Source organism: Pararobbsia alpina, from assembly GCF_902859895.1.
Lineage (GTDB): Bacteria > Pseudomonadota > Gammaproteobacteria > Burkholderiales > Burkholderiaceae > Pararobbsia > Pararobbsia alpina.
In genome coordinates this window covers 115,344-230,686 of sequence record NZ_CADIKM010000007.1, presented here as the reverse complement: position 1 = coordinate 230,686, position 115,343 = coordinate 115,344, and the positions used below count along the sequence as shown (strand labels likewise).

Below are 115,343 nucleotides of genomic sequence, written 5' to 3'. Positions count from 1 at the left end.
AGCCTTCCTTGTCCGCATCGAGAATCGCAACGAGCGAGACTTCGGGGATGTCGAGCCCTTCGCGCAGCAGATTGATCCCGACGAGCACGTCAAAGGTGCCAAGCCGCAGGTCACGCAGGATTTCAACGCGTTCGACGGTGTCGATGTCGCTGTGCAGATAGCGGACCCGGACGCCGTGGTCCGCCAGGAACTCGGTAAGCTGCTCGGCCATCCGCTTGGTCAGCACCGTGACCAGCACGCGGTCTCCGGCGGCCACGCGCTCATTGATCTCGGCGAGCACGTCGTCGACCTGCGTGTGCGCGGGCCTCACCTCGATGAGGGGGTCGACCAGGCCGGTCGGCCGCACGAGCTGCTCGGCAACCTGGCCTGAGGTCCGCTTCTCGTATTCCGCCGGCGTCGCCGAGACGAAGACGGCCTGGCGCATCTTCCGCTCGAACTCGTCGAACTTAAGCGGGCGGTTGTCGAGTGCGGACGGCAGCCGAAAGCCATAGTCGACCAGGTTTTCCTTGCGCGCACGGTCACCGTTGTACATCCCGTTGAGCTGGCCGATCAGCACATGGGACTCGTCGAGCAGCATCAGTGCATCCGGCGGCAGGTAGTCGACAAGGGTCGGCGGCGGCTCCCCGGGCGCGGCGCCCGAGAAATGCCGCGAATAGTTCTCAATGCCCTTGCAGAAGCCCAGCTCCTGAAGCATCTCGAGATCGAAGCGCGTGCGCTGCTCGAGCCGCTGGGCTTCGACGAGCTTGCCGTCGCGATGATAGAACTCGAGCCGCTCCCGCAACTCGGTCTTGATCGTCTCGATCGCGCGCATCACGGTCTCGCGCGGGGTCACATAGTGGGACGAAGGGTAGACGGTGAAGCGCGGAATCTTGTTGCGGATGCGGCCGGTCAGCGGGTCGAACAGCTGGAGCGAGTCGACCTCATCGTCGAACAAGTCCACGCGCACAGCCATTTCGGCATGCTCGGCGGGGAAAATGTCGATCGTGTCGCCGCGCACGCGAAACGCGCCGCGCTGGAAGTCCGTGTCGTTGCGGCTGTACTGCATCGCGATCAGACGCGTGATGATCTCGCGCTGCCCCAGTTTGTCGCCCTGGCGCAACGTCAGGATCATCTGGTGGTACTCGCTCGGATTGCCGATACCGTAGATGGCCGACACGGTCGCCACGATCACGGTATCGCGCCGCTCGAGCAGGCTCTTGGTCGCCGAGAGCCGCATCTGCTCGATGTGCTCGTTGATCGACGAGTCCTTCTCGATAAACAGATCGCGCTGCGGGACGTAGGCTTCCGGCTGGTAGTAGTCGTAGTAGGAAACGAAATACTCGACCGCGTTGCGCGGGAAAAACTCCCGGAACTCCGCGTACAGCTGGGCCGCGAGCGTCTTGTTCGGGGCGAACACGATTGCCGGCCGTCCGAGCCGCGCGATCACATTGGCCATCGTGAAAGTCTTGCCCGAACCCGTGACGCCTAGCAGGGTCTGGAAAGACAGGCCATCCTCGATGCCTTCCACGAGCGTGTCGATCGCGGTGGGCTGATCGCCCGCGGGCGGGAACGGCTGGTACAGCTGATAAGGGGACGCGTCAAACTTGACGAACCGGGACTCGTCGAGCGCGGCATCACTCTCCCACATGTCGGTCATCTTCGCTAGAATGAATGCGGTTGCACTCAGAAAGGGCCGAATTCTCTATTCTAGCCGGTTCGCTCAATATAGTCGGGAACCGGGTTCAGAACCTGTTGAGCCGCACATCTGACGCGCTTCGCCACCTCTTACCCAAACCTCATCCGAGCAGGCAAATGACCTTGTTTTCCGCCGTCGAACTCGCCCCGCGCGACCCGATCCTGGGCCTCAATGAAGCCTTCAATGCCGATCCCCGCCCAACGAAAGTGAATTTGGGCGTTGGTGTCTACACGAACGACGAAGGCAAGATTCCGCTGCTGCGGGCGGTCCGCGACACTGAGAAGGCACGCGTCGACGCCGCCTTGCCGCGCGGCTACCTGCCCATCGACGGCATTGCCGCCTATGACTCGGCGGTCCAGAAGCTTCTGCTCGGCAACGACTCGCCGCTGATCGCCGCGGGCCGCGTGCTGACCGCGCAAGCGCTCGGCGGCACCGGTGCACTGAAGATCGGCGCGGACTTCCTCAAGCGCCTGAATCCGAACGCCAAGGTGGCCATCAGCGATCCGAGCTGGGAAAACCATCGCGCGCTGTTCGAAGGCGCCGGCTTCGAGGTCGTGAACTATCCGTATTACGATCCGGCCACGCATGGCGTCAATTTCGCCGGCATGATCGGCGCGCTCGAGTCTTACGCCGCGGGCACGATCGTCGTGCTGCACGGCTGCTGCCACAACCCGACCGGCGCGGATCTGAAGCCCGAGCAATGGAAGAAGATCATCGAAGTCGCCAAGGCGCGGCAGCTCGTGCCTTTCCTCGACATCGCCTATCAGGGCTTCGCCGACGGCATCGATGCCGATGCGACGGCGGTTCGCTGGTTCGCGGATGCGGATCTCGACTTCTTCGTCTCGAGCTCGTTCTCGAAGTCGTTCTCGCTCTACGGTGAACGCGTCGGCGCGCTGTCGATCGTGACCTCGAGCAAGGATGAATCGGCGCGCGTGCTGTCGCAACTCAAGCGTGTGATCCGCACGAACTACTCGAACCCGCCGACCCACGGCGGCGCGATCGTGGCGGCCGTGCTCGGCAACCTCGAACTGCGTGCAAGCTGGGAACAGGAACTCGGCGAGATGCGCGAGCGCATCCGGACGATGCGCAACTCGCTCGTCGAGAAGCTCAAGCAGGTCGGCGCCACGCGCGACTTCGGCTTCGTCGCGCAGCAACGCGGAATGTTCTCGTACACGGGACTGAGCGCCGAGCAGGTCGAACGCCTGCGCACGGAGTTCGGCATCTACGCGGTCAGCACCGGCCGTATCTGTGTCGCCGCGCTGAATACGAAGAACATCGACGCCGTTGCCAGCGCGATCGCGCAAGTCTTGAAGTAAGCGCCCGGCAGACGACGACGTTCGATCGGATCAGCCCCGCGGCCTCGGCTGAACTGCACCCCAAAAGTTGGACACCGATCCAACCTTTGGGGTGTTTTTCATGGCCGTTGATCCCGATGAATGTCGTGGGTCACGAACCCCGCATCGTTCTCGGGCAGATCGAGCCACTCGGGGTGATCGAGCGTGCGGCGGATATCGGTCAGGCCGCTCTCCCAATGTTCGCGCATGGTCGACAGGCCGAACTGGAAATCCTTGAAGTGGCCCTCGTACTCCTTGGCCTGATAGATCAAATGGACCACGTTATAGCGCTTGCTGGAGGCCATCTCGCTCGCGACCCGGCACCAGTGGTCGGTCTCGCGGATCTCGGCCGGAACGCGTTCGAGCACCTCGCTCAGCACATGGCGAAAGCGTTGCGAACGCTGCAGCATGTCGGTCACCATGCGCGTGCGGCTCGAATACTGAATGTCCTTGTGCCGGCCTTCGACGTCCGTCAGATTGTCGGGAACGGGCCCCGACGCGCTCCATAGATCGACCTGGAAGGCCAGTGTGTCCTGCCTCGGCGTCGTCTGCAGTACACGTGCGAGCGGCGTATTCGACATCAGTCCGCCATCCCAGTAGTACTCGCCGTCAATCTCGACTGCGGCAAACCCCGGCGGCAATGCACCCGAAGCCATGAAATGCTCGGCACGCAAAGTCTGCTTCACATTGTCGAAGTAGGTGAAGTTGCCGGACTTCACGTTCACCGCGCCGACCGACACCCGCATGCCGCCCTGGTTGATCCGATCGAAATCGCACAGCCTTTCGAGCGTGGCCTTCAAGGGCCGCGTGTCGTACCAGCTTGCGGTGGCCGGATCGCCGCTCGACAGCGGCGAAGGCGGCGGCATGCGAGGGACGAAGAAACCCTTTTGCCCTTCAAGGACCGTCTGCATCGCCTGCCACGCCGTGAAGCCCTTGCGGATGACCTCGTTCGAGTGAAACAGTGCCTGCTCGATGAAAGGTAGCAGGGGCGGCCCATAAGCCGGTGTGCACACCGTTTCCCAAAACTCACACAGGCGCTCGATGCGTCGCTCGGGCGGATTGCCGGCGATCAGCGCAGTATCCAGCGCACCGATCGAAATGCCGGCGATCCAGGTCGGCTGAATGCCCGATTCCTCGAGGCCCTGGTAGACGCCTGCCTGATACGCCCCAAGCGCACCACCACCCTGGAGTACGAGCGCAACCGTTTCGTAAGCCGGCAACCTGATCCGGCCATCACCGTGCGCGTCACCGTTACCGCCATTGTTACCGTTAGCCGAGCCCGCCATTCCATGCCCTCCGAGTGTTGCTTCCGAGTCCGCAAGAGAGTGTTCCGTCCGAGCCCGCAAGGTCGTCTGCCGGCGGTCTGATGTACCCACGCAGGGCGCGGATCCCCCCCGTGTGGAAGACGGAGGCAGCGCCAAGCCGAGACCTGTCACTCCCCTGCTCCAGGACGTGACCGACGCCCTGCTGCCGACCTACTGCATGAACCAGCCGTGACTCACCATGAACGACTGCCCCGTCAGCGCGGCGCTCGGGAAGGTCGAGAGAAACAGCGCGGTCTGGGCGACATCGTCGACCGTCGTGAACACGCCATCGACCGTGTTGCCGAGCATCACCTTCTTGATGACCTCGTCTTCGGTGATGCCGAGCTCTTTCGCCTGTTCAGGAATCTGCTTGTTGACGAGCGGCGTACGCACGAAACCCGGACAGATCACATGCGAGCGCACATTGTGTTTCGCCCCCTCCTTGGCCAGCGTGCGTGCGAGGCCGAGCAAGCCATGCTTGGCGGTCACATAGGCCGACTTGAGCGCCGACGCCTCATGCGAATGCGCCGAACCCATATAGATCACGATGCCGCCGCGATCGTCCTTGTACATATGCTTGAGTGCAGCCTTGGTCGTCAGGAACGCGCCGTCGAGGTGGACCGCGAGGATCTTCTTCCAGTCCGAGTATGCGTAGTTCTCGATCGGGTTGACGATCTGGATCCCCGCATTCGCAATGAGAATATCGACCGAACCGAACTCGGCGGCCGCCTTCTCGATGCCGGCATTGACCTCGTCCTCATCGGTCACATCCATAGTGACGCCGATCGCCTTTCCACCGGAGACCTTGATCTGCTCGGCGACGGCGTTTGCCCCGTCGAGATTCAGGTCGGCAATGACGACTGCGGCGCCGGCCTTGGCAAGCACGAGGGCGATTTCCTTGCCGATGCCGCTTGCGGCTCCGGTCACGACAGCTGTCTTTCCGTCCAGTTGCGACATGAATGATCCTCCGTTAATAAACTGATGAACTGATGGCTCGCCACTGCAAACCGACTAGCGATGGATGACTGGCATTGAACCACGATTGTTGCGGTGCCCACCAGTCAGCAGGATGGCCAGGAAAGAACACGACAGCCACGCATATGCCCCCACTGCCCGCAGGGTTGAACCGGCTCAGGGGCGAACAGGTTTAAGCTTCCACGCTGCCGTGTGCGTGCATGGAGTCTGCCCGCCGCGGCGTGCCACTTGATTGAACTTCCCCCCACCCATCAGAAGGATGACATCAATGGAATACCGACGTCTTGGCCGATCCGGCCTGCAGGTCAGCGAGCTCTCGATCGGTTCGTGGGTGACCTACGGCTCGCAAGTCGACCAGCATGCGGCGCGCGAATCGCTTGCGGCCGCGTTCGACGCAGGCATCAACTTCTTCGACAACGCCGAAGCCTATGCGGCGGGCGAGTCGGAGACGATCATGGGCCGTGCGCTCAAGGAACTGGCGTGGCCCCGTGCGAACTATGTCGTCTCGACCAAGTTTTTCTGGGGCCTCGAAAATCGCCCGAACCGTTATCACACGCTGAACCGCAAATACCTGCTCGATGCAATCGACGGTTCGCTCAAGCGCTTCCAGCTCGACTACCTCGACCTCGTGTTCTGCCATCGTCCCGATCCGAACACGCCGATCGAGGAAACGGTGTGGGCGATGCACGACATGGTCGCGCGCGGCAAAGCGCTGTACTGGGGCACCTCCGAATGGAGCGCCGATGAACTGCGCGCGGCCTACGAAATCGCCGAGCGGCATCATCTGCACAAGCCGGTCATGGAGCAGCCGCAGTACAACCTGTTCCATCGCCGCCGGGTCGAGAACGAATACGCGCGCCTTTACGAAGACTACGGCCTCGGTCTGACGACGTGGAGCCCGCTCGCCTCGGGTCTGCTGACCGGCAAGTACCGCAACGGCATTCCCGCGGGCAGCCGTGCGCAGCTCGAAGGGTATGACTGGCTGCAAAAGGAAGTGCTCGACGCGAAGAAGAATGAAATCGTCGGCAAGCTCGAGGGCGTCGCGAAGGAACTCGGCGCAACGGTCGGACAGCTCGCGCTGGCCTGGGTGCTGACCAATCCGAATGTCAGCACGGTGATCACGGGTTCGTCGCGTATCGAACAGCTGCACGAGAACCTCAAGGCCGCCGATCTCGCCAAGCGCATCACGCCCGAGATCAAGAAGCAGATCGAGGACCTCGTCGGCGACAACTACGCGTAAGTGCGAACAAGCACAAGCGAGCACGAGCAAGCGTAAAGCAGGCGCGATACAAGTGCGACGCGAGTGCATCGAATCGTAGTCAGGCATGAGCACTGGGGCAGATCCGCAAGGACTGCCCCAGTGTGTTTTGGGGGCCTCGCCGAACGGCGCCCGCCCGCCTTTCACCACCCCGACTACAATAGCGACCTTTCCCCCGCCGCTATCTGTCGCCATGCTGAGCTACCGCCACGCCTTCCACGCCGGCAACCACGCCGATATCCTCAAGCATCTGACAGTGGTTCAGGCGCTCCGGTACATGGCGCAGAAAGACAAGCCGTTCTGGTACATCGACACGCACGCGGGCGCGGGCGCCTATGCGCTCGATTCGGCCCAGGCGACCAAGAACGCGGAATTCGCTTCGGGTATCGGCGCGCTCTGGGGCCGCAAGGACGCGCCGCCGGCCGTCGTGGACCTGCTCGACGAAGTCCGCCATATGAACCCCGACGGCAAGTTGCGCTATTACCCGGGCTCGCCCTATCTCGCGTGGCGGCAGTTACGTGAACAGGATCGCTTGCGCCTGTTCGAACTGCACCCGACCGAGATCGACATCCTGCGCGACAATTTCCGCGATGCGGGACGCCGCGCGATGCTCTATGCGGGCGACGGCTTCGAAGGGATCAAGGCCCTGCTCCCGCCTCCGCCCCGCCGCGCATTCGTGCTGATCGACCCGTCGTACGAAGACAAGCGCGACTATGCGCGCACGATCGACATGCTCGAGGCATCGCTCAAGCGCTTCGCGACCGGCACGTATGCGGTCTGGTATCCGCAGGTCCAGCGCCCGGAGGCAAGGCGGTTTCCGGAGCAGTTGAAGAAGGTGCAACCGAACGACTGGCTCCACGTGACGCTGAGCGTCAACGCACCGTCAGCCGACGGCTATGGCTTGCATGGCAGCGGCATGTTCATCGTGAACCCGCCGTTCAGGCTGGTGGCCATGCTCAAGGAAACCATGCCCTATCTGGTCGACGTGCTCGGCATGGATGACAGCGCGAACTTCGAAATCGAGTCCAGGCTGTCCTGATCCGGCCCAAGCCAAAGTCGGCTCAAGTCGAGGGCCCTGCCGACGGTGAGCCCCAAAACGCGGGCTGTGAACCAGACAGGCCCGATGAAGCCGGGACGCGCGAGGCGGGAGATTGTTGCAAAATAGGGCCGCCCTGCTCTTGTCCGGGGCGCTGTCGCTGATTCGCGGGCTGGCCAGTGCGCCGCGCATTGCCGGAACTACCTGAACTATTCGAACCGCCCGAACCAACCGAATTGCCGGAATTGCCGGAATTGCCGGAATTGCCGGAATTGCTCGAGTGGCCCTGACCGCCCGAGTTGCCAAAGTTCCCTTGATTGCCCGGTCTGCCCACATTGCCCGCGTTGCCCGAGCCGTGGAAACCGCCGGGGCCATTGGCATGACCCCAGTTGCCCGAATGGCCGGCGCTCCCGCCATGCCCTGAATACCCTGATCGTCCCGGCGTCACATTCACATAGGGCACGAAGGGAAGTTGTTGATCGTAGCCAGAATACGCGCCGGCCGGCTCCCCGGGCGTAGCGGGAGTCGCAGGAACGGCCGGTTGCGCCGGTTGGCCCGGCGCCCGGTGCTTCGGCGGCTTGAGCCCGATGACGGTATCGCGCCTGCCTTTCGGCCCCGAGACCTGATCATCCTTGAACGGTGCGGTTTCGTAGATCGTCGCCGGCGCTCCACCGCTCACCCCGTTCTCACTGTCGTAGACAACCGCCGACGGCGTGCCCGACACATTCCCGGTACTGTCGAGCACGACGGGGGCGCGATCGTCATCGGCCGCCCACACGAGCTGCGAAGTGGCCGCAGTGAACAACACGGTCAAGCCGGCATTCAGGGCGACCGTCGAGCCAGCAGACAGCCCCGCGCCGCCCCCGGCCCCTCCTCCCAGCCCCACCGCCACGCAACCCCATCCCGCCGCTACCCGCACACCCCGTCGGATCGGACGCATATCCATGTCTACTGCCCCGCAACCAGTCTTTATTGGCTAAGCGGCCGTCGCCACGTTCGCTCGCGGGCGTTCGACTGCGACCGGCTCCTTCGACTGATTAAGCAGCCGGCTTGCCTCGAAGTATGCCGGATTCGGCGGCCGCTTGAGGTAACGTCCCGCTCCGCGTTCGGCGCGCAGATCGCCGCCGGTCCAGACAAGCCTGCCCTGCGAGATCGTGTGCGCGGCGAGCCCCTGCACTTTCATCCCTTCGAAGATATTGGCATCGACGTTCTGATGATGGGTCTTCACCGAGATCGTCCGCGTGCCCTTCGGATCCCAGACGACGAGGTCTGCATCCGAGCCGACCGCGACAGCGCCCTTGCGCGGATACAGATTGAAGATCTGCGCGGCATTGGTCGAGGTGATCTTGACGAACTCGTTCGGCGTAAGACGGCCGGTATTCACACCGTGATGCCAGATCACCCCCATGCGGTCTTCGACACCGCCGGTCCCGTTCGGGATCTTCGTAAAATCGTCGCGGCCCATCGCCTTTTGCGAGGCGCAGAAGCAGCAATGGTCGGTGGCGGTGGTCTGCAGATGGCCTGCGGCGAGACCGCGCCACAGGGCTTCCTGATGTTCCTTGGACCGGAACGGCGGGCTCATCACATGAGCGGCCGCGCGCTCCCAGTCCTTGTCGCGATAGACCGAATCGTCAAGCACGAGATGCCCGGCAAGCACTTCGCCGAACACCCGCTGCCCTTCATTGCGCGCACGCGCGATTTCGTCGAGCGCATCCTTGGCCGACACGTGAACCACATAGACCGGCACGCCGAGCACCTGGGCGATCCGGATCGCCCGGTTCGCGGCCTCGCCTTCGACCTCGGGCGGCCGTGACAGCGGATGGAACTCCGGCCCCGTCATGCCCTTGGCGATCAGCTTGCGCTGAAGCTGAAACACGAGCTCCCCATTCTCGGCATGCACGGTCGGCAGCGCGCCGAGTTCAAGCGCACGCGAGAAGCTGTTCACTAGAACTTCGTCGTCCGCCATGATGGCGTTCTTGTACGCCATGAAATGCTTGAAGCTCGACACGCCGTGCTCATGGACCAGCGTGCCCATGTCGCGGTAGACAGAGTCGTCCCACCAGGTCACTGCAACGTGGAACCCGTAGTCGGCCGCGGCTTTTTTCGCCCAGCCGCGCCAGTTGTGGAACGCCTCCATCAGCGGCTGCTTCGGATTCGGGATCACGAAGTCGATGATGCTGGTGGTGCCGCCCGCCAGACCTGCGGCAGTGCCCGTGAAGAAGTCCTCGCTCGCGGTCGTGCCCATGAAGGGCAATTCCATATGCGTGTGCGGATCGATCCCGCCGGGCATCACATACTGTCCGCCGGCGTCGACGACCTCGGCACCCGCGGGTGCCTCCAGGCCTTCTCCGATGGCGACGATCAGGCCGTCGTCGCATAACACGTCGGCGCGATATGTCTGGTTCGCGTCGACGACCGTGCCCCCTCGAATCAGCAATGCCATGCTCTGTCTCCTAGTGCCTATCCGGCCGGCGACGCGCCCGCGTGCGCCGGCCTTCCTTCAATCAAGCGCTCGCCACACTCGGGCTTGGGCTCTTGCGCATCCTCATCAGCACACCGTAGACGACGGCGGCGATGAGCAGGCCAACGAACCACGCATAGGTATAGATGCTCTTGAACGTATCGCCGACACCCGGGAACGAATCCGGGAAGGCGGTGTTCAGGAAGCCCGGCACGTTCGGCAGCACGCCGAGCACGAGCGCGATCACGGCCGCGAGGTTCCAGCCCTTCTCATAGGAATAGATGCCGTTGTCGTCGAACAGCTCGCGATGGCTGAGCTCGGTCTTGCGGATCAGGAAGTAGTCGACGACCATGATCCCGGCGATCGGTCCCAGCAGGGCCGAATATCCGACGAGCCAGGTGAAGATGTAGCCCTGGGTCGACGCAAGGATCTTCCACGGCATCATGACGATCGCGATGAACGCGGTGATCAGGCCACCCGTCTTGTACGAGATGCCCTTGGGCCAGAGGCTCGAGAAGTCGTAGGCCGGGCCCACGAGGTTCGCGGCGAGGTTGCAGCACATCGTATCGAGCGTCAGGATCACGAGCGCGATGCCGACACCCACGCCGGTCATGCGGCTCGTCAGGTCGACCGGATCCCAGATCGCCTTGCCGTAGATCACGACGGTGGCCGAGGTCACGATCACGGAAACGATCGACAGCAGGGCCATCGGGATCGGCAGGCCGATCGACTGGCCAACGACCTGGTCGCGCTGCGACTTCGCAAAGCGCGTGAAGTCCGGAATGTTCAGGGCAAGTGTCGCCCAGAAACCCACCATCGCCGTCAGGCTCGGCCAGAACGTCAGCCAGAACTGGCCGGCCTTCTTGCCGCCTTCGGCAAACTGCGAGGGCATCGACAGCATGGTGCCGAGGCCGCCGGCCTGCGCGCACGCCCACCAGACCAGTGCGATACACATGATGACTTTCACCGGCGCTGACCAGCTTTCGAGCCGGCGGATCGAGTCGGTGCCGTGCACGATGAAATAGAGCTGGATCGCCCAGAAGAGCAGGAAGCACACGAGCTGGCCGATCGAGATGCCGATCACCGGCAGCGGCGAGCCTTGCAGCGCATTGCCGAACAGGATGTTGGCGAGCACGTAGATCGCACTGCCGCCGAGCCAGGTCTGGATGCCGTACCAGCCGCACGCGACGATCGCGCGCATCAATGCGGGCAGCTTGGCGCCTTGCGTGCCGAACGAGCTGCGCACGAGCACCGCGTAGGGGATGCCGTGCTTCGCGCCCGCATGCCCGATCAGCAGCATGGGCACCAGTACGATCGCATTGCCGAGCAGCACGGTGCCGACGGCCTGCCACGGCGACATGCCCTGCTCGGTCAGCCCCGCGGCGAGCATGTAGGAGGGAATGCACATCACCATCCCGACCCAGAGGGCCGCGAAGTGATACCAGCGCCAGGTGCGCTGCGCGGTCCCGGTCGGCGCCAGGTCCTCGTTGTACAGATCACTGGTCGTCGCCAGACCGGCCGACTGCCCATCGTATTGAGTCATGAGTGTGCTCCGTCAAGTGTTGGGTGAGGACAAGTGTTATTGCTTTGGATACGGCGTTGCCCTTCTGAGTATTACCCTTCGTATGTCACGACCCTGCCGGCGTACCGCGGTTCAGCCGGTAGTTCTCTTAACGAGTGCTTCCCTTCGGCGAAACGTCCCTGTGTGCCGGTACCTATGCTGGCAAGCCCTGCCGGTCAATCCCGCCGCTAAGCCATCTTCACGTCGTCCGAGGCCGGCACCCGCGCCGGATTGTTTGGATGAACGGTCCAGTTGGTATAGCCACCGTCGTCGACCCGTTCCATCGTGATGCACTGGTCGACCGGGCAGACAAGCATGCATAGATTGCACCCGACACAATCCGCGTCAACCACTTCAAAATAGCGCCGACCGTCTTTCGACTTCGTGATCGCCTGATGCGAGGTGTCTTCGCACGCGATATGGCAGAGACCGCACTGGATGCAGCGGTCCTGATCGATGCGTGCCTTGATATCGTACTTAAGATTCAGATATTGCCAATCGGTGGTGTTCGCTACGGCGCGGCCGCGAAATGCATCGAGATCCGCATAGCCTTTCGAGTCCATCCAGTTCGACAGGCCGTCGGCCATGTCCTCGACGATCCGGAAGCCGTAATGCATGGCCGCGGTGCAGACCTGCACGCTGCCCGAGCCGAGTGCGATGAATTCCGCGGCATCGCGCCATGAACCGATGCCGCCGATACCCGAAATCGGCAGCCCCGGGGTCTGCGCATCGCGCGCGATCTCGGCGACCATATGCAGTGCAATGGGCTTGACCGCCGGGCCGCAGTAGCCACCGTGCGCGCCCTTGCCGTCGACCACCGGGGTCGGCGCCATGAGGTCGAGATCGACCGTCACGATGGAGTTGATCGTGTTGATCAGCGAGACGCCATCGGCCCCGCCACGAAAGGCCGCGCGCGAGCCGAGGCGGATGTCGGTGATGTTCGGCGTGAGCTTCACGAGGCACGGCAGCCGGCTGCCTTCCTTGACCCAGCGCGTGACCATCTCGATGTACTCGGGCACCTGGCCGACCGCCGACCCCATGCCGCGTTCCGACATGCCGTGCGGGCAGCCGAAATTGAGTTCGACCGCGTCCGCGCCGGTGTCCTCGACCATCGGCAGGATCTGCTTCCAGTCGCTTTCATTGCACGGCACCATCAGCGAAACGATCATCGCGCGGTCGGGCCAGTCGCGCTTGATCTGGCGGATCTCCTCGAGATTGATCGCGAGCGGCCGATCGGTGATCAGTTCGATATTGTTGAAGCCCGCCATACGCTGGCCGTTCCATTGGGTCGCGCCATAGCGCGAACTCACGTTGACCACGTGCGGGTCGAGCCCGAGCGTTTTCCAGACCACCCCGCCCCAGCCCGCCTCGAACGCGCGGTTCACGTTATAGGCCTTGTCGGTCGGCGGCGCGGACGCCAGCCAGAACGGATTGGGAGAAGTGATGCCGGCTATCTTGCAAGTCAGGTCTGCCATCGTCATTCCTTTGCGGCTGTTCGCGCGCGACGAGCGTGAATCGCATGAATCGTTGTGTGGCCGAGACGGTGCGGCGCCCCGGCGCTCTGCATGAACCCGGCTGTCCGGGGATCAGGCCGCTTGTGTGATCGAACCCGCAATCGAAGCGGTGAGCGCTCGATCGATCGACTGCGCCGCGCGCTTGCCATCCTCGACCGCCTGCACGGTCAGGTCGATACCAGTCTGCGCGCAGTCGCCGCCCGCCCAGACACCGGCAACGGAGGTCGCACCCTGCGCATCGACCTCGATCTTGCCGCCGACCGTGGCAAGCAATTCGAATCCCGTACCGAAGGACACGAGCGTCTGGCCGATCGCCTTGAAGATGGTATCGGCTGCCACCTCGAAGGTGTCGCCCGTGCCCTTGAGACGCCCCTCCTCGGTGACGGTCTGCTCGAACAGCACGCCGGTGACGATGCCGTCGACCGCCAGGATCCGCACGGGCCGTGCATGCTCGATCAGGGTGACGCCGCTCTTCTGCGCGAATTCGCGCTCAGCCCACGTCGCGCTCATCGATTCGACGCCGCGGCGGTAGACCATCGTCACGCTTTGCGCACCGAGCTTGCGTGACTGGACCGCCGCATCGACCGCCGTATTGCCGCCACCGATCACGACGACACGGCGTCCGACCGGCAGTGCCGTGAGATCGCTGGCCTGGCGCAGTGTCTCGATGAAATCGACGGCCGACTGCACCCCGGGGAGTTCGTCGCCTTCGACACCGAGCGCGTTGACGCCCGACAGTCCGATCGACAGGAACACCGCGTCGTAGTCCTTGCGAAGCTGCGCGAGCGACACATCGGTGCCGAGCGACACACCGCACTTCAGATCGATGCCACCGACCGACAACAGCCAATCGATCTCACGTTGCGCGAAATCGTCGACGGTCTTATAGGCGGCAATCCCGTATTCGTTGAGGCCTCCGCCCTTGGCGCGCGCATCGTAGATCGTCACGCGATGGCCCAGGAGCGCAAGCTTGTGCGCACAGGCGAGCCCCGCCGGGCCAGCCCCCACCACCGCGATGCGTCGTCCCGTTTCGGGCGCACGTTTGAACAGCGCTACGTCGCTCTCGTAGATCCAGTCCGTTGCATGACGCTGAAGCGCGCCGATCTGCACGGGCTTGCTCTCCTGCGCGTTGCGTACGCACGAGCCTTCGCAAAGGATCTCGGTCGGGCAGACGCGCGCGCACATTCCGCCGAGCGGATTGGCGGAAAGAATCTCCTTCGCTGCGCCCTTGAGATTGTCGGTCTGAATCTTGCGGATAAAGGCGGGGATGTCGATGCCGGTCGGACATGCCGTGATGCATGGCGCGTCGTAGCAGAAGTAGCAGCGGTTGGCCTCGACCAGCGCCTCGTCACGCGAAAGCGGCGGCGCGACATCGGCGAACTGGAGGCCCAGTTGCTCGGCCGATAGACGGCCGGCGGCGATATCGCCGGTTTCCTTGAATCGCATAGTCTTCCTCTGTGGGGTGAAGAACACGACTTCGCGCGGTTCGAATCCGCGCCGTTGTTATGCCTGCCCTGCGTGCGCTCGAGGCCACGCAGTCTCGCGGTCCGGCAGACTCGCCGTCTCGCCGTCTGTTACCCGGCCGCTTACGCACTCAAGTCCCCGTGCGCAAGCAACCGTTTCTCAGCCCATTCCCGGCCCGATGAGCCTGCCTACGCCTCGGACGCCCGTTCGACGATCGCGTGGAGCAGCACGTTGGCGCCCGCCTCGATCCATTCGGGTGTCGCATCCTCGACTTCGTTGTGACTGATCCCGTCGACGCAGGGCACGAACACCATCGACGTCGGTGCGACCTGCGAGAGGTAGCAGGCGTCGTGGCCCGCGCCCGACACGATGTCGCGATGCGAATAACCGAAGCGCTCGGCCGCGGCCCGCACCGAATTCACACAGGCCTTGTCGAAGGCGACGGGCGCGTAATAGAAGATCTGCTCGATCGCCATGTCGAGCTTCGCGGCGGCGACGATCCTTGCCGCACCTTCGCGCAGTTCGGCATCCATCTGCTTGAGGACGGCGTCGTCCGGATGACGAAAGTCGACAGTGAAGAAAACGCGGCCCGGAATCACATTGCGCGAGTTCGGATAGACCTGCACCATGCCGACCGTCGCGCACGCATAGGGCGCATGCGCGAGGCCGATGCTGTTGACGAGATCGACGATCCGCGCGGCACCGAGCAAGGCATCGCGGCGCCGCGTCATCGGCGTGGGTCCCGCATGGGACTCCTGGCCCGTGAGCACGATCTCGTACCAACGTTGGCCCTGGGCATCGGTGACGACGCCGATGGTCTTCTCCTCGGCTTCGAGGATCGGCCCCTGTTCGATATGGAGCTCGAACGCGGCATGAATCGGCCGCCCGCCGACTTGCAGGTCTCCCGCGTAACCGATGCGTTCGAGCTCCTCGCCCATGGTCTTGCCGTCGACATCCTTGCGCGACAAACCGTACTCGAGCGTGAACACCCCTGCAAACACACCCGAGGCGACCATGGCCGGGGCAAAGCGCGAGCCTTCTTCATTGGTCCAGATCACGGTCTCGATCGGATGTTCGGTCTCGATGCCGAGGTCGTTGAGTGTGCGGATCACCTCGAGGCCGCCGAGCACACCGTAGATGCCGTCGAAACGTCCGCCGGTGGGCTGCGAATCCGCATGCGAGCCTGTCACCACGGGCGGCAGCACATCGTTGCGACCCTTGCGGCGCATGAACACATTGCCCATCTTGTCGATGCTGATCGTGCAACCGGCCTGCCGCGCCCAGCTCACGATCAGATCGCGGCCCTCTTTGTCGAGGTCGGTCAGAGCGAGGCGGCAAACCCCGCCCTTGGGCGTCGCACCGATCTTGGCCATGTCCATCAGGCTCTTCCACAGACGGTCGCCATTGACCCGGATCGAGCTCGTCAACTCTGTGTCGCTTACGGTGTTCATCCGCATCTCCTTGTGGGTAGGGTGCCGTATCGGCATCGAGCGCCGACTTGCGGGTTCCAGGGGCTACGCTCCGCCGGATTGCATCTGCTCGATCCTGTGCCTTGTGCGACCGCACTGAAATGGCGTGTTTCGCGAGTCTGCCGCCCTCGCAACATGCGCATGCGCACGTGGCCGGTGCATGTCTTCGTCAATCGGCAAACGACCTTTCCAACGCAACTTCCCGACTTGTCTTAAATCCTGTCCGCCTGGACAGGTTGTAGCTGATTTTTAGAGTCATTTCAAAGGGATATCGAACTGATTTTTGATCCCGATCAATGCGAGAACCATGCCAACGCGAGGTTTTTTCTCGTATACCCCGAGCCAGGAAAGTGCGGCGCTGGAACGCCGCGCGGTGGGCAGAATGGATCGGAACAACCGTCTACAATGCCTCTGTAGCGGTCGCTGCAATGCAATGCCATGCGCCGCGCGCCGATGCGACGTGCGTGCCGACCGAGAGACCCGTAACGTCGAGCCTCACACTCCATGCGCGATGAAGATACCCAGACGGTCGCCCCCCCGGCCGTCGAACTCAACGACACAACCGATGCGCGACCGACGCGCCGCCGCAAGGCGCAGATTCGCGAAAGCAACGAAGCTCACCTGCTCGCGAGCGCGGAGTCCGTATTTGCCGAAAAGGGATTCGACGGCGCAAGCACTGCGCTGATCGCCGAACGTGCGGGCCTGCCGAAGGCCAACCTCCATTACTACTTTCCGACCAAGCTCACGCTATACCGCCGCGTGCTCGAGGATCTGTTCGAAGACTGGCACAAGGCCGCCAATACCTTCGACGCGAGCGACGACCCGGTCGCCGCGATCGGCGGCTATGTGCGAACCAAGATGGCACTGTCGCGCCGGCGCCCGCTCGGGTCGAAGGTCTGGGCGAACGAGATCACCCATGGTGCGACGCATATGCGCGACATCCTGGTCGAACGGGTCAAGCCGTGGATGGATACGCGCGTCGTCGTCATCAACGGGTGGATCGCGCAGGGGCTGCTCGCGCCCGTCGATCCACAGGCACTCCTGTTCATGATCTGGGCGACCACCCAGCATTACGCCGATTTCGAGGCGCAGATCAGGGCCCTGTCGGGTTCGCGCAAGCTGAGCCAGCAGGCATTCGCCGAGACGACCGACCAGGTGGTGGAAATGATCATTCGCGCATGTGGGGCACGCACACCGCCTCGGGCGTGACCGGGGCGTGATCGAGACTGCTGCTGTGGTCTGGGCCCGGCGAGGCTGCGCGGGGCTGGATTTGAACGCGCGGACTGGCGGGCGTTGAGAATGGCTGAGGAGCGCGCTCGCTCAGGCGCCACTCAAAATGGAAATGCCCGCGCGCCAAGGCGAGGGCATTTTTAGGATAAAGCACCGGTCAACGGGATATCGAAGGAGATCTCAGTGGCGAACGCCTCCACACGCAAACTTCACGTCGACGCACGGTAGAAACAGGAACACCCGCTTTCCGGCCACGCCAGCCCGGGACGGGCGCGGCGCTCAGGGCCTCAGCGGGTCTCGTCGCTTAGCGCGAGTTCCAGCCGTTCTTGTCGTACGTGCGGATACGTTCTTCAAGTTCGTAGATATCTTCCGACGATGCGAGCAGCGCTTCACGGCGCTTGCGCTCGGCTTTTTCGAACCAGGCATTCAGCAAGACGAGGAACGGTGCAAACATGGTCTTTCTCCGGTTAGCGGTCAGTAACGTATTTGAGAGGTTTCCCTTAAGGGATTTCCCTAGGACCGTTAAGCCGAAGTATAGACAAATTGGTGAAGCACGTGATGAATTCGCAGAATGCGTTCCATAGCTGACTGGAATGATGGCTTCGGGCAAACGCGCGGACAGACTCCGGCTCAGGGTTCATTCGCCGCGAGGCCGTCGAGAATCGGGCAATCCGGCCGATGATCGCCGTGGCAATGTGAGGCGAGGTGCGCCAGCGCATCGCGCATCGATTGCATCTCCGCGATGCGGCGATTCAGATCTTCGACGTGATCGAGCGCGATCGACTTGACCTCCGCGCTCGCACGACCGTGATCCTGCCAGAGCGTGAGCAGCCGACGCACGTCCTCGACCGAAAAGCCGAGCCTCCGCGCCTGTCGGATAAAGCGCAGGTGATGAAGATCCATATCCCGATAGATCCGATAGCCGCTGTCGCTGCGTGCACTCGGCATCACCAGGCCGATGCTCTCGTAGTACCGGATCATCTTGGCGCTGATGCCGACTTCCTTTGCTGCTTCACCAATATTCATTGCGCTCACCCTGCATCAGCTCATCAGGTCATTATCCGGCGCCGGCCGCCAGCGCCGAAGCCACAAGGCATTCGCCACGACGCAAACACTGCTCGCGGCCATCGCCGCGCCGGCCAGCACGGGTGTCAGCAGACCAAAGATCGCCAGCGGAATGCCGACGATGTTGTAGACGAAAGCCCAGAACAGGTTCTGCTGGATCTTCCGGTAGGTCCGCCGCGAAATATCGAAGGCATCGGCGACGCGCGAGAGGTCGCCGCGCATCAGCGTGATCCCTGCCGCATGCATCGCGACATCCGTTCCGCTCGCCAAGGCGATGCCGACGTCGGCCGCAGCCAGGGCCGGCGCGTCGTTGATGCCATCGCCGACCATGGCGGTGACGGCGCCGCCCGCGCGTGCCTCGACGACACGGGCCGCCTTGTGTCCAGGCAGGAGTTCGGCTTCGACGTGATCGATGCCGAGCGCGTCGGCGATCTTTGCCGCGGCACTCGCGTTGTCGCCGGTCAGCATTGCACACCGGATCGCGAGCCGATGCAGCCGCTCGATGGCCGGCGCGGCGCTCGGCCGGATCGTATCGGCAAATGCGAACCAGCCCAGCACGCGTGGCGTGGGACCGGATTCGCCAAGCCACGATATCGTGCGGCCCGCCTTCTGGTGCGCGCCGGCCTGTTCGAGACTGGCGGCATCGACCGGAATCCGCGCATCCTGCAAAGCATGACGATTGCCGAACACGAGGGAGCGGCCGTCGACGACCGCGGCGACGCCCCTCCCCGGCAAGGCATGAACACCGGTTGCGGCAAGCTCGCGCGGCGCATCGGCGGCCAGTGCCTGCGAGACGTTTTCCACGGCCGGACTCGTGCGGGTAGCCAAAACGTCCGAATCATCTGGCCAGGACATCTTGACGTTCTCTGTCAGGAACACCTCATCGACCACGTCGGGGCCAACGGATCGCGGCATCTCCTCTGCCGCATCGAGTACGGCGCGCGCGAGCGGATGATTGCTGCCGCGCTGAACCGCCACAGCAAGATCGAGCAGCGCGGTCTTCGATATGCCGCCGAGCGCGGCCAGCGCGACCACGCGCGGACGCCCTGCCGTCAGCGTGCCCGTCTTGTCAAAGCCGACCCAGTTCACGCGGTGCGCGAGTTCGAGCGCCTCGGCATCCTTGATCAAGATGCCGAAACGCGCCGCCGCACCCGTGCCGGCCATGATCGCGACCGGCGTTGCGAGCCCGAGCGCGCACGGACAGGCGATCACGAGCACGGTCACCGCGCGGATGATCGCAGCCGGCCAGCCAATGCCCGCGAGAACCCCGCCGGCCAGCGTCAGCAAGGCGATCACGATCACGACCGGCACAAAGACCGCGGCGACACGATCGACGAGCCGCTGGATCGGCGCCTTGGCGGTCTGGGCGTCTTCCACAAGGCGGATGATGCGTTCGAGCGCCGTCTGCGCACCGATGGCCTCGACGCGTATGCGCAGCAGACCTTCACCATTGATCGAGCCACCCGTCACACGATCGCCGAGCACCTTGTCGACCGGTACGCTCTCGCCGGTCAGCATCGATTCGTCGACCTGGCCACCGCCGGCCTCGACGCTGCCGTCGACCGGGATGCGTTGGCCGGGCAGCACGATCGCGAGATCGCCCACCCGCACCTCGGCAAGCGACACATCGACGGTCTCGCCGTCGCGCACGAGCTTCGCATGCGAGGGCCGCAGCTCCTGCAAGGCACGAATCGCCGAGGTGGTCTGCCGCTTCGCCCGGCGTTCGAGCCATTTGCCGAACAGCACCAGGGTGATCACGATCGCCGAAGCCTCGAAGTACAGGTCCGGCATCGCGTCTGCCCCGGCGCGCCACCATTCGACCACGCTCAGGCCATACGCCGCCGAGGTGCCGAGCGCGACGAGCAGGTCCATATTGCCCGAGCCCGCGCGCAGCGCACCCCAGCCCGCGCGATAGAAGCGCGCGCCGAGCCAGAATTGCACGGGTGTCGCAAGCAGCCACTGGAACCATGCTGGCCACATGGCATGGATATCGAACAATGCGCCGAGCATCGGCATTGCGAGCGGCGCCGACAGGATCGCGGCAAGCAGGACCTTCGCGCCATCGCGGCGCTCGTCGTCGGCGGCCTCGCCGGCATTCGATGCGGCCTGGGCCGGGGTATCGACACGCGCCTCATAGCCCGCCCGGCCGATCGCGGCCAGCAGCGTGTCGACCGGCACACCCGGTCGGGTTTCAACCCGCGCGCGTTCGGTCGCGAGATTGACGCTCGCGGCGCTGACCCCCGGCGTTTTCTTCAGCACGCGTTCGACGCGCGCCACGCAGGACGCGCACGTCATGCCGCCGACCACGAGGTCAACGGTTTCGTGCCCGACGGGTACATGGGTCGGGAGGGGTGCCAGGGTTTCGCTGCTCATGCCGGTTACGCTCAATTCTCAGTATCTGGAAAGGATCGTACACGTTCCCATTATGGGAAGGTCAAGGCGAGGCGATAGAAAGCTGGCGCAAGGACAAAAGGATAAGAATCTGGGCATGCGGAACGCGCAACCGCCCCTAACTGTATGTAAGCCGATCAAATTGTGCTTGAGGTTGCCATTGTGGGAAGGTCTACGATACCTTTCGGTGGTTTCCTATGGTTTGTCATGAAGGAGCAGCAATGGTCGAATTGAAAGTTGAAGGCATGAGCTGCCAGCATTGCGTGGCGGCAGTCACCCAGGCCGTCCAGGACGTGGACCAGAAAGCATCGGTCAAGGTCGAACTCGCTGGCGGACGGGTCTGCGTCGAATCGAATATCCCGCGCGAGGCCCTGGCGGCCGCGATCGAGGATGCGGGCTATACCGTCGTGGCCTGATGTGGAGAACGCGAACGTGGGCGATGCAGGCAGAAACCACCCTGGCAGTGGCAACGCAGGCATGAATGACGGCGAACGCGCGCCATGGCGCGTCGCCGTGCTCGGCGCGTCCGGCCTGCTGGGACGCGCCATCGCGGCGGAACTTGCCGCAAGCGCCGGTTTCGAGGTGGTTAGCACGGCGATGAGCCGTGCGGGCGAAGGGCTGCACCGGCTCGACCTTACCGATACACCGGCGCTCGAACGCTTTTTCGACACGCACCGGCCGCGGACTGTCGTGCTCGCCGCCGCGGAGAGACGGCCCGATATCTGCGAACATGAGCCGGCCCGTGCGCGGGCCCTGAACGTGACAGCCGTCGAGGCAGTCGCGCGCGCGGCACGACGTCATGAATGCCGGGTGCTTGCGATCTCGACGGACTATGTGTTCGACGGCCGGGATGCCCCTTATCTGCCCGATGCCGCGCCGCATCCCCTGAATGCATATGGTCAGAGCAAGCTCGACGGCGAAGAGGCGCTCTGGTCGGTGACCCGCGACGGCTGCGTGCTGCGCCTGCCCCTGCTGTATGGGCCGCTCGAGGCCCTGGGCGAATCGGCTGTGACGAGTTTCATCCCGGCCCTGCAGCGCGCGAGTGCGCAACATCCTGCTGTCATCGACAACTGGGCAATCCGCTATCCGACCTTCACGCTCGACATCGCCGTGGTGATCCGGCAGATCCTCGAACGTGACGCGGCCGGCCGGCCGGTCGACGGCACCCATCACTGGTCCGGCGATGAGCCGATGACCAAATATGCGATCGCGCTGAATCTGGCTGAACGACTCGATCTCGATCCCTCATTGATCGTCGCGCAATCGACACCCACCGACGCGACACCGCGGCCCTTCGACTGCCATCTGGACAGCAGCTCGCTCGAAGCACTCGGCATCGGAAAGCGCACGCCGTTCAAGCAAGGGCTGGATCTCGTGCTCGGCAATTGGGCTGTGGTGCAAACCGGGTGATCTGGCCGCTTGCGCTCGGTTTTGATGAGCATGAGCTTCCAATGAGTAAGGTGACCAAGTCGGGGAAACTGCTTGTCGGGTAAGCATTGATTGATATACGATATGTATATCATGAAAGGGAGGCAGCAATGAGTCGGATTCTGGTTGACTTACCGGACGCACAAGTCGAAGCGTTGGCGGTATTGGTGGAGGCGGAGCAACGTCCCCGCGCCGCTGTCATTCGCGACGCGATCGAGGCGTATATCGCCCAACACAAGCGAGCGCTTGGGGCCGACGTTTTCGGGCTGTGGAAGGCGAAGAAAGTAGATGGCCTCGAATACCAGCAGGAACTGCGCTCGGAATGGTAAAGGCGCTCTTCGACACGAACATTCTGATCGACTATCTCAGCGGTGCCGGTGCTGCAAAGAAGGAACTGGCGCGCTATGGGTATCGGGCGATCAGCACGATCACCTGGATGGAAGTCCTGGTTGGCGCAACGGCAGAAGACGAGGCCTCGATTCGCGCATGGCTTGGCTCATTTGACATCATTGCACTGGACAGTGCCATTGCGAATCGCGCTGTCGAAATTCGCAAGCAGAAGCGGATTCGCCTGCCTGACGCCATTGTTTGGGCATCGGCGCAGGTGAATTCCCTGCTGTTGGTTTCACGCAATACAAAGGATTTTCCCGCGGACGACCCGGGTGTCCGTGTGCCGTACAAAATCTAGCGGGCTCTTTGCACGGTCAGGGATTGCCTCTCCCGGCTTCGGTCTCGGACCATCCCGGCAAACGTGCTCCGTTGGCTCATTCCATGAGTTCCTGGCCGCGAAAGATTGCGTTGTGCGTTGCCTGCTGCGCGGATCGAAGATCGACAGCGATGCACATGTCGGCTGGATTCTGTTGGTGATTGATTTGAAATGGCCCGCAAGTGCCCCTCGTATCAGACGTACCATCGTCGCCTCAAGGTTATGACTGGCCTTTAACCAGAATTTCAACCAGATCCGGAACTGTCGCTTTAGGATCAGCCGCCTTGCTTGCCAGCTCGTAAGTGTGGCGAACGCTTTCGGCATTGTCATGCATGGCGCCCGACTCGCGTGCCATGGTTGTGTAGTAGGTCATGTCCTTAAGCGCGTTGCTGATGTAGAAGCGGAAGCCTGTACGGTCACGTGTCTCGAGGAAAGGACGGAACCGGTCCAGTACTACGCTGTTACCACCGCCTTTCCCAACAACCTCGAGGAAAACGTCCGATGAGATATCGGCGCGCTCCGCACAAGCAGCCGCTTCTGCGAGGACGGCTGAAAAGCCAAGCGACACAAAATTGTGAATCAGCTTTAGCTGATGGCCCGATCCGACAGGACCAGCAAAGACGATGTTTTCCGCGTAGCACTGAAGAAGTGGCTTCACCGTCTCAAAGACTTCGCGATCTCCGCCCACGGTCAGGTTAAGTCGACCTTCTGCCGCTTCCTTCGGTGTGCGTGTCATCGGGGCATCGATAAACCTCACTCCGATCTTCTCAACCTCGACGGCAATGCGTTGCGTCGATGAAGGGATCGCGGTCGAACAATCGATGATGATCGTTCCCGGCTTAACACCTTCCAGCAACCCTTCCTTCCGAAACAGGACGTCTTCTACCTCAGGTGTGCCAGTTACACACAAGATGATGATGTCTGCCGCGGCGGCGAGTTCCTTCAGACTGGGCGTGGTCGTCGCACCCGCTTCGCGCAGACCATCGAGTGGCTGGTTTCCAGGGTGCTCGAAAAGTATCATCGAATGTCCGTGCTTCACGATATTGCTCGCGATGCCGTGACCCATCAGACCGATTCCAACCATGCCAACTTTCTTCATCTCCGCCTCGCTAAACGTTATGTCTTTGCCCTACGCTACAAACACCCCCCTGCTCTTGCCCGCGTATTACCCCCGAGTCACAAAAATTCAAGCCAACTCTTAAGACAGCGAAGGTCACCGTGGACCCTGAGTCAAGAAAACCGCCCGCTTGGACGTTTTAGCTTCGATCAAACCAAACGGTCTGGGCGTTCATGAATTCAACTACTCCGAAATAGGAGAGCTCGCGGCCATAGCCGCTCTTTTTCACGCCTCCGATCGGCACACGCGGATCTGATGCTGAGAAGCCGTTGATAAACATGCCACCGGTTTCAATCCGGCGCGCAAGTTCCTTCGCCCTGCTCTTGTCTTCCGTCCAGAGCGCTCCGCTCAATCCGAACTCGCTGTCGTTCGCCATGGCGATGGCGTGATCTGCATCCCGGCTCACAATCAGTGATGCCACTGGGCCAAAAGTCTCCTGGTCAAAAACCGTCATGCCTGGCTTAACATCCGCGAGAATCGTCGGTGCGTAGAAGTTGCCACGTCCCTCGACTTTGCTACCGCCGACGAGTACGCGCGCGCCCTGCTCCACACTGTCCCGAACCTGCCTGTCGAGTTCGTCGCGCAGATCAAAGCGAGCCATCGGCCCGAGATAGGTGCTTTCGTCCAGCGGACTGCCCATTTTGAGTTGAGCAACGGCGCTCACAAACCGTTCCGTAAAGGCCTCAGCGATGGGCGCTTCAAGGATGATCCGTTTAGCAGCGATGCAGATTTGCCCGGTGTTCTGGAAGCGCCCGACGGTGGCCGCCTGGACAGCACGGTCAAGGTCAGCATCGGCCAGCACGATAAACGGATCTGAACCACCCAGTTCCAGAACGGATTTCTTAAGAGCCGCGCCAGCCTGTGAAGCAATGGCAGAGCCGGCGCGTACGCTCCCGGTCACCGTGACCGCCGCAATTCGGGGGTCCGAGATGGCTGTCGAAACCAGATCGTTGGTGATGTTCACGACCGAAAATGCGCCTTCAGGCAGGCCAACTTCCGCAAACAGACGTTGCAGCAGATACGCGCAGCCCATCACGTTCGGTGCGTGCTTGAGCACGTAGGCATTGCCGCCCACCAGAATCGGAATCGCGCCCCGGACGACCTGCCAGAAGGGGAAATTCCACGGCATGACAGCAAGGATAGGACCGATCGGCAGGAATGACACGTACGCCTGCTCGCCAATCTTCGTCGCCTCGTCGCGAAGAATTTCCGCGCCATTCTCGGCATACCAGTCGCACAAGACCGCACACTTCTCCACTTCGGCGCGGGCCTGCGTGATCGGCTTGCCCATTTCGTTCGCAGCCATCCGACCCAACTCATCGATGTCCCGACGAAGCAATCGCGCGAAATTCGAGAATAGATTCATGCGGGTCAGCACAGGCGTAGCGGCCCATTGTCGGAAGCCATTTACCGCCGCGTCGAGCGCCCTGTGCAGTTCTGCAGGGCTTTGGTACGGATAGCGCTCAATGGTCTCCCCGCTGGCCGGGTTGACTGAGATTGCCGCGTCGTGCGACAGCGAATTCGAGAGTTCGGCAGAAACCATTTTGCAAAAAGTCCTTCAAGTTACTTGTTCACAAGTCGAGCAGGCAGACCTGCCACGACGAGAACCGCAGCGATCATCAAACACCCGGCGAGGACGTACATGCCCACATCGGTGCTGTGTGTCCAATCCTTGATCAATCCGACCATATAGGGACTCGCGAAGCCTGCCAGATTGCCAACCGAGTTGATCAGCGCGATCCCTCCCGCCGCTGCGGCCCCGCCGAGGAAGGCCGTTGGGCAACTCCAGAACAGCGGGATTGCCGACAAAATGCCAACCGTTCCCAAAGACAGCGCTGCGACGGCCAGCACAGGCGACGTACCGAACGTGACGCTTGCGATCAAACCGGCCGCTCCGAGAACGCACGGCACGGCGATATGCCATCTCCTCTCTTTGTATGCATCGGCGCTGCGCCCGACCAAAATCATCGCAATGGTGGCCAGCACGTAAGGTATCGCGTAGAGGAAACCCACACTCGTCGTGTCTTTGACGCCCAAGCCCTTGATGATCGTCGGCAACCAGAAGCTCACACCATAGAGCCCCATGATCAGGCAAAAGTAGATCAATGCAAGCAGCCAGACCTTGGCACTTCCAAAGGCCTGCAGCGCAGATGCGTGCCCTTTCTCCGCTTCGTCGTTGTCGATACGCTCCTGCAGCATGGCCTTCTCCTCCGGCGCCAACCATCTGGCGTCAGCAATCCGGTCGTCAAGCAATGCCAGGACAAGCAGACCAACGATGATCGACGGGATCCCCTCGAGAACGAAGAGCCATTGCCAGCCCGCCAAGCCAAGTGCCCCCGATACTGATTGAAGAATCCAGCCCGAGACCGGGCCGCCGATCACACCCGAAAGCGGGATCCCGGTCATAAAAAGCGCAGTCATACCGCCACGGCGTTCGGCTGGGAACCAGTAAGTCAGATAGAGAATCATGCCGGGGAAAAATCCCGCCTCGGCGACGCCCAGAAGCAAGCGCATGACATAAAACATTGTCGGGGTCGTGACGAACATCATGGCCGCCGAAACGACACCCCAGGTAATCATGATTCGCGCGATCCACTTACGCGCGCCAACCCGATACATGATCAGATTGCTTGGAATTTCAAAGAAGAAATAGCCCAGGAAGAAAATGCCTGCACCGAGACCGTAGACGCTCTCGCTGAAGCGCAGATCGTTGAGCATCTGTAGCTTGGCGAAACCGACATTGACCCGGTCAAGGTATGAGACCACGTAGCACAAGAACAATAGCGGAACGATCCGCCACGCCACCCTGGAGTATGTTCGCGCCTCCGAATCCTTACGTGAGTCGGCCAGGCGTTGTCCGGATACGGTGCTCATCTATGTCTCACTCCGTCGAGTATGGCTGTGTTTCAGCCTGTGCATGTTCGTCGCATGCGCATATTTTTCATTCAGGCAATAGTCACTACAGGCGAAGAAGGAGCGAGCTGCTCAAATCCGTTAGCGCGGGCCGTCGTTTGACAAGCAACGCAGTTCCCATCGGTTGCATCGTGGCCGGACAAGCATCGGCCGATGAAAAGCAGCCGCTCCGTCGACGAGAGGGTTAGTCTCCGTTCGGCCAGATGAAGCGCTCTTCAACGACCATCACACCGGTGAGTTTGTCAACGAAGTTAGGGATGTCCGCCAGAAGCTCCACACCTTCGGGACCGGAGAAGGCGGCATCGTGCGCCTCTTTGCTGTCGAACCACAGTTCGGAGAAGCCATCGTACGGTACCGTCGGATTGGCCTCACGATCGATGATGTTGATCGCGTAACGCCTCAAACCCGGAATGCGTTGGCACAACACAGCGTGCACGCCGCGCCAGTGGGCGGCGAACTGTTCAGGTGACAGGTCCTTCCGCTTCTGGAGGAACCCGATGCGCTTCGCGAACGTCTTGGACATGTAATCTCCGTCAATCTCATCACTATCGGCTTGCGAATCAAACCGTGAATCGATTCTACGGCTGATCGATCGGTGCGAAGTTGCAAAGAATTCAAGGCGCCTTCGCAATATTAGAAACCATCGCTTGGCACCTCGCCGGAGGGTGAGCCATCTGAAGGAGCAGTGAGTACGGGTGGTGCGGCTTGCTCACCGCTATTGATCTTCGTGCGACTCGTCGAGAAGATGGTCGAGAAGGCGTTGCACGGAGGCCGGAAGCTCCTCGTCCCGGACGCATACGAACATCTGGCGGACTGCCCACGGGTCGGCAAGAGGAACGAGCCGGAGGCGCAGTTCGTGACTAAACGCCTGTGCCGCGACTTTCGGAAGTATTCCGACGCCAAGTCCCGCGTCAATCATCATGCATATCGCCTCAAAGCTCTTCACCTGAACCCTGATCCGAAGCGGCTTACCCTCGGCCGTCGCGGCTTGTTCAAGCAGCTTCAGCATCGCGGTATTGCTCTCGAGTACCACCAGATCCTGATCCAGGAGGTCCGCTAGTCGAACGGTCTTGCCGCTTATGCGCAGGGCGCGTGGCAATACGGCCACGAGCTGGTCGACCTTGTAGGGGTAGCATCGGACACCCTCAGGCGTGCTGGCGCCCGGGAATGCGACGCCGACATCTGCCATGCGGTCTCTGAGGCCTCCGATAATCTCGCTACTCAGTCGCTCCTGGACTTCGATCTTGATGTCCGGACTATGCAACGAGAACGAGGCGAGAGCCTTTGGAATGTATTGCGTAAGAGCAGAGGTACTCGCAAACAGACGGACGACACCTCGGAGACCCTTGGCATAGTCGGACATGTCCGTTTTCAGGCGGTCAGCTCCGCGGAGCATCTGCCTCGCATGAAAGGCCAATGCCTCCCCAGCCGGCGTGGGTGCGACGCCTCGCGATGTTCGTGTCAAAAGCTTGACGTTGAACTCGCCCTCCAGAAGCGCAATCCGGCGGCTCGCCGCCGACAACGCGATATGGGAGAGTTCCGCCGCCTTCGAGAGGCTGCCGCATTCGACGGTCCGGAGAAACAGAGCGAGAGAATTGATATCTGGGAGCAATGTCGAATCCTGTGGCGGGTTGATCCGAAAAGAGTCCTGCCGCGCTAGGGATTCGCAAGCCTTCGTCGGAGCAACGGAGCGCGGTATCGTAGCACCCTCACGCGGTAAGCACGACAAAGGCTTCTGTTTGCCAATACTGCACCGCGTGCTCTCGCCTCGCGTCGCCGATTGCTCGAGTCAATCTTAACGGGCTGGACCGGCATTGCTCCAACCCAAAGTCAAAAGGCTCCCCCAGCGACACCCAAACACCACACCCACGATATCAATGCGCCAGTCTTCGAACTTCTCGAAGGCGGGTTGCCGAAGTTCTGATACCGCTGTCTGGACGTCGTCCTTAGAATGACTCCAAGAAACGAAGGGCAATGCAGTTGCCCGTCTTCCAGGGCATCCCGCGAACCGTCTCCGACGCTTCACAGAGTGCTGACGCAGACCGTCGACACGGAACCGCGATACCGACCGATACCGACCGCCAGCATCGAGACCTTCAGGCGGTGCAAGCGATTTTGTCAGCTTGCGCCGGGTGGTTGGCGTGGACAGGCAAGCCGAATCAGCCTGCCCTCAAGTTAATGCTTACCTCGAAACCATTAGAAGGCTGGAAATGACAGGTCCGCTCACCGGCATCACCATTGTCTCCTTGGAACAAGCTATCGCCGCTCCTTTCGCCACGCGTCAACTCGCAGATCTCGGAGCGCGCGTGATCAAGATCGAGCGGCCGGAAGTTGGCGATTTTGCCCGTGCTTACGATGATCGGGTGAAAGGCATGTCTTCGCATTTTGCGTGGACAAATCGCTCCAAGGAAAGCCTCACGCTCAATACCAAACACGAATTCGCTCAAGAGGTGCTGCACGCACTGTTGGAGAAAGCGGATGTCCTGGTCCAGAATCTCGCCCCCGGCGCAACCGCAAGGATCAATCTGGACTATGAGTCGCTCAAGGAGCGCTATCCACGACTGATCGTTTGCGATATCTCGGGGTACGGCTCAAACGGACCGTACACGGAAAAGAAGGCTTATGACCTTCTCGTTCAGGCGGAGGCCGGCTTCCTTTCGGTCACGGGGCTGAAAGATGACATGGTCAAGGCGGGGTGTTCAATCGCTGATATCGCCGCCGGGATGTATGCCTATTCGGGCATTCTCGCCGCGATTATCGAGCGAGGAAGGACGGGACGGGGAACGCGGCTCGACGTCTCCATGCTCGAAGCGATGACGGAATGGATGAGTTTTCCCATGTACTACGCTTTCAATGGCGCGTCGCCACCGCCGCGGGCTGGGGCATCGCATGCCACTATTTACCCATACGGCCCGTTCAAGGCGAACGACGGAAAGACTGTGATCCTGGGGCTGCAAAACGAGCGGGAATGGGTGAAGTTCTGCCAGATTGTTCTCGATGCTCCAGCACTAGCGACCGACGAACGCTTTGCTTCGAATGCCTCAAGAAGCAGGAATCGAGAGGAACTGCGGAGCATCATCGAAACAGTCTTCGGAAGCATGAATAGTGATGAACTGGTTACCAGGCTTGACGTGGCCGATATAGCCAACGGGCGGGTGAACGACATGCATAGTGTATGGGAACACCCTCAGCTCAAAGCCCGCAAGCGCTGGCGAACCGTTGGCTCGCCGGTCGGCAAGATCCCCGCATTGCTTCCGCCCGGCGGCGATCCGTTTGAGATTCGCATGGATCCAATCCCGGCAGTCGGCCAGCACACAGACAGCATTCTCGTGGAACTGGGATTCGATACCTCACGGGTAGAAAGTCTCCGCGCAACCGGCGGCATTTAACCAGACTTCAAAACATGAATCTTGTGGACAGTGCCGTTACCTATCTGTTTGTTCCGGGTGATCGCCCTGAGCGGTTCGTGAAGGCTGTAGAGGCTGGAGTCGACGTCGTCATCGTTGACATTGAGGATGCGGTCGCGCCGGCGAGGAAGGCAATCGCCCGTTCCGCTATCGCAGAGGCCTGGCCTCCACTCTCGGAACTTGCGGCGCGGCGCGGCGCCGCGCTGTGTATCCGGATCAACTGTGTGCGCGCTGAAGCGTTTGAGGAAGATCTTGGTTTGTGCCTGCGCTTGAGGCCGGCGCTGGTCATGGTTCCAAAAGTCGAATCGCCTGAGGAACTGATTGCAGTCAGCGCGGGCTTGCCGACCACCCGAACCCTCGCGCTCATCGAAACCGCGACTGGCGTGCTGGAGGCTCCAGCCATCGCCTCCGCGCCGGGGCTGGCGCGGCTGGTACTCGGATCGGTAGACTTGATGCTGGATCTGGGCGTTACCGATGACCGCGGCCCCTTGGACGCGGCGCGTTCGATGCTTGTACTCGCGTCGGCGCGAGCGGGAATTGCTGGGCCGGTAGACGGAGTCTGTACAACGATAGAGGATTTCGAACGCATACAGAGTGATGCCGCGAGGGCACGGAGTTTCGGATTTACCGGAAAGCTATGCATTCATCCGAGACAGGTGGCGGCGGTAAGCCGTGCATTCGAGCTAGCCGATCACGAAGTGTCCTGGGCGGAACGGGTAGTCTTGGCCGCAGCTTCAAGTGCTGGAGCGGCGACTACGGTAGACGGTGCGATGGTCGATGCACCCGTGATACTGCGAGCAGAGCGCATACTAGCTCGTGCCAAAGCACTACGCACAAGACAACCGCCGCACTGAGCGCTAATAAGGAAGGCTCTGCCCTTCGCTCTATCCTTCCTCTCCCTGAAGGAAAGGATTGCCGCGCACTTGTTCAACGAAATAGATCCTGCTGACGTGCCCACCCCTCAATGAAAATCGCGGCTCCGGGTCGCGAGGCGGCCGAGCAAGGGCGTGTGATCGACGAGACGCTGCGCGACCAGGTTCATCACCTCCCCTTCGCGCTGCCAGGTGCCGAATACGCCGAGCAGTTGTGCATTGAGCAGCTCCTTGCGCTGGCGTTCGATCAGGCTCGGCCAGACGATCACATTGATCGAGCCGGTCTCGTCTTCAAGCGAGACAAAAATCGTTCCGCTCGCAGTCTCCGGCCGTTGCCTGACCGTCACGATCCCGCACGCGCGCGCAAGCCGGCCATGCGGATAGGTCAATAGTTCCCGCGCGGTCTTGAAGCGCAGATTCGTGAGACGCTCGCGCAGCAGCGAGACGGGATGGCGGTTCAGCGTCAATCCGATGCTCGCGTAGTCGTCGACGATCTCGCGGCCCTCATGCGCATGAGGCAGGAACAAAGGTGCCTCTTCGATCGGCGCATCGCGCAGCAAGCGTGTCGTGCCCTGCTGCGCAGTAACGGCCCACCACGCCTGCCGGCGATGACCGGCGAGCGATTTCAGCGCGTCGGCCGCGGCGAGCGCCTCGAGCTCGAGCCGCGACAAGGCCGCGCGCCGCGCGAGATCGTCGACGTTCTCGAACGGCGCGCGTTGCCGGGCCGCCATGATCCGTTCGGCCGCGCCCTGCGAGAACCCCTTGACCAGATTGAAGCCGAGACGCACGGCCGGTCCATCGGCGCCGAAGCTCCGGGCCAGTTGCCAGTAGCGGCGCGCACTGCGTTTGGGGAGCACGTCCTCGAACGGCAGCTCGAACGGCGTAGGCCGGGGCCTGACGTAATACGGATCGGGATGCGGCCCATGAATCCATGCCTGCTCGGATACAGCCTGCCTGCGCGCCGTCTCCTCCGCGGACACGATATGCTCGAACCCCGCCTCCCAATCGCTGACCACGACATCGGGCGGCAATACCGTCACGCCATGCCGGCGGGCATCCTGCACGAGTTGTGAAGGAGAATAAAAACCGAGCGGCTGGCTATTGAGAAGCGCGGCGAGAAATGCCGCGGGCTCATGACGCTTGAGCCATGCACTGTGATAGCAGAGCAATGCAAAGCTCGCCGCATGGCTCTCGGGAAAACCGTAGTCTCCGAAGCCCTCGATCTGCTTGCAGATCCGGTCGGCGAAGGCTTCTTCATAGCCTTTTGCAAGCATGCCGTTCTTCAGATCGTCCTGATATTTATCGAGATGCCCCTTGCGCTTCCATGCCGCCATGGCACGGCGCAGCGCATCGGCCTTGTCGGCGGAGAAGCCGGCCGCGTACATCGCCAGCTGCATCACCTGCTCCTGGAAGACCGGCACGCCCAATGTGCGTTCGAGCGCCGGTTTCACTTCTTCCTTCGGATATTCAATGGCTTCGAGCCCCTGCCTCCGGCGCAGGTACGGATGCACCATGCCGCCCTGGATCGGCCCGGGCCGCACGATCGCGACTTCGACGACGAGATCGTAATACCGCTGCGGTCGCAGGCGCGGCAGCATGCTCTGCTGCGCACGCGATTCGATCTGGAATACCCCGATCGTATCGGCATGCGAACACATCTCGTAGACCTCGATATCCTCCGGCTGGATATCCTGCTGGCGGAATTCGGGCAGGCCGCGCCGCTGTGCGACGAACTCGAGCGAACGGCGGATCGCCGAGAGCATGCCGAGTGCGAGCACATCCATTTTCAAGAGGCCGAGTGCATCGATATCGTCCTTGTCCCACTGGATCACGCTGCGTTCGTCCATTGCGGCATTCTCGATCGGCACGAGCCGCGAGAGCTTGTCGCGCGCGATCACAAAACCACCGACATGCTGCGAAAGATGGCGTGGAAAACCGCGCAAGGTACCCGCCAGTTCGGCGAGATGACGCGTGATCGGCGAGCCCGGATCGAAGCCCGCCTCGGCGAGCCGGTCGGGCATCGCGGCCTTACCGTCCCACCACTGATGGGTCTGCGCGATGCGTTCGATGAGCTGGGCATCGAGGCCGAGCGCCTTGCCCACATCGCGCAGCGCGCTGCGCGTCCGGTAGCTGGCGAGCGAGGCTGCGATCGCGGCGCGATGGCGGCCATATTTTCCGTAGATATACTGAATCACCTCCTCACGCCGCTGATGTTCGAAATCGACATCGATATCGGGAGGTTCCTTGCGCGCGCGCGAGATAAACCGCTCAACCAGCATCGACATGCTGACCGGATCGATCTCCGTGATCCCGAGGCAGTAACAGATCACCGAATTGGCCGCCGAGCCGCGTCCCTGGCAGAGGATCTTTTGGCTGCGCGCATACGCAACGATGTCATGGACCGTCAGGAAATAAGGCTCGTACTTGAGGTCGGCGACCAATTCGAGTTCGCGCTCGATCTGTCTCGTACGATCGGGGGTGAGGCCATCGGGCCAGCGGACTTTACTGCCCTCCATCACGAGTTCACGCAGATGCTGCGCCGGGGTCTTGCCCGGCGGCACCAACTCTTCGGGATATTCATATTTCAGCTCGTCGAGCGAGAAATGGCAGCGCGAAGCAATCGCCTGCGTGGCCGCGAGCAGGTCGGGCGGATACAGTTCGACGAGCCGTTCCAGCGGTCGCAGATGGCGTTCGCCATTCGCCTCGAGCGCGAAACCGCATTCGGATAGCGGTGTGTTCAGGCGGATCGCCGTCAGCGTGTCCTGCAGCCGCTTGCGCGAACGCACATGCATGAGCGCACCGCCCACGGCGACGAGCGGCAGGCCGGTCAGGGTCGAGAGGGTCCGCAGGGTCTGCAGGCGCATTGCATCGTCGCCGCCTCGCGATGCCTCGAAAGCAATCCAGGCACGGCCCGCGGCCCAGTTCGCAAGCCAGCGGGCACGCTCGAGCACGTCGGCCGCGCTGTCGTCGGGAGACGGCACGAGTATCAACAGGCAGTCCGGCAGGCCGGCGAGATGCGCCCATTCGCCGGCCGGCGCCTCGAAGTCGCCGCGCTCGAGCCAGTAGCGCCCCTTCTCGGTCCGACACCGGGCGCAGGTGATCAATTCGGACAGGTTGCCATATCCTTCCCGGTTGACCGCGAGGGCGACCAGTGTGCACCAGTGCTCGCCCACGGCATTGACGATGCGCAGCTCGCTGCCGATCAGCAGCTTGATCGGATGTTCAAGCGCGGCGACATGCGCACGCACGACACCCGCCAATGAGCATTCGTCGGTCAGCGCAAGCGCGGTGTAACCGAGCTGCGCCGCACGCTCGACCAGTTCGGCCGGATGCGAAGCGCCGCGCAGGAACGAGAAGTTCGACAGACAGTGGAGTTCGGCATATTGCATGGCAGGTCTCGATCGGATGGCTTGCCGGAGCTTCAGCCGAACAGGCCATGCAGGAACCATGCACCCGCGGGCTGCTCGTCGGCGGACGATCGTTCGCGATAGACCCAGTAGAGCGCCGCATCGTCACCGCTCGCGATGAAGTAGTCGCGCGTCGCGCCCTGTCCATCCCACCAGCCCGCTTCGATGCACTCGGGGCCGGAGACGATCTGCAGCGTGCTCCGGTAATACGGCAGGCCATGGCGTGCGGTCAGCCTGAGCGGCACGGGCATCAGCCAGACCGGTCGCGGAGCGACCGGCGCAAGCGACGGCACCAGGTTGCCGGGTCCATCGAGGCGACCGTTCAGACGCTTCCTGACGGACGACGATGAAGACGAAGCGGTCGCTTGTCTCGCGGCCAGCGCCTGCTTCGACTCCGTTCCCAGTCTCATTGCCGAAGCCTGCCGGGTCGCCGCCTTTTGCCTGGATGCCAGAGCCTGAGGGGACTCTGTGTCCTGTCTCGATGCCGGGGCTTGAGCGATCAATGCTCTTTGCTTCGATGTCGATGTCGATGTCGATGCCGATGCCGATGCCGATGCCGATGCCGATGCCGATGCCGATGCCGATGTTGATGCCGATGCCGATGCCCGATTTGCCGATGCCTCCTGTCTGGCTTTGGAGGCTCGCTGCGCTGCCAGGCCGGCGGCACGTTTGCCGAACTGATACGGCGCAGTCGAGACCACGGCCTCGGGCCGGTGATCGGCGCGCGCGGCGACTTCACGGACCTTGTCCACGCCGAGCCGGGCGACCAGCCGCTCGACCAGCCGGACCATCGCCTCACGTTCGCCATCGGGACCGGCCGCGAGCGGAAACAGTGTCTCGGTCGGCGCCGCATACTCGCTCACCTGATCGGCGCTCAGATGCACTTCGATCACGGGCGCGATCAGTTCGGTCCGGAGCAGTTTCTCGCGGCTCATCAGCAGCAGGTGATCGAGCGCACGGGCCGGTGTCGACCACGATACGGTCAATGCCGATGAGCGCGGATCACCATGGCGTGCGGTTTCATGCACGAGCGTCAGCGTGAACTGGCTCACCCCCGCATGCCGGGCCGTGAGCCAGCCCACCAGTTGCAACAGGAGACGGCGGACCGCGAACAGCAAGGCCTCGGCCTGCTCGACGCGCGCCATCAGTTCGAGCTTCGCCTCGAACACCGGCGGCGGCATGAAATAGTCGCGCGGGTCCGGTGCCTCGCCATAAGTCTGTGCGAGCGTGCTCAGCAAGCCCACCCCGAAACGACGGGCCAGGCCCGCGCGCGGCAGGCGGCGTACCGAGCCCAGGGTCTCGCAACCGATCTGCGCGAGGCCCTCGCCATGGAGCGCCGCGGCAGGCAGCAAGGTCGCCGGCAAGGCATCGAGGGCCGCGGCAAGCCGCGTGGCCCGAACCACGCGCCGGCGGCGCCCATCCCAGACCGCCGCGGCGCGCGCGAACAGCCAGGCCGCCCACGGCGTGGGGGCACAGCCCAGCACCGCATGGTGGCCCGTGCCGTCGAGCGTCACGCCGATCTGACGCAGCAGCGCACGCAAACCGCCGAACAAGCGCAGGCTCCCGGTGACGTCGAGCAGCAGCGTATGCGAATCGGCCAATACGATCTGCGGTGTGAACGCACACAGGGCCAGCGCGACCGCCTCGAAAGCCCGGCTCTCGCGTTCAGGCTCCGGCAGCAGGCACTCGAGCTGCGGAGCGAGTGCCAGGGCATGCGAGCGTGCAAAGCCGACCCGCACGCCGAGCGCCTGCGCGCGCGGGTCGACCAGCACGATCCGCGCGTGGGCCACCAGCGCATAGGGTGGCGCCAAAGCCGTCAAAGCCGTCAAAGCCGTCGAAGTCGCCAAAGCCGTCGAAGCCGTCGAAGCCGTCGAAGTCGCCGCAGCCGTCGAAGTCATCGAGGCCGTCGAAGTCATCGAGGCCGCCGAAACCCCCATCTGCGCAGGCTCCCTCTCAGGCGACGGTGGCCGTACGGCTTCGAGTGGCAGCATCGGCAGCGTCACCGCGATCCACACCATGATCGTTCTCCACGACATCAGGAACAAACGGTGCAACCCGCACCGGCAATCGCACCCATAAAGGCGCAGCCAGCGCCGGCCCGCGCCGCTTGACGATCTCCACGCGCAAGCCTGCGCGTTCGAGCCCGTCCGCGGCGGCGGTACGCACGCCCACATCTCTTTCGGCCGGCGGATTCGACACTTCACGCAAGGTCCGCAGCCATGCGCCCGGCACATCGGCGGGCTCGCAGCGCAAGCGCAAGGGCGCGGGAGAAGATTGCGCGGCCACGCTGGCCGGGCGCATCAGAAACGCCAGTGCGCTGCCGTCCTGGGCCAGCACTTGCAGGCGCCGCAACGCGGCGGCCTGGACGCGCGGCAGCCAGATCAGCACCGCGCCGACCCCGTCGTGCTGCAAGGCCTGCTCGGCGGCCCATAAGGCGTCGTTGCCCTGGGCATCGATCCACACCAGTTTGTCGAGCGCGATGCCGGCCGCGGCCAGGGCCGGCGCATAGGGCAGAAACGGCGGCGCGATCAGCAGTGCATGGCGCGGCGCGAGCGGATGCGCGGTCAACCTCGCCAGCGCAGGGGCAAGCAGGCGCATTTCGCCCGCACCGGGACGTGCACTGAGCAGTTCCGTGAGCGCCGCGCGCGGCCAGCCGCCATCGGGCAGATGCGCATCGAGCACCGCATGGCCGCTCGGTACGCTACCCCGGGCCGCATGGCCCAGTTCATTGCCGCGCCAGACCTGGCGGGCAAGATGAGCAGGCAAGGCGAGCGCCGGCGAACCGGCAGACGATGATTTCGCGGACAGACTACCCGGCAAGCCGGCCGACTCGCCAGACAGCAAGTCACCCGACATTCCGGCAGACAGGTGAGCGGGCGAACCGGCCCCCTGCCATTCGGAAGAAGACAATCCGGGCCCCGCATGAACCGCCGCAGATTGAACAGACATGGACCTTTCCCGTTTTCAAAGACGGCAAAGGGTCCGGCCTGCCCGGAGGCAGACAACGGACCGCTTTGCTTGATACTGTGTATTTATACAGTATTTTTCAAGAAAACGAGAGAATGAAATAAGAATCGCGGCTCGGTAAAAAGTATCCTGCCGGGGTGCAGCGGCGACGCTGTTTGAGCCACACGCGTCACGAATTTGAGCCGCGTCTGCGTTAGGGATTTGATCTGCGTCAGTGCGAAGAAGACCGCTGCCCGTTCATGGGTGTGCAGTGCCCTCTTTAGAGCCCTATACAGACCCGCTCACGAACGGCACCGCTTCGCTGCGCCGTCGCCACAAGCGCATCAGCAGGAATGCGACCATCGACAGGTTCGCAAGGAATACGATCGCGCCGGGCCAGGTCAGCCGGTGCGACAAATGGTAGATCTCCAATGGCAGATAGAGGCCGCCCGATGCCGCACCGAGCCATTCGCCCCACGCCCGCTCGCGCCACAGACCATAAGCTTCGGCAAGCCGCAGGACCGCATAGGCAAGCGCGAGCAGCACGAGCGAACGAATATTCGTGTTGTTGAGCAGATCGATGTAGTGGAGCAGAAGCGCCGGATAGTGGCGCACGGGATCGAGGCCGAAATGTCCGATCAGTTCCGAAGTGATACGCCGCAAGTCGTGATGCAGCAACTCCATGAGACCGATGCTCGCGGCGAGCGCAGCCACACCCTTGATCCCTTCGTAGATCGCGATCGCATGGAGGGCGTGGCGGTGGCTGGGGTGACGCTTGCCGGCCCTGTTCAACTCCTCGCGCCGGTAATGTAGTGCTCGAGTTGCTGGATCGTGAACTCCTGCTCGGAGATGATGTCCTTGACCAGATCGCCGATCGAGATCATACCGATCAGCCGGCCCTTCTCGATCACGGGCAAGTGCCGCAGACGATGTTCGGTCATGATTGCCATGCAGTCCTGCGAAGTCTGCTCGCGCTGCACGTAGCGTACGCCTCGGCTCATGATCTCGCTGACCTGCGTGGTCTTCGACGACCGGTCCTTCAGCACGATCTTGCGCGCATAGTCACGCTCGGTGACGATGCCGACAACCTCGTCGTGACGCATGACGATCAGCGCCCCGATCCCTTTTTCCGCCATCAGCTTGATCGCGTCGTAGACCGACGCGGACTCGGCAATCGTAAAGACATAGTGGTCAGGTTTCGCGTTGAGTACCTGCGCAACTTGTGTCATGGAGGCCCTCCTTGGCGTCGTACTGCGCCGCTCGAAAGCGCGGCACAGCGGCGATGTGTGCTCCCCTGAGCCTCAGTATAGGAGTCGCGATGCAGGCGCGCGAACGCAATTTTCTTGCAACGGCCGGCGGGTACCGGCCGCTTTTGCGGCACCGCAGCACGAACCGCCATGCCGGTGGTGCGTCCAGGCCGAGTCCTCGTTTTCGTTCTCGAAGCCCGGCACTCGTACGAGCACTATGCGTCGTGACCACAAGCCGCGTGGTGGACATGCCCAGGCGCCGCGCCGTCGTCCCACGCCGAACCCAGGATCATCGTGCAGAAGTTCAGGCGCTTGTAGGAGGGATCCCGGAGGGCAAGTACGTCGGCCTTCACATTGCCGAAGGTCGACTCGGGTTTCTTGATCGTGCCGTGCGCGAAGGCGTTGATGATGCCGTTCTTGAAGTCGCGTTCGCGCGGATGGGCCGCGACCACCTGGATGCGTTTTTCTTCAGGGAATTCGTCGTAGGCGATGCCCAGGACGTCCATCTCGACGCCCGCGGTCACCAGCGCGACGACCGGCTTCATATGTTCGGGCACGCCGGGGGTCGTGTGCAGGGCGATCGAGGTCCAGACCTGCTCGATATCGTATTCGTTGACGCCGTGTTGCTGGAGAAAATCGCGGGCCGCGTTCGCACCGTCGACTTCGAAGCGATGGGTCTTGCTGCTATAAGCATCGACGAGCCCCATATCGTGGAACATCGCACCCATGTAAAGCAGTTCGGGATCGAATTTGAGCTGCTTGCGCTCGCCGGCCAGCGCGCCGAACAGGAACACGCGCCGCGAATGGTTGTATAAAAGATCGGATTCGTTGTCGCGCACCAGTTCAGTTGCGGCGCGGGCGAGCTGGCTGTCGGGAATGCGGATGCCGGCGATGGTCGTGCTCATGAGGTTCTCCAGATAGAAGATGGAATGGGTCAACGGCTTCGCACAGGTCGCGGCCGTGTATGCTGTTTCGTCATCGTTGAAGCGTGCAGTGAGTGTCGTGCCGAACGCCCGTCGGGACAATGCCGCGGCACAGGCTAACCCTGCCAATCGCACGGCGTGGGCTGCCATGGGACGTTTCAGTAAACGTTTCGGGAAACGAACAGGAAAGTGTGCAGAAAAGCACGCGGGCAAAATGAACCAGAAAACAAGGACAGAACTGAATGCGCTCAGTTGCGATTGCGATCTTCCCGGGTGTTCAGGCACTCGATGTGGCCGGTCCGGTCGATGTGTTCGCCGAGGCCAATGCGTTCGTCAGTGCGGATGCCGGCTATGAGATCACGCTGCTGGGAGCCAGCCGCGATGCGCTGCGCGCATCGAACGGCATGCAGATGCTGGCCGACCGGACATTCGACGAACCCGCGGAAGCGTTTCACACCGCATTGGTCGCGGGCGGTCCTGTCCTGCCGGCCGGCGAGGCCGAACCGCGGCTGAACCGCTGGCTCATCGAGGTGGCATCACGCTGCGAGCGTTATGGTTCGATCTGCACGGGCGCGTTCGCACTCGGTCATGCGGGCCTGCTCGACGGACGTAAAGTGACCACCCATTGGCAGGATGCGCCGCGCCTCGCGAGCCGCTTTCCGCAGGCACAGGTCGAGCTCGACAGGATCTATATCCGCGATGGCGCGCTCGTGACGTCGGCCGGTGTGACGGCGGGCATCGATCTCTCGCTCGCGCTCGTCGCCGAGGACCATGGGCCCGCGATCGCGCTCGCGGTGGCCAAGCGTCTCGTGGTGTTCGCGCAGCGGCGCGGTGGGCAGTCGCAGTTCAGCCCCTACCTGAGCGTGCCGGCCGACGAGACGTCGCCGGTCGCGAAGGTGCAGGCCCATGTCATGGAACATATCCGCGAAAGGTTCTCGGTCGCGCAGCTTGCCGCGGTCGCGGGCATGAGCGCGCGCAACTTCGCACGTGTCTTCGTACAATTGGCCCATGTCACGCCGCATGAATTCGTCGAGCGTGCGCGGGTCGATACGGCGCGCAACCTACTCGAAAGCACGGACAAGGTGCTCAAGGCGGTCGCCTATGAAAGCGGTTTCGCCACCGCGGATCGCATGCGCATCGTGTTCAGCCGCCGCCTGAGCGTTACGCCAACCGAATACCGGGCGAGTTTTTTGAACATTCCGAATAAGCCGGACACCCTGAACCTTCCATGACCTCATCCACATCGCCAGCCCACTCCCCCGTCAGCGCGCCTTTCGGAAGCTGGAAGTCACCTGTCACCACGCAGTTGATCGTCGGTGAGACGATCCGGCTCGGACAGCCCGCGATCGGCGCGGGCGGTATCTTCTGGACCGAAAGCCGGCCGCAGGAAAAGGGCCGCACTGTGCTGGTCAGGCATGACGCCGATGGCCGGACCGAAGACATCACGCCCGCGCCCTACAACGTGCGCACACTCGCCCATGAATATGGCGGCGGCGCGTTTGCGTGCGGCGTGTCCGCGCACGGCGTTCACGAGAGCTTCTTCAGCCATTTCGACGATCAACGGATTTACCGGATCAGGGAATCCGAAGCGCCCGAGGCGCTGACGGGCATCGCGGAGGTTCGATATGCGGACGCCCTCGTCGATACCACGCATCGCCGGCTGATTGCCGTCATGGAGGATCACAGCGTGCCCGGCCATGAACCGGTCAACAGCCTCGTGAGCATCGACCTCACGACCGGCGCCCCGCACACGCTCGCAAGCGGCCACGATTTCTTCTCGTCTCCTGCATTGAGCTCGGATGCACGCCAGCTTGCATGGCTCACCTGGGATCATCCGGACATGCCATGGGACGGCACCGAACTCTGGCTCGCCGACATCGCGCCCGATGGTTCGACCGGCACCCCGCGCAAGATCGCGGGCGGCCGCGGCGAGTCGCTGTTCCAGCCCGCATGGTCGCCGTCCGGCGAGTTGCATTTCATATCGGACCGCAGCGGCTGGTGGAACCCCTACCGCCTGCGCAACGGCAAGATCGATGCGCTCAGGCCGATGGACGCCGAATTCGCCAGACCCCAGTGGGTGTTCGGCATGCGCACCTACGGCTTCGACTCGGCGGGACGCATCGTCTGCCTATATGAACTCGAAGGTGACACACATCTCGCCGTACTCGATGCCGACACAGGCAGCTTCGACGAAATCGCGACGCCTTTCCGGGCGATCCGCGACCTGCATGTGCACGGCGACCAGGCGGTCTTCATCGGCAGTTCACCGACGGCCGACGAAGCGGTCGTTGCCTTCGACCTGAAGTCGCGTACACATCGAGTGCTGCGCCGTGCAAGCCGGGCCCAGGCCGACCCGGCCTATGTCTCGATCGCCGAGGCCATCCGCTATCCGACGGAAGGCGGCGCCTTCGCACACGCCCTGTTCTACGCGCCCGTCAATGCCGATTTCAAGGGGCCCGCGGGCGCTTTGCCGCCCCTGCTCGTGATCAGTCATGGCGGCCCGACCAGTTCGACCAATGCGGCCTTCAAATGGTCGATCCAGTACTGGACCAGCCGCGGCTTTGCGGTCGTCGATGTGAACTACGGCGGCAGCAGCGGCTACGGCCGGCCTTATCGCGAGCGCCTGAACGGCCAGTGGGGCGTAGTCGACGTCGACGACTCGATCCATGCGGCGCGCCACCTCATCGAGCGCGGGCTCGTGAATCCCGACCAGGTCGCGATCCGCGGCGGCAGCGCGGGCGGCTACACGACGCTCTGCGCGCTGACCTTTCGCGACTTCTTCAAGGCGGGCGCCAGTCACTATGGCATCGGCGATCTCGAAGCGCTCGCACGCGACACGCACAAGTTCGAATCACGCTATCTGTTCCGGCTGATCGGCGACTATCCGGCCGAGCAGGCGCTTTATCACGCCCGCTCGCCGGTCAACTTCACGGACCGGCTGTCGAGCGCGATGATCCTGTTCCAGGGCGCCGAAGACAAGGCAGTGCCGCCGAACCAGGCTGAGGCCATGTATCAGGCCGTGCGCGCGAAAGGCTTGCCCGTCGCGTATCTGCTGTTTCCGAACGAACAGCACGGCTTCCGGCGCGCGGAGAATATCAGCCGCGCGTTCGAGGCCGAGCTGTATTTCTACGGGAAGATCTTTGGCTACGAAACGGCCGACGTCATCGAGCCGGTCGTCATTGACAATCTCTGAGACGGACTCATCAGTTCTTCAGCCAAAGCGGCCTCGCGGAAAAACTCGATCGCACGCGGTTCATCCGCGTGGGCGATATTGATCCGCAGCCAGGGCGTATCGCGCTGGTCCGCGTGGAAGGCCTGACCCGGCGCGATGCCGATACCGAACCGTTCGGCGAACTTCGACAGCTTCTGTGAATCGTCGATACGGGGCACCCTCGCCCAGAGGAACTGCCCCCCGACCGGCGGACCGAATACTTCCCAGCCCGACGACTCGAGCCGCTGGAGCGTGCCCGACAGACTCTCGGCCAGATGCCGGCGCAGCCGTTCGAGATACTTGCGATAGGCGCCGCGCTCGAGCATCGACGACACCAGCGATTCGGCAAACCGCGAGGCGGTAATGCTCGTGAGCGTCTTGATATCGGCCATATGGCGGATCGCGGTCGGCCCGGCCACCAGATAGCCGACCCGCAGCGAACCCGACAAGGTCTTCGAAAAGCCGCCGATATAGATCACGCTTTCGAGCTGGTCGAGCGTCGCCAGGCGATCGGTCGGTTCCGTCTGGAAATCGGCGAAGACATCGTCTTCGATGAGCGTGACCCCATGCTGCCGGGCCAGCTGCAACACGCGAAATGCATTGGGCGGCGACATCGTCGTGCCGGTCGGGTTATGAAACACGGTATTGACGAAGAACACCTTGGGCCGGTATTCGCGCAGCTTCGCCTCGAGCACGTCGATATCGAGCCCGTGCCGCGTGCGCGGAATGCCGACGACCTGCACACCCGAGATCCGCAGCAGGCCGAGCAGGTTGTAGTAGGCCGGATCCTCGATGAAAACCGTATCGCCAGGCTTGAGCATGTAGCGGATCACGAGGTCGAGCGCCTGGCTCGCGCCATTGGTCAGCATGATGTTGCCTGGATCGACATGGATGCCGAGCGGCATGAGCCGCATCGCAACCTGCTCGCGAAGCGGCGCATAGCCGAGCGGCGTGCTGTAGTCGATCAGGCTGCTCGGGTCCGTCCGCGCCAGCTGGCGAATCGCAAACGAAAGACCTTCCGTATCGCGCCAGTCTTCGGGCGTCAAGCCATCACCGAGCCTGAGCATGTCGGGGCCAAAGTGATTCGTCTTCCAGACGGGTCCCACGACGTCCTCGACCAGATGCGAATCGACCACGGTCAGCTCGGGTGGCGCGAAGCGCCGCTCGGCGACGTAGAAGCCCGAACCGCGCCGCGAATCGATCAGGCCGAGCGAGACGAGCCGGTCGTACGCCTCGATCACGGGGAAACGGCTGATGCCATGGTCGGCCGCCAACTGGCGGATCGACGGCAGCTTGGTACCGATCCTCGCCTCGCGCGTCGTGAGCCATTGCCTGACCGCGCCGACGATCTGGTCAGTCAGCGGTATGCCCAGGCTTGCATCGAGTTCGAGTTTCATGAGCGACCTTTACCGGAACTGTTCGTGAAATTGGCTGAACAGTCTAGTCAAACTGTTCGGAACTGTTCATGGGATTTTAGGCTTTTAGAGCCAATAATCCAGTCATGCCTTAGGTCAAATGAAAAAAAATCTGACCCAGGGCAAAAGTTAGGACTGCGCATACAGGCACGCCGGATCGAACGATACGAACTGCCTGAGCATGCGCAGTGAAACACGGGCGGTGAGCACGAACCACCCGCCCAATTCAGTAGCACGCCGACCCACCAAGGTGATCAGAATGGATGAATTACGGACCTTCGAGCTAGGAGCACCCCATGCCGCGCAAGCCTTGATACTTGCGCAAGACGCGACCCTCTGCGCTGTCAGCGGGGCGATCTGGCTGACCGTCGAAGGCGAAGCCGACGACGTTTGGCTCGAGCCGGGCGAGCACATCGACCTCAGAGCGGGCAAGCGTGTGTGGCTGTCCGCCGAGCGCGATCGCACGCGTTTCACGGTGCTCACGCAAGGCCATGTGACTGCTCCCGTCTGGCTGGTGGCGCTGGCGGCCGCGATCGGCAAGGCGATGTCGCGCACTACATCGCCGCTGCGTTCGTTCTGATTTCGGGCATTTTTGACCGATTCGCAATAAAACTTGTCCGATCAGGGTGGACAAGACACTTTATGCTGGGTGCGTATCAGAAAAGGCTTTCCGACCAACATTCCAATAAACCGGACGCATCCCGCAGCGAACCATGAACTCGACCGTCTCCAAACCGCTCGATCAGTCCTTCGAGGCCGCCTCCCCGCTCCCCGCCAAGAAGGAAGACATTGTTTTCGCGATCATCGGCGCGATCAGTTTCTCGCATCTGCTCAATGACATGATCCAGTCGCTGATCCTGGCGATCTACCCGCTGCTCAAGGACAACTTCGCCCTGAGTTTCGGCCAGATCGGACTGATCACGCTCACCTATCAGTTCACCGCTTCATTGCTCCAGCCGATAGTCGGCTACTACACCGACAAGTACCCGCAGACCTATGCACTGCCCGTCGGCATGGGGTTCACGCTGGGCGGCCTCGTGATGTTGGCATTCTCGCCGTCCTTCGGCTGGCTGCTCGTCGCCTCGGCGCTGGTCGGCTGCGGTTCTTCCGTGTTTCATCCGGAGTCGTCGCGGGTCGCACGCATGGCCTCGGGCGGCCGCCATGGCCTCGCCCAGTCGCTGTTCCAGGTCGGCGGCAACGCGGGCAGCTCGCTCGGGCCGCTGCTCGCCGCGCTGATCATCATGCGCCATGGCCAGCGCAGCATTGCATGGTTCGCGATCGCCGCACTGGTCGCGATCGTCGTGCTGATCGGCGTAAGCAACTGGTTCAAGGTCGCCCGCACGAAGGTCCAGCCACGGGTGCAGAGCGCGGGACACGCAGCGCTTTCGAACCGCCGGATCGCCCTCGCGATGGGTGTGCTGCTCGTGCTGATCTTCTCGAAGTATTTCTATCTCGCGAGCCTCAACTCGTACTACACGTTCTATCTGATCGACCGCTTTCACCTGCCTGTCGAGACGACCCAGTTCTATCTGTTCGCCTTCCTGTTCGCCATCGCGGTCGGGACGATCGTCGGCGGCCCGATCGGCGACCGCTTCGGACGCAAGTATGTGATCTGGGCTTCGATTCTCGGGGTCGCGCCGTTCACGCTGTTGCTGCCGTACGTGAACCTGTTCTGGACCGGCGTGCTGACCGTCGTGATCGGCCTGATCCTCGCCTCCGCGTTCTCGGCCATCATCGTCTATGCGCAGGAACTGATTCCGGGCAAGGTCGGAATGGTCGCGGGGATGTTCTTCGGCTTCGCCTTCGGTGTCGCCGGGATCGGCGCGGCCGTGCTGGGCCATGTCGCCGATTCCACGAGCATCGAGACGGTCTACAAGCTCTGTGGTTTCCTGCCGCTGCTCGGCATCTTCACAGTGTTCTTGCCGAACCTCGAAGGCGACCGGCCCCGCAAACTCGAGGCCGCCTGAGTTTCATCTCCGGTCACGGGCTTGCCGGCGCGAACTGCGAGCGCTGGAAGCCCGCCGCAATCGCGGGTGAGGACGGGGCGAGCACGAAGTCGGAGAAGGTCGTGCGCGCCGCATCCGACATCGATGTTGCGAATACCACGTCCTGCGACGCGAACATCTGATCGACCGTCAGGTACTGCTGAGCGCCCGCATCGGCGGAAAGCGGTGTACCGCCGATCACGATGTTGCGGCTGAGCAGGTTGTTCAGCGGCGCGCCCGGCATATTGGAAAGAATCACGGCGAGCAGCGGGTAGCGGGTCGAGTAAGGCGGCTGGTCGTAGTGGACCGCCGCGAGCTGCGTGCGAAAGATCCCGTTCGGATCATCTGACCACGCCTTCTGCCACGAAAGTCCGCGTGAGTCGACCAGGATCGCCGGCGACGAATTCGAGAACAGATTGTCCGACACGAGATTGTCGCGGCCCCCGCCGATGAATACAGCCTGGTTCACATGCGAGAACACATTGCGCTCGACGGTTGTCCCGCATATCTGGTCATCGAGGTAGACGCCCACCGTTGCGGTGGGCTGGGCCGCCGTGCCGATATCGTGGATGAAGTTGTCGGCAATCACCGTACCGCGCGCGCTCCAGTCGCGGCCCGTGTAGATCGCACCTGAGTCGGCCGTTTCCGTCACGACATCGTAGATCTCGTTGTTCGAGATGAGGTGATCGTTGCCCGAGTAGATGATCGCCGCATGCGGGCCGTTGTAGAGCGTGTTGCCCGAGATCGTGTCGCCGACGCCCGACAGACTGATCGCGGGACGGTAGGCACGCGTTCGCCGCGCATAGTTGCGAATCGTGCTGTTCGTCACGAAGCTGTTGCCCGCGACGAGCGTAGTGCGATTGCCGCCATAGATCGTCAGGCCGCCCTCCCCCGTGTTCTCGACTGTGACGTTGCTGAAGCCGCTGCTGCCTGCGTTCGACATCGCGCCTCGATCACCCATATTGCGAAACGCCACATGATCGACCGTAATCTTGCCTCCGCCGAGCAACTGCAGCCCGTCGCCACGCGCGGTATCGAAGGTCAGGTTCTGGATCGTCATGTTCAGCGCGTTGTTCACGACCAGCAGCGAGTCGACCACCGACGCGGTGACGTCACCGTCAGTCATGGCCGCGGGCGGCCAGATATAGACGCGCGCATTGGTGCGATCGACGTAGTACTCGCCGGGTTGATCGAGTTCCGACAAGGCGTTCTGGATAAAAAAGCGCTGGTTGACCGCCAGGCCGTATTCCGGCGCGGGCGCGGCGAGCGTGATGGTTCCCGACGCGTCGACTGATTGCACGGCCAGTGTCGTGTCGGCCCAGTCGCGGGCCCAGTACCCCATGGCCTCGAGATCGGGCTCGGTTTGCCATGCGGCCGTATGGCCGCCCACGACCGTGAAGCTCAGGCCGTTCGGACCGCCGGGCAAGCTCGCGATCGTCGCAAAGCCCGTATTCGGCCAGCGCGCGAGTGTCATCGGCTGGCCGCGAAAGAAGAGTTCGAGCGGTGCGGGGGTGATGGGGATATCCATGCCGTGGCGCTGGACCGTGCCGAGATTGGTGATGCCGTTCTGCTTGAGATCCGCGACCATCACACTACCGCGCGCACCGCTCGGCAGCCGCGCGACCGTCGCCGCATCCTTGACGGGCGAGAAGAAGTTGACGACATGACCTCCCGTGATGATCGCGCCGCCGCCGGCCGGACCCGAAATCGAGAGCGGCGTGGTGCTCCAGCTCGCATCGGGTGTCAGGGTCAGGGTCGAAGCGAGCTGGTAGACACCGGCTGCAAGCACGATGTCCAGGCTGTCGATATTCGTGCCCGCGCGTGCCTTGTTTGCATTGAGGACCGAGATCACATCGCGCAGGGCCAGATTGCCCGCGGCAAGATTGACCGAACCGGCAGGCTTCGATATTGCCGAACTTTCAGCGGCATTGGTCGCTGTGGCCGTCACATAGACGGTCAGCGCCTGGGACGGTGCACTCAGAAATGCGCCGCTCAGCGAGAACATGAAAACGGCGGTCGCACCGATCCTGCGCAACACCCGTGCACATAGGCGTCTGGCCCCGGGGCGCAGCACAGGAGTTCGTGAAACAGGGGGGCAAAGGACTCGCGCTCGAAGGACAGATTGATATGAACACGCTTTCGTTACATTTCTGAGAAGTACAGAGAACATGGTTCGATTCCGGAGCAATGTGATGACAGTCTTGAGACTGTCGGGACTGCTGCAACCGGGCCAGCTTACATGCCGGCCCCCATCTCGGGATATCAGACAACGACCTCCATGCAGGGTGATGAACGGATCGCCGGCGCGACGCTTCCCGGAACGTCGCGGCGGACAACACATCCGCATGATGGGTATGCGGTGTGACACACGACGGTCGATGCCGGCGTGCATGCGAACTGGCGATGTCCATCGGGTCACCCATTCGATGGCGGCGAGAGGTCGCTCGCACCGCGCGGGTAATCCCGCTCTATTCGCGCCCTGGCGGCGCAGCTTTAATAGAACTTGGCACCCTGCGCGACCGGTCCGGCGGTTCTGTCGCATTCGGGCGCCTTTCGATCAGCCGCGGCGGTATCGTCCGCCCGGTCCCCCGGGTAAACCCGGTCCGGAGAAGCCGCTGATGACGACCTACTGCAACTTCCATGCACGCTCAATCGCCGATCCCACCGAATTCTGGGGCACGGAAGCCGAACGGATTCACTGGCACACGCCGTTCACCCAGGTTCTCGATGATTCACGGCCGCCGTTTGCACGCTGGTTCATTGGCGGTACGACCAATCTTTGCTACAACGCAATCGACCGTCACCTGCCGGAGCGCGGCGCGCAGGAAGCCCTGATCTATATATCGACCGAAACCGGGGCTGAGCGCAGGTTTACCTATGCACAAATATTCGCGGAAGTGAATCGGATGGCCGCGACGATGCTTGCCATGGGCGTGCAGCGCGGCGACAGAGTATTGATCTATATGCCGATGATTCCCGAGGCCATGTTGGCGATGCTCGCGAGCGCACGCATCGGGGCGATTCATTCAGTCGTGTTCGGCGGCTTTGCGGCAGGCAACCTTGCCAGCCGGATCGATGACGCGCAGCCCGCCCTGATCGTGAGCGCGGATGCGGGGTCACGCGCCGGACGCGTGATCCCCTACAAACCTTTGCTCGACGAGGCGCTGCTCGAGACGCGCGCGCCGCAGCCGAAGGTGCTGCTCGTCGATCGCGGCCTGGCGCCCCTGCCGCTTTTCGAAGGCCGTGATGCACTCTATGCCGACGCCTCGGCACCCCACGGTGACACGATCGTGGCCTGCGCATGGCTTGAATCGAATGAAGCGTCCTACATCCTTTACACCTCGGGGACAACGGGTCGCCCAAAAGGCGTGCAACGCGATGTCGGCGGCTATGCAGTCGCGCTCGCGACTTCGATCGACTATCTGTTTGGCGGCAAGGCCGGCGACGTGATGTTCACGGCATCCGATATCGGCTGGGTCGTCGGTCACAGTTACATCGTCTATGCCCCACTGCTCGCGGGGATGACGACCGTGATGTACGAGGGCTTGCCCGTACGGCCTGACGGTGGAGTCTGGTGGCGAATGGTCGAGCGTCTGAAGATCAATCTGATGTTCACGGCCCCCACAGCGATTCGCGTGCTCAAGAAGCAGGACCCCGCGCTGATGCGCATGTCGGACCTCTCGAGCCTGCGTGCCCTGTTTCTCGCAGGCGAACCGCTCGACGAGCCGACCGCGCACTGGATCGAACGTGCGCTGGACAAACCCGTGGTCGACAACTATTGGCAAACGGAAACGGGCTGGCCGATGCTGACGTTGCCACGCGGGCTCGACGGTATCGATATCCCGCCGGCCAAGCTTGGCGCACCTGGCGTGCCGGTCTATGGATATCAGCTCAGCGTGTGTAACGAGCGCACCGGTGAACGGTGCGCGGCGGGACAAAAAGGGGTGATCGCACTCGACTACCCGCTACCGCCCGGATGCATGTCCACTATCTGGGGTGACGATGAACGTTATGTGAAGACCTATTGGTCGAACTTCCTGGGCCGGGTGGCCTATTCGACATTCGACTGGGGCGTGCAGGATGGTGACGGTTTCGTGACGATACTGGGGCGTACCGACGATGTGATCAATGTGGCCGGGCATCGGCTCGGCACGCGCGAGATCGAGGAAAGCCTCTCGCGCCATCCGGCAGTCGCGGAAGTGGCCGTGGTGGGCGTGAGGGACAGCCTCAAAGGCCAGGTCGCATTCGGCTTCGTCGTGCTGCGCGACCCGGCGAGAGCAGAGGAAGCGATGGATCGCCTCGCTCTCGAGGGGGAACTCATGCAGACCGTCGACCGGCAACTCGGCTCGGTCGCGCGACCCGCACGCGTGCTCTTCGTCGGCCTGCTGCCCAAGACACGGTCAGGCAAACTGCTCCGGCGCGCCATCGCCGCGCTCGCGGAAGGCCGCGAACCAGGCGATCTGACGACCATCGAAGACCCCGGGGCGCTTCACCAGATACGGGTTGCGCTGGGTTTGGCGAGTCCGACCTGAATCAGGCGTTGTAACCCATCCACGACGGACGGTCGCGCGAGGCGCGGCGGTCGAGGTCGCGTATGCGTGCTTCGAGGTCGTAGATGTCGACCGCTTCAGCCAGATAGGCTTCTTCGTATTCGCGCCGGCGTTGTTCGGCGCTCATGGTCAGTTGATTGATGATCTTCCACAATGCGTACATGGTCTTGCTCCTTGCTGGTGGTGCCAATTCGGGCACCGACGATGAACTTGCGGCTCCGGCGTCCCAGCCATCCGGGGCACCCTAGGCAGAACACCTAAGTGTTTTCCCTTATGTGTGCATTCTACGGGAAAACCCTTAATCAAGTCAGCAGGAAAATATTCGGAAAAGGCGTATTTCTCGCAGCGCAGCTTTAACCTATTGGGGACACGCCAGCGGATTCGCGCAGTCTCAAACCGCGAGAACCTGCTGCGCAAGTGGGTACCCTTCTGTCGTGATACGACGATGCAGGCGGAAAAAGTCGAAAATGAGGCGGCTCGATTCCGGCCCGTTCGAGACGTGGAACGGTATCGCGCCATCGCCGCCGCTCCAGGCGTGGCGAAGATGCTCGATCCGGCAGAGCCGTACGAGCGGCACATCGTCGAGCATCCAGTCGCGCCGGACCAATCCGGGCAGCGCGCTTTCACGCTCGGTGCCGTGCAGCAGCAGGCCCGACGCGTCGACGAACCGATTCAGCCGGACAAACTGCAAGGCGAGCTGCCCGGCATTGTCAGGCGATACGACATCGTCGGATTGGCCATGCACGATGATGGCCGGCATGCCCGGATGCGCGGCGAACTCCGGCACATCGGCTATCACGGCAAGCGGATCGTCGCGCGTGCCGCGGCGCATGGTCGCAAGCGCCGAGATCGCCGAATGGGCATCACCGAATACAGGGCCGGAATGAACCGCGACCGCAGCGAACACCTCGGGATAGCGCACGGCGAGCATCGTCGCCATGCCGCCACCGGCTGACATGCCAGCCACATAGACGCGCGAAGGATCGATGTTCTCGCGTGCGATCACGGCCTGGACAAGGGAGACGATGGCGCGCGCTTCCTGGTCGCCGGCACGTTCCGACCGGTCGTACCAGTGCCAGCAACGATGCGCGTGGGCGTGCCGCGACTGTTCGGGATAGAGCACCGCAAAACCATATTCGTCGGCAAGTGCATTCATCCGCGTGCCTTGCGCAAACTCTTCGCTCGTCTGCTTGCAGCCGTGCAGCATCACCACCAGCGGGCGCTTGCCGCCACCCCGCACGGGCGGCAGATACATTCCATACGCAAGATGGCTGACGAGGTCGCCGGGGGCGGGCGGAGCGGAATGGAATGAACGCGTCCAGTCGCCTTTGAGCCATGCATCACGCGCCGGACGAACCCTGGACTCGACTGCTCCACGGCCCGCGCCCGACTTGCGCATCCCCGTTGCCGCCGCGCGCGGCGACTGGGTCGCCGGGCCGGAGTCGGAAGCGGCCTTGGGGCGCACCGCCTTCCTGCGTGGCGGCTTGACTGGCGAGAGGCCCTCGGAGCGCAAGCCGAGCGGGTCGATTTTGGCGGCCTGGGCCTTGGCCTTGCCGACCTTGCTTGCCTTTGCGCTGGCCGATGCCGCCTTCGCCGCGTTCTGCTTTAGCGCGTTGCGTACCAACTTTGTCTGAATCTGAGCCAGCTTGGTCAGTCCGCGCAGCCAGGTCGAGGTGAAACGCTTGTTCATAAAGGTTCTCCGGGTGATTGCCGAGCGAGCACCAAGCGTCTTCCGCTTTGCTCGATTCATCGTCGGAACCGGCGGTTGTGCAATGCACCATAACACCTTTTCGGGTTTACCGCTTCTCACTAATGCGCATGTATTCAGTGCGACGAAATGAAGCACACGATGGAGCATTGCTAGTGCCAGCATCGCAAAAAATGGCGGTTTATACTGATCGCCTCGCGTGGCTTTTCCCGCGCCCCTTCTGACGGCACCCTGCCCGATTGATGATTTCGACGTCTTTTCTTTCCTCGTCCCTCTGGATCACGATTACCGGGTTCGGCGGTGTGGCGGTGACCGTTCCGGTCGCGCTGGCGATCGCGGCCTGGCTCGTGGCCGGCATGCGCATGCGCGCGGCCTTCGAGTGGCTGGTGCTGCTCGGCGCGGCGGGCGGGCTGATGCTGCTGACCAAGCTTGCCTTTCTGGGTTGGGGGTTGGGAATCCGCCCGCTGGATTTCACGGGCATCAGCGGACATGCCTTGATGTCGACGATGGTCTTTCCCGTCATGCTCAGCGTCATCCTGCTCGGGGCGCCGACCCTGGTAAGGCGCGCCGGCTTTGTCGCGGGACTCGCGCTCGGCATCATGATCGGTGCATCGCGCATGGCGGTGAAAGCCCACTCGATGTCTGAAATCGTCGCCGGCTGTGCGATCGGTGCTGTTGTCGCCTGCATTTTTGTGAGTCGGGTCGAAAACCACGGAGCGCCGGCCGACACGACCACGCCCCATCCACTACTGGTATCGCTGAGCCTGGTCGCATTGATCGGCGCACTGCACGGCTTGCATTTGCCCACGCAACGCTGGGTCACTTCGCTCGCACTCGATCTTTCGGGGCACGAGCGCCCCTTTATTCGCGCACGCTGGCATCGCGACGGACGCATCGCACCGAAACTCGTCGACAATCTCGGGTCCGTCCGGCCGGCCGCTCCGGATTCGTGATGTCGATCGCCTCAAGCCGGCTATTTTTTCTTCTTCCTGATCTTCTCTAGCTGTTCGGTACTGCCCGACACCGCGAACGCTTCTCGGGCGCTGAGATAACCGTTGGCGAAGGCCCGCACCAAGGGCGGCAGATTGAGCATCGACAAAAATTGCCGCGCGACGACGGCGTCGTTGGCCGCGCCCAGCGAATCCTGCAAAGCGCTCATGCGATCGGCCATACGTCGACGTGCTTTCCGATCGACAGCGGGCGCGAGGAATTCGACTGCGTATCTGAGGCGTTTGGCATGAATCCGCAGTTGATGCCGCTCTTCAGCGGATAGCTTGTCGAGATCCTTCACGCCCGCAAGGCGGCGGTAACGCTTGCGCAGCAGTTTGCGGCCGAACGGATTGAGCGGGCCCGCGTTCCGCACGCCCGCCGCAGCGGCAAGCACTGCGACTTGCCTCGCGGTCTGTGTCACGAGTTGCGCGTAGCGTGGGGTATGGAGAGCAGCGCGCAGCGCGTCGGCGACTTCTTCACGGCGGTTGATCACTTCGGCACGCGCGCATTCCCACGCGGCCGTCGAGGTAGTCTCTTCTGTCTCCCCTGTCTCCCCTATCGCGACGGTCTCCCCTGTCGCGGCTATGTCGCCCTGATCGCTGGCAGCGGCAGCCTGGGCAAGTGCCGGAAACGTACCTTCCGCGAGTACATCCCAGTCGCGCAGATTGCCGAGCAGGTGGCCGATCCATTTGATTTCGTGTTCGTCGGGCTGGATTTCCGCTTCACGTAGGGCGCTCTCGAGCACGCGATAGGCGGTGCGTATCCTTCTGAGTGCGATGCGCATCTGGTGCACGTATTCACTACCGCCTGTGTTGGCGACGCCCGGCGCATTCGCCAGCCACTGCTGGAATACGTTCTGCATCACGGCGCTCGCGACGACGGCGAGGGTGCGTCTGCTGCCGAAAGCAATCGTCCCCGCCTTGCTTGCAGGAGCGGCGGGCCTCAGCGCCTCGGTCAATATGTCGTGTTCGACCAGATGGAAGGCACCCTCATCGTTCAAGGACACAGCCAGGTCGAGCAGACGCACCGCCTGCCGCGCGAGCACCACGCGCTGCTCGGCGTCGGCGCCTGCGTCGACTCGGGGTCCTGCATCATCCGGGTTGTCGACGTCCGCCAGCTCCAGAGAGAGTCGCAGTTCGGCGAATGCGTGCTGATCGCCTCCACTACCCCTGTCACCCGCATAAGCGGCGTCACCCACATCGGCCCCGTCACCTACGTCACCTGCATCAACCACCTCAACCACATCACCTGCATAACCCGCATCACCCACATCACCCGCATCACCCACATCACCCACATCACCCACATCACCCACATCACCCACATCACCCACATCACCCACATCACCAACATCACCCACATCACCCACATCACCCACATCACCAACATCACCCACATCGCCCACATCACCAACATCACCAACATCGCCCACATCACCAACATCACCAACATCGCCCACATCACCAACATCGCCCACATCACCAACATCGCCCACATCACCCGCATCATTTGCATCATTTGCATCGTCCGCGTCACCCGCTACGCCCTTATCGGGGGCCAAGCCGGGGCCGCTGAAGTTGCCAACATCAAAACTCACCATCGCGGGTTCGCCGCCGAGATCCACACGCCACCAGTGACGCTCGAACGAGGCACGCAAGCACACATCGCCGCTTTGGCCCGCGAAATCCGGAGGCTGGCCGCCTTCCAAGGCCACGGGCTCCCATGACCGGACGCGCACGCCGGGCAATACCGCCAGATCGTGCACGGCAACGGCGAAACGCCGGGCTCCGGCTTCGAGCACCATGCACCGCCAGGCTGGATCGCAACTCGGGGGATCCGCGCAATGGCGAAGTTCGAGTTCCACGCGCGCGGTTTCACCATGTGCGCCTGCCAACTGCAGATTCTCGGCAAGGCGGCGTTTCAAATCGGCCACCAAGGCGCCGCCCGCACTTGGCGGGTTGGGCAAGAACACCAGTTCCAGAACACGCTGCATCGATCGGACTCCGGTTTTGCAAAGGAAGAATGCGACGCGAGCGGCCCAGATCTGGCCTCTTATGCCGTCTTCCGCATCGTGAAGTTCGAGCCTTGAACTTCGCGCCCTGAACCCTGCCTCGTCCCGTCCTGCCCTGGACCTCGAGCCTCCGAAGCGTGGCCAGCCCCCCCCCGGCCAATGCCCGTCCCAGGCCGATGCCCCAACATACAGGCTATACCGTCCGAGGCTGCCTGCCCACTCTACCCGGACGCCTATAAGGAAAACCCGCGCGGCGTGACGGCGTCACGAATGGGTCATATGGCGCTGGTATTCCTTTCGATTCGCACACGCGGCGTCATCTCCTTGGCGTCGAATCCCGTCTTTTTCGCCATTCATAGCGGCCTACCCCCGAAGGAGCCCCGTATGTCTGAGCTTTCCGTTTCTCAGTCGACTTCCCGCGCCGCGTTCAACCGAAAACTCAGCCTGGGCGCCTTCCTGTTGGCGCTCTTCGCCGGCGTAGCCTACGTCGGCAGCCATCTGGCCGACGATCTGCGCCCGGTCCAGCTCGGTTCGTCACTTCCCTATGTTTTGCTGGGCATTGCCCTGCTGATCGCGCTCGGCTTCGAATTCGTCAACGGCTTCCACGATACTGCCAACGCGGTGGCGACGGTGATCTACACGAATTCCCTCACGCCGAATCTTGCCGTGGTCTGGTCTGGCGCCTGGAACTTCATCGGCGTGCTTGTCTCGAGCGGCGCGGTCGCATTCGGGATCCTGCAATTGCTCCCCGTCGAGCTGATCCTGCGGGTCGGCAGCGAGCAGGGTTTCGCGATGGTCTTCGCTCTTCTGATCGCGGCGATCATCTGGAATCTGGGCACCTGGTACTTCGGCCTGCCCTCGTCGAGCTCGCATACCCTGATCGGGTCGGTCCTCGGCGTGGGCATCATGAACCAGATGACGGCGGTCAAGACGGGCACGAGCGGTGTCGACTGGAACCAGGCGCTTGGCGTCGGCAAGGCACTGCTGTTCTCGCCGATCATCGGCTTCGTGCTGTCCGCAGTGCTGCTGCTCGCGATGAAGGCGCTCGTGCGCAGCCCGGCGCTCTACACGGAGCCGAAAAAAGACGCGCCGCCTCCATTCTGGATTCGCTGCCTGCTGATCCTGACCTGCACCGGCGTCTCGTTTGCGCACGGCTCGAATGACGGACAGAAGGGCATGGGCCTCATCATGCTGATCCTGATCGGTACCGTGCCGACCGCTTTCGCACTGAACAAGGCCGTCGACGCAAGCCAGACGCAGACCTTCCTTGCCGTCACCCATACGGCCTCGGACACGCTTGCCAAGTACGCGCCCGGCGCCGTGCCGTCAAGCGATCCGCGCGGGGATGTCGAGAAGTACGTGCAGACGCATGAGCTCACGCCCGTCACGGTGCAGGCACTGCGCCAGCTGACCGATTCAATCGGCGCGAATGTCACGCAATCCGGTGCCGTCTCGACGATTCCACAAGGCAATGTCGGCAACGTCCGCAACGATATGTACGTCGCCTCGGAAGCGCTTCGGCTGATGGACAAGGCCAAGAACCCCGCCTTCTCGGCGCCTGACCGGGCCTCGCTCGCAAACTACCGCAAGCAGCTCGATCACTCGACCAAGTTCATCCCGACCTGGGTCAAGGTCGCGGTGGCCATCGCGCTGGGGCTCGGCACGATGGTCGGCTGGAAACGCATCGTCGTGACGGTCGGCGAGAAGATCGGCAAGACTCACCTGAACTATGGTCAGGGCGCGTCGGCCGAACTTGTCGCGATGTTGACGATCGGCGCGGCCGATGTGTACGGTCTGCCGGTCAGCACGACCCATGTGCTGTCCTCGGGCGTGGCGGGCACCATGGCCGCCAACGGCTCGGGGCTTCAATGGTCGACCGTACGCAGCCTCGGGCTCGCGTGGATCCTGACCCTGCCCGTGTCGATCATTCTCTCCGGGGGGCTGTTCTGGTTGTTCCGCCACTTGTTCTGACGATTGTTCCGACGGTTCGACACTCCTGAACGACGAGAGCGGTACCGGGTACAGGACTTGCTGAATGCTGCGTGGCGCGCGTCATCAAGCGCGTCGCATCGTTCGGAATGGCTTCCCGATATACCGCTCCATCGCCGGCCACCCGAAATGCGGGCGATGTAACCAGGAGACGCACATGACCGTTGGAACCATCCTGCTCATCATCCTCATCCTGCTGCTGATCGGCGCGCTGCCGACCTGGCCGCACAGCCGAACATGGGGATACCGGCCGATCGGCCTGCTTGGTATCGTCCTTATCGTCGTGATCATCCTTTTGCTGACCGGACGGATCTGACGACCGGTAGTTCGGCCGCCCCCGGTGCTCGGGGGCGGACTTCAAATGGGCAGCCCGCCCCCGCTGCCCGCGTTTTTCTCTCTCGAGTCTCCTTCTCTCCATCGGTTCCGTTCCTCCAACTGTCTGCCTGCTGCTGCCTTCTGCCTTACGCCCTCGCCCTCGCCCTTAGCCTTTCCATTGCTCACCCGCTTCGTCTTGCCGGCTACGCCAATAGCCGTGCGCTTTCCTTGCTGCCACGCTGCATGCCTCGTCCTGTCCCTCCCATCGCGGTGAGGCTTCCTGCCATGTGCACTGCGCATCGTTGGCCATTCGGACGAATACCGCGGGAGCAATGAAAAAGGTTCAATAAGCCCACGCCCCACCGAAGGAGCATTGAGGGATGAGTACATCAATGGACTTAACTTCCATTTCATCTAATTCTGTACTAGACTTTCTCCGTGGAAAACCATGGGAGAAGGTCATGGCACGAGTTCAACGTCCGGTCGAACAGATCAAACCCGTCCGCGCGGATGGCATCACCCAGGAGGCCGTGGCCGTCGCGGGTCTGCGGGCTTTCTTCAGGATCGCGCACGACTGGAAGCTGAGTGTGGACGAACAATTGGTCCTGCTCGGATCCCCAGGCCGCTCGACGATGTTCAAGTGGCGCGCCACCCCGGATTCGGCGCGCGTGCCGCGCGATACGCTCGAACGGTTGTCGTACATCGTCGGTATCTATAAATCCTTGCAGATCCTGTTGCCGCAGCACGAGGCCGCCGATAGCTGGGTCCGCAAGCCGAACGCCGCCCCCCTTGCGAACGGCGGCAGCGCGCTCGAGCGGATGCTCGGCGGCAACGTCAGCGATCTCGTGGCGGTACGTCAGTACCTGGACGCGGTACGGGGAGGATGGGCATGACCCAGGATATGAAGCGCGAGGCCAAAGGCATGCGCTGGACGCTCTGCGAGCTCGACTGGCAGCCTGCCTGGCGCGTGGTGCCCACGCGATTCCCGGCGATCAACCTGTTCGATCGCGTCGCGAATGCGGAGGACTTCGACGCACTCTACGCACTCGAGGCACTGACCAACGACCGAATGCGCAACGAACTCGGCGAGATCGATCTCGTGCCCGCCGGCGAACGGCTCTACGGTCCCGGCAGCGGCCCGATCATGGCCGCGCTGACCCATCCGAACCCGCTCGGCAGCCGATTCTCGAATGGTGCTTTCGGGGTGTTCTACTGCGCACGCGAGCAGCGCACGGCTATCGCGGAAACGCGCTTCCACGCGGCGCGCTTTCTCGCGGCAACACACGAAGCGCCGATGCGCCAGCAGATGCGCCTGTACCGTGTCGACGCGCAAGGACCGGCAGTCGACCTGCGCAACGCGGGCGCTCGCTACGCAACTGTGCTATCACCGGATACGTATGCCGCGAGCCAGGAACTCGCGAATGCGATACGCAAGGCGGGGCATGCGGCGATCGCGTATCCCTCGGTCCGCGACGAGGGGTTGGACTGCCTCGCCGCGTTCCGAACGACGCTGTTGCGCCGCTGTCTGCACGAGAGCTACCTCGAATACGGCTGGAACGGGAAAACAATCGACACCGTGTTCGAATTGAGACGGCTCGCCTGAGCGTCACACGACAGTCATAAGCAAAGTGTATGAACATCGCTAAAAACAATGAGAACGCGACGTGACCACCCATCTCACACCATCGAGCCTTACCCTACAGATTATTCTCGGGGATCAACTGCTTGCGCCGGTGTACCAGCCTATCGTCAATCTGGCGGAACACACAATCTATGGACATGAAAGCCTGATCCGCGGGCCGAAAGGCACGCCATACCATATGCCGGACATGCTGTTCGCGATGGCGCTCGCCGAAGACCGGCTCAACGAGCTCGAATTCGCCGCCGCCAACGCGGGCATCGCCGAATACCGGCGTGCGGGCGGCCGTGCCAAGCTGTTCGTCAACCTGAGCGCAACCTTTCTCGTGGAGCATTACTCGCGACATGGCGAGGGCCAGCTTCAGGCCCTGTTCGATCGGGCCGACATGCCGCTCGGCGACCTCGTGATCGAATTGACCGAGCACGATCGGGTGCATCACGTCGACGCCTTGCCGCGGATGGTCGAAGTCCTGCGCGCGCAGGGTGCGCAGATCGCGCTCGACGATTTCGGCGACGGCCGCTCGAGCTTGCGCCTCTGGTCGGAGTTGCGCCCCGACATCGTCAAGATCGACCGGTATTTCTCCCATGGCATCGACAAGCACGCGGCCAAGGTGCAGACCTTCAAGGCCATGCTGCATCTCGCCGAGACGTTCGGCACACGCCTGGTAGCAGAAGGAATCGAAACGCGCGAGGAACTCGAGATCATCCGCGACCTCGGTATCGGTTATGCGCAGGGTTACCTGCTCGGCCGTCCGCAGAGCGAGGCGACCAGCGTGATCGGCGGCGATGCGCAGGAAGTGCTGGCCAGCACCGACATCGTCGTCTACCCCGCGCTGCGCAAGGTCGCGCAGACACATTTCTCGGCTGAGAAGCTCGTCATCAGTGCGCCGGGCATCAATCCCAAGATGCGCAACGATGAACTGATCCGGATTTTTCACGACCGTCCGGAGTTGCATGCGCTCGCCGTGATCTTGCCGGAAGGCAAGCCACTCGGCCTGATCAACCGGCGCGACTTCATCGACCGCTACACCCACCCCTATCACAAGGAACTGTTCGGCAAGCGGCCTTGCACGGCCTTCATGGACCCGAACCCGATCGTCGTCGACAGGCATCAGACGCTCGAGCAACTGACCGAGATTCTTGTCTCGGGGGACCAGCGCTATCTGAATTCGGGTTTCGTCATCCCAGAGGGCGGGCGGTATCTCGGCCTCGGCACGGGTGAGCAGCTCGTCAAGGCCGTCACCGAAGTGCGCATCGAAGCGGCGCGGCACGCCAATTCGCTGACCTTTCTGCCCGGCAACATCCCGACCAGCGAGCACATTGCGCGGCTGCTGGCCGCCCGCATCGAATTCACCGCCTGTCATTGCGACCTCAATCATTTCAAGTCTTACAACGACCAGTACGGCTATTGGCGTGGCGATGAAATGATCCGGCTGACCGCGGGTGTGATCTCGGCGAATTGCGATGTGCGGCGCGATTTTGTCGGCCATGTGGGTGGCGACGACTTCGTCGTACTGTTCCAGAGCAGCGACTGGGATCGGCGCTGCGAGCAGATCGTCTCGACGTTCAACGAGCGCGCGCTCGGCATGTTCGACGAAACCGCGTTGAAAGCGGGCGGCATTGTCGCCGAGGATCGCAATGGACACTCTTCTTTCTTTCCGCTGACCACGCTGACGATCGGCGCGGTTCGGATCGTGCCGGACGCTTTCAGCCGGGCCGAAGATGTCGCATCGGCCGCGGCGCTTGCGAAGCGCCATGCGAAACAAGGTGGCGGTGGTCTCTGGCTGCTCGACGACGGCCGCACGACGCCGCTGCCAGTCTCGGCACCGTCCCAGGTGATGGCTGCGGTCGGTCCTTAGTCCTGTAGAGCCGTAGCTCTTTACACCCCGCCTTCAGGCCGGGGAGCTTGAGCTTGAGCTTGGGCCCGGGCGTAGGCTTGGGCGAGGTTTTGAGTCCTTGGTCCCTCCACCCCTCTTAGCGCGTGACGCCAAGCGGTCCGGACTCGTGCTCGGTTTCGCCGGGCCAGGGCCAGTTTGCCGCCCCTGCCATGGCCGCGTCGGCGGCCGACACGGAATGACTCGCGCCCGTCGCGGGCTCGACCATCGTCAGCCGCCCGGTCCGCGTGAAGACGCCGGTGTCGACAAACACCTGTGCCCCGATCCTCTGCACGCGCTCCACAGGCGTGTGGCCGCAATACGTCGGAGACAGTCCACGGTGTAGCGTGTCCGGCGAAGCCCGCGCGGTCCCGCCGATTAGTTGCCGCCCCCAAAGCATGCGCTCGCGCACATGCTCGCTGAAATACCCGGTACCGAGCGCGGCATCGTCGCCAAAGAACTCGGCATGCACGAGATTGAAGCCTTCACCCGGCGCTCCGACCATCAATGCAAGCGGCAATTCGCGCAGCCGCCCAGCATACGATGCGAGCAGCTCGAGCGGCAGCTTGCGTGCCCATTCGCCGCCGACCTTCGCCCACTGCTCGAAATCGAGCAGCCCGTCGGCGACCGCGATCAGCATGTCTTCGTGGTTGCCCCGCACCGCGTGAAACCACGGCCGATCGAGCAGGCCGAGGGCTTGCTCCGAATAGTCGCCGCGATCGACGAGATCACCGACCGAGAGCAGCCGGTCGTCACGCACATCGAACGCCACCTGCCACAACAGGTAGCGCAGCGCAGTCGTATGCCCATGCAGGTCGCCGAGCACAAAATCGCGCCCGCTGCGATTGGCCGGCAACCGCCTGACAGTCCGATACTGCACCGCTCTTTTCACTCTGGTTTCCTCGATGCCGCGACCTGTGTCGCGATGATTTTCGCGTGCGGATCGCGCCGTTTCCACACATAGGGCGGGCGCGCGTATCCATCCTTCATCCGACAGATGGTGGCCGAACCCAGGCATCAACACAAGCCGCACGAACGGGTTCGTCCATGCCATGTCACGTAGCGTGAGGTATCCATCTTCGGGTGACCAATCGGACCCGCTTCAGTGTGTGAACGCGCGATATCGAAATGGTGCTGCCGATTTCGCAAGAACCGCTTGATGGATGCCATCACATGCGAATATGTGCATGGATATCGCGGCCTCCTGGCCCGGCCGATTCCGCGCAGAACTCGGCACCAACAAAATGGCGCCGGCCGCATACGAAGCCAGGGGCTCGCCGGCCGGCATGCTTGACCCGCAAGCGAACCGTGCAACACGCCACAACCGGAAGATGAATGATATGACGTACATTAGAAACCTGATTCTCGCCCGACCACGCCTGTTTATCGGCATCGCGATCGGCCTCGTGATCGCCGTCGTGCTGCCTGGCGCGGTCAGCCTGATCCAGCGTGCGCTGATCGGCTGGAACATCGCCGTCTATATCTACCTGATCCTCGTCATGGCCGAGATGGCACCAGGCATGTCGCCGGCCGAAGTCCAGCGCATCGCGGAGCGCGAAGACGAAAGCGCCGCGGCATCGCTTGCCGTGTTCAGCCTCGCGGCGATCGCCAGCGTCGTGGCGATCATCTTCGAACTCGCGACCGCGAAGGCAACGGGCAAGCCAGGCGTGGGTCACAGTTTCGGCCATATCGCGCTGGCGGCCCTGACGGTCGCGGGTGCCTGGGCACTGATTCCCACCTTGTTCTCGGTGCATTACGCGCGACAGTACTACGGATCACCCGAGGATCAGCGTGCCCTTGTGTTTCCGGAAAGGGATCCGCGGCCGGACTTCTGGGATTTCCTCTATTTCTCGTTCACGATCGCGGTCGCCTCGCAGACCTCGGACATCGCGCTGCGCGGCTCGCCGATCCGGAAAACCGCGCTCGCGCAGTCGGTGCTCTCGTTCATCTTCAACGCAAGCATCCTGGCGTTGACGATCAATATCGCGGCGGGACTGGTCAATCCTTGAAGTCAAGCCTGGAACCCGAACGGCGATCGGGCTTTCTAACGGGGCAAGGGTGCATCGCCCTGCGCACGCTGCAACGAACCTGCGCGGCTCAAGGGTCGTCCCGCGCCCCTATGTAAAAAGTTGTTACCGAAGCCCCTTTTTACACAGAAGAGTCATCGCAGCCCTCCATGCTGGTTTGATGTAAGGAATTTGTTATTGACCTGCACTAAGCGCTCCCTTCCACGCGTCGCCCTTCGCGCGTTCGAGCGCTGATGTCAGGCAAATGGCACGCAGCTTGCTAAAAAATCTGCTTGCATTCCTTCCCATGTCGATGACCCGACCACCCGCGTGCCGTCCTGCGCGGCTCGCGCGACGTCGAGAACCTGCCTGGAGCCTATCTTGTCAATTCGCGTCCTGTTGGTTACCTCCGAAGCGATGCCCCTTGCGAAGACCGGAGGCCTTGCGGACATGGTGAGCGCCTATGCAGCCGCGGCGCGCGAAACCGGTGTCGAAACCACCATCCTGATGCCCGGCTATCCGTGCGCTTTCGCCCGTGCCAAGGGCGTCACGAAGGTTTGTAGGGTGGCCGGGCTGCCGGGCGGCGACGCCGCGATCCACCGCGCACGCATGCCCGATTCGGACGTGCCAGTGCTCTTGCTCCAGCAAGATGCGCTCTATGCGCGTTCCGGTTTCTACCAGGACGAGAACGGCAATGATTATGCGGACAATGCGCTGCGCTTCGCGGCGCTTTCCCACGCCGCGGTGCGCATCGCCCGTGGCCTGCGCGGAATCGCGCGGCCGGATGTGGTGCATGCCCATGACTGGCATGCGGGGTTGGTGCCGATGTTGCTCGTTCAGGCACGCCATGCAGGCGCGACGCAGGCGAAGAGTGTCTTCACGATCCACAACCTCGCCTTCCAGGGCAACTACCCGATAGCCCTGTCGGCCCAGCTTGGCATTCCCGACGAAGTGCTCGGCATCGACGGCATCGAGTTTTACGGCGAGCTGAGTTTCATGAAGGCCGGCATCCAGTTCGCCGACAAGGTCACCACCGTCAGCGACACTTACGCGCGCGAAATCCTCACCGAGCACTTCGGCCACCGAATGGAGGGCGTGCTCGCGGCCAACCGTCACAAGCTCTCGGGCATCACCAACGGCATCGACATGGTGATGTGGGACCCGGCCCGCGATCCGATGATCGGCGCGAACTATTCGCTCGATAACCTGCATGGCAAACACAACTGCAAGTGTGACCTCCAACAGCTATTCGGGCTGCCCACCGATCCATTCGCTCCGGTGCTCGCGATGGGCAGCCGCCTCACCACTCAAAAAATGGCCGATGTCGCGATCGAGGCGATCCCGATGCTGCTCGCGCGCCACCGGCGCCTGCAGGTCGCGATCCTCGGCCAGGGCGATCACGGCATCGAGGCCTCACTGCGCCGCGTGGCCCAGACCTGGCCCGATCGGGTGGGCCTGTTCATCGGCTTCGACGAGCGCCGCGCACACATGCTCCATGCCGGCGCCGACATGCTGCTGCACGGCAGCCGCTTCGAGCCCTGCGGTCTCACGCAGATCTATGCGATGCGCTATGGCACGATCCCGGTCGCCTCGCGTGTCGGCGGCCTCGCCGACACGATCGTCGACTGCCGCGACCCAGGTGACGCGATCAATCCCACGCTGATCCATTCCTCCCCGGTGCGCACGCTCGGCCTGACACTGTCACGCCTGACGCCGGCGCCGACCGGCTTCCTGTTCGACGGCGAGAGCTGCTACGCGATGGCCGCCGCCGTCACGCGCGGCCTCGAGGCATTCCTGCGTCCCGCCTTGTGGCGCGAACTGCAGAAGAATGCAATGCGAGGCGATCACGGCTGGGAGAGCGCAGTAGCGAAATATGCCTCGGTCTATGCCGAATTGACCGGTGCGAAGCCCTCGCGTACGGTCCGCGCGCGCGTCTCCCACGCTACCGCTCCCCATCTTTCGCCGCTTCCCGCGGCGCACCGCGCAGCCACGGCGGAAAACGCTGAGGTGGTATTCGCGCAAAGCGCCTAAGCTGTGGTTGAGACCGCCGCGGGCGGATTTTTGCGAGGCACGGTCCGTGTCTTGCTTCCTGACTTGTCATTTGTGTCGTCCGCGACCCCGAACCAATCGGCGGGCGGGCCGCCGTGCCGCGCTTTCGCGCGGGCACAGGCCGCTCCCTGCAATCTGGAATCGATGACTGATGGAAATCAACCCGGCCTTTGCTCCGCGTATTGCTTATCTGAACCCCTTGTTGATTGGCCCCGTGTCCGCCTGGCCCGCCTGGCTGGACCGGGCTGCGGCGCTTGGATTCGATCATGTTTTGAGCGCCCCCCCGTTCCGCCCCGGTCGCGCAGGCAATATCCTGGTAAGCGCCGATCATAAGCAGGTGCACCCAGTCTTCGAAACCGAACGGGCTTCGCTCGATGTGCTCGCCGAGCTCGCCGGGCTCGCCCATGAACGCGGCCTGACGCTCCTGCTCGACCTCATGCTCGAGGCGATCGCCGCGGACGGCGAGCTGTACCACAAGCACAGCCACTGGTTTCATCCCTTCGATACGGCACAGGCAAGGCTCGACCCGAGGCGCGCACCGAGCGAATCGGAAATCGCGTTCGCGAACTTCGCCAACCCGGATGCGGCGGGGCATTTGACAGAATGGTGGTCGGCCCTGTTGATGACGCTTGCCGATGCCGGCATCGGCGGCTTCCGCTGCCTTGCCCCCCACGGTGTGCCGACCCACGTCTGGCGCCGCCTCGCGGGCACGATACGCGAGCGCCATCCGGACGTGCGCACCCTCGCCTGGACCCCCGGCCTGTCGCGCGACGAAGTTGCATCGCTTGCCGACGGCGGCTTCAGCGCCGTGTTCTCGTCGCTGCGCTGGTGGGACTACCGCTCGGCCTGGCTCATCGAGGAATATGCGACGCTCGCGCGAATCGCGCCGCCGATCGCCTTTCCCGAAGAGCCGCTCGGCCCGCGCCTTTGCCATGATTTTCCGGGCGGGGACCCGATACTGGTCGAACGCGCATATCGCCGTGCCTACGACAGTTGCATCGCGCTCGGCACCGGCATCCTGATGCCGCTCGGCTTCGAAGCCGGTGCTGCGCTGCCCATGCCGACCTCGGGTTCCGCCGCGACGCGCCAGGAGCACCTCGGCCAGCAGCCGCGCTTCGATCTGTCGGAGCACATCGTGCAGGCCAACACGCGGCAGCAGAACACTCCTGCGCTGCATACCTGTGGCGAACTGGCCGCGCTGAGCGGCCCCGGCACCGATGTCGCCGCCCTGCTGCGCTCGACCGAGCCCGATACGCGGACCGCGGCGCAGGCTGTGCTGGTCACGATCAACGCCGACCTCGCCCAGTCCGCGACGGCGACGCCCGACCGTTTCCTCGTCGACGTGCCGAGCGGCTTCACCCGTTATGTGCCGATCGACGAACCCGCTGCCGAAGCGCCGCCGCACCTGCCGTGGTTCATGCTCGCGCCCGCCGAGGTCCGCGCCTTCCTCGGCAAGCGCGACGCCCCCATCATCAGCGCCCCCGCCGTCAAGCGCGGCGCGAAGACGGCCGAACGCAAGCGCGTGCTCGAAGCCACCGCTGCGCCGCGTGTGATCATCGAACACGTGCAGCCCGCGGTCGACGATGGCCGCTTCGCCGTCAAGCGGGTGGTCGGCGACCGGCTGCGCGTCTCGGCCGATATTTTCATGGACGGCCATGACACGCTCGCCGGCGTCGTCCTCTGGCGTGCAGCCGACCAGACCGAATGGCAGGAGACGCCACTCGAATTCACGGGCAACGATCACTGGGTCGCACGGGTCCCGCTGGTGCGGCTGGGGCGCTTCGAGTTCACCATCGAAGCCTGGCGTGACGCTTACGCGACGCTGATCGAACATGCGGAGAAAAAGCTGCATGCCGAGCAGCCGATCGACGTCGAACTCGAGGAAGCGCGCGTGCTGATCCACGAGGCGGTCGAATACGCGGCGAACTCGGACCGGGCCGACAAACTGCTGGTCCAGGAACTCAGGACGCTCGCGTCGAACTTCGACAAGGCCAACCCCGCACGCCGCAAGGAACTGACCTTCGCCGCCTCGACGGCTCATGCGCTCGCGGCTTCACGACTGCGGCCCTTCGTCGTACGGCATCCGAAGATCCTGCGCGTCGAAACCGAACGTTCGGCCGCCCGTTTCGCAAGCTGGTATGAGTTGTTTCCCCGCTCGATGTCGAACGACCCGAACCGGCACGGCACCTTTATCGACGTGATCGACCGCCTGCCCGCGATCCGCGACATGGGCTTCGACGTACTCTATTTTCCGCCGATCCACCCGATCGGGCGCGTCAACCGCAAGGGCAAGAACAACACGCTCAAGGCCCTGCCGGGCGACGTCGGCAGCCCCTACGCGATCGGCGCGGAGGAAGGGGGCCATAGTGCCCTGCACCCCGAACTCGGCAGCTTCGACGATTTCAAGTCCCTGCTCGAGGCCGCGCGTGCCCATGGCCTCGAACTCGCGCTCGACTTCGCGATCCAGTGCGCGCCCGATCATCCCTGGCTCAAGGAACACCCGAGCTGGTTCGCCTGGCGCCCCGACGGCACGTTACGTTACGCGGAGAATCCTCCGAAGAAATATCAGGACATCGTCAACCCCGACTTCTACGCGGTCGATGCGGTGCCGGCACTCTGGCTGGCGCTGCGCGACGTCCTGTCGTTCTGGATCGACGCCGGCGTCCGGATCTTCCGCGTCGACAACCCGCACACGAAACCGCTGCCCTTCTGGGAATGGGTCATCGACGACATCCGCAGCCGCGAGCCGGACGTGATCTTCCTGTCCGAAGCATTCACGCGGCCGCGCCTGATGTACCGGCTCGCAAAGGTCGGGTTTTCGCAGTCCTACAGCTACTTCACGTGGCGCGAAACCAAGAAGGATTTCGTCGACTACATGACCGAGCTCACGACCACCGAGGTCAAGGACTTTTTCCGTCCGAACTTCTTCGTGAACACCCCGGATATCAATCCGCGCTTCCTGCAGCGCTCGGGACGGCCGGGCTTCGTGATCCGGGCAGCGCTCGCGGCGACGTTCTCCGGACTATGGGGCGTCTATAGCGGCTTCGAGCTTTGCGAAGCGGCCGCGCTGCCCCATAGTGAGGAATATCTCGATTCCGAGAAATACCAGTTGCGCCAGTGGGACTGGCATCGGCCGGGCAACATCATCCACGAGATCACCTCGCTGAACCGGATCCGGCGTGTCAACCCGGCCCTGCACACCTATCATGGTCTTCAGTTCCTGCCGGCCGACAATGAGCAGATCCTGTTTTTTGAGAAGGCGACCCATAGCCGCGACAATGTGCTCGTGATCGCCATCACGCTCGATCCGCACGCCGTCCAGGAAGCCCATGTCGAGCTACCGCTCTGGCGCTTCGGCCTGCCGGACGATGCAACGCTCAATGTCGAGGACCAGATGTCCGGCACGCATTTCAACTGGACAGGCAAGTATCAGCAGATCCGTCTCGATCCGCATGCGATGCCGTTCGCCATCTGGAGAATCCGGCCGCCCGGCTGGGCCGGCCGTGCGGAGGACTCAAGGTCATGAAGCGCAATTACGTCTCGCTGCTCAAGGACGATCCCGTCTGGTACAAGGATGCGATCATCTACCAGGTGCACATCAAGTCGTTCTTCGATTCGAACAACGACGGGATCGGCGATTTCCCGGGCCTGATCGCGAAGCTCGACTATATCGCCGAGCTCGGCGTCGACGTGATCTGGCTGCTGCCGTTCTATCCCTCGCCGCGGCGCGACGACGGCTACGACATCGCGGACTACCGCAGCGTCCACGCGGACTACGGCACGATCGCGGACTTCCGCAAGTTCGTGCAGGAAGCGCACTTGCGCGGCATTCGCGTGATCACCGAGCTCGTGATCAACCATACCTCCGACCAGCACCCGTGGTTCCAGCGTGCGCGGCATGCGAAGAAAGGCTCGCACCATCGCAACTACTACGTCTGGTCGGATGACGATCAGAAATACGCGAACACGCGGATCATCTTCATCGACTCCGAGCCGTCGAACTGGACACATGATCCGGTTGCCGGCCAGTACTACTGGCACCGTTTCTTCAATCACCAGCCGGACCTGAACTTCGACAACCCGCAGGTGTTGAAGGAAGTGCTGTCGGTCATGCGCTTCTGGCTCGACCTCGGCGTCGACGGGCTGCGGCTCGACGCGGTGCCCTATCTCGTCGAGCGTGAGGGCACGTCCAACGAGAACCTGCCTGAAACGCATGAAGTCCTCAAGAAGATCCGCGCGACGCTCGAGGGCGAATACCCGAACCGTCTGCTGCTCGCCGAGGCGAACCAGTGGCCCGAAGACGTGCAGGATTACTTCGGCAAGGGCGACGAATGCCATATGGCATTCCACTTCCCGCTGATGCCGCGCATCTATATGGCGATCGCGACGGAGGACCGCTTTCCGATCATCGACATCATGCGGCAGACCCCGGAAATTCCGGACAACTGCCAGTGGGCGATCTTCCTGCGCAACCACGATGAGCTCACGCTCGAGATGGTGACCGACAGCGAGCGCGACTATCTGTGGAACACCTATGCGAGCGACCGCCGCGCGCGGCTGAACCTCGGCATCCGGCGGCGGCTCGCGCCGCTGCTCGAACGTGACCGACGACGCATTGAACTGATCAATTCGCTGCTGCTGTCGATGCCCGGCACGCCCGTCATCTACTACGGCGACGAGATCGGCATGGGCGACAACATCCATCTCGGCGACCGCGACGGCGTGCGCACGCCGATGCAATGGTCGTCGGACCGCAATGGCGGTTTCTCGCGCGCCGACCCCGAACAGCTGGTGCTGCCGCCGGTCATGGGGTCGCTGTACGGTTTCGACTCGGTCAACGTCGAGGCCCAGGCGCGCGACCCCCATTCGCTGCTCAACTGGATGCGGCGCATGCTCGCAACGCGCCGCTCCCATCCGGCCTTCGGACGCGGCCGCACGCGTTTCCTGCGGCCGGCCAATCGTAAGATCCTCGCCTACCTGCGCGAGGTCGACGATTCCGCGCCGATCCTGTGTGTCGCCAATCTGTCGCGTTCGCCTCAGGCGGTCGAACTCGATCTCGCCGAGTTCCAGGGTTCGGTACCCGTCGAGATGACCGCCGACTCGACCTTCCCGCCCATCGGGCAGCTTACCTACCTGCTGACGCTGCCGCCCTACGGCTTCTACTGGTTCCTGATGTGCCCGAGCCAGCAGCTGCCGGTCTGGAGTTCGAAGCCGCCCGAACAGTTGCCGGAATTCGCGACCCTCGTGGTACGCGGCTACGAGCCGCTGCCCTCGGCCGCCGAGCATCGTCGCGTGCTCGAACACGAAGTGCTGCCGGTCTACCTGACCAAGCGGCGCTGGTTCGGCTCGAAGAACTCGACGCTCAAAGGGGCGCGGCTCGACTATGTGACACAACTTCCACACGATCTGGCGGGCAATGACCGTGATGCACCGCTGATGTTCAGCGAGGTTGCAGCCGATGTCGGCACGGGTCAGACCGAGCACTATTTCCTGCCGCTCGGCGTGACCTGGGACTCCACTGCCAACCCGAATCCGCTCGTGACCCAGTTGGCGCTCGCACGCGTGCGGCGCGGCCGCAACGTGGGCTTCGTGACCGACGCCTATTCGCTGCCAGGCCTGCCCGCCACGATCCTCGATGCGCTGCGCCGCAAGCTCGTCATGCGCACACCGCGTGGCGACGTCCATTTCCGGCCAACCGAACCCTTTCTGGCGATCGCGCCCGAAGCCTTCGGCAATCCGCCCGAGATCAACTGGCTGGCGGCCGAGCAGAGCAACAGCTCGCTGATCGCCAACGATGTCGCCGTGCTGAAGATCGTGCGCCGTGTCGTCCCGGGGATCCATCCCGAAGCCGAAATGACGCGCTACCTGACCCAGGCCGGTTATCCGAATACGGGCGGGCTGTTCGGCGAAGTGGTGCGCATCACCCACGATGGCACACCGCATACGCTCGCGATCCTGCAAAGCTTCATCGACAACCAGGGCGATGCCTGGAGCTGGGTGCTCGACTATCTGCGCCGCTTCGTCAACGAACTCGCGATCACGATCTCGCCCGAGGCCGAAGGTCCGACCGGCGAGAACTACGATGAAGCCATTGCGGGCTATGCGGCGATCGCAAGCACGATCGGCCAGCGGCTCGGCGAGCTGCATGTCGTGCTCGCCAGGCCGACCGACGACCCGGCGTTCGCGCCCGAGGTCGCGACGCCCGAGAATGTCGCCGAATGGATCGATGACACGCAAGCACTGCTGAGCTCCGCACTCAACGTCGTCGAGGAGAAGATCGACACCCTGACGCCCGATGTCCAGCTCATCGCGCGCACCCTGCTCGATCAGCGCGGCGCGCTGCTGGGCGCCATCGAGACGATGCTGCCCACCGAGGTCGAGGCCCTGCGCACGCGCATTCACGGCGACTTCCACCTCGGCCAGATTCTGGTTGCGCAAGGCGATGTCTTCCTGATCGATTTCGAGGGAGAGCCCGCCCGCACACTCGAGCAGCGGCGCCGCAAGACGAGCCCTTTGCGCGACGTCGCCGGTCTGCTGCGTTCGTTTTCCTATGCGAATGCTGCCGCCGCGCCGGTCAGCGAGGATGCCCCGCAACAGACTGCCGAGCGCAAGCGCGCACTGTTCGAACGCCTGCGTGCGGCGGCACGCGAGGCCTTCCTTGCGAGCTATCGCAAAGCGGTGGCCGCCTCCCCGCAGCGCATCGTTTCGCCGGCCGCCGAAACTGCGCTGCTCGACTTGTTTCTGATCGAAAAGGCCTCTTATGAGGTCTGCTATGAAGCAGCCAATCGTCCCACCTGGCTGAGCTTGCCCATACGCGGGCTCGCTTCCGTCGCCGCCCGCGTGCTGGGGCTTGCACACACAATGCCTGCGCCACGCACGGAACACCCAAGCTGGCAGGAAAGCATGGAGGGTCACGATGAGTGAGCATCATCCGTTTGCCGGACTGGACGCGGCCGACGTCGAAGCACTGGTGCATGCGCGGCACGGCGACCCCTTCGCCCTCCTCGGCCCGCATGGCGTCGGTGATCCGGCCGGTGCCTCGGGGGATGCCTCCGGAGGCAGATCAGCAGGTCCTTCCACGACCATGATCCGCGTGATGCTGCCGCATGCGAGCGCCGTGCATCTGCTTGCGCGCGACGGCAGCCAGAAGCCGCTCGGCACGCTCGAACGCATCCACCCCGACGGCCTGTTCGCCGGTGTCCAGACGGGGCTTCCCGATCCGCGCGCCTACCTGCTCGAGATCGACTGGTCGGGTACGATTCAACGAACCGAGGATCCCTATTCATTTGGCTCGCTGCTGTCCGACGAATGGCTGCACCGTCTCGCCTCGAGCGATCCGGCGGCCGTGCTCGAATGCCTGGGCTCGCGCTATATGGAAGTCGACGGCGTGCCCGGCGTGCGTTTCGCGGTCTGGGCGCCGAACGCAAAGCGTGTTTCGGTGGTCGGCGACTTCAACAGCTGGGACGGGCGCCGCCACGTGATGCGCCTGCGGCATTCGGCCGGCGTCTGGGAATTTTTCGTGCCGCGGCTCGGCCCCGGTGCGCGGTACAAGTACGAGATCGTCGCTCCTGGTGGCGGCGTGCTGCCGCTCAAGGCAGATCCCTGTGCCCGGCAGACGGAACGGCCGCCCGCGACGGGGTCGGTGGTCGCCGACAATACCCCCTTCACATGGGGCGATGAAGAATGGATGAGCCGGCGCGGCGAACGGCAGCAGGCCGACCGGCCCATGTCGATCTACGAGGTGCATGCCGAATCATGGCTGCGCGTCGCCGAGGATGGCCGGCGCGGCCTGAACTGGGACGAACTCGCGGACCGCCTGGTGCCCTATGCGAAGGGCATGGGCTTCACGCATGTCGAATTCATGCCGATTGCCGAATTTCCATTCGGCGGCTCGTGGGGTTATCAGCCGCTCTCGCTGTTCGCGCCATCGGCGCGCTTCGGGCCACCAGAATCGTTCGCACGCTTTGTCGATCGCGCGCACCGCGAAGGTCTCGGCGTGCTGATCGACTGGGTGCCGGCGCACTTCCCGAACGATGCGCACGGCCTCATCCAGTTCGACGGCACGCCTCTCTATGAGCACGCGGACCCGCGCGAAGGTTTCCACAAGGACTGGAACACGATGATCTACAACCTCGGCCGCAACGAGGTTGCCGCGTTCCTGCACGCCTCGGCGCTCGGCTGGCTCGCGAACTATCACGTCGACGGCCTGCGCGTCGATGCCGTCGCGTCGATGCTGTATCGCGACTACAGCCGCGAGGCGGGCGAGTGGGTGCCCAATGTGTACGGCGGCCGCGAGAATCTCGAGGCGATCGCCTTCCTGCGCAAGCTCAATGCGGAGGTCGCGCATCACGTGCCCGGCGCGATCACCGTTGCCGAGGAATCGACGGCGTGGCCCGGCGTTACCGCGAAGGTCGCGGACGGCGGCCTCGGTTTCGACTACAAGTGGAACATGGGCTGGATGCACGACACGCTGGCGTACATGGAGCAGGACCCGATCCACCGGCGCTATCATCATCACCAGATGACGTTCGGAATGATCTATGCGTATTCCGAACGTTTCGTGCTGCCGCTCTCGCACGACGAGGTCGTCTACGGCAAGGGCTCCCTGCTCGGCAAGATGCCCGGCGACCGCTGGCAGCGTTTTGCGAACCTGCGCGCCTATCTCGGGTTCATGTGGACCCATCCGGGCAAGAAGCTGCTGTTCATGGGCGGGGAGTTTGGCCAGCTCGCCGAATTCAACCACGACGAGTCGCCGCATTGGCATCTGCTCGACGACCCGATGCATGGAGGGGTGCAGAAAGTCGTGCGCGACCTGAACCGGCTCTATCAGAACGAGACGGCCCTGCATTCGCGCGATGCGGAGCCCGGCGGTTTCGAGTGGCTCATCGGCGACGACAGCGCCAACAGCGTGTTCGCCTATGCGCGCTACGACGCGCACGGCCGCATCGCGGTGGCGATCTGCAATTTCACGCCGGTGCCGCGCGAACGCTACCGGCTCGGCCTGCCGCGCGGCGGCCGATGGATCGAAGCGATGAACACGGACGCCGGTGTCTATGGCGGCTCGAACGTCGGCAATAGCGGAATGATCTATGCGGACGACGTGCCCGCGCATGGCAAACCGCATTCTGCCTCGATCGCCCTGCCGCCGCTGGCCACCATCGTGCTGATTGCGGAGTAGGCTATACGTCTGGACCGAGTGATGCCCAATGAGTGACGTCGACCCTGCCGCGAATGCGCGGCAATCCGCCGGAGCCTCGACCCGAGCTGGCAGAAGCCACCAGCCTTTCGCTGACCGGCTGCTCACGGGCTCCCCTTTTCCGCTCGGCGCAAGCTGGGATGGCCTGGGCGTGAATTTCGCCGTGTTTTCGGCCAATGCCGAGCGCATCGAGCTCTGTGTATTCGACGTGTCCGGGCGCAAGCAAGTCGCCTGCCTCACCCTGCCCGAATGCACCGATGAGGTCTGGCACGGCTATCTGCCCGGCGCGCAGCCGGGCCTGCGCTACGGCTTTCGCGCGCATGGCGCATACCACCCGCAGCGCGGCATGCGTTTCAACCCGCACAAGCTGCTCGTCGACCCCTATGCGCGCCAGCTTTCCGGACCCGTGCACTGGTCGGACAGCCTGTTCGGCTATCGCCGCCAGTCGAACCGCGTCGATCTCTCGATGGATCGGCGCGACTCGGCGCCCGCGGTGCCCAAATCGATCGTGACGGCCGAATCGTTCGACTGGTCGCTCGACCGTCGTCCGAACGTGCCTTGGGCCGACACCGTCATCTACGAGGCACACGTGCGCGGGCTCTCGATATTGCGCGACGATGTGCGCCCGCCCGAGCGCGGCACCTTCGCCGCGCTCGGCGCCCCGGCCTTCATCGAGCACCTGCAGCGCCTCGGCGTGACGACGCTCGAACTGATGCCGATCCACGCATTCGTTCACGACCGCTTTCTGCTCGCGCGCGGCCTGCGCAATTACTGGGGCTACAACACCTTGTCGTTCTTCGCGCCCGAAACCGGCTATCTGTCGGGCGGTGGGACGAACGAACTGCGTGTCGCCATCCGCAGGCTCCATGCGGCCGGCATCGAGGTGTTGCTCGACGTCGTCTATAACCATACGTGCGAAGCCGATGAACTCGGGCCGACACTGTCGTGGCGCGGCCTCGACAATACGAGCTACTACCGGCTCGTCGAAGGCGACGAGCGCCACCAGATCAACGATACGGGCTGCGGCAACACGATCAACGCCGCTCATCCGCGCGTGCTCCAGATGATCATGGACTCGCTGCGCCACTGGGCAATCTCGTACAACGTCGACGGCTTCCGTTTCGATCTCGGCGCCACGCTCGGCCGCGAGCACCACGGCTTCGATCCGGGCGCGGGCTTCTTCGACGCGATCCGCCAGGACCCGATACTCAACTGCCTCAAGCTGATCTCGGAGCCTTGGGATATCGGTCCCGGCGGCTACCAGGTCGGCCGGCATCCGCCCGGCTGGGGGGAGTGGAACGACCGCTTCCGCGACGGCGTGCGGCGCTACTGGCGCGGTGATTCGGGCCAGCGGCCCGATCTGGCGAGCCGCCTGACCGGTTCAGCAGAGTTGTTCAACCACTGCCACCGGCGTCCATGGTCCACCGTGAACTTCGTCGCCGCGCACGACGGTTTTACGCTTGCCGACGTGGTCGCCTATAACGACAAGCACAACGAAGACAACGGCGAGGATAACCGCGACGGTCACAACGAGAACTGCAGCTTCAACTGTGGCGTGGAGGGAGCGACCGACGATCCCGACGTCCTCGCCTTGCGCGCGCGCCTGGTACGCGCGCTGATCGCGACGCCCTTTCTTTCGCTCGGCACGCCGATGCTGCTCGCGGGCGACGAATTCGGCCGCAGCCAGTCCGGCAACAACAACGCCTACTGTCAGGACAACGCAGTGTCGTGGCTCGACTGGCGCGCGGCGAGCCGCCCCGAGGGTGTCGCGCTCACACACTATGTCGCGCGCCTGACCCGGCTGCGGCGCGAACACTACCTGCTGCGCGAGCCGCGCTTTCTGTACGGCGATCGGGAAATTCTTCCCGGCGTACGCGATATTGATTGGTTCGACATCGATGGCCAGCGGCCGACCCCCGAACATTGGGAAGACCCGAGCGAGCAAGTGCTTGTCTGCCGGCGTGCGGGTTTCGCAAGCGAGGCAGCGCAGAGCGATCGCGACAGCGAAGGCATCGAGGTGCTCCTGCTGGTGTTCAACAGCCGCAGCGAGGCGGTGACGATCACCTTGCCCGCTCCCCCACTCGAATGGGAGCCGTTACTCGACAGCGCGGAACCCGACGGCGAACCGCGCGAGTCGTCCGCGACCGTCGGCGCGCACAGCGTCGTGCTGTATCGGGCACGAAATCCGCTAAGTCTGCTGGTTGGCGGATTCGGCGCAGCAGCGACACCCCAGGCAGCGGCCGACCCAGCGACGCAGGACTAACCCCATGTCAGATCGAGTCGTCGACCCACGCGTGCACCATCATCGCCATACCTTGCCGTTCGGCGCACAGTCGATCGGCGGCGGCAAAACGCGCTTTCGTTTCTGGGCACCGTCGCGCGACCATGTCGAGCTCGAGATCGAAGGCGGTGAAACACACGCGATGACGCGCTCCTCCGAGGGCTGGTTCGACGTGGAAGCCCATTGCGGTCCAGGGGCGCTTTATCGCTATCGCCTCGACGCGAATCTCGCGGTGCCCGATCCGGCCTCGCGCTGGCAGCCCCAGGACGTGCACGGGCCGAGCGCGGTCTTCGATCCCTGCGCCTACCGCTGGATCCATTCACACTGGCATGGCCGCCGCTGGGAAGAAACCGTGCTCTACGAGTTGCACGTCGGTGCAATGGGCGGCTACAACGGCGTGAAGGCACGGCTACCCGAACTCGCGGCGCTCGGCATCACCGCGATCGAACTGATGCCGCTCAACGATTTTCCGGGGCGCCGCAACTGGGGCTATGACGGGGTGCTGCCTTTCGCACCCGACTCGGCCTACGGCACGCCCGACGAACTGAAGGCACTGATCGACACTGCGCATGGCCATGGCCTGCAGGTTTTTCTCGATGTCGTCTACAACCACTTCGGGCCGGACGGCAACTACCTGCGCAGCTATGCCGAACCGTTCTTCAAGGAAGGCCGTCACACCCCGTGGGGACCCGCGATCGACTTCGACCGCCCCGAGGTCGGCCAGTATTTCATCGAGAACGCGCTGTACTGGGTCCATGAATACCGCGTCGACGGCCTGCGCTTCGATGCGGTGCATGCGATCCACAACCCGGCCTGGCTGCGCGAGGTCGCCGAACACATCCGACGTTCGATCGAGCGCGACCGCCATGTCCATCTCATGCTCGAAAACGAAGAGAACACCGCGAGCCTGCTCACCTGCACGTCCGCCGAAGCCTGCAATTTCAACGCGCAGTGGAACGACGACTTCCACAACACGCTGCATGTGATGCTGACTGGCGAGACCGAGAGCTACTACAGCGCCTTTGCCGAAGCGCCGGCCACCAAACTTGCGCGAGCTCTCGCGGAAGGCTTCGTCTACCAGGGCGAGCCCTCGCCGATCCACGATGGCAAGCCGCGCGGCGAACCGAGTGCCGGCCTGCCGCCGTCTGCCTTCATCTCGTTCCTGCAGAACCACGACCAGGTCGGCAACCGCGCGATGGGCGAGCGGCTCACGCTACTTGCCGAACCCGGCGCACTGCGCGCGGCCGTCGCACTGTTACTGCTCTCGCCACAGATTCCGATGCTGTTCATGGACGAAGAGAATGGCAGCACGCGGCCCTTCCTGTTCTTCACCGACTATATGGGCGACCTCGCCGATGCGGTCCGTGAAGGCCGGCGCAGGGAGTTTGCCAAATTCGCGGTGTTCTCGAACCCGGAGCGGCGCGAACATATTCCGGATCCGAACGATCCACGCACCTTCGAACGCTCAGGTGTACCGATGCCGGATACGGATGCTTCTGCCGGACCTGCCGTGACAAGTGTCGCCAGCGAGGATTCGACAGACAGCCCGACACGTCACGCCCGTGAATGGCGTCACTTTTATCAGTCGGCATTGGCCGTGCGCACCCGGCTGCTCGTGCCCCGGCTCAAGCGCAGCAAATCGCTCGGCGCGCAGGTACTCCAGGAGCCCGCCGCGCTCGATGGAGAAAGTGCGGCACTGCTTGCTGCACGCCGTATGCCGGGAAGCTCCCCTGGCGTATTCGAGAGCCGTTCGCCCGGTGTATCGACAAGCCCCGACACCATCGGTGTCAGCAGCGGCCATGGCAAGGGCGGTGGTGTATGCGCGCAATGGCAACTTGGCGACGGCGAAGTGCTGACGATTGCGATCAATCTCGGCGATCACGCCGTGTCGCTCGGCAAGATGCCCGCGGGCAAGATCATCTTCGAAACCCCGGATCGCGTACGCGATCACCTCGGCACGGACCGGCTGCCGCCACACGCGGCCGTGGCCTGGCTCACAGGGGACCTGCTGGACTTTCTGCACTCCCACCCGGAGACCCGCGCATGACGGATACGCCCCGCCCCGTTCGCGCCGCCAGCAGCAAACTCGTCAGCGAGCTCGCGGAGCGCGCCGGCATCGAAGTCGTCTGGAAAAATGCCCAGCATCAGCCCCAGCGCGTTTCCGACGAAGTGCTCAGAGTCCTGCTCGATCGGCTCGGACTGCCTTGCACAAGCACTGCGCAGGCGCGCGAAAGCCTCGCGCTGCTCGACGCCGAGCAGCGTTCGTCTCATCTGCCGCTGCTGATAACGGCCGAGGTCGGGCGCGCGATCGCGCTGCCGGTGACGGCGACGAAATCGGGCACGCGCTACCGGATCGACCTCGAGCAAGGCGGAATGATCGAGGGGATGATTTCGGTGCCGAAAGGCGAACGCGCCATGCTGTCCCCCGTTCCTGAAAGCGGCTATCACACCCTGACGCTCAATGACCGGCGCTGTACGCTGGCGGTCGCCCCTACCCATTGCTTTGGCGTCGCCGATGCCATGCGGGCGGCGGGCAGGGTCGAGCGCCCGGATTCACCTGGCGGCCGCGGTGCGCGCGGCTGGGGGATCGGTGTTCAGCTGTATGGTCTGCGCGAACCGGGCGACGGCGGCATCGGCACATACAGCGCGCTTGGCCGCGCGGCGCAGCAGATCGGCCGGGCAGGCGGCGATGTGCTCGCCCTGAGCCCCGTGCATGCGATGTTCTCGGCCGAACCCCACAAGTTCAGCCCCTATTCGCCGTCGAGCCGGCTGTTCCTCAATGTATTGCATATCGATCCGGCCGAAGCATTCGGCACGGCTGCCGTACAGGCCGCCATCCACGATCTGCGGCTCGGCGGCACGCTCGCCGACCTCGAAAGCCGGTCGCTGATCGATTGGCCTCAAGCAGCAAGCGCTCGGCTGTCGATCCTGCGCAGACTGTTCGATGGACTGCGCGCGGGCCAGTTCGGCAATGCGCCGGGTCTGGCGCTCGATACATTTCGTCGGCGCGGCGGCCATCCGCTCGAGGACCATGCACGCTTCGAGGTGATCCAGGGTGCGTTGCTCGCGCAATCGCCTGACCAGGGTTACTGGCGCAACTGGCCCCCGGCGCTGCGCGATCCCGCGAGTCCCGCGGTCGCCGAGGCCGTGGCTGCCACGCCCGACGAAGTCACCTTCCATGTCTTCCTTCAGTGGCTGGCCGAACGCGGCCTCGCGCGCGCGCGGGCCGAGGCGCGTGCGGCCGGCATGGCGGTCGGCCTGGTCGCCGATCTCGCGGTCGGCTGCGACAGTGCGGGCAGTCACGCATGGAGCTATCCGCGCGAGATGCTGAAGGGTGTGTCGGTCGGCGCACCGCCCGATCTGTTCAATCAGTCCGGACAAGCCTGGGGTCTCACGACGTTCTCGCCACGCGGGATGGTCACGCAGGGCTTCAGCGCATTTCTCGATATGCTGCGTGCGGCGTTCGCTCATGCGGGCGGCCTGCGCATCGACCACATTCTCGGCCTGCGCCGGCTCTGGCTCGTGCCCGACGGATCGAGCGCGCGCGATGGTGCCTATCTTCACTGTCCGTTCGAAGACCTGATGCGCCTGATCGCCCTCGAATCGTGGCGCCATCGGGCGATCGTGATCGGCGAAGATCTCGGCACGGTGCCATCCGGCATGCGCGAACGGCTCGCCGACAACGAACTGCTCGGCATTCGGGTGTTGTGGTTCGAGCGGCGTGTGGCGAAGGGCAAGATCGAGAACAAAGCCGACGAGCAGCCCAAGGACAGCGCCATGGCTGCCGCCCCCCCTGCGAAGGGGACCGACGAGCTGAAAACATCGCCAGTGGAACCGTTCATCGAACCCGCAAAGTGGTCGACCCATGCCGTGGCAACCACGACCACGCATGACCTGCCGACGATCAAGGGCTGGTGGGCGGGCGACGATATCGACTGGCGTGATCGTATCGGACAGACCGCACGGCCCGCGGGCAGCGATGAAGACCCGGTCGCGCGCGCCCATCTCGAACGGGTGCGGGACCGCGGCCTGCTCTGGGCCGCGTTCCAGCAAGCGGGGCTTGCACCGGCCGGTGTGCCGCCCCCCGCAGAAGCGCCGGTCGACGAGGCGCTGGCGTTCATCACCCTGACCGCGGCGCCGCTCGTCATCTATCCGCTCGAAGATCTGCTCGGGCTGGCCGAACAACCGAACCTACCCGGTTCGACCGACGAACATCCGAACTGGCGCCGCCGGATCGCCGCACCACTCGATGCGCTACTCGAAGAACCGATGCTCGCCGACCGGCTGCTGGCGATCCGCAACCTCTTCCAAAGCCTATGACTGCCCTGCGCTCGACCGCCCGCCTGCAGTTCCATCGTGGCTTCACTTTCGAAGATGCGGCCGCGCTCGTCGACTATTTTGCGGCGCTCGGCGTCAGCCACCTCTACGCGTCGCCGATCACGACCGCGCAGCCTGGCTCGACGCATGGCTATGACACGGTCGATTATGCGCGGGTCAATCCGGAACTCGGCGGCGAGGCCGCACTCGGCAGGCTGGTCGCGAAGCTCAGGGCCCATCGCATGGGCCTCGTCGTCGACATCGTGCCGAACCATATGGGTGTGGGCGGCGCGCACAACGCATGGTGGCTCGACATCCTCACGTGGGGCCGGCATAGCGAATTCGCACGCTACTTCGACGTCGACTGGCATTCGCCCGATCCGGCCCTGCGCGGCAAGGTCCTTGCGCCGTTTCTGGGCGGCCCGTATGGAGAGGAACTCCAGGCGCGCAAGATCGTGCTCGGCTGGGACAGCGAACGTGCACAGTTTCTCGTCGAATACGGCCCGCATCGTTTTCCGATCTGCCCGACTGACTATGCGTCGATGTTTCGCACGGCCGACGCGCCGGCACTTGCTCCGCTCATCGAGAGCTTCCATCAGCTCGGCAGCCAGCCTGAGGACCGCCCGCGCGCCGCGGCGGCACACGAACGCCTGCGCGCTTTCGCGACCGATGCGGGCCGCCGGTCCGCGCTCGATGCGGTGCTCGAGGCGCATGCGGCACCCGAGGTCCTGCATCGGCTGCTCGAGCGCCAGCACTTCCGGCTCGCCTGGTGGCGCACCGCCTCGGACGAAGTCAACTGGCGGCGCTTCTTCGATATCTCGGCACTGATCGGCATGCGCGTCGAACGACCTGAAGTGTTCGAGGCGAGCCATGCGTTGATCTTCAGGCTCTACGCGCAAGGCGAGATCGACGGCGTGCGCGTTGACCACGTCGACGGGCTCGCCGAACCGCGCGAGTACTGTCAGCGGCTGCGGCTGCGGCTCGATCAGTTGCGCAGCCTGCGGCCGGCGGGACTGCGCGAGGAACCGGCACCGCTGGTGGTCGAGAAGATCCTCGCGCGCGACGAACCCATGCGGACGGACTGGGGGATCGACGGCACGACCGGCTACGACTTCATGGATCAAGTGGGCGCCCTGTTGCACGATCCGTCGGGCGCGGCACCGCTCGAGGCGTGGTGGCGCGCCTTGCCGGGCGCATCGGCCTTGTCGTTCGAGGCCCAGGCCTTGCGCGCGAAGCGTCAGATGCTCGCCGAGAATCTCGCGGCCGAAGTCGATCGCAGCACGCGTGCGCTGCACCGCATCGCACGCGACGATATTGCGACGCGCGACAATACCTTCGGTTCGATCAAGCGCGTGCTGACCGAGTATGTGGTGCATTTTCCCGTCTACCGGATCTACCCGGAAAACGGCACGCGCAGTGCCGAGGACAACCGCTTCTTCGACAGGGCGCGTGAAGGCGCGCGCGCGCAATTACGGCATGCCGACGAAGCGATGCTCGAACGGCTCGACGGCTGGCTCGGAGGAAGTGGGAATGAAAGCGGCACGAGCATCGGCCAAGCGAATGGCGCAGGTACCACGCCGGCTTCGGCCGGCGGCGCTCCCGCGTATCCGACGCCGGCGGGCTCCCACCGGCGCGCGGCGTTGATCGTGTTTTCCCAGCTCACGTCCCCCACTGCCGCGAAGGCCGTCGAGGATACCGTCTGCTATCGATATGGCCGCCTGCTATCGCGCAACGAGGTCGGTGCAAATCCTTCGGAAATTGCACTGACCCCGGGGGCGTTTCATGAAGTCACCGCCGCGCGTGCACGCGATTTTCCGCGTGCGTGGCTCACGACGGCGACGCACGATCACAAGCGCGGCGAGGATACGCGCGCGCGGCTTGCGGTCATCAGCGAAATCCCCGAACGCTGGGCCGCGACGGTCGCGCACTGGCGATCGCTGAACGCGGTCCACAAGACGCCGCGAGCGAAATCGGATGCAAGGATGACATCGGGGGCGCAAGTATCCCCGCTATCCCGGAGCTCGCGGCAGACAAACCCGGCCACCTCGGATGACGGCCTCGACCTTCGCGACCCCGAAGCGTCGACCGAGGCCATGCTCTATGAAGCGCTCGTCGGCGCCTGGCCGCTCGACCTCTCACCGGAGGACGCGCAAGGTGTCCAGTCCTTCGGCGAACGCGTTGCCGCATGGCTCGAAAAAGCGCTGCGCGAGGCCAAGTTGCGCACGGACTGGTTTACACCCAATGCGGCCTACGAGACCGCCTGTCACGACTTCCTGCTGGCGATTCTCGCACCCTCGCAACGCCAGGGCTTTCTCGGCGAACTGGCCTTGTTCGTCGGTCAGATCGCGGCGGCCGGCGCAATCAACAGCCTGCAGCAGACCCTGCTGCGGCTCGCGAGCCCCGGCATTGCCGATCTCTATCAGGGCACGGAGCTCTGGGATTTCTCGATGGTGGATCCCGACAACCGACGGCCTGTCGACTTCGCGCTCAGGCGCGCGGCACTCGAGGCGGGCTCGCCGGCGGGTTTGCTGGCAGACTGGCGTGACGGACGTGTCAAGCTCGCGATCATCCGGTCCGCGCTCGCGCTGAGAACGCGGCATCCCGATCTATTCGTCGGGGGCGACTATTTGCCGCTTGTGATCAAAGGCCCGATGGACAGGCACGCCATCGCCTTCGCGCGCATGTCCCGTATGGACGGCAGTATGGCGATCGCCGTTGCGAGCCGGCTGCCCGGTACGGTGCTTGGCAATGCAGACCAACCGATAATCAAGCCCTCCGACTGGGCGGATACGCGGCTCGTGATTCCGGAACTCGTGAGAGACCGATTCACAGACGTACTCGCAGACCATGCGTTCGAAGCAGCAGCTTCATTGCCGCTTAGCGAAGTGCTGGCCGCCCTGCCGGTCGCGTTGCTGTCGAACGAGGGGTCAGCCTCTCAAATCCAGACTCAAGTCCGTACCGAGAGCGGGAACACATAGACGATGGTCAGTTCGCCTGCCTCTTCATTCTGCTCGGCCGAACATTGACCGCCATGCGCATCCGCCACGCGCCGGGGCAACGCAAGGCCCTGCTCGATCACCCCGCGATCGAGGATCGGCGCGGCGGTGACCAGCGTCGTCACGCAGCTGCCCCGCTCGATCGAAACCCGCAGGTGAAGCGCATCTTTCGCCCGGCCGATGCCGCCCGGCGTCGCGGCACTCGCCGCCGCTTCACTCTCGAGTTGGCGCGCGAATGCCAGAACGCACCACCACGCCTGCCAGAGCCTCTCGTGGTCCGCATTCGCATGGACCGCTTCGCCGTCCCATTCAAGGGTGATCTCGCCCGGTCCGAGTGTGAGGCGCGCATTCGCGAGCACATCCTCGCAGAGCGGCTTCAGCGCGACATCGCTGCGATGAAGCGCAAGATGGCGCGTCGCCATGCGCGGCGCGTCGATGATCCTCTCGATGAGCTCGACTTGCTGTTCGACCCCTGCGCGAATGCCGGCGAGGGCGCGGTGCAGCGAAGGATCGGCATCGCCAAGCTTGCGCTCGAGCACGTGTGCCCAGGTATGTATCGCATTGAGCGGCCCGCGCAGATCATGCGAGGCGACTGACAGGACATGATCCCGCCCGAATACCAGGGCTTCGGCGCGCACGCGCGCGGCACGTTCTTGCGAGAGCATCGCTTCGACGCCTGAGGGGACGGAGCTGGCCACAGCGGACTGCCTGGTGGCGGGTGCCGGATCCACGGAAGGCGAGCCGGAAGGGATCATCGAATCGGACAAGGCACGAATCTCCGTTGGTCATCATCTGAGGGTGATTATAGGGGTGCTCCTGGCGATTCTGCGCGTCTGCTGAGGTACCATGTCGGATCAATTTAAGGAGGCTCGAGAATGCCTGCAATTACGACCGATTCCGGTTTGAAATATGAAGACCTGACCGAAGGGGCAGGCGACGAAGCAACGAAAGGCGCGAACGTCGTCGTCCACTATACGGGCTGGCTGACCGACGGACAGAAGTTCGATTCGAGCAAGGATCGCAATGAGCCTTTCTCATTCCCGCTGGGCGCAGGCCATGTGATCCGCGGCTGGGACGAAGGCGTCCAGGGCATGAAGGTCGGCGGCGTGCGCAAGCTCACGATCCCGCCCGAGCTCGGCTATGGCGTGCGCGGTGCGGGTGGTGTGATTCCGCCGAATGCGACGCTGGTCTTCGAAGTCGAATTGCTGGGTATCTGAGCCCCATGGCTGGCGGTACCCCCGTCTATGCGTCGCCCATGGTCGCGGTGCGCAGTTATGACGAAGTCGCCGCCAGCGATTCACACGGGGCCTATCACCAGATCGTGCTCGGCATCGACGGCGCGATGGAACTCGCCGTCGACGGTCTCGCGGCCGTCGTCGACACGACGCTCGGCATGGTGATCCCGGCCGGCGAGCGGCACGACTATCTGGGGGTCGGGCCCAACCGGCAACTCGTCATCGACGTCCCGGTCGATGCGCTGACGCTGCCGCGTCAGCTATTCGAGGAAGCTTCGTTGATCCGGATCGATCCGCGCTTTCAGCAATGGGTCATGAGCATCGCGCAGTTGCCCGAGCGGGCCGACCGGTTTGCGCACTGGCAGGCGGCCGCGCAACTGTGCGACGCCTTGCTGGTACGCAGTGCGCAGCAAACCGGCCTGCATGGGGTACGTTTTACGCTGCCGCGCATCGATGCATTCCTGCGTGCGCACCTGGCCGAACCCTTGTCGATCCCTGATCTCGCCGCGCACTGCGGCTGTGGCGTGCGCACCTTCCACGACCGTTTCGTCGGCGAGTTCGGCATCACGCCTCATCGCTATCTGTTGCGCCTGCGGACCGAGCAGGCCGCGCGGCTGATGAACGATGCACGCCGTTCGCTCGCCGATATCGCGGCCACGACGGGGTTCACCGACCAGAGTGCATTGACTCACGCGTTCGTGGCACGTTTTGGAATCACGCCGGGACGATGGCGCGGCGGCGTGAGGATGTCCGAGGCCGCGCCCTAGCCTGCGGCTGGACGGCTGTACGGAACGCCATCCCGCCCTCACCCCGCTCCACGCTATGCAGTACCGCGTGCGAGATCGTCGCAGATATCTTGCGGGTCTTCGAGACCGACCGACAGTCGGATCACGCCTTCGGTCACGCCCGCCGCCGCGCGTGCTTCCGGCGTGACGCGCGCATGCGTGGTGCTCGCCGGATGCGTGATGGTGGTCCGTGTGTCGCCGAGATTGCCGGTGATCGAGCACAGGCGTGTCTGGTCGATCACCCGCCATGCATTCGCACGCTGCGCCTCGGGCGTATCGCCCTCGAGTTCGAAGGCCACCAGTGCCCCGCCGAGCTTCTGTTGGCGCATCGCGATCTCATGTTGCGGATGCGACCTGAGCTTCGGATACCAGACGCGCTTGATGCATGGCCGCGTCTCGAGCCACTGCGCAATCTTCAGCGCATTGGCCGACTGGCGCTCCATGCGGATCGACAGGGTTTCGAGCCCGCGCAACATGAGCCACGCATTAAACGCCGAGAGCGTGGGACCCGCGGTCCGCACGAACGGGAACACCTTGCCCATCACGAAATCGCGCTTGCCAACGATCGCGCCGCCGAGCACCCGGCCCTGCCCGTCGATATATTTGGTCGCGGAATGCACGACCACATCGGCACCGAATTCGAGCGGACGCTGCAAGGCGGGTGTACAGAAGCAGTTGTCGACGACGTACAACGCATTCACCTGTCGTGCGATCTCGCCGATCGCACGAATGTCGGACACCTCGGTCAGTGGGTTCGACGGCGACTCGAGAAAGAACAGCCGCGTATTCGGCTGCACAGCCTTGCGCCACGCATCGAGATCGTTCGGATCGACGAAGGTCGTGGTGATGCCGAACCGCGAAAAGATCGTCGCGAAGAGGTTCAGCGATGAGCCGAAGATACTGCGCGAGCTCACCAGATGATCGCCCGCATTGAGCGCGCTCATCACGATCGACAGGATCGCGCTCATGCCCGACGAGGTCACGATGCAGGCTTCGCCGCCTTCGAGCGCCGCGAGCCGGTCTTGCAGCATCGTCACCGTCGGGTTGGTGAAACGGGAGTAGGTGAAGAAGTCTTCTGAATTCGCAAACCGTTCGGCGGCTTCGGCCGCCGACTTGAAACAAAAGCTCGAGGTCAGAAAGAGCGCTTCGGCATGCTCGTTGTATTCCGTGCGCAGCGTGCCAGCGCGTACGGCCGCCGTATCGAAGCCCAGTTCGCTGAAATCGAGCGCTTCCTTCGGTGTGAGGTCGTCCATATGTCGATAGATGAAGTCGAACCGGCGGTAGACGCCGGTAAATCAGAGCTCGCGCAAGGGCTCAAGCGGACAATTGTAAATGCAGTTGCGAACGTGCCGGCCCATCGCCGTCATGGCTGCCGTCGCCGGCAGGGTCGCGGTCCTGCTGTGCGGACGGCAACAAGCGTGCACGCTCGATAGTGTCGAGATAGTCGCTCGTCACGTCACCGGTGATGTAGTTGCCGTCAAAACACGAGGCCTCGAAATCAAGCAGCGCCGGGTTGATGTCGCGCACCGCCTGCTTCATGTCCTCGAGGTCCTGGTAGACCAGGTGGTCGGCGCCGATCAGCCGCGCGACTTCCTCGTTGGTGCGGCCGTGCGCAACGAGTTCGCTGCGCGTCGGCATATCGATGCCATACACATTCGGGAAGCGCACGGGCGGCGCGGCCGATGCGAAGATCACCTTCGTCGCGCCCGCATCGCGCGCCATCTGCACGATTTCCTGGCTCGTCGTCCCTCGCACGATCGAGTCGTCGACGATCAGCACGTTCTTGCCCTTGAACTCGACACCCATGGCGTTGAGCTTCTGGCGCACCGACTTCTTGCGCACGGCCTGTCCGGGCATGATGAAGGTGCGGCCGACATAGCGATTCTTGAAGAACCCTTCGCGATACTCGACCCCGAGCTTGTTCGCGACCTGCATCGCGGCAGGCCGGCTCGAGTCGGGAATCGGCATGACGACGTCGATCTCGACGTGGGGCAGTTCACGCTTGATCTTCTCGGCGAGATAGTTGCCCATCAACAGCCGTGCGTTGTAGACCGGCACACCGTCGAGCACCGAGTCCGGACGCGCCATGTAGACGAATTCGAAAATACACGGATTGAGCGTCGGCTTCGCTGCGCACTGGCGGCTCGTCAGATTGCCTTCGAGGTCGATGTAGATCGCTTCGCCCGGCAGCAGGTTGCGCACGAACTCGAAACCGACACCTTCGATCGCGACCGACTCGGAAGCGACGATCCACTCCGTGCCTTGCGCAGTCTCCTGCTTGCCGAGACACAGCGGGCGAATGCCGAACGGATCGCGGAACGCCAGCAGGCCGTAGCCAGCGATCAGCGCAACGATCGCATACGAACCCTTGACCCGGCGATGGACACCGCCGACCGCGTTGAACACCGTGTCCGGATCGAGCGACAGACCCGAACTGGTCAACTGGAGTTCGTGCGCGAGCACGTTCAGTAGAACTTCGGTATCGGAGTTGGTATTCAGGTGGCGGCGGTCGATCCGGAACATCTCCTCCTTCAACTGTCGCCAGTTGGTGAGGTTGCCGTTGTGCGCGAGGATGATCCCGTATGGCGCGTTCACGTAGAACGGCTGGGCCTCCTCTTCGCTCGACGCGGAGCCTGCGGTCGGATAACGAACTTGTCCGATGCCGGTGTTACCCGGCAGCGATCGCATGTTGCGCGTGCGGAACACGTCGCGGACCATGCCGTTCGCCTTGTACATATGGAAGTTGCTGCCGTTCGCCGTAGCGATGCCGGCCGCATCCTGCCCCCGGTGCTGCAGCAGCAGCAAGCTGTCATAGATCAACTGATTGACAGGGGACTTCGAAACTACACCTACTATGCCGCACATGGCACGTCCTTCAAGTAAACCGAATCCTTTGTATCGCGCTCGCGGGACCTGCATGGCGCCGCGCACGTGACCGCTCAATAGTGCACATAGGCTGCCAATGCGTCCGGCAACAGCGGTTTCAATCCGCGCACGCCCTGTTCCGCATAGGGCCGCAGCAGTCCGTCGCGCCAAAATTCATGCTGGGGCAGCGTCGTGAGACCCGCCAGCGCGACCAGCAGCAGGACCAGCAGAACCCCGCGCGCGAGACCGAAAACCATCCCCAGCGAGCGGTCCACCGCGCGCAGTCCGGTCGCCTCGGTGACCTGGTTGGCGAGTGCCGCCAATACCCCGATCACCAGCATCGTCGCGACGAACAGCAGTCCGAAGGCTAACAGCAATTGCGTCAGTTCGCCGCCCGGCCAGTTCGGAGGAATCCATCCCGCCACCACGCCGACGTAGTGCCGCGCGACCAGAAACGCCACCACATAGCCCGCCAGCGCGAACAGTTCGGACAGCAGTCCGCGCCATAATCCTCGCAGCGCCGACAAGCCGATCACGATCAGCACTGCGAAATCGAAGCCCGTCAACATCGATCGAGCGCCCCGGTCAGGATTGTCGGCTAAAACGCATCGGCATGCTCACTACTGGCTTGCCGCGGACGCACTGGCATCCGTCGGAGCATCGACCGAACGCACCTTGCGCACGGCGGCCTCAGCGGCCGCCCGATCGGCAAACGGGCCCGCACGGACCAGCACCCGATCGCTTCCGTCATCCTGGCGGATGTGCTGCACATAGGCGGGCACACCCGCCGCTTTCAACCGGGTCACCCAGGCTTGCGCGGGTGCGTCGGCCGCGAACGAACCGATCTGCACGACAAAATGACTGCCAGCCGGCGGTGCATCGTTGGCCGTCGGCGCCTTCGCCGTGGTCTTGCGGCTCGCCGCCGTATCGGCGTTGCTGGTCTTGCCTGTCTTGTCCGTGGCGGTGCCGGCGGTATCCGACGCGCTGGCCGCAGCCGTCGAATTACCCGAAAAAGTGGAATTGCCTGAATCGGCTGGCTTGCCCGAAGCCGCGGACTTCGCGCCGCCCGACTTCAAACCGTTCTCCGCGCCTGGATTCGCCGCGGCGCCCTTGGAGTCTGGCGCGGTGCTGTTGGCGGTGCTCCGCGTCGCGGCATCCGTGGCCGCGGACGAGTCGTCGCTGTCGCCGCCATCGCCGGCCGCCGATTCGTAGGCCGCCGTCGAGCTTTGCGCGGGCGCGGCCGGTGCGGGCGCTTCGTCATGCGCGGGAATTTCGATTGCGATGCCGTCGGTCGTCGGCCTGGGATGGGAGTCGAGCACCATCGGCAAGATCACGACGGCCGCCAGCACAAGCGCGATTGCACCGATCAGCCGCCGGCGCGCACGCTGCTTCTCGGGCAGGGTCGGATCGAGCATGTTCGCGTCGGCGGGCTCACCGCGACGGCGGCGGCGCAACCCCTCGCTCGCCTCCATCCGTTCGGCTCGTTCGCTTCGCCGGTTCGCGCGCCCGGAGCCAGCGCCGGATGCACTGTTGCCACGCCCCGACGTCGTTGAGGCGTCTTTGTTGCCGAAGGAGAAAAGTCCCATATTGGCTGCGCGGATCCCGTCGGGGGAGTCAGTGATGCTGGAGCTTTCGGTAGGCCATGACATCGGCTACCGTGATGTGTGATCCGAAAACCACGATTCTATCATTCTCAGTCGCAATTTCTTGCGCCGCGGCGAAAGCCGATGCGGCCGTGTCGAAGGTCTTAACGCCCTCGTCCGTACTCTCGATGACACCCGCATCGCGCAAATAGCCTTCAAGTGCGGCGGCGCTGGCCGCGCGCGGCGTCGGCAGATCCGTCACAAACCAGAAGTCAATCTCGTCCTTGAGATGGCGCACGATGCCCGCGATGTCCTTGTCCTTCATCGCGCCGAACACGGCATAGGTGTACGGAAAGTAGCCCATATTGCCGAGATTCTGTGCGAGCACGGCCGCCGCATGCGGATTGTGCGCGACATCGAGAATCAGTTGCGGCTTGCCCGGCACGACCTGGAATCGACCCGGTAGTTCGACCGTCGCGAGGCCGAGCCGGACATCCTGCGCCGAGACCGGCAAGCGGTCGCGCAGCGCTTCGAGCGCGGCGAGCGCCGCGGATGCGTTGAGCAACTGGTTTGCCCCGCGCAGGGCCGGATAGGCGAGCGCCGGGCGCTTTTGCGCGCGGCCCGTGTAGGTCCATTGCTGGCGTTCGGCACCGGGCTGCGCATCGTAGCGGAAGTCGCGGCCGACGAGCCAGAGGTCCGCACCGATCTGCGCCGCGTGGTCGATCAGCGTCTGCGGCGCGAGCGGATCGCCGCAGACGGCCGGCCGGCCGGCGCGGAAAATCCCGGCCTTCTCGTAGGCGATCTTCTCGCGTGTGTCGCCCAGATAGTCGGCATGGTCGATGTCGATGCTCGCGATAATCGCGCAGTCGGCATCGATGATGTTGACCGCATCGAGACGCCCGCCGAGCCCGACTTCCAGAATCACCGCATCGAGCCCCAAGCTTGCGAACAGATGCATGATCGCAAGCGTCGTGAATTCGAAGTACGTGAGGGTGACCGGCTCATTGCCTGACTCACGCAGGCTCAGCCGCGCAGCTTCAACGATCTCGAAATGTTCGAGCAGAGCCTCGTCGCTCGCGTCCACACCGTTCAGGCGTGCGCGCTCGTTGAACGAAAGCAGATGCGGAGAAGTATGGCAGCCGACCTTGTAGCCCGCGCGCAACAGGATCGTCTCGAGCAGGGCACAGGTCGAGCCCTTGCCATTGGTTCCGCCGACCGTGAAGACGGGACAGTCGAACTTCAGGCCGAGCGCATCCTTGACCTTACCGATCCGGGTCAGGCCCATGTCGATGCCAACCGGGTGCGCGGTTTCAAGATGCGTGAGCCAGTCGGCCAGCTTTGCGAAGGTAGTCATGAGCGTAAAAAACAAGCGCGGCCGGGGCCGCGCTTTAGGAATCATCGCCGGCACAGCGTGCCGGCGTGCCTGGTCCAGGCCAGGGGATTCAGGCCACCGCGTCGGCCGGCAGACGCGTGAGCAGCGCGAGCAGGCGTGCGATTTCCTCGCGCATCTTGCGGCGGTCGACGATCATGTCGATCGCGCCCGATTTCAGCAGAAATTCTGCACGCTGGAAACCTTCGGGCAGCTTTTCGCGAACCGTCTGTTCGATCACGCGCGGACCCGCGAACCCGATCAGCGCCTTCGGCTCCGCGATCACGACGTCGCCGAGAAAGGCGAAACTGGCCGACACCCCGCCCATCGTCGGGTCGGTCAGCACCGAGATGAACGGCAGCTTCGCGTCGGACAGGCGCGTGAGCATCGCCGTGGTCTTGGCCATCTGCATCAGCGAGAGCAGGCTTTCCTGCATCCGCGCGCCACCCGAGGCCGTCACGCAGATGAACGGCACTTGCTGCTCGAGCGCATTCTGCGCACCGCGCGCGAAGCGCTCGCCGACGACCGAGCCCATCGAGCCGCCCATGAACGCGAATTCGAAGCAGGCCACCACCACGGGCAGCGTGTGGATTGCACCACCCATCACGACCATCGCGTCGGTTTCGCCGGTCTCGTCCATCGCTTCCTTGAGACGATCGGTGTACTTGCGGCTGTCCTTGAACTTGAGCGGGTCGACCGGCACCACTTCCTGGCCGATCTCATAGCGGCCTTCAGGATCGAGCAAGGCGTCGAGCCGGGCCCGCGCGTTGATCCGCATATGATGGTCGCACTTCGGGCAGACCGAGAGATTCGCCGCGACGTCAGTCCGGTACAGCACCGATTCGCACTGCGGGCACTTGATCCACAGCCCTTCGGGAATGCTCTTGCGGCTTGCCGGATCGGTTTGCTTGATCTTCGGCGGCAGCAGTTTGTCGAGCCAGCTCATTAAAACTCCTTGATGGTCGCATCGGCCAGGCGGCCGGTGCGCCGCGAGCAGGCGCGCTCGCGGGCAAATCGGGTACGGTGCTCAGGCGGGCGAGATCAGGTCGGCAAGATCGTGCCGGCCCTCACGCCGCCACGGTCCCGGGTAGCTCGTCTAGCGCATGCCGCACGCCGGCGATGAAGTCCGTCAGCGTCTGCGCGGCGTTTTCGGGCGCCGCCTCTTCGAGTAATTGTACGATCCGGCTGCCGATCACAACAGCGTCCGCATGCGCGGCGACATTCTGCGCGGCCTGAGCGTCGCGAATACCGAACCCGACCCCAACCGGAATCGATACCCGCGATTTGATGGCCGGGATTTTACTCGCGATACTGGAAACGTCCAGATTTCCGGCACCGGTTACCCCCTTGAGGGAGACGTAATACACATAGCCGCGTGCGATCTTTGCCACCGCGGCGATCCGGTCGTCGCCCGAAGTCGGCGCGAGCAGGAAGATCGGATCGAGTCCGTGTTTGGCAAGCTCCGAGGCGAATTCATGCGATTCCTCGGGCGGATAGTCGACCACGAGCACGCCGTCGACACCGGCTTCGGCGGCCGCCTTCGCGAACGTCTCGACACCCATGCGCTCGATCGGGTTCGCATAGCCCATGAGCACGACGGGCGTGCGCGCATCATCCTTGCGGAAGGTGCGCACATCGTCGAGCACGCGGCGCAACGTCACGCCGCGCGACAGTGCGCGCTCGGAGGAGCGCTGGATCACCGGGCCGTCGGCCATCGGGTCGGAAAACGGCACGCCGAGCTCGATGACGTCGGCGCCGCCCATGGCGAGCGCGTGCATATATTCGACCGTACGGGCCGGTTCGGGATCGCCCGCGGTAATGAACGGGATCAGGCCCTTGCGGCCCTGGGCGGCAAGCGCGGCGAAAGTGTTCTCAATTCGGGACATGATGAGGGATCTCGGCAATTCGTTGTCGGGCGACCGCGTGATAGTCGGCGTTGATCTCATAGCCGACAAAACAGCGCCCATGCTTTGCGCAAGCGACGGCGGTGGTGCCGCTCCCCATGAAGGGATCGAGCACCGTGCCTCCGGGCGGGCAACTGGCCAGCACCATCCGCTCGATGATCTCGAGCGGTTTCTGCGTCGGATGATCGACCCGTTCGGCATGCTGGCGGTGCAGTCGCGAGACCGACCAGATGTCCTTCGGGTTGTAGCCGATCTCCAGCCACTTGCTGCCTTCGAAAATGCGTCGCGAGCGCGCCTTTTTGGTTGCCGCGTCGTAGGGGATGCGTACCGGGTCGAGGTCGAAGTAGTAGTCCTTCGACACCGCGAACAGGCCGATATTGTCGTGCACCGAGGTGAAGCGCCGTGTCGTGCCGCCCATGCTGGGCACGCGGCGATCCCAGACGATCTCGTTGACCATCGTGAGCCGCGTCTTCAGATAGCTGAAGATCTCCGGCGCGTATTGCCAGGTGCAGAAAATATAGAGGGAGCCGCGCGGCTTGAGCTTGGGCATCGCGAGGTCGAGCCAGCCGCGCGTCCAGGCGAGAAAATCCTCGCCCGAACGCATGTCCGAGTCGTTGCCGTAGTCCTTGCCGAGTCCGTACGGCGGATCGGCCACGATCAGGTCGAACGACCGGTCGGGCAGTTTGACCCCATCGATCAGGAAGTCGCGGTGGTGCAGCAGCATCGACGGCGTGTCGGTGGCCACGGCCCCTGCTTCCCTGAGCGCGACGCCGGCCGCCGGCGAACCGCCGGCGGCCGGGTTGCCCGTCTCACGCAAATCGTCACGCATCGACATACGCGCGGCGGCTCAGAGTTCGATGCCCGCGCGTTCGGCGACGGTATGCATGTCTTTGTCGCCTCGGCCGGACAGGTTGACGAGCAGGACCTTGTCACGCGGCAGCGTCGGGGCAAGCTTCGCCGCATACGCGATCGCGTGACTCGACTCGAGCGCCGGAATGATGCCCTCGATCCGGCACAGATTGTGAAAAGCAGCGAGGGCCTCGTTATCGGTGACGCCGACGTAAGTCGCGCGACCCGAATCCTTGAGCCATGCATGTTCGGGACCCACGCCCGGATAGTCGAGCCCCGCCGACACCGAGTGCGTCTCGATGATCTGACCGTCCTCGTCCTGCAGCAGGTAGGTCCGGTTGCCGTGCAGCACGCCCGCCGAACCACCCTGCAACGAGGCCGCGTGACGGCCGGTTTCGAGGCCGTCGCCGTTCGCCTCGACGCCGATCAGCTGAACCTGCTCGTCCTCGATATACGGATAGAAAATCCCCATCGCGTTCGAGCCTCCGCCCACGCAGGCGATCACCGCATCGGGCTGACGTCCGATCATCTCGGGCATCTGCACCTTGCACTCGTCGCCGATCACGCGCTGGAAGTCGCGGACCATCATCGGATACGGATGCGGACCCGCAACCGTGCCGATGATGTAGAAGGTGTTCTCGATATTGGTGACCCAGTCGCGCATCGCTTCGTTGAGCGCATCCTTGAGCGTCTTCGAGCCGGACTCGACCGGCACGATGGTCGCGCCGAGCAGCTTCATCCGATAGACATTGGCCGCCTGGCGGCGGATGTCTTCCGAGCCCATGTAGACCACGCACTCCATGCCGAAGCGCGCGGCAATCGTGGCCGTCGCGACGCCATGCTGGCCCGCGCCGGTCTCGGCGATCACGCGCGGCTTGCCCATGCGGCGCGCAAGCAGGGCCTGGCCGATCACGTTGTTCACCTTGTGGGCGCCCGTGTGGTTCAGGTCTTCGCGCTTGAGATAGATCTGCGCGCCGCCGAGCATCTCGCTCCAGCGCTGCGCATGATAGACCGGCGAAGGCCGGCCGACGAAATGCTTGAGCTCGCGCTGGTATTCGGCGACAAACTCGGGTTGGTGCTGGTACTTCTCGTAGGCTTGCCGCAGCTCGTCGAGTGCGTGAATCAGAGTTTCGGCAACGAAAATACCACCGTACGGGCCGAAGTGGCCGCGCTCGTCAGGCAGGTTGTACATGGTCTGGCTCCGTCAGGGGGCCGCGCGGGAGAGACGGGAGGACCGGCACGATGCCGCCGCTCATGAGCCACGGGCTTCCCTGTGGAAAGTCCCGGGCCCGAGGGCATGCACGATACCTGTCGATCTGTTCCGGCGTCGGCCTCAAGGCTTTGAAAGTGGGCTGTCGAGTGAACCGGCATCCGCTTCGCGCACCGCGCGCACGAATGCCGTCATCCTGGCGTGATCCTTCACGCCCCTGGCGCCCTCGGCTTCGATGCCACTCGAGACATCGACAGCGTACGGACGCACGCGGGCAATGGCCTCACGGACGTTTTGTGCGTTCAAGCCACCACTTAAAACGGCCCGACGCGCGAGCTCTGCGGGAATGATTGACCAATCGAACACCTTTCCGCCGCCGCCGTACCCGTCGACATGCGCATCGAGCAGCAAGCCGTGTGCGGCAGCATAGTTGACGGCCGATTCTACCAAATCGGCGGGCGTCGAATCCATTTTCACGCGGATCGCCCGCAGCCAGGGCAGGCGCACCGCCGTCGCGAGGGCCGCGCAGCGCTCTGGGGTTTCGTCACCGTGGAACTGGAGCACGCCGAGCGGCACGGCTGCCGTGACCTCGCGCAACAAGGCCTCGTCGGGATTCACGAACAGGCCGACGATCGTCACGAAGGGCGGCACGTGGCGCGCGAGCTCCGCGGCGCGCGCGATGTCAATCGCACGCGGGCTCGGCGGGTAGAAGACCATTCCGATCGCGTCCGCGCCGAGCGCGACCGCATGCTGGACGGTCTCGACTCGCGACAAGCCGCACAGCTTGATGCGCGTGCGCATGGGAAAGGATTCGGGAGGTTCGGACACGGCATGCAATCCGGCCAAGCCAGGTTCGCCTCGCGAGGCGGCCGATGCAGAGGCAGAGGCCAACGGTGGCGTCGACGAAGCCGGGGACGTCAGAGGGTCCATATATCGCTCCATGGCTCGCTTCCGAGGTTCGGTTCGGGCAGTTCGAATTCGGCCGGATAACCGACCTTCGCCAGATACAGCCCATCGGGCATGAAGGTTGGCGAGGCCGCCTTGCGGTCGCGCACGGCCAGCACCTCGCTTGCCCATTCGGGGCGCTGGCGGCCGCGTCCTATCATGAGCAGGCAGCCCATCAGATTGCGCACCATATGATGGAGGAAAGCGTTCGCGCGAAAGCGGAAATGAATGAACGAACCGCGCGGCTCGATATCGATTTGATGTAGTCGCTTGATGGGACTCTTCGCCTGGCATTCGGAAGAACGGAACGACGTGAAGTCGTGCGTGCCGACCCACTGCGCGGCGGCCGCCCGCATCGCCTCGACGTCAAGCGGCATGAACACCCAGCCCGCTCGGCCCGTGAGCATGGGCGAGCGCACCGGATGGACATAGAGCACGTAGTAGTAGGTCCGCTCGAAAGCGGCAAAGCGTGCATGGAAGGTGTCGCTGACCGGCTTCGCCCACTGGATCGCGACGGTCTTCGGCAGGAAGGCATTGATGCCCCTGACCCATGAGAACGGCTCGCGCTCGAGCTCCGTGTCGAAATGAACCACCTGCCCCAATGCATGGACGCCGGTGTCGGTACGGCCCGCGACGACCGTCGGTATCGGCACGGTCGTGAAGCCCTTCAACGCGCGCTCGAGTTCGTCCTGCACGGTCTTGACGTGCGGCTGCGACTGCCAGCCGCAGAAAGCCGAACCGTCGTATTGCAATCCTAATGCGATGCGCATCGCCCTACCCTTCAGGCCAACGTCGCGAGCAGCGCCTGTGCGCGTTCGCGAGTGGCCGGATCTTGCGTGGCGAGCACTTCGTTGAGCAGGGTACGCGCGCCGGCACGGTCGCCAAGGTCGATATATTCGGCAGCGAGGTCGAGCTTGTTGCGCGCGATCATGGCGAGATCGTGCGACGTCGGGCTCGAGCCGGGCGCGGCCGCATTCGGTGTCAGCTCGAGGTCGAAGTCGAAGTCGAGCTTTAGAGCGCCGAAATTCGGCGCGCCAGTGCCCGATGTCACAGCCGGCGGCACGCTCGCCGCACTGGCATCCGCGGCATGACTCGGGCCGCCATCGCCGCTGCGCGCGACGTCGTCATGCGCACCGGACAGCGCATCATGGAACGGCGCTCCGGTGTCGGACGCCGTACCCGGTGCAGAATCCAACTCTGCATTCAACCCGGTGTCCCGCTCTCCACTCAGCCCACTACCCGCCCCCGCGCCGAGCCCCGCGACCGAGCCGGCACCGGTCGTGCCATGTTCGATTTCATCGGCTACCAACGGGGCCGGTTGATCCGCGTCGGTCAGCCCAAGCGGCAGCCGTTCATGGGGTTCGGACACTGGCACATGAGCGGGCGGCGTCGCTTCGGGCAAGAAGGATGAGGTGGCATCACTCGAGCGCGAGGCATCGTCCCGCGTGGGGTCCGGCGCGACTGCAGCAGGATCCGACACCGGTGTCGCGGCCTCGAGCGAAGGCACTTCCGGCAAGTCGAGGTCGACCTCGGGAAGCGGCTTCGCGACGCCCTTGTTCGCATCGTGTGCCGATTGGTAGGCCGCGTAGGGGTCGTCCGCATAGAGCGGATTGTCGCGATCGATGCCACGCCCCATGCCAGCGGCACGCTGCCAGTCGGGCCCTTCGCCATCGGTCAGTTCCCATAGCTCATTGGCCAGCTCTTCGAACCGCGTGACTTCACGGCGATGCGCGTGCATTTCGAGCAGGCCGAGCAGCAGTCCGGCGTCGTACGGCGCACGTGCTTCCTCGACGAACATGCGGCGCTGCGGGTCGTGAGTCGGCAGACCGCCGGTCGCGCCCTCCTCCAGGGAGAACGGCGGCTCGGCTTGCGGCTGACGTCCTTCATCGGGTTCATCGATGTCTTTGTGGACTTCGGCGTTGGCTTCAGCTTCAGCCTTGACTTGGGCTTCTGCATCTACTCCAGCTTCACCTTCCGACTCTGATTCGGCTTCGCCGGCAGAATCGCCTTGCGAACCGGAAGACGGTGCCTGCGCGGCATAGGCGGCGCTTGCCGCGATGCCGGCAATCGCAACGCCCGCGCCCGCGGCCGTCTGCGCTTCGTCGTCTAAACGAGGATGCGCTGGAACGCTATCCTTGCTCTCCTCCGTGCCGTCGCCGTGCGGGCCTCCCGTGCCTAATGGCAAGTCCGGCGGCGCAGCATTCGCTGCCGGCTCGCGTCTGCGTGCCGGCAGGCAGATCCAGATCGCAAGTGCCACGACGATCAGGACGACGATCAAGGCGGGAATCGCGAGCGGTCCCTGCAACGGACCCGTCTGCGGCCGGGGTGTGACCCGCGCGGCGGCGGGCGGTGCCGCGGCGGAAGGCGATGAAGCGGTGAGCTCCGTGGTGGCCGGCGCCGATGCGTGCGGACCGAGGCCATGGGCCTGCAAGGCCGCAAGCACGCGGTTCTTCAGTTGCAGAAGTTGCTGGAGGCTCGACACATTCTGCGATTGGGCCGGACCGCTTGCGCTCGCGTCGGAAGCGGACGGCGGCGGCGCGGGCGGCGGAGCAATCGCTCCGGTCCACGCACGCGTACCCGAGGCGACGGCCGTCGCGGACGCGCTTGCGGCGTCGCTCGCGGCAGCAGTGATGGCCGGAACCGACGAGCTTGCGGTGGTAGAAGAGGCGGCGTCAGAAGCGCCGCCTTCATTCGAGGCGGAAGCAATCATGGCGACGCTAGCCACAGCGGCGGTCAAAGCCGGAGCCCCCGCCACTGACGCGGCGCCAGGTGTGGCCGACGCACCTGCGGCCATCACATCGGCCGTTGCAGAAGCGCCTGCTGCGGCCGCGGTGAACGGCATCGACGCCTCTGCCGACGTGGACGACGCGTGAGCCGTGGCTACGGAAGCTGAAGAGACGGACGAGGTTCCAGAGGCTGCGTGCTTCGATGAACCCGACGTGCTCGCGGTCACAGCCGATGCCGGTCTGCCGTGCAAATGGGGAACCTTGAGCACGGCCCCAATCTTCAGACGATTTGGATCATTTGCAAAGAACGCATCGGGATTCGCGGCGTACAGCGCATCGGCCATTTTCTGCTTGACCGTGGGGTCGTTCGAATGCGTGAGTTCGCCGGCGATATCGGTCAGCCACTGCCCTTTCTGCACCTCATAGTGATCGGGCATCGGAGGCTCGTTGCTCGCCTCGGAGGCGGCCGCGCCGCCCGACCCTTCAGCCGCATGGGCCGCGTGAGAGGAAGCGGGCGGGCGCTGGGCCTGCGCATTCAGCGACATCGCGGCCAGCACCGCGATCGACCACGTGAACACCGTGGACTTCCAGGATGGCGGCGCCACGAGGCTGCGCACCAGTCGGTCTAACACGATCATCACACTCCCGGACAAGGCACCGTTCGCACCTCGTAAGATCGCAGCGTCTGCCACGACTGTCAAAGTTCTAATAAAAAAGCGCCGCGCGAACGCGGCGCTTCTATTGCGCCAAGGAAACGCCACAGCGTACCTGCGTCTGCGAGATTAGCACGAGGCCAAACCGATCGGGCATTCCGTCTTGCCCGAGCGATCGTGTCATCGTACCGCTCCCGTGTCAGGCATAGACATGCGCAGCGCGCGTGCCCGCTGTCTGTTCGGCATCGAGCAGGATGCGCAGCATACGCCGCAGCGGCTCCGCCGCGCCCCACAGCAGCTGGTCGCCGACGGTAAATGCCGACAGATACTCGCCGCCCATCGCGAGCTTGCGGAATCGGCCGACCGGCACATGCAGCGAACCCGTCACAGCGGTCGGGGTGAGATCGCGAATCGACGCGTCGCGCGTATTGGGCACGACCTTGACCCAATCGTTACCCGAAGCGACGATGCTTTCGATTTCGTCGAGCGGTACGTCCTTCGTGAGCTTGATGGTCAACGCCTGCGAGTGGCAGCGCATCGCGCCGATGCGCACACACAGGCCGTCGACCGGCACGCTGCCGGGCTCGCCCATGGCGGGCTTGCCGAGAATCTTGTTCGACTCGGCGCCGCCCTTCCATTCTTCCTTCGACATGCCGTTGCCAAGGTCCTTGTCGATCCACGGAATCAGCGAGCCCGCGAGCGGCACGCCGAAATGGTCGACCGGCATGTCCGCGCCGCGCATCGTGCCGATCACGCCGCGGTCGATCTCGAGAATCGCCGACGCCGGGCTTGCGAGCTGCCCGGCGACCGACGCGTGCAGCGCGCCCATCTGGCTCAGCAGTTCGCGCATGTTCTGCGCGCCCGCGCCCGAGGCGGCCTGATAGGTCATCGCGGTGGTCCATTCGATGAGATTCTCGCGGAACAGACCGCCGAGTGCCATCAGCATCAGGCTGACCGTGCAGTTGCCGCCGATGAAATTCTTCACACCCTTCTTGAGGCCGTTCCTGATGACGTCGAGATTGACCGGATCGAGCACGATCAATGCATCGTCGTTCATCCGCAGCGACGAGGCCGCGTCGATCCAGTAGCCATTCCAGCCGGCCGCGCGCAGCTTGGGGAACACCTCATTGGTGTAGTCGCCGCCCTGGCACGTAATGATCACATCGCATTTGCGAAGCGCGTCGATGCTCATCGCATCCTTGAGCGTAGTCTCGTTTTTGGCGAACGACGGTGCCGCGCCACCGGTATTGCTGGTGCTGAAAAACACCGGCTCGATCAGTGCAAAATCGTTTTCTTCCTGCATGCGCTGCATCAGGACCGATCCCACCATGCCACGCCAACCTACGAGACCCACAGTCTTCATTTTCTCTCACTCGCTTCGCATTTCGTCACATGAGCTACATCCGCGCAGCTTGCGCTACAGCCCGCAGTATCGCCGACTTGAGCCGCCTGCCGCGCAAACTTGCGGCAAACCAACATAAAAAAGCCAAAAAATAACCCAAAACCCTGACGTGTGGGTAGCGGGCCACTCACCGGGAAAGCTCGATATGGCACCTGCCGCCACCGCCCACAATTCGCTGCCCGCTATTCGCCCAATACGCCCCCCCCCGCATCGCCCAAAAACGACAATGGCCGCTGCCTCGACTCGCAGCGGCCACCGTCGGACGGCTTTGCTGCTAGAGCGCGGCGACCACCGCCGCGCCCATCTCGCGCGTGCCGACTTTCTGCGTGCCGGCTTCCCAGATGTCGGGCGTGCGCAAGCCCTGGGCCAGCACCTTCTTGACCGCGGTCTCGATGCGGTCGGCCTGCTCCGTCTTGCCAAGCGAGTAGCGCAGCATCATCGCGGCCGACAGGATGGTGGCGAGCGGATTCGCGATGCCCTTGCCTGCGATGTCCGGCGCCGAACCATGCGACGGCTCATAGAGGCCCTTGTTGGCCTTGTCGAGCGAAGCCGAAGGCAGCATGCCGATCGAGCCGGTCAGCATCGCCGCCTGATCAGACAGGATGTCGCCGAACATATTGCCGGTCACGACCACGTCGAACGACTTCGGCGCCTTGACGAGCTGCATCGCCGCGTTGTCGACGTACATATGCGAGAGCTCGACGTCCGGATACTGTTTCGAGACATCGATCATCGTGTCGCGCCAGAGCTGCGAGGTCTCGAGCACGTTCGACTTGTCGACGCTGGTGAGCTTGCGGCTGCGTTTCTGCGCGGCCTGGAACGCAACGTGAGCGATGCGCTGCACTTCGGGCACGCTGTAGCGCATCGTGTCGAAGCCTTCGCGCGCACCCGCGAACGGGCCGTCCGGCGCTTCGCGCACGCCGCGCGGCTGACCGAAATAGATGTCGCCGTTCAGTTCGCGCACGATCAGGATATCGAGCCCCGACACGATTTCGGGCTTCAGCGACGAAGCACCGGCCAACTCCTTGTAGAGAATCGCCGGACGGAAATTCGCGAACAGCTGCAGGTGCTTGCGCAGACCGAGAATCGCCTGTTCGGGACGCAGCGCGCGTTCGAGGCTGTCGTACTTCCAGTCGCCGACGGCACCGAACAGGATCGCATCGGCAGCCTTGGCCAGCGCGAGGGTCGAGTCGGGCAGCGGGTGCCCCTGCGCCTCGTAACCCGCACCGCCGACCGGCGCTTCCTCGAGCGTGAACGACTCGCCGAGCGCGTTCAACACATTGACGGCTTCCGCCACGATTTCCGGACCGATGCCGTCACCCGGCAAGACTGCAATCTTCATGAATGTCGCTTCCTGTACGCTTTATTTTGCTTGGCTAGGTGAAGGGGCTCAGCGGGGCAGCCGGTTGGCAAGCCAGGGCTGCCGCACCAGGCGTTCGGCTTCGAACGCGCGGATCTTGTCCGCGTGACGCAGCGTCAGGCCGATGTCGTCGAAGCCGTTGAGCAGGCAGTACTTGCGGAATCCGGCGATCTCGAACGGATATTCGCGGCCGTCGGCGGCACGCACGACCTGCGCTTCGAGATCGATCGTCAACTGGTAGCCCGGAAACGCGAAGATCTCATTGAACAGGTGATCGACCTGCTGCTCGGTCAGCACGATCGGCAAGAAGCCGTTCTTGTAGGAGTTGTTGAAAAAGATATCGGCGAAACTCGGCGCAATGACCGCGCGGAAGCCGTATTGCTGGAGCGCCCACGGCGCATGCTCGCGCGAGCTCCCGCAGCCGAAGTTCTTGCGTGCGAGCAACACCGAGGCGCCCTGGTAGCGCGCCTGGTTCAGCACGAAATCCGGGTTCAGCGGACGCTTCGAGTTGTCCGCGCCGGGGACGCCTACGTCGAGATAGCGCCATTCGTCGAACAGGTTCGGACCAAAGCCCGTACGCAGGATCGACTTGAGGAATTGCTTCGGGATGATCGCGTCGGTGTCGACGTTTTCGCGGTCGAGCGGGGCCACGAGGCCCGTGTGAACGGTAAACTTGTCCATGATCAGCTTCTGAAAAATCTTCCGGTCTAGAGAACGTCAATCGCTGTGAAAGGCGGTGTGGATCTTGTGACCCACGGTCTTCGCGCCACTGGCGATCGCATGGCCCGCGGCTTTCGCGCCGTTGCCGATCGCGTGGCCCGCGGACTTCGCACCGTCCTTGATGCCGTGCGCCGCCGACTTGCTGTCTCGCTTGATCGCATGGCCGGCCTCGACGCTCTTGTCGCCGATCTCGTGACCGGCCTTTTTCGCATCGGCACCGATTTCATGGCCGGCCGCCTTGGCATCGTCGACCGGATGCACGTCGGCATGCGCGGCGGACCCGGCAACGAGACCCGCGATCAGCGAGACGGACGCGAACAGCCCCGCCAGGCGAATCTCGAATCCCAAACGACCTTGCTTTGGCTCCGTCTTCATCAGTGATTCTTCACAAAAGAGATTAGCCCAGCTTGCGGATGTCGACGAAATGCCCTTCGATCGCCGCCGCAGCCGCCATCGCCGGACTCACGAGATGCGTGCGCCCGCCCGCTCCCTGCCGCCCTTCGAAGTTGCGGTTCGAGGTCGAGGCGCAGCGCTCGCCCGGCTCGAGGCGGTCGGAATTCATCGCGAGGCACATCGAGCAGCCCGGCTCGCGCCATTCGAAACCCGCGTCGGTGAAAATCTTGTCGAGACCTTCGCTCTCCGCCTGCTTCTTGACGAGGCCCGAACCGGCGACGACCATCGCCAGCCGGATATTCGGCGCGACCTTGCGGCCGAGCTTGCGCACCACATACGCGGCGGCGCGCAGATCTTCGATGCGCGCATTCGTGCACGAGCCGATGAAGATCTTGTCCGGATGAATGGCCTCGATCGGCGTGTCGGGCGAGAGCGCCATGTACTGGAGCGCGCGTTCGATCGCCCCGCGCTTGATCGGGTCTTTCTCGCGTTCGGGATCGGGCACGCGTCCGTCGATCGACACCACCATTTCGGGCGAGGTGCCCCAGCTGACCTGCGGCTTGATCTCCGCGGCATCGAGTTCAACGACTCGATCGAAATGCGCACCCGGGTCGGATACAAAACCGCGCCAGATCGCAGCGGCCTGATCGAACTCGACACCGCTGGGCACGAACGGCCGGCCCTTCAGGTAGTTGATCGTCGTATCGTCGACGGCCACCATGCCGGCGCGCGCGCCCGCTTCGATCGCCATATTGCAGATGGTCATGCGACCTTCCATGCTCAGCGCACGGATGGTCGAACCGCCGAACTCGATCGCATAGCCAGTTCCACCGGCCGTGCCGATCTTGCCGATGATCGCGAGCACGATGTCCTTGGCCGAGCAGCCGCGCGGCAGCGTGCCTTCGACCTTGATGAGCAGGTTCTTGCTTTTCTTCTGCAGCAGCGTCTGCGTGGCCAGCACGTGCTCGACCTCGGAGGTGCCGATGCCATGCGCGAGCGCGCCGAAGGCGCCATGCGTCGACGTATGCGAGTCACCGCAGACAATCGTCATGCCGGGCAGCGTCGCACCCTGCTCAGGTCCGATGATGTGGACGATGCCCTGGCGGACGTCGTTCATCTTGAACTGCGTGATGCCGTACGCGTCGCAGTTGTTGTCGAGCGTATCGACCTGCAGTCTCGAGACCGGATCGGCGATGCCTTCGGCACGGCCCGTGGTCGGCACGTTGTGATCGGACACGGCGAGGTTCGCGCTGATGCGCCAGACCTTGCGCTCCGCTACCCGCAGACCGTCGAAGGCCTGGGGGCTGGTCACCTCGTGCAGCAGTTGCCGGTCGATATAGAGAATGGTGGTGCCATCGTCCTCGGAATGGACGACATGCGAGTCCCACAATTTGTCGTAGAGCGTCTTCGCCATGGTCATCTTCACTACAAAGCGGCGCGTAAGCGCCGGTGGGGAATCTTTTATAAGCTGGGCATCCGGTGGCCGGGTATCAGGCCTCGCGTGCCATGCACCTGCTCGTCGAGTCAAGCATCTCGCAGCGTTGACGAGGCGGATGTTCTACCCTTCCTGTCCTGGTACCCAGCGGTCCATTAGTTGATTATGCCACAAAGGCTCCCACTCAACTTACGTCAAAGAGCATCTAAATTTGCTCAATACGACGCCTTCTCTGGTATTTTTAGTACCAGGATATGAATTACCCGACATCGTTTTTATGCAGCGGCTTCGGTCATGACCCTGCTCCCGATCCGGTTGCGCACCACCCAGATCCCCGCACCCAAACAAAAAAAGGGGTACCCGAAGGTACCCCTTTTTCACCAATGCCGTGCTGTGCGGCTTAGCGCTGTGCGATCGGCTTTGCCTTGCGCGGCTTGTCGCCGATGAACAACTGGCGCGGACGGCCGATCTTCTGGTCCGGGTCGCCGATCATCTCGTTCCACTGGGCGATCCAGCCGATCGTGCGGGCCATCGCGAAGATGCAAGTGAACATCGACGTCGGGATGCCCAGCGCGCGCTGGACGATACCGGAGTAGAAGTCGACGTTCGGGTAGAGCTTGCGCGACACGAAGTATTCGTCTTCGAGCGCAATCTTCTCGAGCTCCATCGCGAGCTTGAACAGCGGATCGTCGTGCAGGCCGAGCTCGTTGAGCACTTCGTAGCACGTTTCGCGCATGAGCTTCGCGCGCGGATCGTAGTTCTTGTAGACGCGATGGCCAAAGCCCATCAGCTTGACGCCCGAATTCTTGTCCTTCACCTGCTTGATGAATTCAGGAATCTTGTCGGCCGAGCCGATTTCCTCGAGCATGTTCAGCGCGGCTTCATTCGCGCCGCCGTGGGCCGGGCCCCAGAGACACGCGATGCCGGCTGCGATACACGCGAACGGATTCGCGCCCGACGAACCCGCAAGACGCACGGTCGAGGTCGAGGCGTTCTGTTCGTGGTCCGCATGCAGGATCAGGATCCGGTCGAGCGCGCGCACGAGCACGTCGTTGACGACGTACTCTTCACACGGATTCGAGAACATCATCCGCATGAAATTGGCCGAGTACGACAGGTCGTTCTTCGGGTAGACGAAGGGCTGGCCGATGTTGTACTTGTAAGCCATCGCGACGAGCGTCGGCAGCTTCGCGATCATGCGGATCGCCGAGACTTCGCGATGATGCGGATCGCTGATGTTCAGCGAATCATGGTAGAACGCCGACAAGGCGCCCACGCAGCCCGTGAGCACGGCCATCGGGTGTGAATCGCGGCGGAAGCCCCGGAAAAACAGGTGCATCTGCTCGTGAACCATCGTGTGGCTGGTCACGGTGCTCACGAACTCGGCCTTTTGCGCTTCGGTCGGCAGGTCGCCCTTGAGCAGCAGGTAGCAGGTTTCCATGAAGTCGGCCGAGACGGCCAGGTCTTCAATCGGATAACCGCGGTACAGGAGTTCGCCCTTGTCGCCATCGATATAGGTGATCGCCGAGTTACAGGCGGCCGTCGACATGAAGCCCGGGTCATAGGTGAACTTGCCGGTCTGGCCGTACAGCTTGCGAATATCGATAACGTCCGGACCCATCGTTCCTTGGTAGATCGGCATTTCGACGCTGGGCGAATTGTCGCTGAACGATAGCGTGGCTTTTACTTCGGACGGAGTCATAGGGGTCCTCTATACGAACATGGGAATTTCAACAGGAGCGCAGAAGTGCCAGGATGTGCCGGGTCGCCGGATTGGTGAGTTCGCCCTCGGGCTCGGCACGCGCCATCAGCAGGTCCATCAACTCGTTGTCGGACAGCTCGAGCAGGGCGGTCAGCGCGCCGACGTCGGCATCGCTTAGGTTCTGCTCGTAGCGCTCGAAGAACCGCTCGAAAATCAGATCGTTCTCCAGCAGGCCACGTCGCGCGCGCCAGCGCAGGCGTGCACGGCGGTGAGGATCGGCCTGATGTTCCGAAGCGGTCGGTTCGTTCATACTAAACCGCACGACGAACCATGAGTTCCTTGATCTTGCCGATCGCCTTCGTCGGATTCAGCCCCTTCGGGCAGACGTCGACGCAGTTCATGATCGTGTGGCAACGGAACAGGCGGTAGGGGTCTTCCAGGTTGTCGAGCCGTTCGCCCGTCGCTTCGTCGCGCGAATCGGCGATGAAGCGATAGGCCTGCAGCAGGCCGGCCGGACCGACGAACTTGTCGGGATTCCACCAGAAACTCGGGCACGAGGTCGAGCAGCTCGCACACAGGATGCACTCGTAGAGGCCATCGAGTTCTTCGCGCTGTTCAGGCGACTGCAGACGCTCTTTCTCGGGCGGCGGCGTGTCGTTGATCAGGTACGGCTTGATCGAGTGGTACTGGTTGAAGAACTGCGTGAAGTCGCAGATCAGGTCGCGTACGACGGGCAGGCCTGGCAGCGGACGCAGCACGATCTTGGACGGCAGCTCGTTCAGGTTGGTCAGACAGGCCAGACCGTTCTTGCCGTTGATGTTCATCGCATCCGAACCGCACACGCCTTCGCGGCACGAACGGCGGAACGACAGGGTCTCGTCGATCGACTTCAGGCGGATGATCGCGTCGAGCAGCATGCGGTCGGACGGGTCGAGATCGACCTCATACGTCTGCATGCGTGGCGCTGCGTCCCGGTCCGGATCGTAGCGATAGATTTCAAAAGTACGTTTTGCCATGATGGAATCCTGTGGGTCGCCAGTGCGTCAGAAGGTACGGGCTTTGGGCGGAACCGAATCGACAGTCAGCGGTTTCATCTGAACCGGCTTGTAGTCGAGGCGATTGCCCTCTCGGTACCAGAGCGTATGGCGCATCCAGTTCTCGTCGTCGCGGTGTTCGTTGTCGCGCAGGGCATGCGCGCCGCGGCTTTCCTTGCGTGCATCGGCCGAGACCATCGTCGCCTTGGCGACTTCGATCAGGTTCGCGAGTTCGAGGGCTTCGACACGCGCGGTGTTGAACACCTTCGACTTGTCCTTGAGGTGCACATTGTCGACGCGCGAAGCGATCTCGTTGATCTTCGTGACGCCTTGCGCCAGAAGTTCGGAGGTACGGAACACACTCGCATGCGTCTGCATCGTGTTGCGGATGTCGCCCGCGACAACTTGCGTGTATTCGCCCGAGGTCGAACTGTCGAGCTTCGCGAGTCGGGACAGCGCGAAGTCGGCCGCGTCGGCGGGCAGCGGCTTGTGCGAACCGAGTTCCTCGATGTGCTTGACGATGTGGTTGCCGGCCGCGCGGCCAAACACCACGAGGTCGAGCAGCGAGTTCGTGCCCAGGCGGTTCGCGCCGTGGACCGACACGCACGAGCATTCGCCCACGGCGTAGAAGCCGTGCACCGGCGCCGACGGGTCGCCATTCTTGCCGACGACCTGACCGTGGATATTGGTCGGGATGCCGCCCATCTGGTAGTGGATCGTCGGCACGACCGGAATCGGTTCCTTGATCGCGTCGACGTTTGCGAACTTCAGCGCGATTTCGCGAATCGACGGCAGGCGCTTGAGAATCGTTTCCGCGCCGATATGCGACAGGTCGAGATAGACATAGTCGCCATTCGGGCCGCAGCCGCGGCCTTCCTTGATTTCCTGGTCCATCGAGCGCGAGACGAAGTCACGCGGCGCGAGGTCCTTGAGCGTCGGCGCATAGCGCTCCATGAAACGCTCGCCGTTCTTGTTGCGCAGGATCCCGCCTTCACCGCGCACGCCTTCGGTGATCAGCACGCCCGCGCCGGCCACGCCGGTCGGGTGGAATTGCCAGAACTCCATGTCCTGGAGCGGCACACTCGCACGCGCGGCCATGCCGAGCCCGTCGCCCGTGTTGATGAACGCGTTGGTCGACGCCTGGTAGATGCGCCCTGCTCCGCCCGTTGCGAACAGCGTGCACTTCGCTTCGATGATGTGGACTTCGCCCGTTTCCATTTCGAGCGCGACCACGCCGAGGACATCGCCTTCAGCGTCGCGGATCAGGTCGAGCGCCATCCATTCGACGAAGAAGTGCGTGCGCGCCTCGACGTTGCGCTGGTACAGCGTATGCAGCAGCGCGTGACCGGTCCGGTCCGCGGCCGCGCAGGCGCGCTGCACCGGCTTTTCGCCGTAGTTCGCGGTATGGCCGCCGAACGGGCGCTGGTAGATCGTGCCGTCGGGATTGCGGTCGAACGGCATACCCATGTGTTCGAGCTCGTAGACCGCATTCGGCGCTTCACGGCACATGAACTCGATCGCATCCTGATCGCCGAGCCAGTCGGAACCCTTGATGGTGTCGTAGAAGTGATAGTGCCAGTTGTCTTCGCTCATATTGCCGAGCGAGGCGCCGATGCCGCCCTGTGCGGCAACCGTGTGCGAGCGCGTCGGGAACACCTTCGAGAGCACCGCGACGGAGAGGCCGGCGCGCGCGAGCTGGAGCGAGGCACGCATACCGGAGCCGCCCGCACCGACGATGACCACGTCGAACTTGCGACGCGGCACGGAATTCTTGATTGCAACCATGCTATTAAACTCTCCAGAGAATCTGCGCTGCGTAGGCCGCACAACCGAGCAGCCACAGAATCGTCAATGCGTGCAACGTAATGCGCAGACCCATCGGCTTGACGTAGTCCATCCAGATATCGCGGACGCCGATCCAGGCGTGATAGAACAAGCTCAGCAGGGCCACGAAGGTCGCGAGCTTCATCCATTGCAGCGCAAAGATGCCTGCCCAACCTTCATAGGAGAAATTGCTCGCCGCGAAGAACCAGACCACGAGGATCACGGTGTAGACCGCCATCACGACAGCCGTCAGGCGTTGCAGCAGCCAGTCGCGCAGCCCGTAGTGGGCGCCGACGACGAGGCGCTTCGAGCCGATTTTTTGTTTGGGTTGGTAAGCGTCTGCCATCTCAGAAGGCTCCGAACAGTTTAAGCGCGATCGCAATCGTCAGCAGCGTCGAGAGCACCAGCACGATGGTCGCGGTATTGCGTGAGCCTTCCTTGCTTACCGCGGTATGGGTATCGAGCAGCAGGAAGCGCAGGCCCGCGAAGAAGTGAAACGAAAACGCCCAGGCGATCACGAGGACCACCAGCTTGACGATGATGTTGGAGGCGAAACTCTTGAGGGTGTCGAAGCTGATCTCGGAGGTGAGACTTTGTTCAAACAGGTACAGCGAGAACGGCAGCAGGAGGAACAACAGAATGCCGCTGACACGATGCAATATCGATACCTTGCCCGCTAGCGGTAGACGGTAATGCGCGAGCTGCCCTATACCGATGTTCCGGAATTCCGGTCTCGTTTTTTTAACGGCTTCAGCCATACTAGACCCCATTGGTGTTACGTCAAGCCGCGATTTTAGCGCCATTTGATGGCGCACTGCACCGTAGGCAGCCTCGCGGCAAGGCTGATACGGGACGCTCGGCGCGCGCTTCGCGCACTGACCGCAATTTCGACTAATAAAGTGGCAATTTCATTGCCCCACCGGTTTAGACCAGGGCCCAGCCCCACCTCCCAACCGGCCTTCAACTCAAGTCATTCTGATAAAAATACTGCGTCGTCACATACCATCCGCGCCGCACCTCGACGGGCCGGTCGCCGTATGTGTATGACACGCGATCGACACTGAGCAGCGGAAAGCCCGGCTCCACCTGCAGAAGTTCCGCGACCGGCGGGTCCGCGGCGACCGCGCGGATCTTCTCGGAGGCGCGGATCATCCGGGTCCCGAACTCGGTCTCGAACATCGCGTACAACGGTCCCGCATAACCGGCCAGCCGCTCGAGCGTCAGGCCCTTGAACATTGCACCCGGAAGCCAGATCTCGTCGAGCACGATCGGCGTTTTCTCGAATTCCATCACGCGCCGGATCAGCACGGCGGGGTCCGCCGGCTTGAGTTCGAGCTGACGCGCAATCTCGGCCGGCGCTCGCAGTCGCCGGCACTCGACGAGCCGACTGTCATGCACGAGCGAACCCCCGTCATCGGGCAGCAGGCGCAGAAAGCGGAACTGTACTCTGTCTTCGTTGTGCGTCGCAACGAAGGTACCCTTGCCCTGACGCCGTACCAGCAGGTTTTCCGCGGCCAGCTCGTCGATCGCCTTGCGTACCGTGCCCTGGCTGACCTTGTACCGCGCAGCCAGTTCGACCTCACTGGGAATGAGCTCGCCGGGCTTCCATTCGCCTGTCTCCAGACCCTGGGTAATGAATGCCTTGATCTGCTGGTATAAAGGGCTGAAGGTGGGCGAACGCGCGCCCGCTCCCTCCCCGCGGTCGTTTCCCGCAGGTGGTTGAGTCGAGTTGAGCGGATTCGAAGTCATGGCCGGATTTTTTCACAGAGCCATGAAGTCGTCTACAAGAATTCCCTTCCGTCATATGTCTTATATAAGACATAAGATACGGTTAGATACGGTTGACTTTGGTCGAAGCGACTCCTACACTCGCACCGGCTTGCGTTGCGCGGAACCTCTGATGCACGGGTTGGATGCAATCTGTCATGAAGGTCCGGCGACAGCCGATTAAACTACTGATTTTTCGCCGTCGTTCTGTCGTGCGGACGTGTTCGCCGATGGCCTGCGTGCCTGTCACGCGGCTATCCCGATGCCGGCCACGACGTTGCGCCGGTCGCTCACGTACCGTCCTGGAGAACATACATGGCTAAAGCCGCAAAGCGCGTTGCCGTCACCGGCGCCGCCGGCCAAATTGCGTACTCGCTGCTGTTCCGCATCGCCAACGGCGATCTGCTCGGCAAAGACCAGCCGGTCATCCTGCAATTGCTGGACCTGCCGCAGGCTCAAGCCGCCGTCAAGGGCGTCGTGATGGAACTCGAAGACTGCGCGTTCCCGCTGCTTTCGGGCGTCGTGATCACCGACGATCCGAAGACGGCCTTCAAGGATGCCGACGTCGCACTGCTCGTGGGTGCCCGCCCGCGCAGCAAGGGCATGGAGCGCAAGGACCTGCTGACCGCCAATGCCGAGATCTTTACCGTCCAGGGCCGCGCGCTCAACGACGCGGCAAGCCGCGACGTCAAGGTTCTGGTGGTCGGCAACCCGGCCAACACGAATGCCTATATCGCCATGAAGTCGGCACCCGATCTGCCGAAGAAGAACTTCACCGCGATGCTGCGGCTCGACCACAACCGCGCGCTTTCGCAGCTCGCCGCGAAGTCGGGCAAGCCAGTCGCCTCGATCGAGAAGCTCGCCGTCTGGGGCAACCACTCGCCGACCATGTACCCGGATTTCCGCTTCGCCACCGTCGAAGGCCAGCCGCTCAAGCCGCTGATCAACGACGATGTGTGGAACCGCGACACCTTCATCCCGACCGTCGGCAAGCGCGGCGCGGCGATCATCGAAGCACGGGGTCTCTCGTCGGCCGCTTCGGCTGCCAATGCGGCGATCGACCACGTGCATGACTGGCTGCTGGGCAGCAACGGCAAGTGGGTGACGATGGGCGTGCCTTCGGACGGTTCGTACGGGATTCCCGAAGACATCATCTACGGCGTGCCGGTCACCACCGAGAACGGCGAGTACAAGCGCATCGAAGGCCTCGAGATCGATGCGTTCTCGCGCGAAAAGATGGACTTCACGCTTCAGGAACTGCTCGAAGAGCGCGACGGCATCAAGCACCTGCTCGGCTGAGCCGGCTCGTGCACGACCGGAACCTCGCTGCCCGTCTTGACGGGTTCCGGCCGGGTTCCGGTCTTCTGGATTACTGACTACCATGACCCGCCCTCTCTCGCCCGCCCAGGTATTGTTCGACGGTGAAACGCCACCGGCTGTGCTGCCGCCGTGTGATCACTATGCGGGCAGCGAGAAACTGATGCGCCGTTCCCTGGCCCTGCAGCGCGAGCTCGGTCCGGTGTTCGACGTGACGCTCGACTGCGAGGACGGTGCCATGGTCGGTCATGAGGCGGCCCATGCCGAACTGGTCGCCTCGCTGCTCGGCTCCGAACACGACGCATTCGGGCGCGTGGGCATTCGCATCCACGATTTCCATCATCCCGCCTGGCGCGAGGACCTGCGCATCATCCTCGGCGCGGCGAACCGCGCGCCGGCCTATATCACGCTGCCTAAAGTCCGCCACGCGAGCGAAGCGGCCGAGATGTGCGCATATATCGAGGCACTGCGCCGGCGCGATGGCATTTCCCACGGGATTCCCGTGCATGTGCTCATCGAGACGCACGAGGCGCTCGCCGAGGTGTTCGCGATCGCCGCTCTGCCGCCTGTCGAGGCGCTGAGTTTCGGCCTGATGGATTTCGTCTCCGCCCACACGGGCGCGATTCCCGACAGCGCGATGCGCTCGCCGGGCCAGTTCGACCACCCGCTCGTGCGGCGAGCGAAGCTCGAGATCGCGGCCGCCTGCCATGCCTACGGCAAGGTACCCTCGCACAATGTGACCACCGAGATCCGCGACGCGGCGGTCGTTGCGAACGACGCGCGGCGCGCGCGTGAGGAGTTCGCGTACACGCGGATGTGGAGCATTCATCCCGCGCAGATCCTGCCGATCGTCGCCGCATTCACGCCGCGCGAAGACGAAATCGGACTCGCGGCCGAGATCCTGCTCGCTGCCCAGGCCGCCGGCTGGGGCCCGATTCGCCACGGCGACACCCTGCACGACCGCGCGAGCTATCGCTACTATTGGTCGGTACTCCGACGCGCTCATGCCGCGGCGCGGCCCTTGCCCGCTTCCGTCGGCGATTTCTTTTCAACATCGTTGGGTTCCGGCAAGTCAACACCGTCGAGGCCAGGCGATGAATCTTAAAATCAACCGGGTGAGTGCCCGAATAGGTCACAATATTGGCCTCGTCTTGCGTTACGACCGTGGCGCGGGCCAAATCAACGACTCCCGGAGAAGGTGAATATTCATGAACAAGTCCCTGCTAACTGCACTCGTCGGCGCGGTGTCCATCGCGTTTGCTGGCGTCTCCGTCGACGCGGCGGCACAAGCCGGCGCCCCCCCCGAGAAGCCCAAGACGGTCAAGAAGCTCAAGAAGTCGAAGAAGCATGAAGCCGCCGCGGCCGCCAAGGTCGACCCGATGCCCGAAGGCGCCGACAAATGGAGCTGCGAGGACAACGCGGTGCTCTACCTGAAGGGCGACATGAGCCGCGACGCGGTCATGACCTTGCACTGGAACAACAAGAACTACAAGCTGCCGCGCGTGATCACGTCGACCGGTGCCGACCGCTTCTTCGACACGGCGAGCGGCCTCGACCTCGTGGTCATTCCGACGAAGGCGATGCTGTTCGACGATACGGGTGACCGCCAACGCCTCGCCGACGAATGCAAGACCGACGACATGGCAAACCACGGCGCCCTGGCGCCGACACAATCGAACGCCCTCAGGAACAGTCAATGACGGCGAACCGGCCAGCGTGGTGCGCGGCGGCTCATCGCCGCGAACGGGTGGCCGGTGTCGACCGGGATGTTCTTGCCGGCTGAAAAATCCGCCGGCCATGCGCGAAATCGACTCGATCGACCGACTTGACGACGATACGCGCGTGGCCGCCCAATCACAGTTCCGCGTTTAACAAGGAATCCACATGCCCCACAATTTATACAAAACGCTCAAGGAATTCGACAGCGGCGCCGGCAAAGGCAAGTATTACTCGCTGCCCGCACTCGGTAAGCAACTCGGTGTGAAGGTCGAGCGCCTTCCCCTCTCGATTCGCGTCGTGCTGGAATCGGTA

The 115,343-nt window shown here is 63.4% G+C and carries 92 protein-coding genes (2 of these 92 cut by a window edge); 38 read left to right on the top strand and 54 right to left on the bottom strand.

Annotation, left to right across the window (positions count from 1 at the left end):
* Nucleotides 1-1,627 carry the 5' portion of an excinuclease ABC subunit UvrB gene (uvrB, locus tag HV670_RS10825; protein WP_175104783.1) on the bottom strand. 455 nt of this gene lie to the left of the window's left edge, so only the first 1,627 of its 2,082 coding nucleotides appear in the window; the start codon lies at nucleotides 1,625-1,627; its stop codon lies off the left edge, out of view.
* Nucleotides 1,628-1,791: 164 nt separating this feature from the next.
* Between uvrB and HV670_RS10820 the strand changes: the two genes are divergently transcribed.
* Nucleotides 1,792-2,991 (top strand): amino acid aminotransferase, encoded by a 1,200-nt coding sequence (locus HV670_RS10820; RefSeq protein ID WP_175104782.1) that lies wholly within the window; start codon nucleotides 1,792-1,794, stop codon nucleotides 2,989-2,991.
* Nucleotides 2,992-3,089: 98 nt separating this feature from the next.
* On the opposite strand, the gene HV670_RS10815 is transcribed toward HV670_RS10820, so the two are convergent.
* Both HV670_RS10815 and HV670_RS10810 read right to left on the bottom strand, forming a co-directional pair.
* Nucleotides 3,090-4,295 (bottom strand): DUF3734 domain-containing protein, encoded by a 1,206-nt coding sequence (locus HV670_RS10815; protein WP_175104781.1) that lies wholly within the window; start codon nucleotides 4,293-4,295, stop codon nucleotides 3,090-3,092.
* A gap of 189 nt (nucleotides 4,296-4,484) precedes the next feature.
* Nucleotides 4,485-5,270: a 3-hydroxybutyrate dehydrogenase gene (locus tag HV670_RS10810; protein WP_175104780.1), complete on the bottom strand. Its 786-nt coding sequence runs from the start codon at nucleotides 5,268-5,270 to the stop codon at nucleotides 4,485-4,487.
* Between the two features lie 286 nt (nucleotides 5,271-5,556).
* On the opposite strand from HV670_RS10810, the gene HV670_RS10805 reads away from it, so the two are divergent.
* Together HV670_RS10805 and HV670_RS10800 are read left to right on the top strand one after the other, a co-directional pair.
* Complete coding sequence (locus tag HV670_RS10805; RefSeq protein WP_175104779.1) at nucleotides 5,557-6,528, top strand: potassium channel beta subunit family protein; 972 nt, start codon at nucleotides 5,557-5,559, stop codon at nucleotides 6,526-6,528.
* 211 nt (nucleotides 6,529-6,739) lie between these two features.
* Entirely contained in the window at nucleotides 6,740-7,585 is an 846-nt protein-coding gene (locus tag HV670_RS10800; RefSeq protein WP_175104778.1) for a 23S rRNA (adenine(2030)-N(6))-methyltransferase RlmJ, read from the top strand.
* Nucleotides 7,586-7,607: 22 nt separating this feature from the next.
* Here the strand turns inward: HV670_RS10800 and HV670_RS10795 are convergent, their stop codons facing one another.
* The 6 genes from HV670_RS10795 to HV670_RS10770 all read right to left on the bottom strand — a co-directional run bounded on the left by HV670_RS10795 (nucleotide 7,608) and on the right by HV670_RS10770 (nucleotide 16,033).
* Nucleotides 7,608-8,528, bottom strand: coding sequence for a hypothetical protein (locus HV670_RS10795; RefSeq protein WP_175104777.1), 921 nt, complete (start codon nucleotides 8,526-8,528; stop codon nucleotides 7,608-7,610).
* A gap of 30 nt (nucleotides 8,529-8,558) precedes the next feature.
* Entirely contained in the window at nucleotides 8,559-10,025 is a 1,467-nt protein-coding gene (gene hydA / locus HV670_RS10790; protein ID WP_175104776.1) for a dihydropyrimidinase, read from the bottom strand.
* A gap of 61 nt (nucleotides 10,026-10,086) precedes the next feature.
* Nucleotides 10,087-11,586: an NCS1 family nucleobase:cation symporter-1 gene (locus HV670_RS10785; RefSeq protein ID WP_175104775.1), complete on the bottom strand. Its 1,500-nt coding sequence runs from the start codon at nucleotides 11,584-11,586 to the stop codon at nucleotides 10,087-10,089.
* Nucleotides 11,587-11,792: 206 nt separating this feature from the next.
* Complete coding sequence (gene preA, locus HV670_RS10780) at nucleotides 11,793-13,079, bottom strand: NAD-dependent dihydropyrimidine dehydrogenase subunit PreA (RefSeq protein ID WP_175104774.1); 1,287 nt, start codon at nucleotides 13,077-13,079, stop codon at nucleotides 11,793-11,795.
* Nucleotides 13,080-13,190: 111 nt separating this feature from the next.
* Nucleotides 13,191-14,564, bottom strand: a complete 1,374-nt coding sequence (locus HV670_RS10775; protein ID WP_175104773.1) for an NAD(P)-dependent oxidoreductase — start codon at nucleotides 14,562-14,564, stop codon at nucleotides 13,191-13,193.
* Nucleotides 14,565-14,770: 206 nt separating this feature from the next.
* Nucleotides 14,771-16,033: a Zn-dependent hydrolase gene (locus tag HV670_RS10770; protein WP_175104772.1), complete on the bottom strand. Its 1,263-nt coding sequence runs from the start codon at nucleotides 16,031-16,033 to the stop codon at nucleotides 14,771-14,773.
* A gap of 522 nt (nucleotides 16,034-16,555) precedes the next feature.
* Between HV670_RS10770 and HV670_RS10765 the strand changes: the two genes are divergently transcribed.
* On the top strand, nucleotides 16,556-17,260 hold the full coding sequence (locus HV670_RS10765; RefSeq protein WP_175104771.1) for a TetR/AcrR family transcriptional regulator: 705 nt from the start codon (nucleotides 16,556-16,558) through the stop codon (nucleotides 17,258-17,260).
* Between the two features lie 325 nt (nucleotides 17,261-17,585).
* Here HV670_RS10765 and HV670_RS10760 read toward each other — a convergent pair whose 3' ends face one another.
* The 3 genes from HV670_RS10760 to HV670_RS10750 all read right to left on the bottom strand — a co-directional run bounded on the left by HV670_RS10760 (nucleotide 17,586) and on the right by HV670_RS10750 (nucleotide 20,719).
* Entirely contained in the window at nucleotides 17,586-17,735 is a 150-nt protein-coding gene (locus tag HV670_RS10760; protein ID WP_175104770.1) for a DUF3563 family protein, read from the bottom strand.
* A gap of 176 nt (nucleotides 17,736-17,911) precedes the next feature.
* Nucleotides 17,912-18,307: a Cu(I)-responsive transcriptional regulator gene (gene cueR / locus HV670_RS10755; RefSeq protein ID WP_175104769.1), complete on the bottom strand. Its 396-nt coding sequence runs from the start codon at nucleotides 18,305-18,307 to the stop codon at nucleotides 17,912-17,914.
* Nucleotides 18,308-18,322: 15 nt separating this feature from the next.
* On the bottom strand, nucleotides 18,323-20,719 hold the full coding sequence (locus tag HV670_RS10750) for a heavy metal translocating P-type ATPase (RefSeq protein ID WP_246257206.1): 2,397 nt from the start codon (nucleotides 20,717-20,719) through the stop codon (nucleotides 18,323-18,325).
* 239 nt (nucleotides 20,720-20,958) lie between these two features.
* Between HV670_RS10750 and HV670_RS10745 the strand changes: the two genes are divergently transcribed.
* The 4 genes from HV670_RS10745 to HV670_RS10730 all read left to right on the top strand — a co-directional run bounded on the left by HV670_RS10745 (nucleotide 20,959) and on the right by HV670_RS10730 (nucleotide 22,853).
* The gene (locus HV670_RS10745) at nucleotides 20,959-21,153 is read left to right on the top strand and encodes a heavy-metal-associated domain-containing protein (protein ID WP_175104768.1); all 195 of its coding nucleotides are present in this window, start codon (nucleotides 20,959-20,961) and stop codon (nucleotides 21,151-21,153) included.
* A gap of 61 nt (nucleotides 21,154-21,214) precedes the next feature.
* Nucleotides 21,215-22,147 carry a dTDP-4-dehydrorhamnose reductase family protein gene (locus tag HV670_RS10740; protein WP_175104767.1) on the top strand — a complete coding sequence of 311 codons (933 nt, stop codon included), beginning with the start codon at nucleotides 21,215-21,217 and terminating at the stop codon, nucleotides 22,145-22,147.
* Between the two features lie 128 nt (nucleotides 22,148-22,275).
* Entirely contained in the window at nucleotides 22,276-22,494 is a 219-nt protein-coding gene (locus HV670_RS10735; protein WP_175104766.1) for a ribbon-helix-helix protein, CopG family, read from the top strand.
* Nucleotides 22,488-22,853 carry a type II toxin-antitoxin system VapC family toxin gene (locus HV670_RS10730; RefSeq protein WP_175104765.1) on the top strand — a complete coding sequence of 122 codons (366 nt, stop codon included), beginning with the start codon at nucleotides 22,488-22,490 and terminating at the stop codon, nucleotides 22,851-22,853. Before HV670_RS10735 ends, HV670_RS10730 begins: the two co-directional genes overlap by 7 nt.
* Before the next feature lie 238 nt (nucleotides 22,854-23,091).
* Here the strand turns inward: HV670_RS10730 and HV670_RS10725 are convergent, their stop codons facing one another.
* From HV670_RS10725 to HV670_RS10705, 5 genes are all read right to left on the bottom strand, one after another.
* Nucleotides 23,092-23,991 (bottom strand): NAD(P)-dependent oxidoreductase, encoded by a 900-nt coding sequence (locus HV670_RS10725; protein WP_281362386.1) that lies wholly within the window; start codon nucleotides 23,989-23,991, stop codon nucleotides 23,092-23,094.
* A 136-nt stretch (nucleotides 23,992-24,127) separates the two neighbouring features.
* Complete coding sequence (locus HV670_RS10720; protein WP_175104763.1) at nucleotides 24,128-25,531, bottom strand: NAD-dependent succinate-semialdehyde dehydrogenase; 1,404 nt, start codon at nucleotides 25,529-25,531, stop codon at nucleotides 24,128-24,130.
* A gap of 20 nt (nucleotides 25,532-25,551) precedes the next feature.
* The gene (locus HV670_RS10715; protein WP_175104762.1) at nucleotides 25,552-26,862 is read right to left on the bottom strand and encodes an MFS transporter; all 1,311 of its coding nucleotides are present in this window, start codon (nucleotides 26,860-26,862) and stop codon (nucleotides 25,552-25,554) included.
* A 223-nt stretch (nucleotides 26,863-27,085) separates the two neighbouring features.
* Nucleotides 27,086-27,424 (bottom strand): EthD family reductase, encoded by a 339-nt coding sequence (locus HV670_RS10710; RefSeq protein WP_175104761.1) that lies wholly within the window; start codon nucleotides 27,422-27,424, stop codon nucleotides 27,086-27,088.
* A 192-nt stretch (nucleotides 27,425-27,616) separates the two neighbouring features.
* Complete coding sequence (locus tag HV670_RS10705; protein ID WP_175104760.1) at nucleotides 27,617-28,513, bottom strand: LysR family transcriptional regulator; 897 nt, start codon at nucleotides 28,511-28,513, stop codon at nucleotides 27,617-27,619.
* A 598-nt stretch (nucleotides 28,514-29,111) separates the two neighbouring features.
* Here HV670_RS10705 and HV670_RS10700 point away from each other — a divergent pair.
* Nucleotides 29,112-30,290, top strand: coding sequence for a CaiB/BaiF CoA transferase family protein (locus HV670_RS10700; protein WP_175104759.1), 1,179 nt, complete (start codon nucleotides 29,112-29,114; stop codon nucleotides 30,288-30,290).
* 14 nt (nucleotides 30,291-30,304) lie between these two features.
* Nucleotides 30,305-31,162, top strand: a complete 858-nt coding sequence (locus tag HV670_RS10695; RefSeq protein WP_175104758.1) for an HpcH/HpaI aldolase/citrate lyase family protein — start codon at nucleotides 30,305-30,307, stop codon at nucleotides 31,160-31,162.
* 107 nt (nucleotides 31,163-31,269) lie between these two features.
* On the opposite strand, the gene HV670_RS10690 is transcribed toward HV670_RS10695, so the two are convergent.
* The 6 genes from HV670_RS10690 to HV670_RS10665 all read right to left on the bottom strand — a co-directional run bounded on the left by HV670_RS10690 (nucleotide 31,270) and on the right by HV670_RS10665 (nucleotide 39,685).
* A complete protein-coding gene (locus HV670_RS10690) occupies nucleotides 31,270-34,569 on the bottom strand; it encodes an error-prone DNA polymerase (RefSeq protein ID WP_217478403.1) in 3,300 nt (1,099 codons plus the stop codon).
* Between the two features lie 32 nt (nucleotides 34,570-34,601).
* The gene (locus tag HV670_RS10685) at nucleotides 34,602-36,605 is read right to left on the bottom strand and encodes a Y-family DNA polymerase (RefSeq protein WP_175104756.1); all 2,004 of its coding nucleotides are present in this window, start codon (nucleotides 36,603-36,605) and stop codon (nucleotides 34,602-34,604) included.
* Nucleotides 36,541-37,536 carry a translesion DNA synthesis-associated protein ImuA gene (gene imuA, locus HV670_RS10680; protein ID WP_175104755.1) on the bottom strand — a complete coding sequence of 332 codons (996 nt, stop codon included), beginning with the start codon at nucleotides 37,534-37,536 and terminating at the stop codon, nucleotides 36,541-36,543. The genes HV670_RS10685 and imuA overlap by 65 nt, the downstream gene beginning before the upstream one ends.
* A gap of 285 nt (nucleotides 37,537-37,821) precedes the next feature.
* Nucleotides 37,822-38,325, bottom strand: coding sequence for a DUF2127 domain-containing protein (locus HV670_RS10675; protein WP_175104754.1), 504 nt, complete (start codon nucleotides 38,323-38,325; stop codon nucleotides 37,822-37,824).
* Nucleotides 38,322-38,762: a CBS domain-containing protein gene (locus HV670_RS10670; RefSeq protein WP_175104753.1), complete on the bottom strand. Its 441-nt coding sequence runs from the start codon at nucleotides 38,760-38,762 to the stop codon at nucleotides 38,322-38,324. The genes HV670_RS10675 and HV670_RS10670 overlap by 4 nt, the downstream gene beginning before the upstream one ends.
* Nucleotides 38,763-38,995: 233 nt before the next feature.
* On the bottom strand, nucleotides 38,996-39,685 hold the full coding sequence (locus HV670_RS10665; RefSeq protein ID WP_175104752.1) for an HD domain-containing protein: 690 nt from the start codon (nucleotides 39,683-39,685) through the stop codon (nucleotides 38,996-38,998).
* Nucleotides 39,686-39,945: 260 nt separating this feature from the next.
* On the opposite strand from HV670_RS10665, the gene HV670_RS10660 reads away from it, so the two are divergent.
* Nucleotides 39,946-40,935 (top strand): GlxA family transcriptional regulator, encoded by a 990-nt coding sequence (locus tag HV670_RS10660; RefSeq protein WP_175104751.1) that lies wholly within the window; start codon nucleotides 39,946-39,948, stop codon nucleotides 40,933-40,935.
* On the top strand, nucleotides 40,932-42,896 hold the full coding sequence (locus HV670_RS10655) for a dipeptidyl-peptidase 5 (RefSeq protein WP_175104750.1): 1,965 nt from the start codon (nucleotides 40,932-40,934) through the stop codon (nucleotides 42,894-42,896). Before HV670_RS10660 ends, HV670_RS10655 begins: the two co-directional genes overlap by 4 nt.
* Here the strand turns inward: HV670_RS10655 and HV670_RS10650 are convergent.
* Nucleotides 42,848-44,311, bottom strand: a complete 1,464-nt coding sequence (locus HV670_RS10650; RefSeq protein ID WP_175104749.1) for an aminotransferase-like domain-containing protein — start codon at nucleotides 44,309-44,311, stop codon at nucleotides 42,848-42,850. The genes HV670_RS10655 and HV670_RS10650 overlap by 49 nt on opposite strands.
* Nucleotides 44,312-44,588: 277 nt before the next feature.
* Between HV670_RS10650 and HV670_RS10645 the strand changes: the two genes are divergently transcribed.
* Together HV670_RS10645 and HV670_RS10640 are read left to right on the top strand one after the other, a co-directional pair.
* Nucleotides 44,589-44,909: a DUF2917 domain-containing protein gene (locus tag HV670_RS10645; protein ID WP_175104748.1), complete on the top strand. Its 321-nt coding sequence runs from the start codon at nucleotides 44,589-44,591 to the stop codon at nucleotides 44,907-44,909.
* Between the two features lie 133 nt (nucleotides 44,910-45,042).
* Nucleotides 45,043-46,296, top strand: a complete 1,254-nt coding sequence (locus HV670_RS10640) for an MFS transporter (RefSeq protein WP_175104747.1) — start codon at nucleotides 45,043-45,045, stop codon at nucleotides 46,294-46,296.
* Nucleotides 46,297-46,309: 13 nt separating this feature from the next.
* Here the strand turns inward: HV670_RS10640 and HV670_RS10635 are convergent, their stop codons facing one another.
* Nucleotides 46,310-48,319, bottom strand: a complete 2,010-nt coding sequence (locus HV670_RS10635) for a right-handed parallel beta-helix repeat-containing protein (RefSeq protein ID WP_175104746.1) — start codon at nucleotides 48,317-48,319, stop codon at nucleotides 46,310-46,312.
* Nucleotides 48,320-48,932: 613 nt separating this feature from the next.
* Between HV670_RS10635 and HV670_RS10630 the strand changes: the two genes are divergently transcribed.
* The gene (locus HV670_RS10630) at nucleotides 48,933-50,846 is read left to right on the top strand and encodes a propionate--CoA ligase (RefSeq protein ID WP_175104745.1); all 1,914 of its coding nucleotides are present in this window, start codon (nucleotides 48,933-48,935) and stop codon (nucleotides 50,844-50,846) included.
* 1 nt (nucleotide 50,847) lies between these two features.
* Here HV670_RS10630 and HV670_RS10625 read toward each other — a convergent pair whose 3' ends face one another.
* The gene (locus HV670_RS10625) at nucleotides 50,848-51,027 is read right to left on the bottom strand and encodes a DUF3563 family protein (protein WP_175104744.1); all 180 of its coding nucleotides are present in this window, start codon (nucleotides 51,025-51,027) and stop codon (nucleotides 50,848-50,850) included.
* A 228-nt stretch (nucleotides 51,028-51,255) separates the two neighbouring features.
* Entirely contained in the window at nucleotides 51,256-52,554 is a 1,299-nt protein-coding gene (locus HV670_RS10620; protein ID WP_175104743.1) for an extracellular catalytic domain type 1 short-chain-length polyhydroxyalkanoate depolymerase, read from the bottom strand.
* 260 nt (nucleotides 52,555-52,814) lie between these two features.
* On the opposite strand from HV670_RS10620, the gene HV670_RS10615 reads away from it, so the two are divergent.
* The gene (locus HV670_RS10615) at nucleotides 52,815-53,525 is read left to right on the top strand and encodes a phosphatase PAP2 family protein (RefSeq protein ID WP_175104742.1); all 711 of its coding nucleotides are present in this window, start codon (nucleotides 52,815-52,817) and stop codon (nucleotides 53,523-53,525) included.
* A gap of 20 nt (nucleotides 53,526-53,545) precedes the next feature.
* Here HV670_RS10615 and HV670_RS10610 read toward each other — a convergent pair whose 3' ends face one another.
* Complete coding sequence (locus HV670_RS10610) at nucleotides 53,546-54,562, bottom strand: CHAD domain-containing protein (protein WP_175104741.1); 1,017 nt, start codon at nucleotides 54,560-54,562, stop codon at nucleotides 53,546-53,548.
* Here HV670_RS10610 and HV670_RS10605 point away from each other — a divergent pair.
* The 7 genes from HV670_RS10605 (at nucleotide 54,539) to HV670_RS10575 (ending at nucleotide 61,374) form a co-directional block, all read left to right on the top strand.
* Entirely contained in the window at nucleotides 54,539-55,288 is a 750-nt protein-coding gene (locus HV670_RS10605; protein WP_175104740.1) for a hypothetical protein, read from the top strand. The two genes, HV670_RS10610 and HV670_RS10605, sit on opposite strands and share 24 nt — an antisense overlap.
* Before the next feature lie 117 nt (nucleotides 55,289-55,405).
* Entirely contained in the window at nucleotides 55,406-55,651 is a 246-nt protein-coding gene (locus tag HV670_RS10600) for a hypothetical protein (RefSeq protein WP_175104739.1), read from the top strand.
* Between the two features lie 306 nt (nucleotides 55,652-55,957).
* Nucleotides 55,958-57,544 (top strand): inorganic phosphate transporter, encoded by a 1,587-nt coding sequence (locus tag HV670_RS10595; RefSeq protein ID WP_175104738.1) that lies wholly within the window; start codon nucleotides 55,958-55,960, stop codon nucleotides 57,542-57,544.
* A 175-nt stretch (nucleotides 57,545-57,719) separates the two neighbouring features.
* Entirely contained in the window at nucleotides 57,720-57,878 is a 159-nt protein-coding gene (locus HV670_RS10590; protein ID WP_175104737.1) for a DUF3309 family protein, read from the top strand.
* Nucleotides 57,879-58,338: 460 nt separating this feature from the next.
* Nucleotides 58,339-58,770 (top strand): MbcA/ParS/Xre antitoxin family protein, encoded by a 432-nt coding sequence (locus HV670_RS10585; protein WP_175104736.1) that lies wholly within the window; start codon nucleotides 58,339-58,341, stop codon nucleotides 58,768-58,770.
* The gene (locus HV670_RS10580; protein WP_175104735.1) at nucleotides 58,767-59,480 is read left to right on the top strand and encodes an RES family NAD+ phosphorylase; all 714 of its coding nucleotides are present in this window, start codon (nucleotides 58,767-58,769) and stop codon (nucleotides 59,478-59,480) included. Before HV670_RS10585 ends, HV670_RS10580 begins: the two co-directional genes overlap by 4 nt.
* Nucleotides 59,481-59,541: 61 nt before the next feature.
* Complete coding sequence (locus HV670_RS10575; RefSeq protein ID WP_175104734.1) at nucleotides 59,542-61,374, top strand: EAL domain-containing protein; 1,833 nt, start codon at nucleotides 59,542-59,544, stop codon at nucleotides 61,372-61,374.
* Between the two features lie 115 nt (nucleotides 61,375-61,489).
* Here HV670_RS10575 and HV670_RS10570 read toward each other — a convergent pair whose 3' ends face one another.
* A complete protein-coding gene (locus HV670_RS10570) occupies nucleotides 61,490-62,281 on the bottom strand; it encodes a metallophosphoesterase (RefSeq protein WP_246257205.1) in 792 nt (263 codons plus the stop codon).
* A 448-nt stretch (nucleotides 62,282-62,729) separates the two neighbouring features.
* Between HV670_RS10570 and HV670_RS10565 the strand changes: the two genes are divergently transcribed.
* From HV670_RS10565 to treY, 9 genes are all read left to right on the top strand, one after another.
* Nucleotides 62,730-63,398, top strand: coding sequence for a DUF1345 domain-containing protein (locus HV670_RS10565; protein ID WP_175104733.1), 669 nt, complete (start codon nucleotides 62,730-62,732; stop codon nucleotides 63,396-63,398).
* Nucleotides 63,399-63,776: 378 nt separating this feature from the next.
* Entirely contained in the window at nucleotides 63,777-65,426 is a 1,650-nt protein-coding gene (gene glgA / locus HV670_RS10560; RefSeq protein ID WP_175104732.1) for a glycogen synthase GlgA, read from the top strand.
* Between the two features lie 169 nt (nucleotides 65,427-65,595).
* Entirely contained in the window at nucleotides 65,596-68,970 is a 3,375-nt protein-coding gene (locus HV670_RS10555) for a maltotransferase domain-containing protein (protein ID WP_175104731.1), read from the top strand.
* Complete coding sequence (gene treS / locus HV670_RS10550) at nucleotides 68,967-72,368, top strand: maltose alpha-D-glucosyltransferase (protein WP_175104730.1); 3,402 nt, start codon at nucleotides 68,967-68,969, stop codon at nucleotides 72,366-72,368. The genes HV670_RS10555 and treS overlap by 4 nt, the downstream gene beginning before the upstream one ends.
* Entirely contained in the window at nucleotides 72,361-74,622 is a 2,262-nt protein-coding gene (gene glgB / locus HV670_RS10545) for a 1,4-alpha-glucan branching protein GlgB (RefSeq protein WP_175104729.1), read from the top strand. Before treS ends, glgB begins: the two co-directional genes overlap by 8 nt.
* A gap of 28 nt (nucleotides 74,623-74,650) precedes the next feature.
* A complete protein-coding gene (gene glgX, locus HV670_RS10540; protein ID WP_175104728.1) occupies nucleotides 74,651-76,903 on the top strand; it encodes a glycogen debranching protein GlgX in 2,253 nt (750 codons plus the stop codon).
* 4 nt (nucleotides 76,904-76,907) lie between these two features.
* Entirely contained in the window at nucleotides 76,908-78,968 is a 2,061-nt protein-coding gene (gene treZ / locus HV670_RS10535; RefSeq protein WP_175104727.1) for a malto-oligosyltrehalose trehalohydrolase, read from the top strand.
* Nucleotides 78,965-81,241, top strand: coding sequence for a 4-alpha-glucanotransferase (malQ, locus tag HV670_RS10530; protein WP_175104726.1), 2,277 nt, complete (start codon nucleotides 78,965-78,967; stop codon nucleotides 81,239-81,241). Before treZ ends, malQ begins: the two co-directional genes overlap by 4 nt.
* Nucleotides 81,238-84,216: a malto-oligosyltrehalose synthase gene (gene treY / locus HV670_RS10525; protein ID WP_175104725.1), complete on the top strand. Its 2,979-nt coding sequence runs from the start codon at nucleotides 81,238-81,240 to the stop codon at nucleotides 84,214-84,216. The genes malQ and treY overlap by 4 nt, the downstream gene beginning before the upstream one ends.
* On the opposite strand, the gene HV670_RS10520 is transcribed toward treY, so the two are convergent.
* Complete coding sequence (locus tag HV670_RS10520) at nucleotides 84,186-84,899, bottom strand: sensor histidine kinase (RefSeq protein WP_175104724.1); 714 nt, start codon at nucleotides 84,897-84,899, stop codon at nucleotides 84,186-84,188. The two genes, treY and HV670_RS10520, sit on opposite strands and share 31 nt — an antisense overlap.
* A 210-nt stretch (nucleotides 84,900-85,109) precedes the next feature.
* Here HV670_RS10520 and HV670_RS10515 point away from each other — a divergent pair, with 210 nt between their 5' ends.
* A complete protein-coding gene (locus HV670_RS10515) occupies nucleotides 85,110-85,451 on the top strand; it encodes an FKBP-type peptidyl-prolyl cis-trans isomerase (protein WP_175104723.1) in 342 nt (113 codons plus the stop codon).
* A gap of 5 nt (nucleotides 85,452-85,456) precedes the next feature.
* Nucleotides 85,457-86,236, top strand: a complete 780-nt coding sequence (locus HV670_RS10510; protein WP_175104722.1) for an AraC family transcriptional regulator — start codon at nucleotides 85,457-85,459, stop codon at nucleotides 86,234-86,236.
* A gap of 53 nt (nucleotides 86,237-86,289) precedes the next feature.
* On the opposite strand, the gene HV670_RS10505 is transcribed toward HV670_RS10510, so the two are convergent.
* The 24 genes from HV670_RS10505 to HV670_RS10390 form a co-directional block, all read right to left on the bottom strand.
* Nucleotides 86,290-87,507, bottom strand: a complete 1,218-nt coding sequence (locus tag HV670_RS10505) for an O-succinylhomoserine sulfhydrylase (RefSeq protein WP_175104721.1) — start codon at nucleotides 87,505-87,507, stop codon at nucleotides 86,290-86,292.
* Between the two features lie 61 nt (nucleotides 87,508-87,568).
* Complete coding sequence (purF, locus tag HV670_RS10500; protein WP_175104720.1) at nucleotides 87,569-89,119, bottom strand: amidophosphoribosyltransferase; 1,551 nt, start codon at nucleotides 89,117-89,119, stop codon at nucleotides 87,569-87,571.
* A 74-nt stretch (nucleotides 89,120-89,193) separates the two neighbouring features.
* Nucleotides 89,194-89,688 (bottom strand): CvpA family protein, encoded by a 495-nt coding sequence (locus HV670_RS10495; protein WP_175104719.1) that lies wholly within the window; start codon nucleotides 89,686-89,688, stop codon nucleotides 89,194-89,196.
* A 51-nt stretch (nucleotides 89,689-89,739) separates the two neighbouring features.
* Complete coding sequence (locus HV670_RS10490; RefSeq protein ID WP_343054385.1) at nucleotides 89,740-90,591, bottom strand: SPOR domain-containing protein; 852 nt, start codon at nucleotides 90,589-90,591, stop codon at nucleotides 89,740-89,742.
* Between the two features lie 142 nt (nucleotides 90,592-90,733).
* Entirely contained in the window at nucleotides 90,734-92,056 is a 1,323-nt protein-coding gene (folC, locus tag HV670_RS10485; protein ID WP_175104717.1) for a bifunctional tetrahydrofolate synthase/dihydrofolate synthase, read from the bottom strand.
* Between the two features lie 88 nt (nucleotides 92,057-92,144).
* Nucleotides 92,145-93,017: an acetyl-CoA carboxylase, carboxyltransferase subunit beta gene (gene accD, locus HV670_RS10480; RefSeq protein WP_175104716.1), complete on the bottom strand. Its 873-nt coding sequence runs from the start codon at nucleotides 93,015-93,017 to the stop codon at nucleotides 92,145-92,147.
* Nucleotides 93,018-93,138: 121 nt separating this feature from the next.
* Entirely contained in the window at nucleotides 93,139-93,957 is an 819-nt protein-coding gene (gene trpA, locus HV670_RS10475; RefSeq protein WP_175104715.1) for a tryptophan synthase subunit alpha, read from the bottom strand.
* A complete protein-coding gene (locus HV670_RS10470; RefSeq protein WP_175104714.1) occupies nucleotides 93,944-94,804 on the bottom strand; it encodes a DNA-methyltransferase in 861 nt (286 codons plus the stop codon). The genes trpA and HV670_RS10470 overlap by 14 nt, the downstream gene beginning before the upstream one ends.
* Nucleotides 94,805-94,822: 18 nt before the next feature.
* The gene (trpB, locus tag HV670_RS10465) at nucleotides 94,823-96,016 is read right to left on the bottom strand and encodes a tryptophan synthase subunit beta (protein WP_175104713.1); all 1,194 of its coding nucleotides are present in this window, start codon (nucleotides 96,014-96,016) and stop codon (nucleotides 94,823-94,825) included.
* A 141-nt stretch (nucleotides 96,017-96,157) separates the two neighbouring features.
* On the bottom strand, nucleotides 96,158-96,964 hold the full coding sequence (locus tag HV670_RS10460) for a phosphoribosylanthranilate isomerase (protein WP_175104712.1): 807 nt from the start codon (nucleotides 96,962-96,964) through the stop codon (nucleotides 96,158-96,160).
* Nucleotides 96,952-97,749, bottom strand: coding sequence for a tRNA pseudouridine(38-40) synthase TruA (truA, locus tag HV670_RS10455; RefSeq protein WP_175104711.1), 798 nt, complete (start codon nucleotides 97,747-97,749; stop codon nucleotides 96,952-96,954). Before truA ends, HV670_RS10460 begins: the two co-directional genes overlap by 13 nt.
* Before the next feature lie 11 nt (nucleotides 97,750-97,760).
* Nucleotides 97,761-100,343 carry a FimV/HubP family polar landmark protein gene (locus tag HV670_RS10450; protein WP_175104710.1) on the bottom strand — a complete coding sequence of 861 codons (2,583 nt, stop codon included), beginning with the start codon at nucleotides 100,341-100,343 and terminating at the stop codon, nucleotides 97,761-97,763.
* Between the two features lie 214 nt (nucleotides 100,344-100,557).
* Nucleotides 100,558-101,721 carry an aspartate-semialdehyde dehydrogenase gene (asd, locus tag HV670_RS10445; RefSeq protein ID WP_175104709.1) on the bottom strand — a complete coding sequence of 388 codons (1,164 nt, stop codon included), beginning with the start codon at nucleotides 101,719-101,721 and terminating at the stop codon, nucleotides 100,558-100,560.
* Nucleotides 101,722-102,034: 313 nt separating this feature from the next.
* Nucleotides 102,035-103,102 (bottom strand): 3-isopropylmalate dehydrogenase, encoded by a 1,068-nt coding sequence (leuB, locus tag HV670_RS10440; protein WP_175104708.1) that lies wholly within the window; start codon nucleotides 103,100-103,102, stop codon nucleotides 102,035-102,037.
* A gap of 48 nt (nucleotides 103,103-103,150) precedes the next feature.
* On the bottom strand, nucleotides 103,151-103,801 hold the full coding sequence (leuD, locus tag HV670_RS10435; protein ID WP_175104707.1) for a 3-isopropylmalate dehydratase small subunit: 651 nt from the start codon (nucleotides 103,799-103,801) through the stop codon (nucleotides 103,151-103,153).
* 36 nt (nucleotides 103,802-103,837) lie between these two features.
* The gene (locus HV670_RS10430) at nucleotides 103,838-104,215 is read right to left on the bottom strand and encodes a hypothetical protein (protein ID WP_175104706.1); all 378 of its coding nucleotides are present in this window, start codon (nucleotides 104,213-104,215) and stop codon (nucleotides 103,838-103,840) included.
* A gap of 22 nt (nucleotides 104,216-104,237) precedes the next feature.
* A complete protein-coding gene (gene leuC / locus HV670_RS10425) occupies nucleotides 104,238-105,647 on the bottom strand; it encodes a 3-isopropylmalate dehydratase large subunit (RefSeq protein ID WP_175104705.1) in 1,410 nt (469 codons plus the stop codon).
* 421 nt (nucleotides 105,648-106,068) lie between these two features.
* The gene (gene gltA / locus HV670_RS10420; RefSeq protein WP_175104704.1) at nucleotides 106,069-107,370 is read right to left on the bottom strand and encodes a citrate synthase; all 1,302 of its coding nucleotides are present in this window, start codon (nucleotides 107,368-107,370) and stop codon (nucleotides 106,069-106,071) included.
* A 28-nt stretch (nucleotides 107,371-107,398) separates the two neighbouring features.
* Entirely contained in the window at nucleotides 107,399-107,680 is a 282-nt protein-coding gene (locus HV670_RS10415; RefSeq protein WP_175104703.1) for an FAD assembly factor SdhE, read from the bottom strand.
* Nucleotide 107,681: 1 nt separating this feature from the next.
* Nucleotides 107,682-108,386: a succinate dehydrogenase iron-sulfur subunit gene (locus HV670_RS10410; RefSeq protein WP_175104702.1), complete on the bottom strand. Its 705-nt coding sequence runs from the start codon at nucleotides 108,384-108,386 to the stop codon at nucleotides 107,682-107,684.
* Between the two features lie 27 nt (nucleotides 108,387-108,413).
* Complete coding sequence (sdhA, locus tag HV670_RS10405) at nucleotides 108,414-110,189, bottom strand: succinate dehydrogenase flavoprotein subunit (protein WP_175104701.1); 1,776 nt, start codon at nucleotides 110,187-110,189, stop codon at nucleotides 108,414-108,416.
* A 4-nt stretch (nucleotides 110,190-110,193) separates the two neighbouring features.
* Nucleotides 110,194-110,574, bottom strand: coding sequence for a succinate dehydrogenase, hydrophobic membrane anchor protein (sdhD, locus tag HV670_RS10400; protein ID WP_175104700.1), 381 nt, complete (start codon nucleotides 110,572-110,574; stop codon nucleotides 110,194-110,196).
* 1 nt (nucleotide 110,575) lies between these two features.
* Nucleotides 110,576-110,986: a succinate dehydrogenase, cytochrome b556 subunit gene (sdhC, locus tag HV670_RS10395; RefSeq protein ID WP_175104699.1), complete on the bottom strand. Its 411-nt coding sequence runs from the start codon at nucleotides 110,984-110,986 to the stop codon at nucleotides 110,576-110,578.
* Between the two features lie 202 nt (nucleotides 110,987-111,188).
* Entirely contained in the window at nucleotides 111,189-111,977 is a 789-nt protein-coding gene (locus tag HV670_RS10390; protein WP_175104698.1) for a GntR family transcriptional regulator, read from the bottom strand.
* Between the two features lie 333 nt (nucleotides 111,978-112,310).
* On the opposite strand from HV670_RS10390, the gene HV670_RS10385 reads away from it, so the two are divergent.
* The 4 genes from HV670_RS10385 to acnA form a co-directional block, all read left to right on the top strand.
* The gene (locus HV670_RS10385) at nucleotides 112,311-113,294 is read left to right on the top strand and encodes a malate dehydrogenase (RefSeq protein WP_175104697.1); all 984 of its coding nucleotides are present in this window, start codon (nucleotides 112,311-112,313) and stop codon (nucleotides 113,292-113,294) included.
* Between the two features lie 82 nt (nucleotides 113,295-113,376).
* Complete coding sequence (locus tag HV670_RS10380; protein WP_175104696.1) at nucleotides 113,377-114,417, top strand: HpcH/HpaI aldolase/citrate lyase family protein; 1,041 nt, start codon at nucleotides 113,377-113,379, stop codon at nucleotides 114,415-114,417.
* A gap of 103 nt (nucleotides 114,418-114,520) precedes the next feature.
* A complete protein-coding gene (locus tag HV670_RS10375) occupies nucleotides 114,521-115,012 on the top strand; it encodes a hypothetical protein (protein ID WP_175104695.1) in 492 nt (163 codons plus the stop codon).
* 184 nt (nucleotides 115,013-115,196) lie between these two features.
* On the top strand, nucleotides 115,197-115,343 hold the 5' end (the start) of the coding sequence (acnA, locus tag HV670_RS10370) for an aconitate hydratase AcnA (RefSeq protein ID WP_175104694.1). It continues 2,568 nt past the right edge of the window; 147 of the gene's 2,715 nt are visible here — the first part of the coding sequence; it begins with the start codon at nucleotides 115,197-115,199; its stop codon lies off the right edge, out of view.

What these genes read in the sequence shown, in the direction of transcription:
- HV670_RS10460 (WP_175104712.1), bottom strand. Translation starts at nt 96,964, where the DNA reads ATGGACCCTCTGACGTCCCCGGCTTCGTCGACGCCACCGTTGGCCTCT.
- sdhC (WP_175104699.1), bottom strand. Translation starts at nt 110,986, where the DNA reads ATGGCTGAAGCCGTTAAAAAAACGAGACCGGAATTCCGGAACATCGGT.
- HV670_RS10700 (WP_175104759.1), top strand. Translation starts at nt 29,112, where the DNA reads ATGACAGGTCCGCTCACCGGCATCACCATTGTCTCCTTGGAACAAGCT.
- HV670_RS10760 (WP_175104770.1), bottom strand. Translation starts at nt 17,735, where the DNA reads ATGTTTGCACCGTTCCTCGTCTTGCTGAATGCCTGGTTCGAAAAAGCC.
- truA (WP_175104711.1), bottom strand. Translation starts at nt 97,749, where the DNA reads ATGCGCATCGCATTAGGATTGCAATACGACGGTTCGGCTTTCTGCGGC.
- cueR (WP_175104769.1), bottom strand. Translation starts at nt 18,307, where the DNA reads ATGAATATTGGTGAAGCAGCAAAGGAAGTCGGCATCAGCGCCAAGATG.
- asd (WP_175104709.1), bottom strand. Translation starts at nt 101,721, where the DNA reads ATGAAGACTGTGGGTCTCGTAGGTTGGCGTGGCATGGTGGGATCGGTC.
- HV670_RS10720 (WP_175104763.1), bottom strand. Translation starts at nt 25,531, where the DNA reads ATGGTTTCTGCCGAACTCTCGAATTCGCTGTCGCACGACGCGGCAATC.
- glgX (WP_175104728.1), top strand. Translation starts at nt 74,651, where the DNA reads ATGAGTGACGTCGACCCTGCCGCGAATGCGCGGCAATCCGCCGGAGCC.
- HV670_RS10410 (WP_175104702.1), bottom strand. Translation starts at nt 108,386, where the DNA reads ATGGCAAAACGTACTTTTGAAATCTATCGCTACGATCCGGACCGGGAC.
- hydA (WP_175104776.1), bottom strand. Translation starts at nt 10,025, where the DNA reads ATGGCATTGCTGATTCGAGGGGGCACGGTCGTCGACGCGAACCAGACA.
- HV670_RS10495 (WP_175104719.1), bottom strand. Translation starts at nt 89,688, where the DNA reads ATGTTGACGGGCTTCGATTTCGCAGTGCTGATCGTGATCGGCTTGTCG.
- HV670_RS10630 (WP_175104745.1), top strand. Translation starts at nt 48,933, where the DNA reads ATGACGACCTACTGCAACTTCCATGCACGCTCAATCGCCGATCCCACC.
- glgB (WP_175104729.1), top strand. Translation starts at nt 72,361, where the DNA reads ATGAGTGAGCATCATCCGTTTGCCGGACTGGACGCGGCCGACGTCGAA.
- HV670_RS10635 (WP_175104746.1), bottom strand. Translation starts at nt 48,319, where the DNA reads ATGTTCTCGCTGAGCGGCGCATTTCTGAGTGCACCGTCCCAGGCGCTG.
- leuB (WP_175104708.1), bottom strand. Translation starts at nt 103,102, where the DNA reads ATGAAGATTGCAGTCTTGCCGGGTGACGGCATCGGTCCGGAAATCGTG.
- HV670_RS10565 (WP_175104733.1), top strand. Translation starts at nt 62,730, where the DNA reads ATGACGTACATTAGAAACCTGATTCTCGCCCGACCACGCCTGTTTATC.
- HV670_RS10650 (WP_175104749.1), bottom strand. Translation starts at nt 44,311, where the DNA reads ATGAAACTCGAACTCGATGCAAGCCTGGGCATACCGCTGACTGACCAG.
- HV670_RS10555 (WP_175104731.1), top strand. Translation starts at nt 65,596, where the DNA reads ATGGAAATCAACCCGGCCTTTGCTCCGCGTATTGCTTATCTGAACCCC.
- HV670_RS10820 (WP_175104782.1), top strand. Translation starts at nt 1,792, where the DNA reads ATGACCTTGTTTTCCGCCGTCGAACTCGCCCCGCGCGACCCGATCCTG.
- HV670_RS10735 (WP_175104766.1), top strand. Translation starts at nt 22,276, where the DNA reads ATGAGTCGGATTCTGGTTGACTTACCGGACGCACAAGTCGAAGCGTTG.
- leuC (WP_175104705.1), bottom strand. Translation starts at nt 105,647, where the DNA reads ATGGCGAAGACGCTCTACGACAAATTGTGGGACTCGCATGTCGTCCAT.
- preA (WP_175104774.1), bottom strand. Translation starts at nt 13,079, where the DNA reads ATGGCAGACCTGACTTGCAAGATAGCCGGCATCACTTCTCCCAATCCG.
- HV670_RS10695 (WP_175104758.1), top strand. Translation starts at nt 30,305, where the DNA reads ATGAATCTTGTGGACAGTGCCGTTACCTATCTGTTTGTTCCGGGTGAT.
- HV670_RS10640 (WP_175104747.1), top strand. Translation starts at nt 45,043, where the DNA reads ATGAACTCGACCGTCTCCAAACCGCTCGATCAGTCCTTCGAGGCCGCC.
- trpA (WP_175104715.1), bottom strand. Translation starts at nt 93,957, where the DNA reads ATGTCCCGAATTGAGAACACTTTCGCCGCGCTTGCCGCCCAGGGCCGC.
- HV670_RS10745 (WP_175104768.1), top strand. Translation starts at nt 20,959, where the DNA reads ATGGTCGAATTGAAAGTTGAAGGCATGAGCTGCCAGCATTGCGTGGCG.
- HV670_RS10730 (WP_175104765.1), top strand. Translation starts at nt 22,488, where the DNA reads ATGGTAAAGGCGCTCTTCGACACGAACATTCTGATCGACTATCTCAGC.
- sdhD (WP_175104700.1), bottom strand. Translation starts at nt 110,574, where the DNA reads ATGGCAGACGCTTACCAACCCAAACAAAAAATCGGCTCGAAGCGCCTC.
- HV670_RS10605 (WP_175104740.1), top strand. Translation starts at nt 54,539, where the DNA reads ATGGAAGGCACCCTCATCGTTCAAGGACACAGCCAGGTCGAGCAGACG.
- HV670_RS10490 (WP_343054385.1), bottom strand. Translation starts at nt 90,591, where the DNA reads ATGGAGGCGAGCGAGGGGTTGCGCCGCCGCCGTCGCGGTGAGCCCGCC.
- HV670_RS10810 (WP_175104780.1), bottom strand. Translation starts at nt 5,270, where the DNA reads ATGTCGCAACTGGACGGAAAGACAGCTGTCGTGACCGGAGCCGCAAGC.
- HV670_RS10660 (WP_175104751.1), top strand. Translation starts at nt 39,946, where the DNA reads ATGCGCTCAGTTGCGATTGCGATCTTCCCGGGTGTTCAGGCACTCGAT.
- purF (WP_175104720.1), bottom strand. Translation starts at nt 89,119, where the DNA reads ATGTGCGGCATAGTAGGTGTAGTTTCGAAGTCCCCTGTCAATCAGTTG.
- imuA (WP_175104755.1), bottom strand. Translation starts at nt 37,536, where the DNA reads ATGTCTGTTCAATCTGCGGCGGTTCATGCGGGGCCCGGATTGTCTTCT.
- HV670_RS10375 (WP_175104695.1), top strand. Translation starts at nt 114,521, where the DNA reads ATGAACAAGTCCCTGCTAACTGCACTCGTCGGCGCGGTGTCCATCGCG.
- HV670_RS10520 (WP_175104724.1), bottom strand. Translation starts at nt 84,899, where the DNA reads ATGCTCTCGCAAGAACGTGCCGCGCGCGTGCGCGCCGAAGCCCTGGTA.
- trpB (WP_175104713.1), bottom strand. Translation starts at nt 96,016, where the DNA reads ATGTACAACCTGCCTGACGAGCGCGGCCACTTCGGCCCGTACGGTGGT.
- HV670_RS10775 (WP_175104773.1), bottom strand. Translation starts at nt 14,564, where the DNA reads ATGCGATTCAAGGAAACCGGCGATATCGCCGCCGGCCGTCTATCGGCC.
- HV670_RS10815 (WP_175104781.1), bottom strand. Translation starts at nt 4,295, where the DNA reads ATGGCGGGCTCGGCTAACGGTAACAATGGCGGTAACGGTGACGCGCAC.
- HV670_RS10450 (WP_175104710.1), bottom strand. Translation starts at nt 100,343, where the DNA reads ATGATCGTGTTAGACCGACTGGTGCGCAGCCTCGTGGCGCCGCCATCC.
- HV670_RS10590 (WP_175104737.1), top strand. Translation starts at nt 57,720, where the DNA reads ATGACCGTTGGAACCATCCTGCTCATCATCCTCATCCTGCTGCTGATC.
- folC (WP_175104717.1), bottom strand. Translation starts at nt 92,056, where the DNA reads ATGACTACCTTCGCAAAGCTGGCCGACTGGCTCACGCATCTTGAAACC.
- HV670_RS10805 (WP_175104779.1), top strand. Translation starts at nt 5,557, where the DNA reads ATGGAATACCGACGTCTTGGCCGATCCGGCCTGCAGGTCAGCGAGCTC.
- HV670_RS10670 (WP_175104753.1), bottom strand. Translation starts at nt 38,762, where the DNA reads ATGACACAAGTTGCGCAGGTACTCAACGCGAAACCTGACCACTATGTC.
- HV670_RS10415 (WP_175104703.1), bottom strand. Translation starts at nt 107,680, where the DNA reads ATGAACGAACCGACCGCTTCGGAACATCAGGCCGATCCTCACCGCCGT.
- HV670_RS10645 (WP_175104748.1), top strand. Translation starts at nt 44,589, where the DNA reads ATGGATGAATTACGGACCTTCGAGCTAGGAGCACCCCATGCCGCGCAA.
- accD (WP_175104716.1), bottom strand. Translation starts at nt 93,017, where the DNA reads ATGAGCTGGCTCGACAAACTGCTGCCGCCGAAGATCAAGCAAACCGAT.
- HV670_RS10655 (WP_175104750.1), top strand. Translation starts at nt 40,932, where the DNA reads ATGACCTCATCCACATCGCCAGCCCACTCCCCCGTCAGCGCGCCTTTC.
- HV670_RS10800 (WP_175104778.1), top strand. Translation starts at nt 6,740, where the DNA reads ATGCTGAGCTACCGCCACGCCTTCCACGCCGGCAACCACGCCGATATC.
- HV670_RS10715 (WP_175104762.1), bottom strand. Translation starts at nt 26,862, where the DNA reads ATGAGCACCGTATCCGGACAACGCCTGGCCGACTCACGTAAGGATTCG.
- HV670_RS10710 (WP_175104761.1), bottom strand. Translation starts at nt 27,424, where the DNA reads ATGTCCAAGACGTTCGCGAAGCGCATCGGGTTCCTCCAGAAGCGGAAG.
- HV670_RS10595 (WP_175104738.1), top strand. Translation starts at nt 55,958, where the DNA reads ATGTCTGAGCTTTCCGTTTCTCAGTCGACTTCCCGCGCCGCGTTCAAC.
- treY (WP_175104725.1), top strand. Translation starts at nt 81,238, where the DNA reads ATGACTGCCCTGCGCTCGACCGCCCGCCTGCAGTTCCATCGTGGCTTC.
- treS (WP_175104730.1), top strand. Translation starts at nt 68,967, where the DNA reads ATGAAGCGCAATTACGTCTCGCTGCTCAAGGACGATCCCGTCTGGTAC.
- gltA (WP_175104704.1), bottom strand. Translation starts at nt 107,370, where the DNA reads ATGACTCCGTCCGAAGTAAAAGCCACGCTATCGTTCAGCGACAATTCG.
- HV670_RS10795 (WP_175104777.1), bottom strand. Translation starts at nt 8,528, where the DNA reads ATGGATATGCGTCCGATCCGACGGGGTGTGCGGGTAGCGGCGGGATGG.
- HV670_RS10380 (WP_175104696.1), top strand. Translation starts at nt 113,377, where the DNA reads ATGACCCGCCCTCTCTCGCCCGCCCAGGTATTGTTCGACGGTGAAACG.
- HV670_RS10385 (WP_175104697.1), top strand. Translation starts at nt 112,311, where the DNA reads ATGGCTAAAGCCGCAAAGCGCGTTGCCGTCACCGGCGCCGCCGGCCAA.
- HV670_RS10615 (WP_175104742.1), top strand. Translation starts at nt 52,815, where the DNA reads ATGATTTCGACGTCTTTTCTTTCCTCGTCCCTCTGGATCACGATTACC.
- HV670_RS10585 (WP_175104736.1), top strand. Translation starts at nt 58,339, where the DNA reads ATGGCACGAGTTCAACGTCCGGTCGAACAGATCAAACCCGTCCGCGCG.
- HV670_RS10510 (WP_175104722.1), top strand. Translation starts at nt 85,457, where the DNA reads ATGGCTGGCGGTACCCCCGTCTATGCGTCGCCCATGGTCGCGGTGCGC.
- HV670_RS10600 (WP_175104739.1), top strand. Translation starts at nt 55,406, where the DNA reads ATGGCGAAGTTCGAGTTCCACGCGCGCGGTTTCACCATGTGCGCCTGC.
- HV670_RS10430 (WP_175104706.1), bottom strand. Translation starts at nt 104,215, where the DNA reads ATGAAGACGGAGCCAAAGCAAGGTCGTTTGGGATTCGAGATTCGCCTG.
- HV670_RS10770 (WP_175104772.1), bottom strand. Translation starts at nt 16,033, where the DNA reads ATGAACACCGTAAGCGACACAGAGTTGACGAGCTCGATCCGGGTCAAT.
- HV670_RS10515 (WP_175104723.1), top strand. Translation starts at nt 85,110, where the DNA reads ATGCCTGCAATTACGACCGATTCCGGTTTGAAATATGAAGACCTGACC.
- HV670_RS10580 (WP_175104735.1), top strand. Translation starts at nt 58,767, where the DNA reads ATGACCCAGGATATGAAGCGCGAGGCCAAAGGCATGCGCTGGACGCTC.
- leuD (WP_175104707.1), bottom strand. Translation starts at nt 103,801, where the DNA reads ATGGACAAGTTTACCGTTCACACGGGCCTCGTGGCCCCGCTCGACCGC.
- HV670_RS10390 (WP_175104698.1), bottom strand. Translation starts at nt 111,977, where the DNA reads ATGACTTCGAATCCGCTCAACTCGACTCAACCACCTGCGGGAAACGAC.
- HV670_RS10470 (WP_175104714.1), bottom strand. Translation starts at nt 94,804, where the DNA reads ATGCGTGACGATTTGCGTGAGACGGGCAACCCGGCCGCCGGCGGTTCG.
- HV670_RS10690 (WP_217478403.1), bottom strand. Translation starts at nt 34,569, where the DNA reads ATGCAATATGCCGAACTCCACTGTCTGTCGAACTTCTCGTTCCTGCGC.
- sdhA (WP_175104701.1), bottom strand. Translation starts at nt 110,189, where the DNA reads ATGGTTGCAATCAAGAATTCCGTGCCGCGTCGCAAGTTCGACGTGGTC.
- HV670_RS10740 (WP_175104767.1), top strand. Translation starts at nt 21,215, where the DNA reads ATGAATGACGGCGAACGCGCGCCATGGCGCGTCGCCGTGCTCGGCGCG.
- HV670_RS10625 (WP_175104744.1), bottom strand. Translation starts at nt 51,027, where the DNA reads ATGTACGCATTGTGGAAGATCATCAATCAACTGACCATGAGCGCCGAA.
- HV670_RS10620 (WP_175104743.1), bottom strand. Translation starts at nt 52,554, where the DNA reads ATGAACAAGCGTTTCACCTCGACCTGGCTGCGCGGACTGACCAAGCTG.
- malQ (WP_175104726.1), top strand. Translation starts at nt 78,965, where the DNA reads ATGACGGATACGCCCCGCCCCGTTCGCGCCGCCAGCAGCAAACTCGTC.
- HV670_RS10685 (WP_175104756.1), bottom strand. Translation starts at nt 36,605, where the DNA reads ATGGTGTGGATCGCGGTGACGCTGCCGATGCTGCCACTCGAAGCCGTA.
- HV670_RS10785 (WP_175104775.1), bottom strand. Translation starts at nt 11,586, where the DNA reads ATGACTCAATACGATGGGCAGTCGGCCGGTCTGGCGACGACCAGTGAT.
- HV670_RS10505 (WP_175104721.1), bottom strand. Translation starts at nt 87,507, where the DNA reads ATGGACGACCTCACACCGAAGGAAGCGCTCGATTTCAGCGAACTGGGC.
- HV670_RS10750 (WP_246257206.1), bottom strand. Translation starts at nt 20,719, where the DNA reads ATGAGCAGCGAAACCCTGGCACCCCTCCCGACCCATGTACCCGTCGGG.
- HV670_RS10665 (WP_175104752.1), bottom strand. Translation starts at nt 39,685, where the DNA reads ATGAGCACGACCATCGCCGGCATCCGCATTCCCGACAGCCAGCTCGCC.
- treZ (WP_175104727.1), top strand. Translation starts at nt 76,908, where the DNA reads ATGTCAGATCGAGTCGTCGACCCACGCGTGCACCATCATCGCCATACC.
- HV670_RS10765 (WP_175104771.1), top strand. Translation starts at nt 16,556, where the DNA reads ATGCGCGATGAAGATACCCAGACGGTCGCCCCCCCGGCCGTCGAACTC.